We start from the raw sequence: 115343 nt of genomic DNA, 5'->3' as shown, positions 1-115343 counted from the left end.
CCCCAGCTCTCTCGAATGTACGGGCATTGCGCGCACGATGAGCCGCTCCCCCCCCGCTTTTCCCGGAGAAATGGCTGATCCGCTACCCGATGGACATACTCGCCTTCTACGGTACGAACATTATCCGCCCACTGCTGTTCGATGTGAATGAGCGCCCACTGTCTGCGGCAAAAGTTGAAGTGCTGAATGCCGGACAACAGCAGGTAATCCTCTTCTTTAAAGTCCGGCATATTCCTGCGCGTCGAGACCTTCGAGCGGTTGAACGGTAATGTGATAATCCTCGATGTCGCGCGGCACCGCGATGCCATCCTTCAAGGTCACTTGCAGTGAGCGGTGCACCTTGGCCGACGAGTACTGCCCCAGCTTGGAGCTGTGCTCCCACCAGTACACGCGATGGACCTCCATGCTGCCGTCCGGACGCGCCGAGGAGGTGTCGTTTTCGAACAAGGTGACAAGCGCTTCGCGAATTTTCAAGGCATCTTCATAGGAAAAACCAGTTCGCTCCGCCAGCTGAACATTGATGCTGCCCTTGAAGACATACACGCCGAAGTCGACCCGATGCTTCATGCCCATTGTATCCGCGCCTCGCTTGTCCGGGTCCGAGCCGGTCGTCAGGTTCACGCTCTTGGTGATCTGCAGGCTGGAGATATCGATCGGATCGAGGCTCACGGCTGTATGAATGGACACGGGACCGCGTACGCCGATGGACACCGCATCATTGCCCGGAAAAGCGAACACCTGGCCAAAGCCGCGCACGTCATACCAGGCTTCGCAGGCCGCCTTCGCGAACAGCTCACCGTTTTTCTTTTTGCCCTTCAGATACTCCTGCACATCGGCGTTGGCATCGACGCGTTCCTTGATGCTGCGATACGAATCGGTGCGCCTATCGTCCGACTGTACGAGAATTGCCTCTCCCAAATCCTGCAGACGGTTGCGAAGCTTGCGCTTCAGACATACGTCCGAGATTTCCCCCCTTACCTTCGTAGTTTTGACGCGGACGATTGCCGTTCAGCGGATCTCCGTTCGGGTTGGCGTTGCGCACCGACAAGACGACGGCGAAGTCGATTTTACGATCCAATGGTTGCATAGAAGGTTCGCTCCTTTTAATGGGGGTTAATAGGAATGGCGCTAATCGTGAATGACGTTAATCTTAGGCCTCGACGACGTCCAACTCATCGTCTTCCGATGCCTGTTCCTGCGCCCGCTTCTGATAGAGCGCATGACGCTGGCTATAGAAGCCGAGCAAATATATTCCACTCAGCGGTTGATCCGAAAAATCCGCAGGCGCCAGCATCGAGCCGATCTGGTCGAGCAACGAATTCCAATACGTGGCTCTTGCTCCCAGCTTGGCCTGGTAAGGTTGAATCGCCGACTGGATGACGGTCCATGTACGCGCCGGCCGCATCGCAAAAGCGTTCATATACCGAATGGCATTGGTCGCCCGTTTTTCCTCGCGTCCAAGCGCTCTTCTCTCCAATACGTCAGCCACCGCCAACATTCGGCCGAACAGGTAGCTGCGGTCGTTCAATGCTTCGTTCAGCGCCACTTCCAGCCCCTCCTTCTGATAAGTTTTCTTCACGAGCGCGCAGGCGATGCCCAGCGTCTTCTCCCACTCCCAGTTCTCCATCCCGACCGGATTCGACGCTCTTGCCACGACGCTGCGTACGATGTCCAGCGGAATCTTGGCATTATCGAGAATGCACGGCAGCATCCGTTCAAGCAGCCCTTTGACGACCTTGTCGCTGACGCGAGGGCCGTAGGCGGCCAAGGCAATATCCCGCGTTGCCGGCGCGCCGATGAACGTCGCCAGTCTGCCGCCTTCCTTGCGATAACGCTGGAGCCAGCTGCAGGTCAGATGCCAGTCCTCGATGCGCTGCAAAAACCGTTCCTTTTCCAGATCACGATAATAAGTGATCGCCATGCGTCCCGGCGTCGCCGCGTCGAGAATCAAGATGATGACGTCCGAACCGTGTCCGTCGGTGGCGTGCCGATAGCCGTTCAGCGCCAGCCGCACTTGCTCCGCCAACAGCACATTCGTACCGTCGCCAAACTCCTCCTCCCGGTCTTCGCCGCCGAGCAGGTCGTCCGTATCGCCGAACGGATCGGGCACTTCGGCCGTCTTCGTTCCCCATACGACGAACACCTTGCCGTCGATCTGATAAGGCTGCTGCTTTTCAATCAGCCACTTGAGCGCATTATGCGCTTTCTGAGACACCTCGTAGCTGACCGCCGCAGCCTGGCTGCTCGTCGTGAAGCGGCCTCGGTAGGTGAAGCCCGAGCTGTCGTTCGCCGAGATCAGCTTCGATTTGTCGCCCGAGTTACGGATACGTGAAGCATGCTTGTCCGCATACGGAAGCTGCCGACCTGACACATAGCAAAGCTCCGTATCAACCAGCTTCGTATTGTAGTAGTCGATGAACGACTGCTGCACGCTTTGATCGCGCCACAGTCTCTCCTCTGCCGCGCCGGGCACCTCGACTGCGAATCGGACAAATGCCGCGTTCTGGCCGGAAGCGATGACTTTGAAAATGTCGGGCTTCTCAACGCCGTATGCCGCTTCGAGCTCAGGCGTCCATTTCTCGGCCAACTGTCCCTGCTCGTCCAGCCACAGCACCTTGTTGCGGATCAGATCGGCCACAAGCGTACCTTTCCGCACATATTGGTACACGCTTTGCAGCGCCGGAACCGCATAGGGAGAATCGCACCATTCCTTCAGTTGAGCCAGATAGTCGGCATACGGTGTGTATTTTTCCGTCTGGGGCGCGTATTGACCATAATCGCCGGCGACGTACATGAGTTTGTCGTGCAACGGATAAGGCACAGGCGCGCTCGTACGGCTCGCAGATGCCTCGGTGCAGGGGATGATCGTGCTTCCGAATTCCTTATCCACCGCTCTGGCTCGCAAATAGTTCCCTGCCTCGTCCAGATAAATCTCAATATGCGCCGTCTGAGTCGTATGAGAGACAGGGATCAGCGTGTACTCCCGATTGAAGCGGTTAAGCTCGAACTTGCCCAAATAGGCGGTATGATTGTCATACGTCTCGCTCAGCTTGGCCAGCCATGTCATACCTCTCTACCTCCCCTCCTCCGCAAACCACGCCGCATACAATTCGTCCGCCGGCTCAAGACGATCCGGGCCGAAAGGCTTGATGCTTCCGCTGCCCGTCGAACGCGTATGCGTGCATTGCTCCGGACGAATGAACTTGATGACGCCGTGCCGCATCTTGGCCCGCCACAGCCGAGTCCGCAGCTCGTCCGTACCGGTCTCGTCCGGGTAGCTGATGCCATGCACCATGTAGCCGAAGTCCAGCTCCGGCGTATCTTCATAATGACTGCGCCCCGAACCGAACTCGCAAGCCTCCACGTACCCCTGACATTCGCGCGCGCCGAGGAAAATATCGCGTCTCCCCCCGGCTGCGACCGCCCGTTTGGCGATATTGTGATGCTTGAACTCGTTGCGGTCGTACGCCAGATCTTCCCGATGCGGGTTAAACTCGAAATGCGCTCTGACTTGGTAACTCACATCTCTTAGATAGGTGTAATACGCTAACGTATTGCCGCCGCTGTAATCGATCGGCCGCATTCCCTTCGACTCGGTCTGAATCGGGTTCATGACGCGCACCTCATCGATATACCAAATAATCGTAGGCTTCCAGTAGATCGACTCGGTGATTCCTTTCAGCGCCTGATAGGTAGGAATCTGGTAGCTGAACTTCTCGCCTCCGATCTTGGTCAGCGGATCGGTGAACAGCGCATAGGCGCCGGTGACCTGGAATTCAATCTGGTTGCGCATGGGATGGCCTCCTTTCGCAGGTTAAACAATCATATCCATAAACGCCCCGTCCCCCGCCGGGTTTACGCCATACGCATTGTCGTAGGCCGTCTCGTGCAACGCCAGCACCCGACCTTGCAGCAAGTAAATCAGGTTGCCGCCACGATCCAGCCTACGCAGCTCCTGATCGAACATGTTGACCGTGTAGGGCTGCGCCAGCCGCAGCAGATCTCCCAGCTGCTTTGGACCATTCTCCCCGTTCAGGGCCAAGATGATTGATCTAGCTGTATCGTCATAAGGTACGATTACTGACTTGCCCGCGTTTTTGATGACTTCAAAGTATTCCTCTACCGTAGCGATCGCTCCGCGAGCTTCCAGCGGCGGCTTTGCCTGCTGCTTGCTTTTGTAGCGATCGACCGATAGCTTGTTTTTATTTATTAGCGGGAATAAGTCCAGGCCCTTTTCCGGCACGGGATAATCCATCTTTTCTTTAATCTTGTCGTAGTAGTAGTAAAAATACGTCTCCATCGCCTTTCGCGATAGCAGCCGGTGTCCGAAAAGGGCAGGTTGCCGTCCAAACTCGCCAAGCAATCGTTCCGTCTGCTCGCCCGCCAGCTTGATCTCAGGCAAGCTCTTCAGATGCTCCTCAGCGGAGCGAATGATGGATACCTCGCGCAGTTCATCCTCGCCGTGCCGATTGCATCGTCCCGCCGCCTGCGCAATCGAGTCTAGTCCGGCCAGCGAGCGGACGACGCCTTGAAAGCTGATATCGACGCCAGCCTCGATGAGTTGCGTGCTGATGCAGATGATCCTCTCTTTCCCGAGCAGCGACTTCATTTCCTCCAGTCTCGCCTTGCGATGCGCCCCACACATGAGCGTGCTCAAGTGATAAAGCCTGATTCCCTTTTCAGCAATCCATGCTTGCTCCTTCAGAAGCTCGAACAGTCCGCGCACGGCCTTCTTCGTATTCAGAATAACGAGCAGACTGTCGATCTCCGCCATTCTGCTGCATACGAACTCGCCCAACTGCTCCGTCGTCATAGCGCCTCGCCCGGTCTCATCGCGAAGCTCCACCCTTTTGAACGCTTCCATGACCTGATCTGGGTCCTGGACGATCTCAGGCTCATTGGATAGACGGACATGCTGGCGAACGTATTGAAGCGCAGGCTGGGTCGCGGTGCACAGAAGGACTGAAGAACCGCCAACCCCATGCAGGAAGTTGACCGCCTCATTGAACATCGATATGCAATGCGGAGGAACAGCCTGTACTTCATCGAAAACGATGACCGCATTGGACAATTGATGCAGCCTTCTAACGTGGCGAGAGCCGCTGGCATAGAAGGTGTTCAAAAACTGGACCATCGTCGTAAACAGGATCGGGCGGTCCCAGGTATCGCGAGCCAGACGCAGCTTTTGACGCTCCAGATTGTAAGTCTCGTCTTCCTCATGCTCATGGTGAGTCCCGTCAATTCCATCAAGCTGAAGCACTCTGCGCAGATCGCGGTCGTCGGCCACATTGGAGTGATGCTCGATAATCAAATCGTCGTTCTGGACCAATCTGCGGATCTCGGATGCATTTTGTTCGATTATAGTGTTATATGGCAAAATATACACAATTCTTTCCTTGTCTGTCTCGATCGCATGACGCAGCGCGTAACGCATGCTGGCCAGCGTCTTGCCTCCCCCTGTCGGGATGGACAACGTATAAATGCCGGAAGGCCGTTCAACGGCAAACCTGTCGCATTGAAGCGACATCTCGCGACGTAGCCGGTTAATCGGATGATCGGCGTTCGAGGCTTGGTCGAAGCGCTCGAGCCTGGACAGCAGCGATCGATAGGTAGCCGCGAAAAAAGCTGCCGTATCCGTGGGTTCCTCCTCTTGTTCCCCCCTCGTCAAACTTCCGCGTCTCCGTACGGTCCGCATCGATTAGACAGCTGAACAAATATTTTAGCGCCAGGGAAGCCATCACATAGGGAGACGAAGAACTAAGCTTCAATCGTTCAAGAAGATGCTGCATCTCCTTGCGAGCCTCTGCGAAGTAAGCATCCAGCTTATCCTGTGCCATCGTCGTTGACAAAAAACGTTGTACCGCGCGCTCGAACTCTGGCAGCTTGTCCTCCGGCATACACACGCGTTCCAGAAAAGGAGAACGTCCTTCGGGATCGACATAGTCCTTCAGCCCGCCATGATGGGACACGATGCAGTTGGCGATCCACTCTACGAGCAGTCGATCGATCGACGCGTTCGCGGGAATATGAAACTGCTCATACAGCCACTTTCCCCCCCGCCGTAGAATGATCGACCGAGCCGCGTCGAGGCGGCCGATCGGGATGAGCGACCGCCTGCTCCAGATAAGCCTTGAACTCGCCGGTGTATTTGCCCATATCATGCAGCAACCCGGCCAGACCGGCTATATGCTTCATCCCGATTTTGGCTCCAAGCATCTCGGCACGCCGCTGTACAGCCAGTAAATGGTCATGAACGCTTTCCCGACAGCCGTCACTTTTTCGAATATGCGCAATAAACGCCGCTAGACTTTGCTCTCCTAGGTCTTCCGCCACCATGTCCCCCCTTCCAGACGCAGGACTATTAAACTACCCCGCACCATACGACACCAATATTCGGCATTATTTGTAAATCTCCTTCTTTTAATTTTACAGTTTTTCCAAATCTGATTGGAGTACCCATCTGCTAAACCGAGGCCAGATTTGAATTGGCAGAAACAGTAGTATCTATTAAGATAAGGTCAGAACAAAGGTGCGAATCGCAACCTCACATAAAAGTTCCGAAGGATTCGCACCTCGAAATTTGTCGAAAACAGCCTCGCTTCCTTATCTCGTAGTCTTGTCAAGTCACAAGCAATGACTATATGGCTGTTTGTTTTTCGTAAATCATGTCTTTTTCATGCCCGTTTGGCATGGTTTGAGGTTGTTTTGCTGTCGCTCCCCACGTGGGGAGCGTGGATTGAAATACGCCAGTCCTCCGTGCCAGCAACATTCGGCTACGTCGCTCCCCACGTGGGGAGCGTGGATTGAAATGTCGGCCAAGTCGGTAATTTTACCCGGTTCGGCAAGTCGCTCCCCACGTGGGGAGCGTGGATTGAAATGAAAACCAGGTTGCGCGTCTCGGGATAAATCACCGTCGCTCCCCACGTGGGGAGCGTGGATTGAAATTCGTTCAGCGGCTTTAATGTGTCAGGAAGTGCGTCGCTCCCCACGTGGGGAGCGTGGATTGAAATTGACAAAGGAACTTCATGAGCAAGTCAAAGAAGACGTCGCTCCCCACGTGGGGAGCGTGGATTGAAATCTTCTTGATCCGCTCGTGCTCCGTCTTTTCGTCGGTCGCTCCCCACGTGGGGAGCGTAAATTGAAATAGCTTACAGGAAGTGGCACCGCTCGCGGCCGACCGTCGCTCCCCACGTGGGGAGCGTGGATTGAAATGGCAAACAGCTCCTATTCGGCGGAGGCGCTGCGCGTCGCTCCCCACGTGGGGAGCGTGGATTGAAATGCCCTGGACACGATCATGCAAGACCGGGTAAACATGTCGCTCCCCACGTGGGGAGCGTGGATTGAAATGCCTTTCTTGCAAACCCGGCAGACCCCCAATGAGCGTCGCTCCCCACGTGGGGAGCGTGGATTGAAATCTGGCGCTGAAGGAACGGGACCCGGAAACCGTCGGTCGCTCCCCACGTGGGGAGCGTGGATTGAAATGCACAAGGGGCAGCACGTCCACGTCGTGTTCGGCGTCGCTCCCCACGTGGGGAGCGTGGATTGAAATTCGGATCGGTTCTCGGATATTTCCTGCATTGGCGTCGCTCCCCACGTGGGGAGCGTGGATTGAAATTTCGAACTTCGCGAGCGTCGGATGCTACAATTGCGTCGCTCCCCACGTGGGGAGCGTGGATTGAAATGGCTTCATCATTCCTGCATTGAAAGCAGATTGCCGTCGCTCCCCACGTGGGGAGCGTGGATTGAAATAGGTTATTGATCTCGCGCTGGAGTTTTACGTTGTCGTCGCTCCCCATGTGGGGAGCGTGGATTGAAATCGATCCGCCTGCGTACCACTTAAGTAGATCCATGTCGCTCCCCACGTGGGGAGCGTGGATTGAAATTGGTTCTTCGGAATGCCGGTGTTGTCGGCCGTTTCCTGTCGCTCCCCACGTGGGGAGCGTGGATTGAAATCACCGAGGCGACGGTCTATAAGCGGACGTATCTCCGTCGCTCCCCACGTGGGGAGCGTGGATTGAAATACCATCCGATGGAAGGCGGGCGGCGCGGCACCAGCGTCGCTCCCCACGTGGGGGAGCGTGGATTGAAATCTGAAGAAGCAGGAGGGGTACGGCGGCGAGCGCGTCGCTCCCCACGTGGGGGAGCGTGGATTGAAATGCGCTGAGCGCGCCCTCCCACTCGTCGTACTTGCCCGTCGCTCCCCACGTGGGGAGCGTGGATTGAAATCGAAGTCATCTACGTCCCCGTCAACCGGCTGCGCATGTCGCTCCCCACGTGGGGAGCGTGGATTGAAATAGCTCCGGGATCGTGCTGCCGTCGTACTTCGGAACGAGTCGCTCCCCACGTGGGGAGCGTGGATTGAAATATTCGTATCGATGGTTGCATCTGGTGTGCGAACAGTCGCTCCCCACGTGGGGAGCGTGGATTGAAATCAGCATCCGGGGTCAAGCTTTTTTTATGGCGTAAGTCGCTCCCCACGTGGGGAGCGTGGATTGAAATTTGCTATGTATCCATGTGAATACGGTGTGACCCTCGTCGCTCCCCACGTGGGGAGCGTGGATTGAAATGCCTTGGGGTTCCCCGGCCGCGCCTCCGTCTGGCGTCGCTCCCCACGTGGGGAGCGTGGATTGAAATTTGCGCAGCTGCTCGATTCTCGTAAGCGTGATTGGTCGCTCCCCACGTGGGGAGCATGGATTGAAATGCATTTTATCGACCATTTCCCAAAAGGAGGGAACGTCGCTCCCCACGTGGGGAGCGTGGATTGAAATCAGATGCTCGGCCTTAACGCCGATGCGATGATGCAGGTCGCTTCCCACATGGGGAGCGTGGATTGAAATAAAATATGCGTCGAGGCCCTGGCGCTTTTGCTGCCGTCGCTTCCCACATGGGGAGCGTGGATTGAAACCTCGCGCTTGGCTCGAAGTGCTTCTTGAGCTGCCGTCGCTTCCCACATGGGGAGCGTGGATTGAAATCAGCTCGGCCTTGAACGCGATCCGCTTGTCGGCGTCGCTCCCCACATGGGGAGCGTGGATTGAAATAATAAGAACTATGCCATTTTTAGTTCGATTACCGTCGCTCCCCACATGGGGAGCATGGATTGAAATTAGTTCCGTTTATTTTATCAACGCGATAGGTCAATGTCGCTCCCCACATGGGGAGCGTGGATTGAAATGTTAAGGCTATCGGTTGAATGAGTGTAGGCCGTAGTCGCTCCCCACATGGGGAGCGTGGGATTGAAATGCCCGTCTTCACATTGACGTTCGTACCGGCGACCGTCGCTCCCCACAGGGGAGCGTGGATTGAAATTTCCTGAACGAGGTGCAGCACGACTTTGTTCAGCGTCGCTCCCCACGCAGGGAGCGTCGATTGAAACAAAAGGATACACGTATCGCTATAGCACAGAGATGGTCCCTCTGTTGATTAATAAATGGGTTGTTTTCAAGGCAACAAAAAAAGCCCTATCAACGACCAAAGGAAAATCCGCAAGGGAATTCATGGTTGGTTACCCATAGGGCACTTTTTTTAGGAAGTATCAGAGCTCCCACAAGTTACATGACGGAGAGCGGAAAAAGAAAAGCTTTAAATGATTTTATCTCATCATTCCATCATTCCTCACTAAAAAAAGAAAGAAGCGGGACATAGACCCGCTTCTCCTAAACCAATCTTAACGGTGAGTAGAATGCGCTCGCCGAAGTTTCGGAACGGATTTGACGGTGGGCTTCGAGATAAAATGAATTCGCACCCCCGGCTTTTTTGCTGCTTTTAAACGATCGCGCAAATGACCGATGTAGACCTGCGAAGGGTCCGTAGGGTCATATTTCCGGTTAATCGCTTTTTCAATATCGACGATCTCGCGCGCAAAATCCGCTGCATTCGGTTCAAAGCCAGCCGTTCTGCGAACAACGCGGTAATGCTTCAGCAGCACTTCCTTCGCCTGATCACCCGCAAAACCGAGACCTTCTAGTTCGTTTATGACTGCTCGGATATAGGGTTTATTCATCATGTGATTTCCGGTCATGCTGGTCATAGAAATCCCACTCCTTTTTGTAGTTCGTGGAATTATTAATCTTTCCCGTGAACCTGTCGAGACTTAATTTGTAGTATCCCTCAAACTGCAGGATACGATCCAATCGTTCATCAAAAAAAGGCAATCTGGTCACCGAGCTCTAATCCCAGAAGCCGATTGCCGTCTCTGGAGCGGGTTATGTTTCGCCCAAACCAATTGATATGCTCCGCTTCATCCAAGGACATGCCGCTTTGAATAAACTCCGCAATGACATCACCTGTATCGTTGTCGGCCATCGACCCGCAAACGATCTGAGGATGGGGCATATCTTCCCGCGTATCGCAAAGGCAGCGGTCGAGTGAACTGTCATACCTATGATTTAATACGAACCGTACCCAATCGAAACTTTCACCGCGAAAATCTTTAACAGAGATGTCGTCACCATACCGTTCAGGGTATATGCGTATCTTGGCGACAGCAGGGATTTCGTTGGAAGAAATGGTCTCTGCTCCGGACTCAATTCTCCGGATGAGTTTTCCGACTGGCCAGGTCATAGCTTGATTGAGATCTATCGTGGTATAAAATCCGGTGCCAAAGTCTCTATTCCGGCTTTCGCGCAGGAATTCGAAGTTAATTAACTTCGTCTTCAGACCACCGGCAAGCGCCCCCCGTTGTGTTGCCGTGATACACAACGTCTGGAAGCCGTAGTGACGTGATAAAGGTAGCCATATAACCCTCCAGGTCCACTATATCATACCAGTAGTTGTCTTCGGCCGATTACTTGCAATGGATTACAGCGGATAATTGTCACATATCAGCGGTGTTAAGACTATATCGTCAACGTCACGGCGGAAGCCTGCGTGCTTAGAGCCGTCCAGGCGAAGGAAGCCGCTTCGAGCTGTCGCTCCCCCTTTCTACCTCAAACCCGGAACCTGTTATAACGGGAGACCCGATCTTCATAGAATGATACAAGCCTCTCAAAAGGATAGAACGAGCGCGGAAGCAGGTGGCAAATGACGTTGGAACCGGAAATTCGGGAGCGCAGGGCGCGCTTTGAGGAAGCTGTGCGGCAAGCGGTACTGCGCCAGGAAGAGGCGATCGCCGACTTTATGCGCGCTGCGGCTTTGCAAATGCAGGTTTGCATGGATGCCGTCACCGGAAGCGCAGACAGCCCAAGCAGCTCCCCCGCCGGACGTACGTGCATTAGCGGATACGCTGGCCGCTTCTGCCCGGATTGCCGAGGCTTTAGCCGGTCTGCAAGGCATAACGCGGGAGCTTGTTCGCAGCTTGAGCTTCGGACAGGAATATACAGCCGGCCGCCAACCTTCGGGCACGAACGGCCCTGCGCGAACGATCCGTTATTCAAGCGCGGAAAAGGCTGCGCCTGCCTGGTTGGCATCGTCAAAAGTCAAACCGAAGTAAACAGCTATCGCTCAGCACATGCGAAAAAGCCTCATCCGGCGCGCAGGATCGCCTTGGATGAGACTTTTTCCGCTGCGGGCAAAAGGATCGGCCGGACGACCGGATCTATCCGAGTCTGACCGGGTCCAACCGCCCTGAGGCGAAAGCGCCTATTCGCTCGAAGCCGGCGACACGTAAGCCTTCTTCACCACGAACGCGCCTTTCGCGTTGATCAGACCTTCCCAACCGCCCTTAATGGCATGGGCCAGGCCATTCTTGAAGGCATCCGCCTGATCGAAGGTCGGCTCGATGACGACCGCGCCCTTCTTGTTGATATAGCCGTACTTGCCGTCTTGCTCGAACGCCGCCAATCCTTCGCTGAAGTCGCCGACGTCGTCGTAGTCCGTTTCCAATACCGGCTTGCCCGTCTTGTCGATGAATTGAACGGCGCCGTCCTTGACGACCGCGGCAAGCCCGTCGCTGAAGGCGTAGCCTTCCTCGTACAATGCGGGAATCGCCCATTCGCCCTTCGCGTTAAGGAAACCGAACACGCCGGTCGATTGCTCCACGCCGTCTGCCTCCGTGCTTACGAGCGTCGAAGCGAGCGCCAGACCATCCCTGAAGTCCGATACGGACTGATATTTCGCGGGAATGACCAGCTTGCCCGTCTTGTCGATAAAGCCGTAGCCTGCCGCCGATCTGTACGGCCGCGAGACCGCCGCTGAAGTAGAAGGCGTCTTCGTATTGCGCAGGAATGACGAGTTTGCCTGTCTTGTCGATGTAGCCGAAGCTGTCGCCGCTGCGTACCGCCGCCAACCCTTCGGAGAAGTCGAACAGCTCGTCGTAAGCCGGGCTCAGCACGACTTTGCCGGACTTGTCGATGTAGCTCTGCGTCCCGTCCTTCGACGCAACGAGCGCCAGGCCATCGGAGAAGTCGTACGCGCTGCTGTATTGCACCGGAATCGCGATCTTGCCGCCGCGATCCACATAACCGAACGAATCGCCCTGCTGCAGCAGCGACAGGCCGCCGCTGAATGCGCTCGCCGTTCCGTACGTCGCGCCGATCACGGACTCGCCAAACACGTTGACGAACGAGGTGTAGCCTCCCTGCTCAAACGGATGCAATCTCGTGTTCACCTCGTAAGCGCCCGTCGAAGCGTTCCACGAAAGCGAAGCGCCCAGCGACTCGGCGACGAAGCGCAGCGGCACGTAAGGCACGCCCCCGATGAGGACAGGCGCCGCGACGATCGCGATTTTCGCGCCGTTCACCTTCGCCGTCTTCGAGCCGGGCTGCAGGATGATCAGGCGATTGCCCTTTTTTGATCGAGATCGTATTCGTCTTGGCATCGTACTTGCCCGCCGCGCCCAGAGCGGCAGAGACGCCTGCGAGCGGCCCGTAGGTCGCGCCGTTTTGGGCGACGGGGGCCCAAAGAGCCTGCTGGCTCGTGCCGTCCACCGTCACATAGGGCTTCGCGGCAGGCGCCGCGAAGGCGCCCGGCACGGCGGCGAAGGCGAGCGCTTGCGCGCCGATGGCGAAGGCGAGCGCGGTTTTGGCGATGCTTTTTTTGAATGCTGCGGCTATGGGACATATCGTTTACCCCTTTATATTGGAAGATGACTGCGTGTCGAGCCCGGTTCCGTCGCGTCGGCTTACTTCTTCAGATAGATCTGGTCGAACGTGCCGCCGTCCGAGAAGTGCGTCTTCTGCGCCTTGTCCCAACCGCCGAAATCCTTGATCGTGACCAGATTCAGCTTCGGGAATTGCTTCGAATATTCGAGCGCGACCTTTGGATTAATCGGACGATAGAAGTTGCGGGCCGCTATGCGCTGACCTTCCTCGGTATATAGATAGTCCAGATAAGCGGTAGCGACTTGGCGCGTATCGTGCTTTTGCACGTTTTTCGTGACGACGGCTACGGTCGGCTCGGCGAGAATGCTGAGCGACGGCGTGACGATCTCGAACTTGTCGCCGTACTCCTTTTTCGCGAGAAACGCTTCGTTCTCCCAGGCGAGGAGCACGTCGCCGATGCCCTTCTCCACGAATGTCGTGGTCGAGCCGCGGGCGCCGGTGTCGAGTACCGGAACGTGCGTGAAAAGATCCTTCACGAACGCCTTGGCTTTGTCGTCGCTGTTGTTGTTATGCTTGAGCGCGTAAGCCCAGGCCGCCAGATAGTTCCAGCGGGCGCCGCCCGACGTCTTCGGATTCGGCGTGATGACCTTCACGTCGTTTTTCACGAGATCGTCCCAGTCCTTGATGCCCTTCGGATTGCCCTTGCGCACGAGAAAGACGATCGTCGACTTGTAAGGCGCGCTGTTGTTGGCCAGCCGGCTTTGCCAGCCTTTGCTGATCAGGCCCTTCTGCTCGATCGCCGAGACATCGTATTCCAACGCAAGCGTCACGACGTCGGCTTCGAGGCCGTCGATGACGGAGCGGGCCTGGGCGCCGGAGCCGCCGTGGGATTGCTTGACGGTGACGGACTGGCCGGTTTTCTTTTTCCAATACTTCGCGAATGCCGCGTTGTAATCCACGTACAGCTCCCGCGTCGGATCGTAGGATACGTTCAGCAGCGTGACGCTTTTCTTCTCGTTCTTCTTCGATACGGCCGCGAACGCGCTGGAAGTCGTCAGCGCGAACGCCAGGATCACGAACATGGCGATTTGCAGGCTTCTTTTCATCTTTGCATTCTCCCTTTGTCCCCATTTGGTTTTTGTCGGAAAACGAAAGAGGCCGCGATCCGCCTCTCCGCGCGAGGATGAGTTACGCGAAGTCGCGTCCGTTCACCCTCGTTCCCTTGCGATCGGCGATGTTGCCGCATGTGCGGCAATCCAGCGCGATCGAGGGACGCAGCCTGACGCCGATCGGCGTTCTCGGTCTGCGGCGGAGAAATGCATATCGGGCCTCCGGTCGTCCGGTAGGTGAATCCATTTCTTGGAACGATCATACCTCCCATTATTCCAACCTGTCAACTAGGTTTTATAAACTTTATTTTACATTTTTCTATTGACACTTTTCCGCTGCAATTGTTACAATCGCTCCGTAAAACCCATTTTTCCAATTGGAATTTACATCGCAGCTTGAAGGGGCGTCATACCGATGATGAAAAGAAAAGAAAAGCTTTCCGTCCTCTCCGCGGCGATGCTGCTCTCGTCCGCTTTAGCGCTGTCCGCTTGCGCTTCGGGCGACGGCCAGCCGATGAACGCGGCGGACGCGTCTCCGTCCTCCAGCTCGGACTACAGCAAGGCGGTCACGCTTAGCGGCGTCTCGCCGGACGGCACGGAGTCGTTGTTCGCCGCGTTAAACGACGCGTACGCCGCCGACTGGAAGGCGAAGACGGGGCAAGACGTCTCGGTCAAACAGACGACCGGCCCTTCCTCTGTCGAGAAAGAAGCCGTGAAAGGCGGCACGCTCAAGGCCGACCTCGCCGTGCTCGGCGTCGGCACCGACATCGACGAGCTCCAGGCTGCAGGGCTGGTCGAGGAAGGCTGGCAGCAGCGTTACGATTACAACAGCTCTCCCTTTTATACCACTGTCGCGTTTGCCGTCCGGCCGGGCAACCCGAAAGGCATCAAGACATGGGACGACATCGCCGCGCCGGGCATCAAGCTCGTGGCGGCCGATCCGAAGTCGTACAGCGATGCCAGGTGGACTTATACGGGGGCGTGGGCTTACGCCTTTGATCAAGCTGCCGATGAGGAAGCCGCCAAAACTTTCGTTAAAAGCATTTATGCGAACGCCGGCAATCCGGATGCCGACGAGGCGGCTGCGCAAGCGCGATTCCTCGGCGGCGAGGGCGATGTCTGGCTTACGACGGAGGCGCGGGCGCTCGCGCTGGCCGCCGGCGAGGCCCAGGGCAAGATCGAGGTCGTCGTGCCGTCGGTGACGCTCGCCGTCGAGCCGATCGTGTCGGTCGTCGACAAGAACGCCGCGGAAGCGGGCACACGCGAGGCGGCCAACGGCTATGCGGACTTTCTGTTCACCGAGCCGGCGCAGCAGATCGCTGCGGAGCACTACTATCGCCCGCGCTTCGCGTCCATCGCCGAGCAGTTCGCGTCTCGGTTCCCGGAGACGACTATACTAACGGTCGACGACAACCTTTCGGGTTGGGAGGATCTGAACAGCAGCCAATTCGCCGATGGCGGCTTGTTCGATCGGTTGGTCGGGAAATAAGCGAGGCGGGATGCGAAGCAAGTTGCGAACCCGGATGTAAAGCGAACCGGGACGTGAAGCGAACTGCGCGCAATCGTCTACGTCTCGAGCGGCGGCCACACAAAACAAAACAACGCTCCTCGACTTGAGGAGCGTTGTTTCGTTGTGTAATGCGGTTTGTTGGCAGCATGCTCAGGGGTCATCGCTTCACCAAGCGAAGGCGATCGCCGGCCCCTCCGCGGACCGCCCCTACCGCCTCAGACCGGATTCACCTTCACCGCCGCTTGCTTGCCGCTGACCTGAATCCCGGTCTCGCGGGAGCCGTGCTGCGCGAGCGCCTTCAGCATGCGCTCGATGAGCGCCTTGGCGCGCTCGCCTTCCTTGGCGCCGGCCAGCTTGACCGTGAGCTGCACGGCATGCCCCGAGGTCAAGAGCTTCTCTGCCTGGCGCAGCTTGGTCTCGTAGTCGTGCTCTTCGATCTGCGCGGTCAGCCGCAGTTCCTTCGTCTTGACTGCACCGCCCTGTACGCGCTCCGCCCGCTTCTCCTGCGCGGCCGACTGCTTGGCGGCGCCCCGCGCGACCAGCTTGCACGGCGGCGGGCTGCTGAGCAGCGACGTGCAGACGAGGTCAGCTTTCGCCTCTCTCGCCATCGCGAGCGCCGCTTCCCGTCCGACGATGCCCAGATCCTCTCCATGCAGCCCGGTGAGTGCCACCTCGGACGCTTTGATCTTTTCGTTCATCAGCAGCATGCTGCCTCTCTCCCCTTTCCTGCCTGCAACGCTACAGATTCAGCACGCCGTGCTGCGCGGCCGTATGCAGATCGCGCCATACGCGATTGACCGTCTCCCGCCGCATCAGCGCAGTCATACCCAGCATCGGCCAGACCGCATGCGCGGCACCGACGGCCGTTCGGGCCGCTTCGACGCAAGCGCCGCCGACGCGCCGCACCGTCTCGTCGGGCAGCTCGCGCCGTTCGGCAAACGTCTGCCAAGACGATGCCGTCTCTCCATAAAACCGGTCGGCAGCCGTCGCCAGCAATTTTCGCTGTCCTTCGATGGCCTCCGATACCCGTTCGTATCGGCCGGCATAAGCGCGATCCCACTCGTTCCGCTTCGTGCCCGCGAGCGCGGCGGCTTCATCGAGGAATCGCCGTCCCAGCCCAACGACGACCGCCGCAAACGAGACCTGCGCGAACGGCATAAACGGATAGCGATAGATCGGATCGTCATAACGCGGGACGGAGGCGATATCGAAGGTGTGCGTATCCGGCACGAACGCGTCCGCGACGCGGATCGTATGGCTTTCGGTCGCCTGAAGCCCCATCGCGTCCCAATCCCGGACGACCTCCACTTGATCGGGCAAAAAAGGCGAACGAACGAATCTCGGGCGCACGTTCGCTCGCTCGATCTTCTGCTCGTTCTTTAGCTCGTTCTTTAGCTCGTTCTTCCGCCCGTTCTTCAGCCCGATAATCGCCAGCTCGACCGTCAGCGACCTCGTTCCTGCGAACGTCGATCCCGCTCCGCTCCACGATGCAATTCGCGGTGTAGAAGCTGGCATAACCGGCCCCGCTGCAATATTTCCAGCCGCCGTTCACCCGATAGCCGCCCGGCACCGCCTTCGCGACGCCCGTCGGATGGCCGCTGCCCGCAATGACGGCCCGCGGATCCGCGAACAGCGTCTCGGCCGTCTCCTCCGGCAGCGTCGCGGCGAAGAAGCCGCCGCCCGAACCGATCGTCACGAGCCAGCCGAAGCTGCCGTCGGCATAAGCCGCCTGCTCGAAAATACGCGCGGCGTCCGGCAGCGGCGTCATGCGCCCGCCCAGCGCTTCGGGCACGAAGAGCTTGAACAGCCGCTCCTCGTAAATCCGCTCCAGGATGTCCTGCGGCAGCCTGCCGTCTCGTTCGATGGCCGCGGGCAACCTTCGCGACTAGCGCCAGCAGCGCTTCCGATATGCCCTTGTCCGATTTCCCCATAAACGCGTGCCACTCCAATCTCTTTTTCCTATCCGGATGTTGCCTCTCTCATGTTCGTAAACGGACGCGTATCTCGCGCACGAGCTCGTTCACGTTCACCGGCTTGGACAAGTAGCCGTCCGCTCCCGCGCGAAGGCATTCCTCGCCGTCCTCCGCGAATGCCTTCGCGGTAAGCGCGATAATCGGCAGCTCCTTGCGGCCGGGCATCGCCCGAATGCTGGCGATCGCCTCAAGGCCGCTCATGCCGGGCATCATAATGTCCATGAGCACGAGATCGATCCTCGCGTTCCCCGACAGCAGCCCCAGCGCCTCCCCCTCCGGAGGACGCCGTGACGACGTCGAAGCGCTTCGCGGCGAGCGCGACGCGCAGCGAATAGACGTTATGCTCGTCGTCGTCCACGATCAGCAGGCAGTGCGTGGCGGGTACGGATTCCGCCGGACTGCCTGCCGCGGGACGTCCCGGCGCGCGCAGCGCCGGCGTCTCCAGAGACGCCGCCTGCTCCGTCGCCTCCGTATCCCGCCCCGAAGGCGCCGCAGCATCGACCGCCGAGGTGACCAGCGCCGGCCACGGCAGAAGCAGCGTGAACCGGCTGCCGCGTCCCGGCTCGCTCTCGAGCCGGATGTCCCCGCCCAGCAGCACCGCGAATTGCCTCGCGATGGACAAGCCGAGGCCCGTCCCGCCGTAGGAGCGGCTGATCGAGCCGTCGGCCTGAAAGAACGCGTCGAAGATCGCCTCATGCTTGTCCGCCGCGATCCCGATCCCGGTATCCTCCACCTCGAAGGCCAATCCCCCCTTCCGCCAGCAGCCTACCCTCCGGCACGCGCGAGACGACGAAGCGCACATAGCCTTCCTGCGTGAACTTCAAAGCGTTGGACAGCAGATTGTTAATGATCTGCTTCAGCCGCTGCTCGTCCGTGTGCAAATATTCGGGCACGTCCGCCTCGCTGCGCAGCGTGAAAGAGAGCCGCTTGCGCGATGCGATCGGACGGAACAGCTCGTCCATATGGCCCAGCAGCTCGCGCATGCTGAACACCGAGCGATCGAGCTCCAGTTTTCCCGCCTCGATTTTCGACAAGTCCAGCACGTCGTTGATCAGCCCGAGCAGCTCCTTGCCGGAATGATGGATGATGCGGGCGTAGCCGACCTCTTCCTCGCTGAGCCGGCCGTCGACGTTTTCCTCAAGCAGCTGCGCGAGCACGAGCACCGAATTGAGCGGCGTTCGAAGCTCGTGGGACATGTTGGCGAGAAATTCGGACTTATAGCGCGAGGCGGATTGAACCTGGGCGTACATCGTCTCCAGCTCCTGCTTCGCCCGTTCGAGCGAGCGTCCCTTTTCCTCGGAGATGCGGTACTGCTTTTCCAGCCGGGCCGCATAGATTTTCAGTTTGTGCGAGCGCTTGTCCTCCGTCATGAACTCTCGCAGGATGAAGATGAAGGCGAAGCATAAAAACAGGCTGATCAGGAAGGTGCCCGGCGCGATATCGACCAGATAATGTCTGCGGGGGGATGATGCCGAACAGCGCGATAAACGCCACGTTGCCGATGTTGACGGAGATGACGATCGTGATCATCTTGCGGAGCTCCGGCCACCGCCTGCGGCGCGCCAGCCATAGGATGAAGAGGACGAGCAAGCTCATCGCGACGATGTTCAGGCTGCCGACGAGCGCCGCCGGATTCAACCCGAAGGACAGCCGAGCGAGGCCGATGCCGAGCCCGATGACCAGGACAGACAGCCGGTTTCGCACGAACAGCGGCGCGACGATGACGGCCAAATAGCGCATATCGAACATGACCGTCTTCGAAAAGCTGAAGCCGAGCTTCATCGTCGTCCATCCGCATACGATCGCAAGAACGATGAACAGCGTTTCTTTCCATGCCGAAGGCCACTTGTAAACGACGTATTTGTAAAGCAGGCTTGCCAGATAAAGGAGCGTCAGCATCGTGCTGACGTTGATAAAGAAGATACGCAAAAACGCGTTGATATCGTCCACGGTGCACCGCCTCTTGGGAGCTTCTAACCATTATAACAAATCGCCCCCCCTTTACACGCGGTCGAACGACGAATTTGGCGGGAGCGGTTCGCCGGTTCGGCACTTCGCGCCTCGCACCGACCTCGAATAGGCGCGGGGCGCATGCGCCCCGCACCTGCCGAACTTATCCGCGCCCTACGCGAGCAGGTTGATCCCTTCCAACGCCAGACCGATGAGGAAGCCGCAGACGGCGCCGTTAACCCGGATCCACTGCAGATCGCCGCCGATCTTGTCTTCCATCATCTCGATCAGGGCATCGTTGTCCAGCCTGTCGATATTTTCCTTCACGAGCTTGCCGATCTTCCAGTGATTGCGCTCGACAAAGCCGGCGATCCGTTCCTGCACCCATGTCTGGAACAGCTCGATCACCTGCGGGTTCGCCCGGAGGCTGGCAAGCAGCCCGGAGATCGCCGGCAATACGTAGTCTTCGGTGAAACGGGGCTCTCGCACGAAGGCCAGCGCTTTGACGCGCAGATCCTCCAGCCAACCGGCCAGCTGGCGTTCGATCGCGCCGCCGTCCGCGAGCCGCGCCTTCCAGCCGTCGAGCTCTTCCAATACGGAAGGGGACTCCGGAAGATTGCGGATCGCGCCCCTCAGCGTCTCCAGCAGCATCTCGCGCAACGGATGGTCCTCTCGCTGCCGCATCTCCGACAGCGTGCCGACGATCGCGTTCTGCAGCAGGCCGCCGATCTTCTCTTCATCCATGAAGGAGATGAAGGCGTTCACGGCAAATCCCATCAGCCCGCCGACCTGCAGCTTCTGCAGCGCCGCCGAACCGATAATGCCGAGCTGTCTCCGGGTCTCCTCGCGGGAAGCGAGCCCGCCCGCCTTGTCGATCAGGAAGGCCAGCGCTTTTTCATCGTAGCCTCTTGCCAGCGTCTCGTCGCCGAGCTTGCGCAGCAGGCCGGCCGTATCGAGGTCGCGTACCTTCGTCTCGAGCGCGCGGGCGAGCATCGGGACGATCCGGTCCATCGGCAGATGCTCCAGCGCGAACTCGCTCACGCGAACGGCCACGGCGGCGGCGTCCTCGCGATGCGTCTCGAGCAAGTCGAGCAGCCGCTCGCCGATCTTGAATTCGGCGGTCTTGGTGACGATGCTCTCTTTGGTGAGCAGCTCGGTCTCGATGGCCTGGATGAGCGAGCGAACGACCTTGTCCCGGTTGCGCGGCAGCAGCGCCGTGTGCGGGATCGGGATGCCGAGCGGATGACGGAAGAGGGCGGTGACCGCGAACCAATCGGCGAGTCCGCCGACGAGCCCCGCCTCGAAGCCGCCGTGGAGCAAGGCGCCGCCCCAGCCTCCGAAGGGGAATGTGGCCAGGAATCCTGCTCCCATGATGCCAAGGGATATGGCGGCCGTATGCTTAGCTTGTCCGGGCATGTTCGGTAGACTCCTTCGGCTTCTATATTCTATGTATATATGATACCCAAAAAGAGAACGGACGGGGAAGCGCGGGATTCACCCGTCTTCTCCGTCCGTAAGTCGCGCATGCTTCGCGTCACTTGGCGCCCGATACGGGACCGCCGCCCAGCGGCAGCTCGGGCAGCTGCTTGACGTAGCTGTCCGACATGTTCAGCAGGCGAAGCGCCGCATCGTACTGCGCTTCGGTAGAACCGCCTGCGCTGATGCTGTTGTCCTTGACGTCGTAGTTGGTGCCGTCCTCGAACCCGACGCCCGGCAGGAACACCGACGTGTCGTTGACGAACGAGCCGGTCGGCAGGAAGTGGCGCATCGGCAGCAGGTTGCTCGTGCGGTTCATGAGATCCTCGCCGAAGTGGATCTGGCCCTTCACGGACACGCCCAGCAGGTTGGCGACCGTCGGCAGGACGTCGATCTGACCGCCCGTTTGCTCGAAGGTCTTGCCGTAAGAGACGCCGGGCGCGTGGACGATGAACGGAATGTTGAACATGTCCGTGTAGCCGTACTCCCGGCCGAAGATCCCTTCCATCAATGCCTTTTCCTTGTTATCCAGCGAATACAGCGGCAGCCCCTGGTGGTCGCCGTAAAATACGATGACGCTGTCGTCCCACAGGCCGCTGGACTTCAGCTCTTCAAGGAATTGACCCATCGCATAGTCGGCGTAGTTCTGAGCCAGAATGTAATTGCCGACAAGCGTGCCGTCGTACTCGGCGGGCAGCTTGATCTTGTCCTTGCCTTCGGGTATCCGGTACGGATGGTGCGCGCTCATCGAGATGACCATCGCGTAGAACGGCTTATCCGCCGCGTCCATCTTGACCAGCTCCGGAACTGTCTTCGCGTACAGCACTTCGTCCGAAGCGCCGAACGCAATATGGTCGTCGTCGCCGTAGAAGGCTTGATCGTAGTACTTGTCGAAGCCGATCGCCTTGTACAGCAGCGAACGATTCCAGAAGTCCACGCTGTTCGTATGGAACGTCGCCGTATCGTAGCCGTTCGACGACATCAGCCGCGGCAAGCTCGGCAGCGCCTTGTCCATGTAGTCCGAAGACGTGGCGGCCTCGTGATGCGGCACGTAGAGGGACGTGTTGACGACGAACTCGGCATCGGAAGTCGTGCCCTGGCCCACGTTGGTGTAGAAGTTGTTGAAGTAGAAATCGCCGGCCGCCAGCTTGTTGATGTTGGGCGTGATCTCCTGGCCGTCGATCGTAAGGCCGATCAGGAAGTTTTGGAACGATTCCATCTGCACGACGATGAGGTTCTTGCCCTTGGCCGCAGCCCAGAGCGCCGGATCGGCCGGCTGCTCTCCGCCTTTGAGCGCGTCGATCGCCGGTTGATTGATCTCCTTTATGTCGATGACTTCTTCCTGTACCGTGCTGTCGGCAAAAATCGTATAAACCTCGTAGTTGAGGATGCCCATGCCCTCTGCCTTTTTTATTCTCGTTCATGCTGGCGTGATTCGGCCAGATGTTGAAGATGCAGAGCGCGGCGGACACGATGAACGTCGCGAGCAGCGCAGTACGGTTGACCTTGCGCATGCCGATGCTCGTGAAGCGGGCGATATATTTCGGCCGGACCATATAAAACGCGAAAATGACGATATCGATGAAAATCAGCAGGTAGTACGGATCAAGCAGCGAGTAGGTGCTCTCTCCCACCTTCGTCACCTTGTCCGCTTGCTCGAGCGCATGGTAAGTGACGATGACGCCGTAGTATTTGTAGTACATAAGAACGGCGAAGTAGAGCAGGGTAATCGACAGGTTGACGATCATGTAATAGAGCAGCTTGCGCTTGGACGCGAACCACTCGATCAGGCAGAAGACGATCAGAATGAACGGAATCTCGGTCAGCACCGTCATCCACGAAGGGCCGTCGTCGAAGATGACAAACCAAGCCAGCGCGCCCTTTACGAGCAATATCAGTGAAAACCATAGGATCGGCTTGGATTTAATCGCATTCCAAACTCGCATCTTAAGCACTCTCCTCTTGCAGCAATGCCTTATTTTCAAACGGTATCCAAGTACGCAATTCAGTATCGTTTTTGTAATCGGTCTGTAAACAACGTTTTTAATTATGCCTCGAATGGAGCCGCATGTCAAAAGACATAAGCCGCGAAAAAAAGCTGAAATTCCGGCTTTTTTGAGCGTTCCCGCCAGCCAAATCGAGCCGATATGACCGCATTGAATGGGAATAAATTGAAAAGCCCAAAGATAAATAGGTCCTTACCCTTACTTACGCTCCCTTAACATAAACGAAGCATGGAGGGACAAGGTTCCGTATCTCTTCCTTAAATACAGCTAAAGTGCCGCGGCCGCTCGTCTCAACTTGAGGTTCATCAGCAAAAACGCCCCCTCCTTGGCGTCGCGGCCGCGGAGAGAGCGTCGTTATTTCACAGCACTTTGGAAAGGAACAACCGGGTCCGCTCCGTTCGCGGACGCTCGAACAGCTGCTCGGGCGGGCCTTCCTCGACGATCGCCCCCGACTCCATGAACAGGATCCGGTCGCCGACCTCGCGCGCGAAGCCCATCTCGTGCGTCACGACGACCATCGTCATGCCCTCCGAGGCGAGCTCCTTCATGACGGCGAGCACCTCGCCGACCATCTCGGGATCGAGCGCCGAGGTCGGCTCGTCGAACAGCATGATCTTCGGGTCCATGGCGAGCGCCCGCGCGATCGCGACCCGCTGGGCCTGTCCGCCGGACAACGAGTCCGGATAGGCGTCCGCCTTGTCCGCGAGCCCCACCTTGCGCAGCAGCGACATCGCCTTTTCCTTCGCTTCTTCGGGCGTTCGCCTGCGCACCTGAATCTGCGCCAGCGTCAGATTGTCCAGCACCTTCTTATGCGGGAAAAGATTGAAACGCTGGAACACCATGCCCGCTTCGGTACGGATATCCGCGATGTTCGTGCCCTTGGCCGTGAGCGAATGACCGTCGATGACGACGTCGCCTTCGTCCGGCCGCTCGAGCAGGTTGATGCAGCGCAGCATCGTCGATTTACCTGACCCGGAAGGACCGATGACGACAACCACTTCTTGCGGCGCAACATCCAGGTTAATGTCGTGAAGCACCTTGTTTTTGCCGAAAGACTTGGCGACCCCGCTCATTCGGATGATCGGCTCCATCACTTCACCTTCCTCTCGAACCATTGGAGCAGCTTGCTAAGCGTATACGTGAGCACGAAGTAGATCACGCCGGCAGCCAGGTACGGCTCCCACACTTTGTAGTATTGTCCTTTGGCCGCGTTGGCCCAGTACATGATCTCGGGCACCGCGATCCACGCGACGAACGACGAGTCTTTCACGAGGACGATAAACTCGTTGCCGAACGCCGGGATCATCCGCCGCACCGCCTGCGGTACGATGATATGGCGCAGCGTCTGCGCATGGGTCATGCCCAGCGAATAAGCGGCTTCGCGCTGCCCGGCGTCGATCGATTCGATGCCCGCCCGGTAGATCTCCGCGGAGTAGGCCGCGCAGTTGAGTCCGAGCGCCAGGATGGCGGCGACGATGCCGTTGGTCGTCCCCAGAATCGGCGGAATGACGCCGAAGTGGATAATGAGGACCTGCAGGATGAGCGGCGTTCCTCTGAACACGTTGATGTAGCCGCTCATCAGCCACCGCAGCGGCCAGAAGCGCGCCATTTTGCCGAAGCCTATGAAAAGCCCCAAGACGACGCCGATGGCGATCGCCGCCAGCGAGATGCCGATCGTCAGCAGGGTCCCCTTCAGCAGCAGGGGCAAGTAATCCTCGATAATATCGAATCTAAATGCGTAGTACACGCCCGCACCCTCTTTCATCAAAGAGAGCATGCGCCCCGGTCTGCCCGGGCCGCATGCCCCCTGCTTCCTGAATCGTTGCCGATTATGCCCGACCTTACTTGGCCGTAACCAAATTGCTCGTATCCGGCTCGACGCCGATCCACTTTTTTATACATCGCTTTGTATTCGTCGCTCGCGCGCACCTTCTCGACGGCCGCGTCGATCTTCTCCTTGACGGCCGGGTCCGTGTCCTTGGGCAGCAGGATGCCGTAGTATTCGGAGGCGAAGTTCGTGCGGTCGTAGATCGCGCTGAACTTCTTGTCCGGATTCTGCTGCACGTAAGCCTGCACGACGGCGAAGTCCGCCACGACGGCGTCGACGCCGTTGTTCTCCAGCTCCATCAGCGCAAGCGTGTTGCTGTCGAAGCGCTTCAGGCTCGCATTGTCGTCGCCCATGATGCCCTTCATCAACGTCTCGGCGGTCGTGCCGCCCTGAACGGCGACCTTCTTGCCCTTCAGCTCGAGCGCGTCCTTGACCGGCTTGTTATCTTTGGTCAGGATCATGTTCACCGATTCGAAATAAGGCACGGAAAAATCGAACGTCTGCTTGCGGTCGTCCGTGATGGAGATCGACGAGATACCCGCGTCATACTTGTGGTTCTTGCTGCCAAGGTCCGCGAACAGCGGGTCCCATCCCGTGTTGTCCAGCTTGTAGTCGTAGCCGGCTTCCTTCATGACGGCGTCCAGGAAGTCGACGTCGAAGCCGACGATCTTGTCCTTGTCCATGCTCTCCATCGGGGCGTAACTCGCGTCTGTCGCGAACTTCAGCGTGACCTTGCCCGCTTCCGTCGAGGCCGCGCCGCCCGCGTTCGCATTGGAATCTTCCTTCGCGCCGCAAGCGGACAGGCCCACTGCCAGCGCGGCAGTCAATATAATAGATGTCAGCTTTCTCAACATGAATAACCTCCCACATTCTAGTCAGCACTCATTCTATCAGCTAGAATGCGAGGATGGCAATGGAAAAAATTAATTTCAGCTTTATAAGTTAACATCAAAGGGCATATTTTATTAAACATTAGTATAATTCTTCGAAATCCTCTTTTTAGCATCGTGCTACGGGAAGGCGCTTACAGCTTCGCCTTACGGAACTGCGGCGTATTTCGAGCCGAAGGAGGCGTTGTACAGCGTTACCTGACGGGATGCGGAGTCTTCCGAGCAGAAGAGGCGCTGTACAGCGTTATCTGACGGGATGCGGCGTATTTCGGGCAGAAGAGGCGCTGTACAGCGTTACCTGACGGGATGCGGCGTATTCCGGGCAGAAGAGGCGTTGTACAGCGTTACCTGACGGGATGCGGCGTATTCCGGGCAGAGGAGGCGCTGTACAGCGTTACCTGACGGGATGCGGCGTATTCCGGGCAGAAGAGGCGCTGTACAGCGTTACCTGACGGGATGCGGCGTATTCCGGGCAGAAGAGGCGTTGTACAGCGTTACCTGCCGCCAGCGACCTTTTGCTCTGCGCGCTAGCGCGCACCGGACGGACCGAGGAGCCCTTATTTTGTTCCTATCGCGATTCGAAGACCGTTTTGCGGACCCGGGGGCCGTTATTTCGAGATTACCGACCTGTTTCAGCCTCGATACGGGGCAATAACGTCCCTCCGGTCCGAAACGATCGCAGATCGGCCCGTTTTTCCGAAATAGTTATCATGAACGAAACCGACATCCTGTTTGCTTATCTCGGAGGTTACATTTGGGAAAAATGGCGTTTACAGAAACAACCCATTTACCAAATACAGAGCTCAAAGCAAAAGGAGTCGGTTTAGTATGAGTATGGCCATCAAGTACGTAGGTTTAGACGTATCCAAATCCAAAATCGCGGTTGCCTTTGCGGATGAGGGACGAGGAGAAGCACGGTACTTTGGCGTCATCGAGCATAGCAAGGAAGCGGTATTGAAACTCCTGCAAAGGCTGCGTCGTCCGGGTGAGAAAGAGGAGGTGACTTTAAGGGTCTGTTACGAGGCAGGTCCCACCGGCTATGTGCTCTATCGTTGGCTATTGACGGCAGGCATCGCTTGCAGCGTGGTCGCGCCCTCGCTCATTCCCAAGCGTGCCGGCGACCGGGTCAAAACAGACAAACGGGATGCCATTCGACTCGCACAGCTGTATCGCGCAGGAGAACTGACGCCGGTATACGTGCCCACGCCAGCAGACGAAAGCTTGCGGGATCTCGTTCGCGCACGCGAGGATGCGGTCGAGGATTTGAATCGTTTTAAGCAACGACTGGGCAAGTTTCTGCTTCGCCACCAGCTTCAGGACGCCAAAGGCGCCAAACCCGGAACTTTCGCGTACGAGGAATGGCTGGATACGCTGCGTATTCCCGAGGACAGCTGCAAACAAATGACCTTTCAGGAGTACCGCCAATCGATTTGGGAAACGAAGGAGCGAATCAAGCGATACGAAAAGCAAATTGAAGAACAAGCCGCTTTAAGCGAGCAGGCGCCGGTCGTTCAAGCGCTGCAAGCCTTGCGAGGCGTAGCAGCCGTCACAGCCGTTACGCTTTCATCCGAGATGATGAGCAGCGACCGCTTTCACTCCGCCTCTTCGTTTATGAGTTACTGCGGACTGGTCAGCAGCGAATACTCCTCGGGAAGCAAGCCGCTGGCAAGGCCGTATAACGAAAGCCGGGAATGCGCATCTGCGTCGGGTACTGGTGGAAGCCGCGAAAAGTTACCGACACGCGCCCGCGATTCGCAGAAGAATGCGCGACCGTATCGAGGGGCTGCCACCGGAGGTTCAGTCGATTGCCTGGAGCGCGCAGCATCGATTACACAAGAAGTATTGGAGTCTGGCGCGAAGAGGAAAGCACAAGGGTTGCATCGCGGTCGCGATTGCCAGAGAACTGGCGGGGTTTGTATGGGCGATTGCTAAGGAGATCGAGAAGCTTCGTTTGCAAGCAGCGGTGTAAAACAACGGGTCCGAACAAAGGAGGCGATTGAGGGGGAAGCGATTCTTTTTTTACCTCAGAGGCAAAATCAGGCAAGGTGGAGAGAAAACCGCGTGAGCCGCTTGAGCAAGCGAATGCTTATGCTCGTCAATAGTTAGCGGGTAAGCTCTCCAGACGTATGAATAACATGTGTGAATCCACGAATATCAGATTGCCGACCAGCGAATTGCTTTTGCCTCTGAGCTAAAGAAGAATTGCCCCCTTCCGTCCCCTAAAGGGGAAACGCAGGGAGCGACGCCCCCTGCACCCCGTTACTCGCCGTAGGGGCACCTCCGGGCATTTCCATGCCGGAGATCCAGAAAAGTATGGGAAATGATGCGACCGCCTGTAAAGAAAATCGCTTGACAGGCTTCTATTCGCTATTGTCAAAAACACGGGTGCAAACAGAGACGCTTGACAGTTTCGTTCATATCAGCGGTTGCTGTGTCCGATGCCGATGCCGATGCCCGGCGACATCCTCTGTCCGATTTGCATTCCGCTCGCTACCCGCAATTTTCATAGATGCGAGCCGCCTGCCTCCCTCCTATCGCCGCCGCATCGTTAACAAGCGCAGTCTGCGATTTCACGTTCGCGATACGGGCTCCGATCGTTCGAAAAGGGCTTCATGGGAGGCATGCCTCCCATGAAGCCCTGATCTTTGTTCGCACCTGTTTCTACTATATAAATAGTAGCTTCATAAATAGTAGCTTCTTATTTGCTGACGATATCCTTGACGGCCTGATCGAACTTCTCGAACAGTTTGTCCTTGTCGATCGAACCGCCTTGATATTCCTGCATCGCCGCGCCCCAGCCCTGGATGACGCCGTCCGGGTACCGGCCCCAGTTCCAGCCGCCGGCTTCCTTCGCTTGCTCGGATACGGCAGCGCCGAGCTGTCCGATGTCTTCCTGCGTCGCCGGAATCGTGACGAGCGCCGGGATGAACTTGAACTCCTTCGTAATGTAGCTCTTGCCGGTCTCGGAGGTGACCATCCAGGCCAGGAACTTCTTGGCTTCTTCGGCGTTCTTGGACTTGCTGTTGACGATCCAGAAGTTCGCCGGTCCGGTGTAGATGCGCGCTTTGCCGCTGTCGTCGATCGGGATGGGCAGCATGCCAAGGTTCAGCTTGGCGACCTTGTCGACGTCGCCTTGAATCCAGTTGCCCTGCTGAATCATGGCCGCTTTGCCGCTGGCGAACGTGGCGACCTGCGTCGCGTAGTCCGTCGTCAGCTTATCCTTTTGCGAATTCTTGAAGACGAGATCGACGTATTTGATCCACTTCTCGAACACGGCGTTGCCCTTGAAGGAAGCGGTGCCCGCCTTGTTGTCTTCGATGAACTTGACCGGGTCGGCCTGCTCGGAGAGACCGACGTTGATCGTGTGATGTCCGATCGACCACCATTCGTTCGTGGTGGAGAATGGCGTGATGCCGGCATCCTGCAGCTTTTTTGGCCGCGGCTTCGAGCGCCGTCAGCGTCTTCGGCAGTTCGGTGATGCCCGCTTTGGCGAACAGATCCTTGTTGTAAACGATGCCGTATCCCTCGATATTCATGGGCATGCCGAGCAGCTTGCCGTCTACGCGAGCCGGCGCCGCAGCCGAATTGACGACGTCGGCGGCCCAAGCTTCGCCCGACAGATCCGTCGCGCGGTCGTAGTAGGGCTCAAGCGCCGCATAGCCTTCGGAGTTGAAAATCTCAGGCTCGGAGCCCGAAGCAATTTCGGCCTTCAGCAGCGCGTTGTAGTCCTCGCCGCCGCCGTGCGTTTCCACTTCGACCTTGACGCCCGTTTCTTTTTCGTAGGCTTCGGCCATTTTGTTCAAGGCGTCGGCGATCTCGACCTTGAACTGGAATACCTTGATCGTGACGTCCTTCTTGGGCGCGTCGGAGGATGCCGCCGCGGACGATGCCGGCGCGGAAGACGATGCGCCCGAGGCAGGCGCGGACGATGCCGGGGAGGCGTTGCCGTTGTTGTTGTTGCCGCAGCCTGCGGCGACGGTCAGGAGCGATGCGATCAAAATGCCTGCGGAGATGCGTTTCATGTAATGACCTCCCATGTATTCAATGTTCTGGCTACAGAGTCGAGTATAGAGGAGAAAACGTTTGCACAGAACCGACGATGTTGATGTCAAAAGTGTAACATATTGACCCGGACCCTATCCTTTGACCGAGCCCGCGGTGATGCCTTCGACGATATACTTCTGCAGCAGCAGGAAAAGCAAGACGATGGGAGTGACGCTCATGGCGAGACCGGCGAGCGCGAGATCCCATTGCTTCGTATATTGTCCGAAAAACCGCGTGACCGCGAGCGGAATCGTCGTCAAATCTTTGTTGGAGCCGATGATGAGCACGGGCAGCAGGTAGTCGTTCCAGATCCAGAGCGTGTTGAGAATGACGACGGTGACGGCGATCGGCTTCAGCAGCGGGAATACGATCCGCCAGAACACGCCGTAAGGCGAGCAGCCGTCCATGACCGCGGCCTCCTCGATCTCGAGCGGCACGCCTTTGATGAACCCGTGAAACAAAAACACCGACAGCGCAAGGCCGAAGCCGAGATAACAGACGACGATGCCGAGCAGGTCGCCGCGCAGTTCCAGAATGCTCGTCACGCGCACGAGCTGCAGCATGACCGACTGGAACGGGATGATCATCGACGAGATAAACGCAAGGAAAAGCAGGTTGTTGAAGCGCGTCGGCTTGCGGACGAGCCGGTAAGCGGTCATGGAGCTGATCGTCACGATGCCGGCGACGCTGATCGCCGTGATGACGACGGAGTTGCGAAGCGCGGTCGGGAAGCGGATCATGTCCCACACCCGCGAGTAGTTCGAGAACTTGTACGCGTCCGGCAGCGAGGCCGCGTCGACTAGAATTTCGCCGAGCGTCTTGAGGGAATTGACGAGCACGAAGTAAAACGGAGCGAGAAACAGCAGCGCCAGCAAAATCGCGAAAACCTCGATGCCGGCGAGCCTGTAGCGCAGCGAACGTTCGCGGTTCATCACGCTTCCACCTCCTTGCGCTTGGTGAGCCATACTTGCGTCACCGCGATCAGCGAGACGGCCAGGAAGAACAGCATCGCCTTCGCCGTGCCGAGGCCGTACCGGTTATTCACCAGCGCCTCCGCGTAGATATTGTAGGCGAGCGACTGGGTCGACGTCCCCGGGCCGCCCTTTGTGAGCGACAGGTTCAGGTCGAACATCTTGAAGGCATTGGAGATGGTGAGGAACAAGCATACCGTGACCGCCGGCATGATGAGCGGCAGCGTCACCTTGCGGATGCTTTGCCAGTAGCCCGCGCCGTCGATCGTGGCCGCCTCGAGCATGTCCTTCGGGACGCCGGTCAGCGCCGCGATGTAGATGACCATCATGTAGCCGGCCGACTGCCAGACGAACACGATGACGAGCCCCCCAGAAGCCGGTGCCCGCCGTACCGAGCCACGGCTGCTCGAAGAAGGACCAGCCGGTCATTTCCCCGACCGTCTTGAAGCCCTTGGTGAAGATAAACTGCCAAATATAGCCGAGCAGAATGCCGCCGATGACGTTCGGCACGAAGAACACCGTCCGCAGCAGATTGCGCGTCTTCAGCGCCCGCGTCAGCATGAGCGCCAGCACGAACGCCAGCAGGTTCGAAGCCAGCACCGTGACCGCCGTAAAACGCAGCGTGAAGCCGAAGGCGGCCCAAAACTTGTCGTCGCGCATGAAAATGCGATTCAGATTGTCCATGCCCGTCCAATGCGCCTTGTTCAGGTCGAGACCGTTCCACTCGGTGAACGAGTAATAAAAGCCAAGCATAAACGGCACGAGCACGATGATCGAAAAGACGATCAGGCCCGGCCCGACAAACACGAGCTGCTGCAGCCATTCTCCGGATTTACCGCCGCGTTTAGCCATGAGGCACACTCCCTTTCCGTTATGTAAAATATAAAGCGATATTGCGACATGGACCACCGATAGATATGATGGGTTTGGTGTAATATATTGACCTCGGGGGGAATCGGCGTTGAAAAAAAGCATTCGCACGAAGCTGATGGCGCTGCTCCTCGCGGCCACCATCGTCCCGATGACGCTGTCCATGGTCATCTCGGATTTTTATATTAAAAACCAGGTGACGAACAAGGCGATCGCGGAAAACCGCAGCCTCCTCGAGGTCGGAAAAAACAACATCCTGAACTATATGAACACGCTCAACCGGGATTCGTTAAGCGTTTACAACTCGATCAATTCGCCGACCTCCCTGTACGCCATCATCGAGCGCTTCACGGCGCCCGGCGCGGATGCGGAGACCGCAGACCTGACGTATCGCACGACGATCTACCAGCATTTGCTGAACATGTACCAGTCGAACAAAGAAATCCACCAGATCCATCTGCAGATCGGCCGCGGCGAGGACAGCTGGTCGTACCTGCTCGCGCGCGGGTTGTCGCGCGGGTTGTTCCGCAGCGGAAGGGAAACGGACGGCGGCTGGCCTGCGGGACGGGCGGACGACCCCGCGCCTTTCATGGAGCCGGCTCACAAAAGCGCGAGCTACGCGCTCGATTCGCGGCAATCCGTCTCCCCCCGGGACGTGATCACCCTCAGGCGCCCGATCATTCGCACGCCGAGCGACCAGGTCATCGGCTATTTGTCGATCGATGTGCTGCTGACCGAGCTGAACGACATGTGCGGGCGGCTCGCGTTGTCGAAGGAGGAACGGCTGTACGTGCTCGACCGCGGAGGAAATGTCGTATGCGGAACCGGGCCGGAGTCGGCCAGAACGCTTCAAGACGGCTGGACGCGCAAGCTGCTGACGGAAGGCGGCGGCAGCGGCGATTTCCAATGGTCGGATTCGGCGTTCTCCGGCTATGTCGTCTACGATACGCTGCAGACGCAGTTCATGGACTGGATCGTCGCGAAGCAGCTCCCCTACGCTTACTTGTATCAGAACGCGCAGGGCATTCGCGTGATCAACTCGCTCATCATCGCGCTGTCGCTCGTCGTTGCCGTCATTGCGACGCTGGTCGTTTCCGTTCAGTTTACCCGTCCGATCAAGAAGCTCATCGCGCGGATGAACCTGGTCCAAGCAGGGAAATGGAGCGCGGGCGCCGACGCCCGGCTCGCGAACAGCAGCGACGAGTTCGGCGTTCTGGCGCGACGCTTCGGCACGATGGTATCGACGATCGAGGAGCTGATCAACCGGGAATACAAGCTGGCGCTCGCGAACAAGACGAACCAGCTGAAGGCGATGCAGGCCCAGATCAATCCCCACTTTTTGAATAATGCGCTGCAGTCCATCGGGACGCTCGCCTTGCAGTCGAACGCGCCCAGAGTCTACGGACTCGTGGCGGCGATGGCCCGAATGATGCGCTATAGCATGAACACCGAAGAGAGCGTCGTGCCGTTGTCCGTGGAGCTCGCGCATGCCAAGGCTTACCTGGAGCTTCAGAAGCAGCGGTTCGGCGAGGATCTGGACGTCCAATACGATATCGATGCCGATGCGATGGACATTCCGGTGCCCAAGATGCTGCTCCAGCCGCTCATCGAGAATTACTTCAAGCACGGCTACGAACCCCGGGCCGCGGGCGCCGGCGGCGAAATTGCGAGCCGTTCGGGACAAATCGACCGGCCTGCGAGCGACGCGCTGCGGGTGCGGGCCAAGCTGGAGACCGATCATGCGCTGCTGCGCGTCGAAGTCGAGGATAACGGGAAAGGCATGGGGCCGGACGCGCTCGCCGGCCTTCGCGCCCGCCTGGCGCAGGCGAACGTCGAGGAAGGCGCGGGCGGACAGATCGGCCTGGCCAACGTCGGCATGCGCCTCCGTTTGTACTTCGGAGAAGAAGCGGGATTGACCGTGGACGCCTCCGCCAGAGGCGGCTTCAAGGTCGCGCTGCATATGCCGCTGCGCGGCGCGCCGCTCGCCGAGGACAGCGGGCAGGATATCGCGGATCGCACAGTCGAATCGAACAAGGGGGAACAGCCATGAAAATCGTCATCGTGGACGACGAGCGTCACGTGCGGGAAGCCGTCCGCCTGCTCATCGATTGGGAATCGCTCGGCATCAGCGAGATCCATGAAGCGGCCAACGGACAAGAGGCGGCTGCGCTGATCGACAGCGTGCGGCCGGCCATCGTCATCACCGATATGATGATGCCCGTGCAGGGAGGGCTGGACCTGCTTGCCTGGCTTCAGACGCATCGGCCCGATATCCAGAAGATCGTCATCAGCGGTCACGACGACTTCCATCTTGTGCGCGGCACGATGCAACACGGCGGACAGGACTATCTGCTGAAGCCCATCGATCCCGAGCAGCTCGCCGGCGCGCTCCGGCGCGCGGTCGCCCGATGGAGCGAACAGGATCAATCCCGCCGGCAGGCGCTCGCGCGCAGCATGGAGATCAACCAGCTTCGGCCGGTCATGCGCGACCGCATCTTCTCCGACCTGCTCGGCGGCGGCGATTCTTACGGCCATGCGCAGCTTGCCCTTCAGGGCGAGCCGGTCTTCCGGCAATCTTCCGCCTGCCTCGTCGCCGTGCTCGACCTGGGCTCCGCTTCGTCCGAAGTCGCGGAGCGCTATGCCCACAACCGGGATTTGCTGTACTTCACGCTCACCAATATCGCCGACGAAGTGCTTCGTCAAGGCAGCCGGGGGATCGCATGCCGCAATCTCCGTTCGGAGGACGAGATTCTGATCTACTTTTGGATCGACGCGAACTGGGCAGGCGGATCCGATGCGGCCGTGCAGGCGCTGCTGTCGGAGATCAACGACTGCTGTCTGCTGACGCTCAAATGCCGCTTCGACTTCGGCATCGGCATTGCCCAGCCCTTTCCCAAAGGCGCGGCGAATTCCTATCAGGCCGCCAAGGCCGCGCTGCGGGATCGCGATTTGCTGGCGGAGCGCGCCTACTATTACCGCAGCGATGCGGCGGCGGTCCGCGCATCGGCGGCCCCGCGGCTCGAAGAATACGAGGAGAGCCTGCGCCTCGCCGTCCTGAGCGGCTCGGACAAGCAGATCCGGGACGCCGCCAGCCGCCTCTTCGCCGATCTGCGCCGAATGCCGCGCATCAGCAGCGAGCAGTTCGAGCGCTGGCGGACGGCCTTCGCCGAGATGCTGCAGCGGTGGCGAGCGGCGGAGACCGCGAGCGCCGACGGCCAGCAGCGCAGCGGGCATTCGCCTGGCGACGGGTCGGACGAACCTCCGAATCCGAGCGACATTCTTCCGCTGGACGAACGCGGACGACTCGACCTGGACCGCCTGGAGACCGCGTTCCGCGACTTCCTGGCCGCCTGGTCGCGCCGTCGCGCCGCCGCAAGCCAGCAGTCGCAGAGCGCGATTCCGGCCGTCATTCGCTTTATCGAACAGCACTACAACAAAGAGCTCACCTTGCAGGATATCGCCAGCCAATTTTACTTGAGCCGGGAGTACATCTCCCGCAGATTCAAGCAAGAGACCGGCGAGAATCTCATCGATTTCCTCTGCCGCATCCGAATCGACAAAGCCAAGCTGCTCCTCGGGAACCCGCTCTTCAAGATCGCCCAGGTCGCCGAGATGGTCGGCTACGCGGACGAGAAATATTTCAGCAAAGTGTTCAAAAAGCTGACGGGCCTGTCGCCCAATCAGTTCCGCAAAAATAACGCCTGACCGCCATCCCTTCGCAATTGTACGGGAGAGCAAGCGAGGACTTGCTCCCCGACGCCGGCATGCGCTCGCGTCATCGCATCGCTCCTCCCTTCAAAGCCGATCCCCCCGCAGTTCCCATCCCGCCGACTGTCGATCTACGCGTACACCTCCACGTCATTTTGGCACATTTGAACGATATCCCCTTCGCTCAGGAATGCGATGGCTATGTTCGAGATCCGGCTGCCCGAGACAACAATGAGCTCGCCACGCACGATTCTTCGCCCTTCCTGACGCAAGGGGATACCGTTCAAACGGAAAAAACGCCCCTTTCAATCGAAAAACCCTTTGCAAGCCGGAGCGTTCCCGACAGCAAAGGGCTTCGTCGATTGGGCGATTAAACCATTCTTTAAAGGTCGAGCAGCTTGTAGAGCGCCTGCGCGCTCTCGGCGCGCGTCAGACCCGACTTCGCGTCGAACACGCGGCCGTCGCGGCCCGACAGCAGGCCAAGTCCCGCTGCGCGATCGATCGCGCCGGCGGCCCAGCCGCTGAACGCGGCTGCGTCCGCGAACGGCGCTGCCGCGCCCGTCTCGGCATCGCCTGCCGCGCTTGCCGCATCCGCGTTCGCATAGTCGTAAGCCCGCATGAGCATCACGGCCATCTCCTCGCGCGTGATGCCTTCATTCGGCGCGAACGCGCTCGCGCTCCGCCCGTTCACGATGCCTGCCTCGGCGGCCGCCGCGACAGCATCGCCGTACCAGACGCCGGGAGCGACATCGCCGAACGGCGACGCCTCCTTCTGCGGCGCGGCGAGTCCGAGGGAACGGCTAAGCATCGCCGCGAATTCGGCGCGCGTCACCTGCCGCGACGGATCGAAGCGCGCAGGCGCCGTACCGTTCACGACCTGCTTCGCGGCCAGCGACCGTACAGCCTTCCATGCCCAGTGCGCGGACGGAACGTCCGTAAATGCCGCATCGACCTGAAGCGCCGCATACTTGCTGAAGTGCGCGACGGATACGGTCAGCACCCCGTCGTCCGACCTTGCGCTTCGTACGTATTCCATTCGACCATTGTCGTCTACGTAATAGATCCCCCGCGATATCGCGGTCGGCATTCGCCGCCAGCCGGATCGAAATCTTCGCCGGCTGCGCAAGCTCATGAATGTCCTGGCTCGCTCCGTTCTCGCCAACGGCGGTAAGGGCAAAGTCGTAAACCTCCCCCGGCCAGCCGCACGTCGCGCCCTTCCCGATCTGCCTTGGCGACCAGCGCCTCGGCTTGCGAAGCGGTCAGCGGTGCGATATCGAGCGTCAACTGCGTCGTCTTTTCAACGACCCCGGCGGCCCCCGACAGCAACCCGGCCGGCAGCGATACGGTCAGGTCGCCCTTGACGAGCGTCAGCTCGCCCGACTTCAGCAGCTCCCCCTGCGTTCGCCGGGAGCACGATGCGCGTCGCGCCTGTCGGAATCTCGATCTTCACCGTACCGTCCGCGCCGGGCGTAAGCTTGTCGGCCGCGATACGCACCTCCGCCGGCCCGCTGGTCGGAGATGGTGTCGGAGTCGGTCCATTGCCGGCAGGAGGCGGCGTTGGCGTTGGTGTCGGTGTTGGTGTCGGCGTTGATGTAGGCGTCGGCGATTCGATATCGCCGCTCGTCCGCGTGATTTCCAGCTTGATCGTCTTCGTCGCCTGCGACGCCCTGCCTTTATCCGTGTAAAAAAGGCAGATTCAGCGTCTCGGCCGTCGGCTCGATATGCAGCGTAAAGACGTTCTTGCCCTGCGCGAGCGGGATATCGTTCACCAGCACGTTGCCGCGGTCGTCCATCGCGTCCGCGGGGATGGGATGCTCGTTAATAGTGAACGCTACGCCGTACGGCACCGCGGCGCGGAGCGAGAAGCTCTTCTCCTCCGTCGAATAGGCAATGTCGTCGCCGTACGATTTGCGCGGCTGATAGATCGCCATCGGCATGTCGACCCAGCGGAGCACATAATCGTCGATCGCCATTTTGTTGCCGCCCTGGTTCGCGATCCGAAGCTGCATGTTCGTGTCCGTCGAGCTGTACGCCCAGTTGCCCGGATCGGTCGTATCGTTTTGCACCCGGTTGTGGCTCGTGAACGCCTCCTTGCTCCAGTCGCCGCGGGCGTATTTATACTGAATCGACTTGCCCGCCATCATCTTGAACGAGTATTCCACGACCTCGCGTGTGGTCGCGCCGCTCGGCACCGTCAGCTTGGTCGACGACACGTTCCAGCCATTGAAGTCCCCCCGCGATCGTGATGTCGTCCGTCGTCGGCGTATAGTCCGGCAGGTGGAGACGAAGCGTCACGTCGATCATGACCAGCCTCGGCGTCACCGTTTGCGGTTCCGAGAAAGCGCGGTTGTAAGCCTGGTCGAAGGCGGCCACCTTATACGTGTACGTCGTGTCGTTGTTCACCGTGAAGTCCGTGTAGGCGCGCGCCTCCTTGGCGACGGTCGCGATCTTGCGGTACACCGCATCCGTCACGGATTGGCGGTAAATATCAAAGCCGGCGATCGATTCGTCGTCGGCCGTCCAGGACAGGCTCGCGCGGCCGGACTCCTCGAGCAGTCCGCCCAGCGCAGGCGCGGCCGGCGGCTCGGTATCGGCGTTCGACTGGTATACGGTCACCGAATTTTCTTCGGAGGACACCCAGGTCTCTTCGTTATCCGAGGAGAAAACGGCATAGTAGCGATACACGCCCGGCGCAGTCGGCTCGAAGGAAGCGCGATACACCTTCGCGGCCCCCCGCGTCTTCCTTGTAGCGCAGCGTCACGCCCACGGCGTCGGCGGAATCTCCATCCTCCGGATAAAAGTACAGCTTGCCGGGGAGATTCGGCGCCGCTTTGCCCGCATGGGCCGGATTGTCCGTAAGGCCCGGCACCGCGACGGCCACCGTGACGCCCTCGATCTTGCTGCCGACGCCCGCATAGACGATGCCCGTCACGGAGGATGGCGCCGACACCGATTGAATCGGATAATACGGCGTCGCGGATACCATGGCGCCGATCAGACTTTCCGACTGGCCGCTGTAGGCGGTAACCGCATAATAATACTTGGTTGCGTTAACGATATCGGCCTGATCCGTGTATGCGAGCGTACCCGCTTCCACGTCGCCGACCATCGTCAACGCGCCGCCCTCGATCAGCGCGCGGTAGACGCGGTAGCCTTCGGCGCCGTCAACCGCCTGCCAGGCGAGATCGACCTTGCCGTTGCCGGCCGTCGCGGTTAAGCCCTGAACCTCGGCGACCGTCCCGAGCTCGCCTGTCGATACCATCATGACGCCTGACAGCGCGGGCAGCGTCAGCTTGATCTTGCCGTTTTCCACTTGCGTCTCAATGGTGCCGCCCAGCTCATCCCGCAGCTCCAGTCCATCGGGCAGGAAGCCGGTCACGTCCGCTTCGATCTCCTTGGCCGTCTCGGAACGGTTGATCGCGACGAGGCCGCCTTTGGTCGCGGTCTTGCGGGCGAACGCGATCACGTCGCCTTCGGCGTAGGCCGCCTTCAGCTCGCCGGTGCTGAACACATCGTTGGCATGGCGAACCGCAGCCGCGTCCTGATACGTCTTGAACAGCTCCGCATAGCGGCCGACGCCCTCATAGCCGGATCCGCTGCCCGTTACGCGCTCCCAAGGGAACGTCCGTCTGGAGTCCGGATCCTTCGTGCCGGTCAGTCCGACCTCGTCTCCGTAGTAGATCGTCGGCGCGCCGGGGTAGCCCAGTTGGAACAGCGCGACGAGCGCCTGGCGCTTCAGCGCCTTGTCGGATGCCTCCGGCGCCACGATCAGATGCTCCTCCTCATAGGACGGGAAGTCCAGCTTCGTGATCGAACGCGTCGTATCGTGGGAGTCCATCAGATTCAGCATGACCTGCCAGGCCTCCTTCGGATAGTCCTCGCGGATCGATTCGAGCGTCTCGTTGAACGCCTTCGCGTCGCCGCCGATCATGAACGACTGCAGCGCGCCCCGGAAACGGTAGTTCATGACGGAATCGAACTGGTCGCCCAGCAGATAATGCGTCGCGACGCCCCATTCTTCGCCGAGAATGATCGGCTCGTCGATCGTATTTCCGCTAGCGTCCTTCAGGCCGGCCGTAGATTTGACGGCTTCCCTGAACTTTTTCCAAGTGCCCGTAGATACGTCGGGCGCGACGTCGAGCCGCCAGCCGCTCGTGCCCATCCACACCCAGCGCTGGGAGACGACCTTTTGCATCGCCTCGGCCGCTTCCGGTTCGGTCTTGCCCGACAGATCATGGCCGATGACCTCTTCGCGGTAGGCCGCATTGTTCCATTCGTGGGCCTCCTGCGGACCGCCGATCGCCTGCGCGTCTCCCTCCTGCGGCGTCATCGCATCGATCACGGGCAGCGAGTCATAGCTCCACCACGCGTCGTACTTGTAGTGCGTGTTGGTGCCGTCGCGGTCAGGCACCTTCTTGTTCTCGATCGTGAACCACGTCGTATAGGAAAAGTCCTCCGGATATTTGTAGTTGACGCCTGTCTTCGGATTGATCTTGCCGGTGTAAAAGGCTTGCGCTTCGCTCTTCGCCTGTTCGAGCGTCATGCCTGGCGCAGCGTTCTGAAGGTCGTACACCTTCGCCCAGTATTCGTAAGCGCCGATCTCGGGGTACTTCTCGTAGCGGTCGAAATAAACCGAGTCGTCGCCGACGTGGTTAAACACGCCGTCGCCGATAATGCGGATGCCTTCCGCCTTCGCGGCCTTGGCGAAATCGATGAAAATCTTGTCCGAAGCGACGCGCGTCGCCTCGTAGTTCAGGCCCGACGCCGGATCGCCCGGGGTGTTGTACACCGGCTCGCCGAACATCGGATCGAGATGCTTGTAGTCCGTCGCATCGTACTTGTGGTTGGACGCCGCCCAGGCGATCGGGTTGAAGTAGATCGTATTGACGCCGATCGACTTGAGGTAGCCGAGCTTCTGCTGAACGCCCTGCAGATCCCCGCCGTAAAATTCGTTGGTCCATACGCCGTCCGTCTTCGCGTCCGGATAATAGGGCAGGTTCTCCGGCTTGACCCGATCCGGATTTTCCGGCACGTCGCTCCACTGGCCCGCAACCTGACCCGGCGCCGGATCGTTCGCGACGCCGCCGTCAAAGTACTGCAGCGGGAATGCGTCGATCTCGCTCGTCGCGTCGGATTCGGAGCGGTTGCCCCGGTAGCCGTCCACGACCTTCGCACGGTTGTTCGTCTCGTCGCCGTCGAAGAAGCGGTCAGGGAAGATCTGATAGACGACCGCTTCCTTCATCCAGTCCGGCGTGCGGAAGTCCGCGCTGTACACGGTCAAGTCGAAAGGGACCGCGCCTTCGTCCGACACGACGCCGGTACCGCCGCGCGCGATGCTGCCGCTCTTGTCGTCGCCCAGCTCGACCTTCGTCGCCCCGTCGACCAGGATGAACTTGTAGCCCCATACGCCGATCGGCGTAAAGGTCGCCGCCGGGATCGTCGTTTCAAAGTAGTCGCTTCCCGCGACCGAAGTCGTTTTTCGCATATCGAACGTACGCGTCATTCCCTCGCCGTTCGTCAGCTCCGCCCGAGCGAGCTGGACATCGTCCTTGGAGGCCGCGACGCGAAGCGTCAGCGCCTCCGTTCCCTCCTTGAGAGCGCCGAACGGTTTCTTGAATGTCGTCGAACGGCTGTCGAACCGGATGCCCGATTTGTCGATTTTTCCGTCGAAGCCGCCGTTTTGAAGCACGCTTTTGGCGCCGAGCTGCCTGTTCGGACTGTTGTAGTCGATGGTGAAAACCGTATAGGCTTCATCCGGGATATCCAGCGCCAGATTGCCGCCGCCGTCGCCGTAGCTCTCGTCCCAGCCTGGACCGAAAGCGACTTTGGCCTCGTAACGGCCCTGCGGAATATTCGCCTGGTACTTGTAGACGCTGCCGTCAAAGTTGTAGTCGACGAAGCGCAGCGCCGAAGTGGACGGCGACCAGTCGTCGGACTCCCCCCAGCGCCCGCTGAAGGCTGCCGACGAGACGCGGCCACTTGTCCTCGCCCAGCGCAGGCGCGTATTGGGCAAGCCCCGTGACGCCAGACGCCGTGATGCGCGCCTGGCCGATCTCTTCGTTGACGTAGAAGTTTACCTTCGTCTCCTCGGCAAGCGTCAGCGAAAAATTGTCGCCGCCGTTGCTGAAGCCCTCCCATGTCCCGTTCTTGGTCAGCTTGAATTCATGCGTGCCCGACGGCAGCACGACGGAGTAGGCATAAAACCCGCCGACCAGATGCTTCATGCGCCCTGCTGAGGTGGCCGGCGCTTGGTTCCAGTCGGTAAACGACCCGGCCACGACCCACTGGCTCTCTCCCCCGGGCTGGTCCGCGAATGCGTCCGCCGCGATGGCAGCGCTTGCAACGTTAACGACGCCTAGCCCTGCAAAAAGCTGTAAGGCCAACAGCCCCGCGGTCCACCATGCGATCTGCCTGCGAATACGCGTCCATGCGATTGACATGATCTTAACAATCCTCCTATGCCGAGTTCTGAATGGTTCGCAAACCCGGCGCAAAACAACGGCGAATCCCTCGATGCGCGATGTAATGCCGTCCCTTTGCGCAAACGTTTGCATTAATTTCTATAAAATAGCATATCACCTCGCCGAAAATACTGTCAATAAACAATGTAAGCGTTAACCAATGTTTGATGAAAGTACGACGACTGTGCAAGTCGTTGCACAAAGCCTTCGATTCTATCCCATCGCGGCCCTTTCCGGCCATAAAAAAAAGGCTGCCTCAAAGACAGCCTCTCGTTTCGGGTCGTACCGAACCATTCGCCTCTACGCCGGGTTTATCCCTTGACGCTGCCCAGTTTGATCCCGCTGACGAAATACTTCTGCAAAAAAAGGATAGACGAGCAAAATCGGAACCGCGGCTACGACCATTTGCGCCGCCTTGACGGAACGGTCGTTCAACTGCGCGAGTCGCTGCGCGTCCGTAGCCGACATCGTCTGGAAGTCGAACTTGACGACGATCGTCTGCAGGTAGCTTTGCAGCGGGTAATGCGCGGCGTCCCGCATATAAATCAGGCCGTCGAACCAGGCATTCCAATGCCCCACGACGCAGAAAAGCGTGATCGTCGCGATCGCCGGCGTGGAGATCGGCACATAGATCTGCCACAGCGTGCGCCAGTGGCCCGCGCCGTCGATCATCGCCGCGTCCTCGAGCTCCTCGGGCACTTGCCTGAAGAAGTTCAGCATGAGGATCAGGTTGAACACGGTAACCGCGCCCGGCAGAATAAGCGCCCAGAGCGTGTCCATGATTCCGATCTCCTTGATCAGGATGTAGGTCGGAATCAGGCCGCCGTTGAACAGCATCGTAAAGAAAAAGATCCAAACGTACAGCGTTCTGGCGCGCAGCTTATCCCCCCGTCATCGACAGCGGATAGGCGAGCAGAATGACGAGCAGCACATTGACTGCCGTGCCGAGCGCGGCTCGCTGGAGCGTGACGCCGAACGCCTTCCAAAACGCGCTTCGCTCCAGCACGTAGACATACGGTTCCCACGTAAAGCGCACCGGCCACAAAGTCACCAGGCCGCCGGATACGGCGGCGTTGTCGCTGAACGACAAGGCGATTACGTGAACGAGCGGCAGCAGACACAGTACGGCCGTCAGGCCGAGCAGCACATAGTTGAACACGCTAAATATTTTCTGACCGCGGGTTTGTCTGAGCAGCAATGCGATTCCCTCCTGAGAAAAGGCGGTACTTGAACAGCCGGTAAGCAACCAGATAGGATGTCGAAATCAAGATGAAGGATACGAGCGACTTGAGCAAGCCGACGGCGGTCGAGGGTCCGAACTGCGTCTGCTGAAGTCCCATCCGGTACACCATCGTATCGACGATGTCGCCCGACTCGTATACCTGAGGACTGTACAAATTAAAAATCTGATCGAAGCCGGCGTCGAGCACGGTACCGAGACTAAGCACCATCAGCAGCACGATGATCATATGCATGCCCGGAAGGGTAACGTGCCAGGTCTGCTTCCAGCGCCCCGCCCCGTCGGCCGCCGCCGCCTCATAGAGCGAAGGATCGATGCTCGTAATGGCGGCCAGGTAAATGATCGTGTTGAAGCCGAAAGTCTTCCAAATATCCGAGACGACCATCGTGTAAGGGAACCAGGCGTTCTCGCCAAGGAAAAAGATGGGTCCGACGCCCAGCCAGCCGAGGAACTTGTTGACGATTCCCGTGGACGGCGACAAAATATCGATCAGGATTCCGCCCAGAATGATCCACGACAGGAAATAAGGAAAATAAATGATCGTCTGCGTCGCGCGCTTGAAAAACACGTTGCGAACTTCGTTGAGCAGCAGCGCGAAGGCGATCGGCACGACCAGGCCGGCTATGATCTTGAGCGCGGCGATCCGCAGCGTATTCCAGACGACCTGCCAGATCGTCGGCATGGAGAAGACATAGTCGAAGTTGTCCAGGCCGACCCATTCCTGCCCGCCGAACAAACCCTTGAGCGGAATGAAGTTCTGGAAGGCGATCGTGACGCCGACCATCGGAACGTACGAAAAGATTAAAATCAAGACAAGACCCGGGAGCAGCATAAAGTGAAGCGGCATCTCGCGTTTGGTCTTGTAGCCGAACCTGAATGACCGTCTCCTCCCGTTGCCCAAGGCCGGTGTTGGCTTGCTCATCCTTCACGCCTCCTCTCGATGAATAGAAGCAAGCGCCGCAGGTCAAGACGGCGCTTGCGGGTATAGGACTGCCTCGCGCTTACTTGCCGAGCTCCGCGTTGACCTCTTGCGTAACTTTGTCTCCGCCCAGCTTGTTCCATTCGGCAACCATCTTGTCGAAGCCTTGATCGGCGTCCGTCTTGCCCATGATGATCGCGGTCAGCGTCGTGACGATCAGCTCGTCCATGGAGCTGCCCCGCGTGATCTGCGTCGGCGTCGGCGCGCCCAGATAGGCGTTCCACACGACTTGATCCGGATAGGATTGATCCACGTAGGCGAACGGCGTGTCCTTCGGTCCGAACATCATCTCGAACGTCCACATGCCGGACTTGATGTTCGCGTAGAAGCCGGCTGCCGTGCCGCCCAGGCTGTCCGTCGTTCCGTTCTCGATCGCCGCCTTGATGTCCTGATGCGCCTTCAGGTCGATCATCGGGTCCAGCGTATAGATCGGAGACATCTGCCAGATGTTCTCTACGCCGTTCTCCCCGTAGTACTTGCTGAATTCAGCATCTTTTCCGAACAGCGCTTCCACGTAAACATTGAACATTTTGACGAGATTTTCCGGGTTCTTCGTTCCCTTCTTGACCGCGACATAGCTGTCCTTGCCGATCGTCAGAGATACCTTGGTCGGACTGCCGTCCTTGGAAGGCAACGGCACGACGATCCACTTGGCGTTCGGATCGTTCTGGATCGTCTTGTCGATCGTGAACGCCGACCAGTGCGGCCCGTAGAACATGCCTGTCTTGCCGGAGACGACCGATTCCATCGACTTGGCGTTGTCCTTGGTGCCGAACTCCTTGTCGATGATGCCTTCCTTGTACATCGTCTGGAGCATGGCGAGCGGTTCCTTCATCTCGGGCTGAACGAAGCCCCGTACCGCCTTGCCGTCCCTTTCCACCCACATGTCGGGCGAAGGGTCGGCGCCGTATCCCCAGAAGAAGCCCTTCATGTTATTGCGGAACGCGTTGTCGATCTGCAGGCCGAACGTATCCGGCTTGCCGTTGCCGTCCGGGTCCCCCTCCTTGAACGCCTTCGCGATCTTATAGACGTCGTCCATCGTTTTCGGACGCTCGAGACCGAGCTTCGTCAGCCAATCCTCGCGTATCCACAGATGGTTGTAGCCGTTCGTGGACGGCATTTTGAGCGGAATCGCGTAGATCTTGCCGTCCTTGGTGACCGGTTCGAATACGCGCGCCGTCTCCGCCTCGATGATGCTCTTCAGCAGCTCGGAGCCGTATTGCTTGTAGGCGTCGGTCAGATCCTCCAGCGCGCCCGCGTCCATCAGCTGCTTCATATCGGATTCGCTCGTGACGTTGAACATGTCGGGCAGATCGTTGGACGCCATCGCGAGCTTGAACTGCTGATCGTAGGTCGGACTGGCCGTGACCATCTTGTAATCTACGGAAACGTTCAGCTTTTCCTTAAACAAACGGGTCCAGCGATTATCGGCGAGCGTCTCGCCCGTTTGCGATTCCAGCAGCTTGATCGGATCGCTGTTCGGATCGATGTTGCGTCCGAACGTATACGTAACCGGACTGTTGCCTGCGCTTTCGGACGAGGCCGTTTGCGCAGAACCGCTCGATGCTGCCGGTGTCGTCTCTTTGTTTTCCGAACTTTCCGATGATTTCGAACAAGCCGCGACGCCGAAAGCCATCATGACCGCCATTCCGCTTAGAGCCCATTTTTTTCTCATTTTGATCCCCTTTCTTGTTTTGGCCGCTTGAAATAACACCTGTTATGCAGCGATGCGCGACAAAGATTCCGGAGTCGTTCTCCCGTCCGGGCTGGAATGCGCTTACATGCACCTTTGTATCGCTCGCATCGTCTGGCTTTATGTTAGCCGATCGGCCCCCCTGTTCGTATTTAGCGGATATCGCACAATATTCGAAGTTGTCAGTCAGGTCGAAGCTTGGTAAGCTTAAGGCGTTTCCGGTCCGTTTGCACATTATTGAAATCGCTATCTAACGGAGGTGGACGCTCGTGCTCATTCGAGAACACGGAACGCTGAAACTGCAACCCGCGGGCGCCGGCGGCGTTCATCCTTATCATGAGATTCTGTACATCGATTCCGGCGACTCCGAGCTCCAATGGATGGGCAGACGGTACAAGCTCGCCTACCCCGTTCTGCTCGTCATCCCCGCTCATACGCCGCATTGGCTTACGCCCTGCGCGTCCGGGGTCCGCGGATGGTATATGGAAGCCGATATCCGGCAGGACCTGCTTCCCGGTTATGAGGTGATCCTCCAGTGGAACCAGATGCAGAGCGGCGCGGACCGCATCGCTTGGTCGCGGACGCTGGCTGCGGGGGTAGCCGGCGTCACCTCGGTTATCGCATCCTACGAAGCCGGCGAGCTAGGTTCGCACACCGTTCATCAACTGCTCGAATGCGACATTCGCAAGCTGCTTCTGCTCGTTCGAAGCGCGGTGGCCGTCTCCGCGCATACGGCATCGTCCCAGGATTCCAATCCGTCCATGCCGCCCGTCGAGCGCCACTTATACCCGCTGCTTCGTTATATGGAGCGTTTCTATACCGACAATATTACCATCGAGGATCTCTCGCGGATGTGCAATCTGACGCCGTCCTACGTCATCCGGTTATTCAAGCAAACTTTCGGCGCGACGCCGATTCAATACTTACAGGAACTGCGGCTCAAGGCGGCGATCAGCTATCTGGGCTCGACCGATTTGCCCGTGCAGCAGATCGCCGAGTTGACCGGCTTCTCCAATCTGCATTATTTCAGCAGGATGTTTAAAATGAAGGTCGGCGAGAGTCCATCGACCTGGAGGAAACGAAGGGCCGCCCATGGCCCGCTGCTGCCGATCGCGCAAGGCTATGATTCCTGGCGCTAGCGCGCAGCTTAGCCGCTTTCTGCGGTATTCGGCTCGCGCAGGTTCTCGTACCAAGATCAAAAAAGGTCCCAGGCGCCGGCTTTTCGGCGTATGGGACCTTTTCTCGTTTTTTCGCCGGCTCTTCAGACGAGAAAGACGGCAACCAGCGTCGTAACGGTGAGCCCGATCAGCACCGGGACCAGATTGCGCCGCGCCAGCTCGAACGGGCTGACGCCGCAGATGGCGGCCGCGGGGATGAGCGCCCAGGGAATGATCGTCCCGCCGCCTACCCAGATCGCCGCGATCTGCCCAAGCGCCGTCAACGTATCGGTACCGCCGACCGAAGCGCCGAACATATTGGCGATGGAGCCCGCCAGCGAGATGCCGGAAAAGCCCGAACCGTCGAGGCCGGTAATCGCGCCGACGACGGTCAGCGTCACGGCGCTCACCGCGCCGTTCAACGGCACCGTATGGGCAAGCGCGACGCCAAGATCGTTCACGATGCCGTGCGAGCCCGCCGGCAGCTTGCCGATGAGATCTCCGAACGCCGAATCTCCGAGATAAAAGAAGGCCGCGATCGGGATGACGGGGCCGAATACGCGAAAGCCGAACTGCAATCCCTCGATAAGATAATCCGTCGTCGCTTCAAGCCCCCCGGTCGCCGTGCGCCAGCAGCGTCACCGCGATGAGGATGAGCACGGCCGTGCCCCCCGATCAGCGCCGTGGCATCGCCCCCCTTGCAGATCGAAGACGATCATGGCCCCGACATCGGCCAGGAATAGCAGCGGCACGATCGCGGCGAGCAGCCGCTTAAGCGCGGGCGCCATCGGAATCGCGTCGTTCTTCCCGCCGGCGTCTCTTGGCGAAGCCTCCGCGACCAAGCCGTCGCGGAACGCGCCTCGTTTCAAGTCCCTGCGCATCAGCCAAAAAGCCGTTGCCGTCGTGACGATCCCCATTACCGCAACGAGCGGAACGCTCGCCTCCATGACCTGCGCCACGGGAAGACCTGCCGCGTCGGCCGTCAGCTTGGGCGCGCCTTGTATGATATAGTCGCCGGACAGCGCGATGCCGTGTCCGAACAAATTCATCGCCATCGCGGCCCCGAGCGCCGGCAGTCCGACCCGCGTGGCGACCGGCAGCAGCACGGCCCCGATCAGCGCGACGCCGGGGGACGGCCAGAAAAACCACGAGGTGATCATCATGATGATCCCGATGCCCCAATAGGCCATCGCGGGCGTCCGTATGAACCGCGTCAGCGGCGAGACCATGACTTCGTTGATCCCGGTCCGAATCAGAATCCGGCTCATCGAGACGATGATCGAAATGATGAGGATCGTGCCGATCAGCTCTTTTATGGCATAAATAAAGCTGTTGAATATGCCGGATACCGAGCTGCCGAGACTGTCCGTCGCGATCAAGCCCAGCGCCAGAATGCCGCACACGCACACCAGCATCGTATCGCGGCGCATGACGAGCATCGCCATAATAAATAAAATAAAAGCCAGGTACACCCAGTGCAAGGATGTCAGGGCTATCTCCACCGTCATCACCCTCTGCCTCTCCCGAAGACTGCTGCATCTTATGCAGGGAGGCGGGCGGGCGTTCGTCCCGGGGCGCCGGGCGGTGTCCTCCTTTCGCGCTTCGACAATGCGTTCAAAAGGCGGGGCGTCGCGCAGCCCGAGACACAGATTGTCCCGAATCGTACCGCTGAAGAAGAAGTTATCCTGCGGAATGTATGCGATACGACTTCGCAGCGCATCGAGACCGAGTGCATTGGTACCCTGCAGGTCGGTACCTGCGATTTCTCTTAATTTGGAGAGTTGTACTTTGCGGCGATAGTGCAGGGCAACTGTAGCGAGGCACGCGATGCCGCAGTCTTTTTGGTCGTTTGGCTTGACGCAATATTTCTTTCTATATAGGATAGCCATAACCTTTCTCTCGGCTTACACATAAGAATCAGGGAACTATTTTCTGACTTTAGCTGCTATAAAGAAAATAATTGATCCTGCCAAGGTGGGAAAGGCAATTCCCAATAAATATAGAGGTACATTTTCATATCGAGCGTAACTGAAAGCTATCGTGAACAGGAATACGATAAAAGAGACAAAAAAAAAGCGCCGAGACAACATACAGTGCCGTTTTTACGTTTCTTGTAACTCTCTCCAAAGTTCCACGTCCTTACTTCAAAAGTGATAAGATGAACACTCGACTAAACAAGTGTTCATCTTCTGAATTAATATTTAATAATTCCCGACATCTCAGAAGCGCTAATTCCGTATACAGCAGTTCCGATGACTTGTAAAATGGCGTGACCATGTGTTGCAGAAATCAACGGTCCCTCTCTGGAGACTCCTCTTTCAGAAAGAAAATCTCCCAATTTAGCAATCTCATCAACAATTTCTTGGGCAAACATTTTCTTTCGACATGAAACTAGATTATATTGCTTAAATTCTACGCCTTCTTTTATTTCGTTAGTTAAGTTCATCGCGTTCACCTCAAGCAAACCTTTGTTATGGCTCTCATCATATCAATAACATTCACCGTCTGATATATCCCAAATGGGATATTTTTTATTATGAAACTTCTTCTTACATTTTCTCCGATTGAATCACAAACCTTGCGCTTATGCTTGCTTTTCCCAGGCAGCTATATCTACGCGAAAGAACCGCCCTGACGCCAGAGCGGTTCTTTCGCTATTGGAGTTACGAAGATCTCGAGGCAAACCTCGCCACTAGGCAGTTGCGATGTGCGCCGCTTCTTCCTGCCAATCCTGCTCGCGCTCCAGCCGCCACATGCGCCAATACAGGCCGCGCTCGCGAAGCAGTTCAGCATGGGTTCCTCGCTCGCGCACGCTCCCTTGGTCCAGCACCAGAATCTCATCCATCCGAGCGAGCCCGGACAGTCTGTGCGTGGCCCACAGCACAGCCTTGTCCTTGAGCGCAGCCTCCATGTTGTCTTCGAATGCGCGCGCCGTCAACGCGTCAAGGCCGGTCTCGGGCTCGTCGAACAAGATGGCCGGCGCGTCCAGCAGCAATGCCCGCGCCAGCGCGAGCCGCTGGCGCTCGCCTCCGGACAGCGAGGCGCCCCACTCGCCGATGACCGTGCCATAGCCTTCTGGCAGCGCAGATAGCTTGTCGCCGATAAGCGCCTGATGTGCGGCGCGGCGCATATCTTCATCGGAGGCGTCTGGCCTGCCGAGCCGGATATTGTCCGCCGCGGACGCGTTAAATACCTGCACACGCTGCGAGACGTACCCGAAGAGAAGCGACGCATCCCCCTCCTGAGTCTCCTTCAGGTCGCAGCCGTTCAGCCGGATACTCCCGCCGTCAATCTCGCGCAGACCGAGCAGGCACTGCAACAGCGTGCTCTTGCCCGCGCCGCTCGGGCCTACGACGGCAATTCGTCTGCCGGGCCGCAGCGTCAAGGACAGATCCCGCAGCGCGTAAGGCGCGTCCGGGCCATAGCGGCATGACAGGGCGCGCACCTGCAGCGCCCAGTCGGACCCGGCCGCTTCCAGCAAGGCAGGCACAGCCCTTTGCGACGCGGCGGGACCACGCGATGCTGCCGCAGTCTCTCGGTCTGCGTCTACCGTCGCCGCGCGCGCCTTACAAAGCCCTCGCTCTCCTGCGGCCTCCGCCTCGTCCGCCATGGCGAACAGCCGCTCGGCGGATTCCATCGTATGGCCCAACTCCTGGAATGCCGCAGGCAGCGGCGTCACAGCCTCGAAGCAGGCCAGCGCGATCATCGCCACGGCCGGGATGTATAGCCCTTCGAGGCGCCCGTTCGCGGTCAGCCATGCGGCGCAGAGAAGCACAAGCCACAGGGTCACATGCGCCAATGCGAGCATGGCACCGTTCGTGAACGCGCCCAGCCGGTTCAATCCGCTCTGCAGCCGATCGAGGCGCGCTTGCCCGGCCGCGATCCGATCGATTCGGTCGCGCGTGCGCCCGAATATCGCGGCTTCGGTCAGTCCCGCGAGCAAATCGGCGGTTTCCGCATAGAGCCGGCCGCGTCCCGCCGCCAATTCACGCCCTTTGCGGCGGCCGGCGCGGACGTTGATCCAGGGCAGGCCGACGCCCGCAACGAGCAGCATGCCTCCCAGGATCGCGCCCAGGTATGGATCGAACGCCGCCAGCAAAGCTGTGCCGAGCAGCGCGGTGAGCGCGGCTGCGATCGGCGGCGCAATGACGCGCAGATACAGGTTCTGGAGCTGCTCGACGTCGCTCATCATGACGCCGAGCACGTCGCCGCCGCTGCGGCGCTCGAGCAGCGTGACGCCGCCGCGTTCCAGCCGTTCGTAGAGCCATACGCGGATGCGCTGCAGGATGCGAAACGTCAGATCGTGAGACGCCAGGCGTTCCAAGTAACGCAGCACCCCGCGCGAGATGCCAAAAAAACGGACGCCGACGATCGGCACAAACAGCAGCAGTACCGTTTCCGGGCGCAGAGCCGCCTTGGCGATGAGATAGCCAGAGGTGCCCATGAGTCCCACGTTCGCGGCGACGGTCGCGAAGCCGAGCAACGCAGCGAGCGCGAGACGGCCTTTGTACGGCCTCAGGAAGCCCAGCAGCCGTCGCCAGGAACCGCCATGCGCCCCCCGTGTCTCCGTTCGCCGCGCGATTCGCAGGCTCGCCCGCCCCAAAACCCGGCGCTGTCGGCGCCCCGGGCGCTCCCGCCCAGGCAGGCGCACCTTCGCCTTTACGAAGGTCGCCTTGCAACGGCGCGGCTTCATTCGCGGCGAACCGCGGCTTGCCGCACGGCGCTTAGCGCAGGCTTCTCCTCGCTGCTGGAAGCCGCGGACAGGCGCGCGTACAGACCGTCCGAGGCCAGCAGTTGGGCTGGCGTCCCGATTTCCGCGAGCTTTCCGTCCGCCAGCACGACGACGAGATCCGCTCCCTGCACCGTCTCCAGCCGATGCGCGACCGTGACGGACATGCGTCCCCGCAGCAGCGTATCCAGCGTCCGGCGAAGCTCGGCCTCGCGTATGGCATCGAGTCCTGCCGTAGGCTCGTCGAACAGGAGCAGCGGCGCGTCCTTGAGCAGCGCCCGCGCGATCGCCAGCCGCTGCTGCTGCCCGCCGGACAGCCGGGCCGATTCGCCTATAACGGTATCCAGCCCCTGCGGCAGCGCAGCCAAGACATCCGCCGCGCCCGACAGCTCCAGCGCCCGCAGCACCTCGGCTTCTGTCGCGCCGGGGCGACCGTACGCGACATTGTCGCGTACGGTTCCCGGGAACAGCTTCGGCTGCTGCGGCACGCCGGACAGCTCTTCGCGCCACGACGCCATCGACAGCTCCGCCATGTCGACGCCGTCGATATAAACGGCCCCGGCCGTCGGCCGCACGAAGCCCTGCAGCAGATCGAGCAGCGTGCTCTTGCCCGCGCCGGTCGGCCCGATGACGGCGACCCGCTGGCCGGGACGGATCGTCAGCGACAGCCCGCTCACCGCGTCGCGCGCCGCGCCCGGATACCGGACGCTCACGCCGCGGAGCTCGATCGTGCGTCCCGCCTTCCGCATCGGCGGCAGCTCCTTTCCGTCCGCCCGCTCGGGCCAGCCCGCTCCCGCCATTCCGAGCAGCTCCACGATGCGCTTAATCGCGCTCATGCCCGCCGCGCTGGCATGGAACTGCGTGCCGACGGCGCGCACCGGCGCATAGAACTCCGGCGTCAGCAGCAGCACGAGAAACGCCTGCTCGAACCCGATCCCCCCCGTCCGCCAGGCGCAGTCCCAGGAAGACGGCCACGACCGCGGTGCTCAGCGTCGCGAACAGCTCCATCACGAACGCCGACAGGAAGGCCAGCCGCAGCGTGCCCATCGTCTCGCGGCGGTAATCGTCGCTGAGACGATCGATGATCTCGATCTGCGCGCGGCTGCGACCGAACGCCTTTAACGTAGGCAGCCCCCGGACGACGTCCAGGAAGTGTCCGCCCAGACGCCCGAGCTGCTTGAACTGCTTGGCGGCCTTGCTCTTGGCGGCGACGCCGACCAGAATCATGAACAGGACGAGCAAGGGCATCGTCACCGCCAGCACGACCGCCGATATGAGGTCGAGCCGCAGCGCGACGGCGAAGACGGCCGCGGGGACGAGCATCGACAGCGCGACCTGCGGCAAATATTTCGACAAGTACGCTTCAAGCTGCTCCACGCCCTCGTGAACCGTGCCGAGCAGCTCGCCCGAACGCTCGCCGCCGATGCCCCGCGGGCCCAGCTCCGCCAGCTTGGCAACCAGACGGACGCGCAGCTCGCCCTTAATTCGCAGCGCCATCTGCGCGGACGCATGCTCGCCTGCCGCCTGAAGAACGGCGCGGAGCGCGATCCACAGCAGCAACACGGCGAACGCCGGCAGCAGCGGCGCAAGCGGCGAACCCCGGAGGAATGCGCGGTCCGCGATATCCGCGATCCACGCCGCCTCCAGGATCAGCAGCATGCCCGCGCAGAGACCGAGACCGATGCTGAAGGCGAACAGCTTGCGCACGCCGGACACCTGGCGGAACAGCTCCCGCATCATGTCAGTAGTCCAGGTGGTCGGCCGGGGTCACGCGCTTGCGGAACACCCAGTACGTCCAGATCTGATAGGCCAGCACGAACGGCAGCACGCTGCAAGCGACGATCGTCATCACCTTGAGCGTATATTCGTTCGACGAGGCGTTGTGGATGGTCAGCGACCAATCCGGATTCAGCGACGAGATCATGACGCGCGGGAAAAGCGACATGAACACGGTGACCGTCGACAGCACGATCGTCAGCCCCGTCATGATGAACGCCCAGCCGTCCCGCCCTGCCTTGATCAGAAACGGCACCGACAGCAGCGCGAACCCGGCCGATACCGGCACCATGCCGGGGAAGATGCCGTGGCGCGTGAACATATCCGTTTCAAAATAACTCAGGACGACGAACACGAGCAGCGCGCCGCTCGTCCAGGCACCGATCCGCTTGGCGAAGCCGAGGGCGCGATCGCGCAGGTCGCCCGTCGTCTTGAGCGACAGGAACAGCGAGCCGTGCAACAGGAACAGCAGCAGGATGCTGAGTCCCGCGAGCACCGAATAAGGGGACAGCAGATCCCAGAACGAGCCCACGTAATTGGTCGTCTGGTCGATCGGCACGCCGCGCATCAGGTTCGCGAGCGCCACGCCCCAGAGCAGCGGCGGCAGCAGACTGCCGAAGAAGATAATCCAGTCCCACGTCGCCCGCCACCGCGCGCTCTCCAGCTTGCTGCGGAATTCGAACGCGACGCCGCGCCCGATGAGCGCGATCAGCATGAGGAACAGCGCCATGTAGAAGCCACTGAACAGCGTCGCGTACCAGTTCGGGAAGGCGGCGAAGATCGCCCCGCCCGCCGTGATGAGCCATACTTCGTTGCCGTCCCAGACCGGTCCGATCGTGTTGATCATGACCCGGCGGTCCGTGTCGCTGCGGCCGATGATTTTCGTCAGCATGCCTACCCCGAAGTCGAAGCCCTCAAGGAAGAAGAAGCCGATGAACAGCACGGTCACCAATATAAACCATAACGTCTCCAGCATGGCGATATCGTCGCCTCTCTTTCGTATGCGATAATGAACTTCGTCCTGACTGGACGCCTCCTAGAGCATCGGCAGCGCCGGATTGCCCGGGTTCGCGTGCGTCTTGTGCGACGCATCCGCGGCCATGTCGTCCTTGCGGACGAAATGAAGAATCAAATAGACGAGCGCCGCCGCCAATAGGCCGTATACGACCGTGAAGCCGATCAGCGAGGTCAGCACCATGCCGCTCGACACGAGCGGGGACACGCCGTCCGCCGTCTTGGCCAGTCCGAACACGGTCCAGGGCTGCCGCCCGACCTCGGTCATCACCCAGCCCGACAGATTGCCGAGCCAAGGCAGCGCCATCGCCGGCATCATCCACCAGAGGAATCGCGGGCTGTTCTGCACTTTGCCGCGATACATTTTCCATACGCCGAGCAGCGCGACGAGGATCATGAGCATGCCCGACACGAGCATGACGCGGAAGCTCCAGAACGTGGTGCGGACGGGCGGGATATAATTGCCGGGACCGTACTCCTGCTCGTATTGCGCCTGCAGCTCGTTCATACCCGGCACCGACCCGCTCAGCTTGTTGTAGGACAGCACGCTCAGCAGATACGGCACCTCCAGCTTCGCCGCGTTCTGCTTGGCGCCCGGATCGATCGCGGCCACGACCGTCCACGGCGCATGTTCGCCCGTCGTCTCCCAGAGCGCCTCGGCCGCAGCCATCTTCATCGGCTGCGATTCCATCAGATGCTGCGCCTGCTCGTGGCCCGCGAACGCCGTCAGTATGCTGCCGACGAGCGTCACGACCATTCCGATCGAGAACGACGCCCTGAACGCTTCCGTCTGATGCTTGCGCAGCATCTTGTACGCGCTGATGCCGACGACGAACATGCCGCCCGTGCACAACGCCCCGTAGATCACGTGGGGGAACTCGACCCACAGTTGCTTGTTGCCCAGCAGCGCGAAGAAGTTCGACATTTCCGCCCGGCCGTTGTTGATGACGTAGCCGACCGGCTCCTGCATGAACGAGTTGGCCGCCAAAATCCACAGCGCCGATAGCGTCGCGCCGATCGCGACGAGCCAGATCGCCGCCAGATGAACCTTCTTGGGCAGCTTATCCCAGCCGAAGATCCAGATGCCGAGGAACGTGGATTCGAGGAAAAAGCTGACGAGCGCTTCCACCGCCAGCGGCCCGCCGAACACGGCGCCGACGTAGCGGGAATAATCCGCCCAGTTCATGCCGAACTGAAACTCCTGCATGATCCCCGTCACGACGCCAACCGCGAAGTTCAGGAGGAACAGCCTGCCCCAGAACTGGGTCAGCTTCTTGTACTTTTCGTCGTTCTTGACGACGTAGAGCGTGTTCATGAAGGCGATCAGGTAGGCAAGCCCGATCGATAAAGGCACGAACAAAAAAATGATAAATCGTGGTGACGCCGAACTGCCATCGCGCCAGATCCAATGCATTCACAAATAGGCCTCCTCTCTTACTCGAAGCCCATTATAGCGGCGGCGCGCCTGCCGGCATGTGACCGATGTCACAATGCGGCAGGATCCCTGCGAGACGGCGCAAAAAAGTCACAAAATTGCCGCGATGCGGCGCGGTTTTTTTAGGGATGACATCGCATTTTGCGCCGTTTTAACGGTATCCCCTTCAGTCAGGCGAAGATCCAATATCCCCTTCAGTCAGGCGAAGATCCAATATCCCCTTCAGTCAGGCGCCGAGACGGTGACGACCGCAGGAGTGGGAGCTTGAGCAGGCCATCGGCCAATCGATTCCCGGAGGATTCCAAGAGCGTTTCCTGTGCGAAGGGGATACCGTTAAAACGCGTTAAACACGCATGAACGCGCCAAGCCGCCCAAGCGCCCCGTCGGCCCTTCCCTCTGGATTTGCGCCTTCCGCGGCATTATGATGGATAGAGCCGAGCCAAGAAAGGGGTATATCGATGTCAATCAACCGCAGGCTGACGACGGACGCGGATTTCCAGGAGGCGATGGAGCGTCAGCTTCGCATGCGCGTCTTCAAGCACGACCATATCGTGGACAGCGGCGGCGTCATCCTTCGTTTCGACGATCATACTGTCGTCATTCAGACCAGCGTCAGCGAGCTGGCCTACCACGATAGGCGGGATTGCGAATTTTTCGAGCTGAAGCGGAGAAGCTGAGCTCATCCACCCATATTCGCCTCCTCTCGCGCATATCCATGGGGAACAGCGCAAGGAGGCGATTCCATTGAAAAAAGCATTTTCGGCATTGCTCGTTCTGTTCATCTGCATGGCCTGTCTGGTCCCCGTCGGCACCGCGTCCGCGGCGGCCGCCGCGTCTTCCGCCCAGATCAAACTGGATGCGAAGTACGGCGGCTACGAGAACTTCATCGTGATCGACAAATCGCTCAACAAGCTGGCTTACTTCAAAGAAGGCAAGCTGGTCAAAACGTTCCCGGTCGCGACCGGGGCCAAGCCTTCGTACACGCCCGAAGGTCTTTTCGTCATTCAGGAGAAGGTTAAAAACCGTCCCTACTACAAGGAAAAAATCAAAGGGGGCGATCCCAAAAATCCGCTTGGCGATCGTTGGCTTGGCCTTAAGGTGACGCTGAAAAACGGCAATGTCTCTTATGCGTACGGCATCCACGGGACGAACAACGAGAAATCGATCGGCAAATACGTCTCCGCCGGCTGCATCCGCCTGCACAACAAAGACATTCGTTGGCTGTACGACGAAGTTCCGAGCAAAACGTTAGTACTCATCCAGAAATAAACGTTGGGCAGCCGGAGACGGCCCGGAGACGGGAATATACGTTCTCAAAAAAGGGATTGACTTCCGCCGCGGTTACCGTGTATATTGAACGAACAGCATATTTATCATCCGACAGGGGAAGCACCCGTGAGTCAAGGCCAAGGCCTTGCTTGCCGGTGCTTTTTTGCTGTCCATTTCACTTTTCGGGGAGGAAATTCGTTATGCGATGGGGATGTAAAGTGGCGTTGGCGGCAGTACTGGCTTGTTTTGCGATGGCGCCGGTGATGCCAGGGGTGTCGGAGGCAGCCTCGTTCACCTTTTCCGCGGCAGGCAAGACTGCATACGACAAGATGAACGCGGCGACGGAGCCGACGCTTCGCGCCAAGATCGTATCCCAACAAGAGTCGCTGGTATCGCTGGAAGCCAAGGGCGACCGGACGGACGCGGCCACAGCCGCCCTGCACGATCGCAACGAGCTGCAGCTGAAGGCGGCCAAGCAGCGGATCAAGGACATCGACGCCGCCGACATCGCCCGGCTGGACGGACAGGTCAAGGCTGCGCAGGCGAAGTACAAGCCGCTGTTCGACGGCTATACCGCGCTCAACAAGCGGATCGAAGCGGCCCGCAAGCTGAAGAACAAGGATCTCAACGCGGCGCTGAAGCTTCAAGCGGATATCATGAAAGTCACGGTTCAACTCGCCCGCGACGATATTCGGGCCAAGCAGGACAAGCTCAAGCTCGCCAAGAGCGCAGCCGCAGCGAAGTCGAAGCGGGCCAAGGAGCCGCTGGCGTCGATCGACGGGCTGAAGACCCGCATCCAGGCGGAAAAGCGCGCCGCTTCCTCCGCGAAGCAGGCGGGCAGGACGCTCTGGAGCAGCTTTAATGCATCGGCCAAAAAGAACGCCCCGCGAGACGCTTCCGCGACGCTTGCGAGCCTGCTGAAGATCGCCGGTCAGATCAACGATGCCAAGCAGAATCAGTACGCGCTGGAGCAGAAAATCTCCGAGGCGATCGCCCGCGCCTTATCTTTGGCCGAGGCGTGAGCGCACGAGCGGCAACCGCATGCAGCGCACGAGGCCCGGAAGCCCCAATCGGTCTCTTTAACGCACAAAAGCCCGGCCATTGGCCGGGCTTTGCTATTTAAGGGCGTTGCCGCCGCTTAAAATCTAATTACAGCTTTACAACGTTCTCAGCTTGCGGACCGCGGTTGCCTTGAACAACGTTGAATTCAACGCGTTGGCCTTCGTCAAGCGTCTTGAAGCCTTCGCCTACGATTGCGGAGAAGTGAACGAATACGTCGTTGCCGCCTTCAACTTCGATGAAGCCGAAGCCTTTTTCTGCGTTGAACCACTTAACTGTACCTTGTTGAGCCATTTGGTATTACCTCCAAAAAATGTTTTTTTCTACATGACCTTTATTTTGCGCAGAAAATAAAATTCACATATTGTACAAGGTTATTAAAGCTTCTAAAATAATAACCCTCTACAATATGTGAACTCAGGTCAAGATTTAGATTAGACTCATCTTATCACATCTTGTCCAGGAACGCAAATGCAGAAACGGTCCATGCAGGGCAAAGCAAGAAAACGCTTGTCCTTGCCGGCTTCACTACCCACGGCAGGGTAAAGCGTCGCTCGAATATAGGTTAACCAGATTCGTAAGATCTTAAACATGCTGGCAAAACTTTTTTTTGCAGCAGGCGGCTGTTCCCGCGAATGCAAAAATGCCGCTCTCCCAAAGGAGAGACGGCATCGGGCGCAATCGCGGCACCCTAGTGCGATGCGGCAGGCAGCTTCAGCTGCGGCTCGTCATCGACAGGCTCGTATTCACGAGAGCGGGAAGCATGCGCTCGGTCTTTTCCATCGGCGATCCGCAGAGCGTGCATGCCGGTTCGTCCGAAAACGCAAAATTTTCGCGAATCCATCCGTTGCAGCTGTCGCTGGCGCAGGACCATACGGAAGTCGGCTCAAGGGGTACCTCTTCAACCGGTTTTTTGCGGGAATTGTACATGGAGCGCTCCTCTCCAAGGCTAAGCCTTGTTCCTTGTATTGGGCGTAACACAAGCAACCTCGAACCGTCAAAACTAAAAAAATCATATACGCGACAAGGCTTCGCTAACTGCCATGGAACCTTGAAGGTATATGATTCTCCACGTACATGCATTATATCCATCATAGCCCATAAAAGAACGAATGGCAAATCGGTCTCGCACGATTCGCGACTCCGCTCGCTGATCTTGCGAGGCTCAAGCCTTGGAAAATCCCTCTTCCTTCAAGTATTCAGCGGCTTCTTCATAAGCGTCGAAGGCGCCGTCCAAGTTAAGCCCCGCATAGACGTACCACATCCCATCTTCCTCGTCGTATTTCAGTTCAAGCGTCTGCTTCTTTTCGTTGCGCCATATTTCTTCGCGTGCGGGCTGCTCGTCGCCTTCGCCCGGTTCGCCTTTGAGCGATTCGATGGATGCCGCTATGATCGCGCGCAGTTGCGCCTCCGTGAAGGCCGCGATATTCGCGAAGCCTTTGTCGTCCGTGTCGTATCCTTCAAGCCTTCCTGCATAAACGAACCCGTTGCCGCTGCGGTGCAGATGATAAACGACGTTTTTCTTGTCGTAGGCGCTGCCCTCGAATTGATAATTCACGCGCCCGAGCGACACGTCTTTGCGCGTCAGCTCCTTGAATTCGTCCGCGATCGCCAGCTTTTGCTCGAAATTTAACATGCGTGCACGCTCCTTGTCCTTCATGCTTGTATCGCCGCGTTCGCAATGCCGCGAACGGTCAGGTCCATCCCCAGAAAAATCCGTCGCGGTCCCAAGCGACGCGTCCCCCGTGAAGCTTGCGAAATGCCTTCACGACCTCGCGGTCGAGGGCCGTATGCCCGCGCTCGTTCACGAATACGAATCTTTCGCCAAACCGTTCTCTTATATAAGCGACGGCTTCCTCTTGCTTCAGCATCCCGCGATGGCGAATCTCGCTTACCATCCAGGCCGCGACGTCCTGCGCCGTATTTTCCATTTCGAAGCCTCCTTGACTGCCGATAGCGCGCCATGCGCTTGACCGACTCTTATTGTACCAAATCGGCGGGAAATGCAGGCAACGAATCGCGCGCCCGGGCAAAAAAAAAGGGACGACCCGGGTTGCGCCCCGGATGGTCCCGTCGAAATATTCAGTCGCGGATCAAGCCCGCCTGAACAAGCAAGCGCCGCAGCATGACTGCCGTCTCCGCGCGTGTCACCGCGCCGCCAGGGGCCAGACGGCCGCCCGAACCTTGGATAAGGCCCGCTTGCACGGCTCCCGCCACATCCTCGCGCGCCCAGGCGTGAATCGCCGCGCCGTCCGCGAAGGCAAGCAGGATGCGCTCGGCGTCTTCCGATGCAGTCACGCCTTGAATGCCTGCCAGCTTCGCCGCCCGCATAACGACCGCAAACGCTTCTTCGCGGGTGATCGACTCGTCCGGCCGGAATCGGCCGTCGCTGCCGCCGTACAGCAGGCTGTACGCCGCCGCTTGACCGACGGCTCCGCCGTACCAGGCCTCGGCTTTGACATCCGTAAAGGCGCTCATCGCCTCGCCCGTTTGCGGCAAGCCCAGCGCGCGGATCAGCATCGCGGCGAATTCCGCGCGGCTAACGGCCGCGTTCGGGCGGAAATTCCCGTTCGCGTAGCCGTTTACGATCAGCCGCTCCGCCATATCGTCGATCGCTTCGCGCGCCCAATGCCCGCTCAAATCTGCGAAGTCGATGGTCGTCGATCGGACGAGCGCATAAGCGCTGTTCGTCAGACTGCGAACGACTGCGTAATATCGGCCGTCCCGTTCGACGATCTCCGTCGGCACCGGCCGCAGCGTGCCGTCGGGCTCCACCACCACAGCCGTCACGCCTGCAGGATCCGATCCAGCGGGAAGCGGCAGCTCTCGTTTAACGAAAGTCTTGAAGCTGTCGACGATCTTCGCTTCACCCGCCCGAGTAATCGAGAGCTCGAACGTCACCGGCGAGCCGATGATGACATAGCCTTTATCCGCTGCCGCTTTGGACAGCTGCAAGACCGTCGCCGCTCCCCCCTTGCCCCACGGACAAGCTGTACGCGGCGCCATCGGCCGTCTCGACTGGAAGTTCGGCGATCGGAAGCGTGTAGCTGCCTTGCGAGGTCACGAGGGCAAGCGACGCTCGCTTTGCTTTCATAGCATCCAGCGCCGAAGCATCGAACCTCACAGTCAAGCTCAACGCATCGCCGGGCGCCGTGATTGCGATTAAAGTCCCTTCGGCCGCTGCCGACAAACCCGTAGCCAATGCCGATGAGAGCAATTGGACGTCGAGATCTTGCGCGTTCATCGTGGCCGTACCGACGAGGGACTGCTCCGTCCCTCCGATCGTAAGCTTGAACGGAGGCGGGGTCGGTGCAAGCGGCGCTGTCGGCGGAGGCGTTGGCGTCTCCGGCTCCTGCGTTTTTGCTCTTTGAATATGCAAGAGATAAATGAAACCCTTGCCGTCTTCCGCGACGACTCCAATCTGCATGGATGCTGCGGAAGCGGCAAGCGTGATGGAACGCGATTCTGCGCCGAGCGCGATCGGACCGCCAATCCGCACGCCTTCCCCATCGTAAACGCTGGCCGTGACGGATTGCCTTTCATTCGCTGCCGCAGCCGTAACATCAACCGAATCCACGTCGGCCGACACTGTTATCGTATACTCCGCGGTACCGGGTGAAAAAGCTGCGCTCCATTCGCCTGCCGATAAATGAAGCGACGTCAGCTTAGGCGCAGCTACAGGATCGGGATCAGGATCGGGACCGCCTCCCGCTTCGATATTCCATTTTGCGTATAGATGGATATCGGCTCGTCCGATTGTGAGCTTGTCGCCGGCTTTGTACCCCGTGCCGGTGCCATTGGCTGCAAGCGTCCAGCCCGCGAAGGTATAACCCGCCCTCGCCAGATTGCCCGTGTTTCCCTGCACCGTCACTTCGGCGCCTTCTTCGTACGCGCCCGCATCTGTGGGCACGCTGCCGCTGTCGGCATCGTTTGCCTCATACGTCACGTCATACGTCGGGTTCGCCGTCCACTTGGCGTGCAGCGTGATGTCGGCGGTGCCCATCGTCAGCTTGTCGCCGGCTTTGTACACTGTGCCGGTGCCATTGGCCGACAGCGTCCAACCCGCGAAGGTATAACCCGCCCGCACCAAATTGCCGGTGTTACCCTGCACCGTCACCTCGGCGCCTTCCTCGTACGCGCCCGCATCTATGGGCACGCTGCCGCTATCGGCATCCGCTGCCTCATATGTCACGCCGTACGTCGGGTTCGCGGTCCACTTAGCGTGCAGCGTGACGGCGCCACCCATCGTCAGCTTGTCGCCGGCTTTGTACACCGTGCCGCCGCCATCGGCTGACAGCGTCCATCCTGCGAAGGTATACCCCGCCCGCGACAGATTGCCCGTGTTGCCTTGGACCGTCAGCTCGGCGCCTTCCTCATACGCGCCCGCATCTACAGGCACGCTTCCGCTGTCGGCATCGGCTGCCTGGTACGTCACGCTGTACGTCGGCTTCGCCGTCCACTTGGCGTACAACGTAATGTCGGTGCCACCCATCGTCAGCTTGTCGCCGGCCTTGTACACGGTGCCGCTACCATTGGCCGCTAATGTCCAGCCCACGAAAGTGTAGCCCACCCTCGACAGGTCACCCGTGTTCCCCTGCACCGTCACCTCGGTGCCTTCCTCGTACGCCCCCGCATCCAAAGGCACGCTGCCGCTATCGGCATCAGTTGCCTCGTAGGTCACGCCGTACGTCGGGTTTGCCGCCCACTTGGCGTACAGCGTGATGTCGGACGTGCCCATCGTCAGCTTGTCGCCGGCCCTGTACACCGCGCCGCCGCCATCGGCTGCCAGCGTCCAGCCTGCGAAGGTATAGCCCGCTCTCGACAGGCTGCCCGTATTCCCTTGCACGATCGCCTCGGCGCCTTCTTCATATGCGCCGGCATCCACAGGCACGCTGCCGCTATCGGCATCCGCGGCTTCGTATGTCACGCTGTACGTCGGATTCGCCGTCCACTTGGCGTGCAGCGTGATGTTGGCGGTCCCGATCGTCAGCTTGTCTCCGGCCTTGTACACCGAGCCGCTTCCTTCAGCAGCCAGCGTCCAGTCTGCGAACGCATAGCCCACTCTCGACAGATTGCCCGTGTTACCCTGCACCGTCAGCTCGGCGCCTTCCTCATACGCGCCCGCATCCACAGGCACGCTGCCGCTATCGGCATCCGCGGCCTCGTATGTCACGCTGTACGTCGGATTCGCCGTCCATTGCGCATACAGCGTCACGTCCGCCGCGGCAATGGTCAATACTTCGCCCGCTGCGCGGGGCGTGCCGTCGCCGTCCGGCTTCGTGTTCCACCCGGCAAACGAATAGCCGTTTTTGACGAAGCCGCCGGCGTTGCTCATGACGGTCGCCGCCGCGCCGGCCTCGTATTCTTCGTTGTCTACCGGACCCGTGCCGCCCGTTTCCCCGTTGCCGTCATAGTGCACCTTGTACGTCGGGTTCTTCGTCCATTGCGCATGCAGCACAAGGTCCTCCCGTCCGATCGGCGCCAGGTCGCCTTCCTTATAAGCCGTCCCCGTTCCGTCCGCTGCCGTGTTCCAGTCCGCGAACGTGTATCCGGCCTTGATCAGCCCGCGAGAATTGCCGAGCACCTCGGCTTCTTCATCCTCGTAATAATAGTAGTCGTCGACGGGCACCTTGCCGCCGGTATGGCCGTTCCCCCCGATAAATGACGCTGTAGGTCGGGATCGCGACCGTGACGATCTGCTGCATCGTATAGGCCGTTTTGTTGCCGGCCTTGTCTTTGACGATGACGTTAAAATAGTACGGCATGCCGTCAAGCAGGTCCGTCAACTGCAGCTCGCCGATATCGGACGCGTACGCGTTGACCGCGATGCCTTTGGACTCGATCTCCGCGACGGTCTGGATATTGTTCTTGAAGGAGCGATACACGCGATACTGGAGATCCGCCTGCCCGGACATGTCGTCGGTCGCCTTGGTCCACCTCAGCGCAGCGCTGTTCGTCGTGACGTCGGAAGCCGAGATCGTTCCGGAAGCAAGCGCCGGCGCCGTATCGTCCAGCCAAACGAGGCTCTGCGCGGGCACGTTCGAATCCGTGAACGTACCGCTGCCGAGCTGCCCGTAATCGTTGAAGCCCCATCCCCAGAACGAGCCGTCGCCGCGCAGCGCGCCCGAGTGAAACGCCCCTGCGGCGATCTGCGCGACATTCGCGAGGCCGGTCGCCTGCACGGGCGCTTTTCGATTCATCGTCGTACCGTCGCCGACTTGCCCCAGATTGTTGTAGCCCCAGGCCCATACCGTGCCGTCCGCCTTAAGCGCGAGGCTATGCCAGCCGCCCGCGGACACCGCCTCGACGTCGCTCAAGCCCTGCACCTGAACCGGCACGATCCGCTTGGTCGTCGTGCCGTCGCCGACGGCGCCCCAATCGTTGGCGCCCCAGGCCCATACCGTGCCGTTTTCCTTCAAGGCGAGGTTATGATAGTTGCCGGCCGAGATCGCGACCACGTGATCCAGCCCGGTCACCTGCACCGGCGTCTTCTGCGCGGCGGATTCGGTCCCGTTGCCCATCTCCCCTGCCGTGTTAAGGCCCCAGGCCCATACCGTACCGTCGGCCTTCAGGGCGATGCTGTGATAGCCGCCGGCGGATACCGCGATCATCTCCGATAATCCCGGGACTTCGGCCGGCACCGAACGGCCTGTCGTCGTGCCGTCCCCGAGCTCTCCGCTGTCGTTTCTCCCCCAGGCCCATACCGTGCCGTCCTTTTTCAAGGCCAACGTATGGTAGCCGATGCCGCCCGACAGCGACGCGACATCGTCGATCGCGAGCTGCACGGGCAACCACTGACTGGTCGTCGTGCCGTCCCCTAGTTGCCCGTAGTTGTTCGAGCCCCACGCCCATACCGTGCCGTCCTTCTTGACCGCGAACGACTGCCGAACCCCTGCGGCGACCGAAGCAACATCGGTCATGCCTTTCGCGGCTACCGGCTTGCTGCGGTTCACGTTCGTGCCGTCGGCGAGGCCGCCGAACTCATTGCCGCCCCAGCCCGTCACCTTGCCGCCCGAGGTCAGTCCGACGTAATGATAATAACCCGACACGAGCTGCGGCCCGCCCTCCGGCGACGCCGCCGCATGGGCCTCGCCTCCGTATGCAGGAATCAGCCCGAACAATAACGCCACGCACATCAGCATGCTCCACTTGCGTACCAACTCGATTTCCTCCCCGCTTGCCGGCGCGCAGACCGGCTTCTGCCGCTATTGTAAAGTCGCGGGGAAATCGAAGACGATTATCGAAAGTTAATCTCTTCGAAAATTAATCCTTTTAAAGGAAAGCGTCGTTAATGGTTGCCGCCGTTAACGCAAACAGCCCGCCCGCCTGACGGCGAACGGACTGCTTGGCGTCCTCGATTACGGATTGACGTTGATCGTAAAGGTAGAGGTTGTATTCTTGATCGGCGTCACGACGTTGTTAAACGTCAGATTGTTGAACGTCACTGAACCGACCGCCGGACCTTGACCCGGTTCGGGCAGCTCGTTCGCCCAGATGCCGACGCCGCTCTTCGCGTCGAACGCGTCGCCGCTCTTTTGCGCGCCCGAGATCGTGATGTTGGTGAAGATCGTGTCGGTGACCGGATTTTCCGGCTGCGAGCCGTTGTACTTCGTCTGGAACATGATGCCGTGGTACGTCGGATCGACGATGTCCACGTCGCTCACGCGGATGCCCTGGAACACCTTGGAGGCGGAGAACACCCAGATAGCCGGGAATGTCTGCTGGCCCCAGAAGTGGCCGCCCGCGCGCACGATCGAGATATTTTGCAAATTCGTGGTCGGACTCGCGCCGAAGCCGTTCATCGGATAGCCGAAGTCGAGCGAGCTGATCGTGATGCCCGAGTAGCAGAGCGTATCGGCGATATAAATGTTGCGGAACGTGTTGGCATAGCCCCCCGTATACCGCGAGTCCGGCCGCGCGCCAGGTGAGGATGGACGTCAGGTTTTCGAAAATGTTGTCCTTCTCGTCGGCCCCGCCCGCATCGATCGCCGAGAACAGCGCGAAGCTGTCGTCGCCGGTCGCGCGCGCTTCGTTGTTGGAGATCAAATTGTTCGTACTGCCGTTGGTCATGTTGATGCCGTCGGCGAACGTGTTGCGAATGCGCGAGTTTTTGATCGTCATGTAATCCGTGTTCGCGCCCCAGTACATGCACACCATGTGCTCGGTCCAGATGTTGTCGATGGTCATGTTGGCGACATTGGAGAAGTCGAACACCTTGCCCGGTCCGTCGATCCGGGACGTGTAGTTGCCGAAGTAGGCGAAGTTGGCAAAAGTGGAGCCATTCGCCGTAGACGTCGCCGAGAAGCCGATGTCGGTGTTGGTCTGGTTCGACGGCGCGACAAAGCGCGTATACCACGGACCTGCGCCGATCACCTTGATCGGCTTGCCGTACACCTGGAACTTGCTCGACGTCGTGTACGTGCCCGCCGGCAGATAGACGCCGACATAGGTGCCAGTCGTGTCCATCCGCGCCTGATCGAGCGCGTTTTGCACGTCCTGGTGCGTGAAGCCCGCCGGCACGACGTACTTGGCAGGATCGGGATTGGCGATCGGCGACACCTGCTCAAGGCTGACAAAGTCGATGGCATAGCTCGTCGTATTAGCCGCGTCCTTCTGCAGGCGAATCGTGCTGCCCGCCGGAATCGTCGTGTCGAACATGAGGTTCGCTTCGTCGTAAATATGGCGCGGCGATCCGGAGCTCGGGCTGTTGCCCGGCGAAGTCTCGGAGCCGTACAGCCAGGCGTACTTGGACGTCAGGTCGATCGCCTTGGCGAACGTGCCGTTGACGTACACGTTCAGCGTTGAGTTGATGCCGTCGCCGCCGGCCGCGTCCGGGATCGAGAAGCGGGCGACGAGCGTATTGGCGCTCGCCTTGGTCGTGAACTGCACGTAGCTGCCGGTCGCGTTCAGCGTGACCGCCTTGCGGCCGGACGCTTCGCCGGCGAGGTCGCCGATGTTGCGGTTCGGTCCGACGATGGCCGCGCCGCCGCCGATCGTGCCGTCCTCGGCTTCGTACATGTCGAACGGCATACTCGCGCCGCGTCCGACGAACATCGGCTGCGTCGATACGTTGTTCGCCTGCTTGACCGTCAATTCATTGCCGTCGGCGGCGATCTGGACCTTGACGTTGTACTTGCCGTTGGCCGCGGTCCAACTGCCAAGGGCGATCGACGGGCTGGACGCGCCAGCGGCGAGCGTGCCGGAGTAGCTGGCGGTCAGCGTCTTCACGACGGCATTGGTCGTCGCGTCCGTCAGCGTCAGCGTGACGGCGTGCGCGCCGGAGGCCGAAGCGATCGTACCCTGGTTTTTCAGGATAACGGAGAAATTCGTCGTATTGCCCGCTGCCGGATTGCTCGGGCTCCAGCTCACCGACGTGGCGACCAGGTCGGAGCTCTGAACCGGGCTGATCGTCAGATTGGAGGCGCCCGTGTAGCTGTTGTTGTTCTCGTTCTGCTCGATGACGGCGCCCGTCTCGTCGACCTTGGCCGTGACCGCGTAGCTGCCTGCATCCTTCGCGCCGATGCTGGCGGTGACGCTGGTTTGAGCGCCGGCGGCGAGCGCGCCGACGTTCGCGGTGCCTACCTTGGCCGTGCCCAGGTAGAAGTTGACGGTCGTCGCCGCGGAGGCCAGCGTGCCCGCGTTTTTAACGATCGCCGTCAGCGTGACGCTATCCGTCTCGACCGGCGCGGACGGCGTCCAGGACAGGCCCGTCACGGTCAGGTCCGGATTCGGCGCGGGTACGCCGATCACCTGGAACTCGGCCACCTGTCCGCCGGTGGCGCCCGTGTTCGCCGTGAATTTCAACTGCACGTCGCTGGCGGTGGCGCTTACGGGAATGGTGACCGTATTGCCGGTTGCCGGGTTAAATGTATATTGCGCGGACGAGACCAGGTTGTTGAACGAAGTGCCGTTCTGATCGCGGCCCAACACCTGAATCGTCTGCGTGCGCGTCGCCCAGGCGCCGTCCGGATTAAGCTTGAGCACAATTTGGGAAATGCTGGCGTTTGCGCCCAGCGACACGGTCAGCGTGGCCGGGTAGCTGTTCGTATTGCTCTCCCAATACGTCGCGGTATTTCCGTCATTGGCGTTGGCTGCAACATATGTCCAGTTGACCGAAGAGGCGGTAATCGGCTTGCCCTGCGCCAGATTGGAGCCGTTCGGCGGCGGCGTATTGGTCGGCGTGGCCGTCGGGGTGGCCGTCGGAGTCGCCGTTGGCGTTGCGGTTGGCGTTGCGGTCGGCGTTGCGGTCGGCGTGGCTGTTGGCGTCGCCGTCGGGGTTGCGGTCGGCGTCGGCGTCGCGGACACGGCAGTCAGCGCGATTTGGTCCAGATTGACAACGCCGGAATCGGTCGGTTCGTATTTGTAAGCGATCGTGTTGCTGCCTGCATTCAGCGCGAACGTCTCGGTCTGGGTTCCCCAAGTGTCCCAGTTGGCGAGACTGGCGAGCGTCGTCTGCTTCACCTTCGTACCGTTGACATAGACGCTCAACGTTCTGGCCGCGCCGTTCGCGTTGCCGTACTTCAGCGCGACCGCATAGTTGCCGGCGGCCGCCGCATTGACGGTGAACAGCGTCTGCGCGCCCTGCGTCCAATAACCGTCCACGAATCCCGTGCCCGTATATCCGGTATGGTCCGTGTTCACCTTGGCGCCGCCGGACAGCGCCGCGGCTTCGGCTTCATATACATTGTTGGCCGGCGGCGCTACGGTGCCGTACACCTCAAGCTCGGACACTTGGCCGGCGGGCCAACCGCTATTGGCCGTGAAGTTGACCTTGACGTAACGCGCGCTGGTCGCGGAGAAGCTGACCGTCACGGCATTGCCGGTCGCCGGATCGAACGAATACGAAGCGGATGACGCCAGCGTGCTGTATGTCGAATCGTTCAGGCTGCCCTGCACGGACAGCGTCTGCGAGCGCGCGCCCCATCCGGACGGCAGCTTCAGCACGACCTGGTTAACGCTGGTGGCTGCGCCCAGGTCGACCCGGATCCACTGCGGCCATGCGTTATTCGCGCTCTCCCAATAGGTGCCGGCGTTGCCGTCTACGGCGTTGCCCGCTTGGTATACGTCCGCGTACGAGCTTGCGGTCACCGGCTTGTTGGCCGCCAGATTCGGACCGTCCGCATAAGCCTTGGTCGCCTGAAGCCCGGCCAGATTGGCGAGCAATCCGGCCATCAGCGCAAGCGCCAGCAAAGAAGCCGTCCACGGCTTCCGTTTCCCCGTCTGCAGTTGCATAAACATGATCTGCCTCCTCGTAAATGGATAACTAGCGTTTTCTGGTCCCTTCCGATTCAAGCGGCTGATCAGCGACCCTGTTCAAGTTTAGGTGCGGCGAACCTCCCCTTCCTGATATGGATGATGCTTCCACATAAATTATAAGCGCTTACATGCCGGTCCGACGATGTACATTCCTATGGGATGTATGTGCGGAATTACGATCAAGTAAAAATGGCTTCGCCGTCCTTTAAGACGGCGGTATGTTTTTATCGGAGACGATTCAGCAAAGGATAGGAAAAACTTATAATTGCTGAATCGTTAGCAAGGAAGGTCGCAGCTCTCCCTGATGTCCCTTGCATCAAGCGCGTGCACGATCCGCGGACAGCCGCGACCGCCTGAACGCACAACCAACCGCGCCAACGCCTCCACAGCCGCCGGCGAGGTGCGATTGAATGACGCCTGTGCGCGATTAGATTACGCGAAGGATTAGGATTTCTTAGCGTCTTTCTAACGCCTCGGCAAATGGATGCTGATCTGCAGAAACTCCCTCTTCGGCTTGTCCAATCGGCTGAATAGCCTGTGCGAATGTGATTTTTTTATCCCCCCCTCTCGCAAGGCGCGACGATGCGAGAGGGGCCGATATGCCGCTATATTTAACCTTGAACAACGCTTGAAGGGCTTGGCGGGCTTGAAGGGCTTGAAGGGCTTGGCGGGCTTGAAGGGCTTGAAGGGCTTGAAGGGCTTGAAGGGCTTGAAGGGCTTGAAGGGCTTGAAGGGCTTGAAGGGCTTGAAGGGCTTGAAGGGCTTGAAGGGCTTGGCGGGCTTGAAGGGCTTGAAGGGCTTGGCGGGCTTGGCGGGCTTGGCGGGCTTGGCGGGCTACCTGGCGTCCTCGCGCTCGCGGCAATTAGCTGTTGAAACGCATTTATTTCCTTTGATCACGACGTTATGGGCCAAATAAGTGTTGAAACGCAATTAAATTCCCACTTTCGAGCGTTTGGACCCGGCCATGAACAAATTAAATGCGTTTGAACACTTATTTCCTCCCCAGCCCCGATCAGCGCGCCGATTAACTGCTTTTCAACACTTATCGCCCTCGGCCCCCGGCTCCCGGGATATCCGTGTCTAGATTGAGCACAATTGCGCTTGATCTCCTCCTGGAACATCCGATTACAAAAAAACGAGTTTGTTCCTGACCGAGACTTCAACGATCCCGCGATGGCGCAAGAGGGCCAGTTTGTTCCTAAACAGAACTTCGACGATCCTGCGATGGCGCAGGATCGCTAATTTGTTTCTATTCGAGACTTCGGCGGCGGGCGACAGTGCGAGCGTATTCGTTCGTTTCTAACCGAGAATCCTTCGGCAAACGCTCGGTGAAGCCTCTCTTGGCTTGCTGGCTTGCTAATGAAGCAAACTGAAATCGGGCAGCATCCAACACCAATTATTATAGCTTTCTGATAGGTTAAAAAAAGGGAAAAACTGCCCCCCTTCGGCCGATAATCCTGCGGAGCCTATGTCTACCGCCTAACGCCTAACGCCCTGGCCATAACAAGCCTCAGCTTGTAGTCGACGGTCCCGTTTTTTAACGCCCGTTCTGCGCAAGATGCTTCAAATGCCCTTCCAGCATCACCATCTGTACGTCCATATCCTCGGTGACGGCCAGGAGATTCGCGATTTTCCCCCGTTCGATGCTGCCGAGATCGCGGTCCAGGCCAAGCAGGCGGGCCGGATTCAGGGCCCCCATCTTGCAGGCGTCCACCATGCCGATTCCGGTATGCTTCCTCATATTGTGAACGGCGCGGTCCATGGTCAATAAACTGCCGGATAGCATGAGGTCTTCGCCGTTCGGAGAAAATTCATTGCCGCGGATCAAGTTCACGTCCTGACCGGGAACCGTCCCCCCCAGATCTACGCTATCGGTAATGACGATCACCGAATCCACGCCTTTCGCCTTGACGATCAGACGCAGCATCAGCGGGCGAACATGGATGCCGTTCGCGTCAGGAATGACTTCTGCGTACATCTCGTCATGCGCCAGCACCGCTTCATGGACGCCCACCTCTCTCGTACCCGCATAACGCGACTGATTAGGCGTAACGCCCGATGCGTTGGTAAGATGGCAGCCCAGTCTCAGCCCTAACCGATGCGCGGCAAAAATCGTCTCCGGGTCGGCTTCCGAATGGCCGACGGAAAAAACGATGCCGTAACGGGAGGCCTCTTCCATGAAGGCGGTCTGGCCGTCCAGTTCGGGCGCCAACGTCCACAGCAAAATCTCCTTGCCCGCCATCTCCAGGATCTCGCGATATTCCGCTTGATTCACGGAACGGATCGGGGCGGTGACCGCTCCGTATTTCGAATTGATGTACGGGCCTTCGAGATGAATGCCCAAGATCGAACTGCCGCCTTGGGCCATGACGGCTTGCACGCGCGCCAGCCCCTCGAGGATCTCGGCGTGCGATTGATTATAGAACAAGGTCGGCAGGATGCCGGTCGTCCCGCGTCGAAGATGGAATTCGGCGAATCGCTCGGGCTCGTCGAAGCTCCAGCATCCTCCGCCCCCATGGCAGTGGATGTCGACAAAGCCGGGCACGATATACTCGCCCTGCCGATCGAGCACGTTTCCGGCGCGGACCAACCGTTCCGGAACTCGTTCTCCTACCTCTGCGATCCGGCCGTCCTTGACGACGACCATGCCCTTTTCGATAACGCTAAACGGCGTCACGACTTTCCCGCAAACGATCGTCTCCATAAATGATGAGGTTGCCTCCTTCGGGGTTCTGCGATCAAAGTCGCTCTCTTTACAAGACACTTAATCTCGATTACCATTGTAGCACAATGAAACATTGGTTTTATTAAATAAAACCATATAATATTTTTTTAGAAAGAAGGGGACACCCATCGACGCGAATCCGCAAAAATGGATCGATCTGGATACGCCGGCCGTACTGATCGATCTGGATACGCTGGATCAGAACATCCGGCACACCGCAGAGCTTGCGCGGAAGGCCGGCGTGAAGCTTCGTCCGCATTTTAAGACGCATAAAAGCGCATGGATCGCCAAAGCGCAAATCCGCGCCGGCGCTTGCGGCATTACGGTCGCCAAGCTCGGCGAGGCGGAAGTGCTTGCGGATGCCGGCATCGACGATTTTCTGGTGGCCTACCCGATCGTCGGCAAGGAAAAGCTGCAGCGGCTAGCGCAATTAATGGCTCGCGCGAAGGTCATCGTCAGCGCGGACAGCGTGGAGGTCGCTAACGGGCTGTCCGAATTGGGCCGCTCCATCGGCAGCAAAGTCCGGCTCTACGTCGACGTCAATACCGGCTTAAACCGCTGCGGGAAAGAGCCGGGAGCGGAAACGGCCGAGCTCGTTCGGGAGATTGCAAAACTCGCCCATGTCGACGTCGTCGGATTGATGACGCACGGCGGCTATGCTTACGGCAAAAAAACGGAAGCGGAGCTAAGAGAAGCCGCCCGGATCGAAGCGGAGGGACTGTTGCAATCCAAGCGGCTGCTGGAGCAGTCGGGCATCCCGATCGCGGAGATCAGCGTCGGCTCCACGCCCACTTCCAAGTTTATCGGCGAATTGAACGGCGTAACCGAGATCCGTCCGGGCGCTTACGTGTTCGGAGACCTGTCGCAGCTATCCATCGGCGCAATCACGGAAAAGGAATGCGCCATGCATGTATGGACGACCGTCGTCAGCACGCCGAGGCCCGGGACTGCGATTATCGATGCAGGATCGAAAACGTTCAGCAGCGATACCCTTGCTCACAGCCCAGGATACGGAACCTTGCGCGACCGTCCCGACGTCTACATCGAGCGTCTGAGCGAGGAACACGGCATTGTTCGCCTGCCCGACGGCGTCCGCTTCAATATTGGCGACAAGCTGCAGTTTGTGCCTAATCATTGCTGCACGACCGCGAACTTGCACGACGAGCTGCAAGGCATTCGCGGAGAGCGGGCGGAAAGGCCGATCCGCGTCGATGCGCGCGGCAAAATTCGTTAATCCGTTCAGTGAAGCTGCAGAAAATGGCATTGGAGGGGATAAAAAATGAGACTGAGCCATAAAGTCGCGCTGATAACCGGCGCTTCCCGCGGGATCGGTCGGGCAATCGCGACCCGCTTCGCGGCAGAAGGCGCGAAAGTTGCTCTATCCGATCGGGACCAAGAAGCGCTGCGGCAAACCGCTGCCGATATCGCAGAGCAGGGCGGTCAAGCGCTGGCCATCGAAGCCGATGTCCAGTTGAAAAGCGATGTCGACAGGATGGTGGTTGAAGTGCTGCGGCGTTGGGGACGCATCGACATCCTCGTGAACAATGCAGGCATTAATCGGACCGCTCCCTTCCTGGAAATCACGGAGGAGGATTGGGACCTGCATATGGCGATCAATCTGAAGGGGACCTTCCTCGTATCCCAGCGCGTATGCCGGGAGATGGTCAAGCAAGGACACGGGGGCTCCGTTATTCAAATATCAAGCGTCAACGGTTTGGCGGCCGAGGCGGATCAAGTTCATTATAACGCGTCCAAGGGCGGCATTAACTTGCTGGCGATGTCCATGGCGTTGGAAATGGCAGAGCACGACATTCGCGTGAATGCGCTGTGCCCCGGTTTTATCGAGACGCGACTGACGAAGCCGCTCATCGATAACCCGCCCGCCATTGCGGAATACCTGAAGACGATCCCGATGAAGCGCGTCGGTCAGCCTGAGGATGTCGCGGCGGCGGCCTTGTTCATGGCCAGCGACGAATCGCGCTATATGACCGGTCATTGTATGGTCGTCGACGGGGGCCAGCTCATCAAGCTCTCCTGAGCGGCGACGCGGACAGCAAATCTTGATCAGCCGAATCCCTCGCGTTAACGCCTTAAATGGTAAGGCACGGTCGCGATGATGACGTCCTTCTGATTGTACAGGTAAGCGCGGAGCAGCAGGCTCGACTGATTGTGCAAAATATGCTGCCACCAGTGCTTGGCGATGAACTGCGGGATGAGGACGGTGATATGGTCGGTTTCGGCGGTTTTCCACTCGATCGTGTCGATGAACTTCATAATCGGCCGGATGATGCTTCGGTAGCTCGACCTCAGCGTGATGAGCCGTACGCCGGGGTCCCACTCCGCCCACTTTTTCTCCATCCGCTCGATATCCTCGTCGTCGAAGCCGACGTAGACGGCGACGACGTTGTCGGTCAGCGACTTGGCGTAGCTGAGCGAGTTCATGACGACGCGGGTGACGCCGGCGACCGGCACGACGATCGTGCTGCCCTTGATGCACGGCTTCTCCTCGGCCGGATCGATGCGGAGCTCGTCGGCCGTATTGCGATAGTGGCGCGCGATGGCGAAGAAGGTCCACATGACGATCGGCAGAAAAACGAACACCATCCATACGTGCGTGAACTTGGTAAAAATGAAGATGAGCGTAATGCTGAGCGTCGTGAGCATGCCGATCGTATTGACCGCGAGGCGCGTCGTCCAGCCCGGCGGGCGCAGCTTGATCCAGCGGACCATCATCCCGAGCTGCGACAGCGTGAACGGGATGAAGACGCCGACCGCGTACAGCGGGATCAGGTTTTCCGTGTTGCCGTGGAAAATGATGACCAGCAGCGCCGAGAATACGCCGAGAAAAATGATGCCGTTGGAATAGCCCAGCCGGTCGCCGCGAACCATGAAGGCGTGCGGCATGTATTTGTCCTTGGCCAGCATAAACGCGAGCAGCGGAAACGCGGAATACGCCGTGTTCGCCGCCAGGACGAGGATCAGCGCGGTCAGCGCCTGAATGGCGTAATAAACGGCGCCACGTCCGAAGGTCGATTCGGCGATCTGCGAGACGACGGTCTGCTTCTCGTCCGGCGCTACGCCGTACCAGTAGGCGAGCAGGCTGATGCCGATAAACATCGCGCCCAGTATCGTGCCCATCATGATCAAGGTCGCCGCGGCGTTGCGCTCGGCCGGCTTTTTGAAGTTGGGGATGGCGTTGGACACCGCTTCGACGCCCGTGAGCGCGGAGCAGCCCGAGCTGAATGCCTTGAGGAGCAGGAAGAGGCTGACGTTGGATACCGCTGCCCCGAATTCGGGCACGTGGGCGGGCGCGCCGCCCGTCGCGTACTTGACGATGCCCGCGGCGATGAGCACGAAGATCGCGACGACGAACAGGTAGATCGGCGTGGCGAGCACGGACGCGGATTCGGTCACGCCGCGAAGGTTCATCACGGTGAGGACGAGGATGATGACGAGCGCGATCAGGACGCGATGCTCGTGCAGCGACGGGAAGGCCGACGTGATCGCGTCCGTCCCTGCGGACGAGCTGACCGCCACGGTCAATATATAGTCGACCAGCAGCGAACCGCCGGCCAGCAGCCCCGTCGAGACGCCGAGATTGTCCTTGGCCACGATGTAGGCGCCGCCGCCCGCAGGATAGGCGTATATGGTCTGGCGATAAGACAGAATAAGGATAAATAAGAGTCCGAGCACCGCCAGCGAGATCGGCACCGAGTACCAGACGGCCGCGAAGCCTGCCGCCATGAGCACGAGCAGGATCTGCTCCGTGCCGTACGCTACGGACGACAGCGCATCGGACGACAAGACGGCCAGCGCCTTGAATTTGCCCAGCTTCGCTCCCTCGATTTCCGCGCTTTTCATCGGTCTGCCGATCAGTAGCCGCTTCACTTTGCTGACCATGGGGTTATCTCCTTTGCTGTTCCGGCACGGGCCAAAGCGCATCAAAAAAAGCCGCAGGAAAGGGTCTCCCGCAGCTTATTCGTACGCGAATAGCGGCGCAGGCTCCTCTTCCGGACGCTTGCGAGGTTAGCTGTCGGATTCGGGCTCGGCAAGCAGCCCTACGCCTGGCCGGGCCAGGCGATTCACCCCTGGGCGCGCATGCGCGGCACCCGGTTGGTTCCCCCGTTCCCGCTTCAGCGGGATTCAGCGATTAGGATGTTGAATGACGAATTGAATCATACGCCACGCGCCGTCTTCATGTAAAATGCCGCCGCGGGAGTTCAAACAGCGCCGCGGCCGATTAGCGCGCCAAGAGAACGGTTACAAGCGAGCGGCTCTTGCATTATCGCGGTCGCGCGCGTCCGGGCGCGATTTATTGCTAAATCGCGTTAGGGAACGCACGCATGCGCTCGCCGCTTATCAAATAAATGTTGAAACGCAGTTAATTTCCTCGATCACGACGTCCTTGGGCGATTAAGTGTTGAAACGCAATTAATTATTCGTGTTCGAACGTTTTGACCCGTTTTTGAACCAAATAAATGCGTTTGAACACTTATTTCCTCAATAGCCTCGGGTTGCGAGCCGATTAACTGCTTTTGAACACTTACCGCTCCTCCCCCCCGGCTCAACCGTCTCAAGTCAAGCGCCATTTGCGCTCGCTCTCCCTCCAAAGCAGCCCCCCTGCTTAAAATTAGCGCTTCTATATATACTTTTTTTCATGTTCAAAAAAAAGGACGAAGCGTTTTTCCGCTTCGCCCTTATACTTTTTCCAACCGGCATGCCATACTACGCGCCCAGACTCAGCCCAATACCACCCGATCGTCCGCCAGCTTGTGGCCGCTGATGCGCTCGAACTCCCCCGAGCAGCTTCTGCACGGTCAAGTCCTGCTTGCGCTCGGGCGGGATGTCGAGGATGATGCGGCCCTTGTCCATCATGATGAGCCGGTTGCCCAGACGAATGGCCTGCTCCATGTTGTGCGTGACCATGAGCGTCGTCAGCTTCATGCTGCGGACGATCTCCTCGGTGAGGCGGGTGATCAGCTCCGCGCGCGCCGGATCGAGCGCGGCCGTATGCTCGTCGAGCAGCAGAATGCCCGGCCGCGTGAACGTGGACATGAGCAGGCTCAGCGCCTGCCGCTCGCCGCCGGACAGCATGCCGACCTTGGCGCGCAGTCTGGCGTCCAGACCGATGCCAAGACGCTTCAGCTCCTCCTTGAACAGGGCTCGCTTGCGCCCCGTCACCGCCCAGCCGAAGCCTCGCGGCTTGCCGCGCGCGTAGGCCATCGACAGATTTTCCTCGATCGTCATGTTGGGCGCCGTGCCCGCCATCGGATCCTGGAACACCCGTCCGATCCATCGGCTGCGCTCGGACTCGGACTTCGCCGCGACGGATTGCCCGTCGATGAGCACGTCGCCGATGTCCGGCTGCATGACGCCGGAGATGATGTTCATCAGGGTGGACTTGCCCGCCCCGTTGCTGCCGATGACCGTGACGAAGTCGCCCTCGTTCAGCTTCAGGTTGATGTCCATGAGCGCGATCTTCTCGTCCGGCGTCCCGGGGTTGAACAGCTTGGATACTTGCGCGAGCTCCAGCATCAGATCGCCTCCTTGCCGCGAATGCCGGCCGTCAGCTCTGCCGTGCGCCGCTTCGCCTGCTGCTTCTGCTTGGCCGAACGGCTCGCCGTCGGAATGACGAGCGCCAGAATAACGATGACCGCCGTGATCAGCTTGAGGTCGGTTACCTTGAGATGCAGCCACTCGGCGCGCAGCGCCAGCGCGTAGACGATACGGTAGGCGACGGAACCGACGACGACGGCCAGCGTCGCCCAGAAGACGCGCTTCGGTCCAAGCAGCGCTTCGCCGATGATGACGGACGCAAGTCCGATGACGATCATGCCGATACCCATGGAGATGTCGGCGGAGCCGCCGTCCTGAGCGATCAGCGCCCCCCGAGAGCGCCACGAGTCCGTTGGACAGGCTGACGCCGATGATCGTCGTCAGATCCGTGTTCGAGCCGAAGCTGCGGATCATGCGCTTGTTGTCCCCTGTCGCGCGCAGCGCGAGCCCCAGGTCCGTATGGAGGAAGGCGTCGAGCAGCAGCTTGAAGACGGCCGCCACGAGCAGCAGAACGACGATATAGGCAAGACGAATATCATGCCATTCGTGCGCGGCGATGCCCGAGAACAGCGTATTTTCGCCGAGCAGCGAGATGTTCGGCTTGCCCATGATCCGCATGTTGATCGAGTACAGCGCGATCATCATGATGATGCCCGCAAGCAAGCCGTTGACCTTGCCTTTCGTATGCAGCAGACCCGTGCAGACGCCCGCCGCGAGACCGCCGCCGAAGGCCGCCAGCGTCGCGAGCCACGGGGCCTGGCCATGCGAGATCATCACCGCCGCGATGCCGGCTCCCGTCGTGAAGCTGGCGTCTACGGTCAGGTCGGGGAAATCCAGGATGCGATACGTGATGTATACCCCGAGCGCCATCAAGGCATACATAAGTCCTAGCTCGACTGCGCCGGTCAGGGAATGGAACAATGACGACACCTACTCTTTATTGGATAATATTGTTGGCCGTGTCCTGCACCTTGCTCTTCATGTCGTCCGTAACCGTGATGCCCTGGGCTTCGGCAGCCTTCAGGTTCAGGATCAGGTCGAGCTTCTCCTGCATGCCGACCTTCATATCGCCGATATTGGCACCGTTCTTGAGCACCTCGACGGCCATCTGGCCGGCTTGATAGCCGTGGTCGTAGTACTTGAAGCCGTAAGTGGCGAAGGCGCCCTTCTCGACCGTATCGCGGTCGCTGGAGAAGAACGGCAGGTGGTTGTCGTTGGCCACCTTGATGATCGCGTCGACGCTGCTGACGACCGTGTTGTCCAGCGTGATGAACAGCGCGTCCGCGCGTCCGACGAGCGATTCAGCGGCCTGCTTGACCTCCGACGTGTTCGTGACCGGCGCCTTAACCAGCTCGATATTGTGCTTCTTGAGCTGCGCTTCGGCGTTTTTCGCCATGACGACGGCGTTCGATTCGCCTTCGTTGATGACCAGGCCGACCTTCTTCACGTTCGGAAAATCGGAGGCGATGAAATCCATCAGCTGCTGTACGGCGGCAGGGTTCGTGTCGGAGATGCCGGAGATGTTGCCGCCCGGCTTGTCGAGGTTCGATACGAGCTTGGCGTCGAGCGGATCGGTGACGGCCGCGAACAGGATCGGCATATTTTTCACGTACTGCGCCAGCGCGGTGGCCGACGGCGTCGCGATGCCGAAGACGAGATCGTACTTTTCCGATGCGATCTTCTGGCCGATCGACAGGTTCGTGTTCGGGTCGCCCTGCGCGTTGTTAAAAGAAACCTTCAGGTTCTTGCCTTCCTCGAGACCGGCGTCCTTCAACGCGGCGATGAAGCCTTCGCGGGTCGCGTCCAGCGACGGGTGCTCGACGATCTGCGAGATCGCGATCGAGTAAGTCTTGTCGTCCGCAGGCGCGGACGCGCTGGCCGAAGCGCTCGCCGATGGCGATGCCGACGGGCTTGCGGCTCCATTTTCGTTGTTGCCGTTGTCCTTTGCGCCGCAGCCCGCCGTCGCCAGCATGGCAAGCGAGAGAAGCGCGGACGCCCAAATCTTTTTCTTCATCGTTTTTGGCCCCTTGTCCTGTGAGTTTAAACTACAGTTTAAATGTGAAAGCGTTCATCCGTCAATGAAAGCGCAGCGCAAAACAAAAGCGGCCCGAGCCGCAAATGGCAGCCACGCCCATCTATTCGCCGCGACCCCGTCTGCGCGCCGACTCCCGGTAAACGGGACTGCGAAACCTGAGGATCGGATCGTCCGACGGCTCGATGCCCGCTCCCGTTACCGTCGGATCCATCGTCAGTCCGTCCGGCTCCGGGATGACGTCCGTCACCTCCAGGATGCCGCCCTCGATCCGTTCCCGACCGTCCGGCCACGGCACGGTGGGATCGTCCGTCGGATCGCCATCCTGTCCCAGCACGATATTTAAATGAAAGCGCAACGGCGCATGCTTCAATCGTTCCGCCGCGTCGCGCTCCAGATAGTCTTCCGGCAGCGACTTTAGCGCTCCGAGCGACAACGTCTCGACTTCCAGCTCAGGCAACCACTCGAACTTGGCCGGCCGGCGCTTGCCCGCCGCGTCGACGAGCATGAAGGCATGGATGGCGTAGTACCGGCAAGCGCCGTAGCTCGCAGGAGGCCGCAGTTTGCCGATATGCGCCATCGCGTGGCGCGCCTCGGGGAAGTGAGCGGCCAGCTCCGCTGCGGCGGCGATCGCTTCGAAGCCGCCTCCTTTGAGCCGATTCGCTTCCTTTATCAGGTCAATAAAAGAGGACGGCGTCTTGGCGAAGAAAACCGGGACGTTTACGGCCGTCAGCACCGAGACGTCGCCTCCCGCCGGCTGGAACCGCACGGCCATTCCTTTGCCCGGGGACATAAGATCGGCCAGCGAAGGATCGGACGAGCTGCCCGAGAAACGGACGATCGCCTCGACCTCCCCGCCCTGCTCGCGCAGATGCACCGCAGTCGTAAGCCCCGCCGCCAATCCGCTCGGCTTGAACGCGGCGCGGCAGCATATGCCCTTCGCATGCACCCGCCTGCTGCCGGGATGAACGCCCGACAGTCTTTCGAGCTCGTCTACGGTCGGGTTCGTCAGATCGCCCCATGTGTTGTCCATCCGTCATTTCCCTCCAAGTCGTGAACAGCCGGCCGTTAAGCGGGCCGCGATTGTTATATTTACCCTATTCGCGCATCGTTAACCGATTCAAGCCAGCTGCGCCTTCTTCAAGCCAGTAGCCCCGCCGCCATGCCGAACGGTCAAATCAGACCCGGTAAAGGTCAAATTTTTTTTGAGCCTCCTTGCTATAGTCAAGGGGCAATCACCTGTATGGAAATGGAGGAACGCATTTGAGTCAGTCCATGTTATTGCCCGTTTATTCGCTGTTAAAGGACAATCTTCGGACGCAGGTATTCGCGGACAGAGGGCAGCTCGGCCAGGCGGCTTGCGACGACTTCGCCGGCAAGCTGCGGGCGCTGCTTGCCGGCGGCCGAAGCGCTCGCGTCGTGTTCGCGGCCGCGCCCTCGCAGAACGAATTTCTCGACGCGCTGGCCGCGGAGCCCGATATCGATTGGGGCCGCGTCACCGCCTTCCACATGGACGAGTACTTGGACTTGCCTGCCGACGCCCCGCAGCGGTTCGCGCGATATTTGAACGAGCGGCTGTTCGACAAGGTCAGACCCGGACGCGTCCATCTCATGAACCCCAACGAAGACGCCGAAAAGGAAGCGCTTCGATACGAGGCGCTTCTCCGCGAAGCCCCGATCGATATCGTCTGTCTCGGCATCGGCGAGAACGGCCATCTGGCCTTCAACGATCCGCCCGCCGACTTTGACGATCCGCGCTGGGCCAAAGTCGTCCAGCTCGACGCCGACTGCCGGGTTCAGCAGGTCAACGACGGATGCTTCGACTCGCTTGCGCGCGTGCCGACGCATGCGCTCACGATGACCATCCCCGCCTTACTGTCCGCCATGCATGTCGTATGTATCGTGCCCGGACGGCGCAAACGCCAAGCGGTGCTCCGCGCGGTCCACGGTCCGATCGAGGAGGCCTGTCCGGCCAGCGCGCTTCGTCGGCACGAAAGCTGCGTGCTGTACGCGGACACGGACAGCTACGCCTACAAGCGGGCCGATTAAGACGAACCCGGCAAAGGAGGGAATTGAGGAACGGACCGGCGACGGCATCCGGACGCGCATCGTGCCTACCGGAACGATATGCGTCCGGTCCGCGCGCCGGATAACGATTCGCCGAAGTTTACTTGAAAAGGGAGGTTAACGAAATGAACCAACGACCGCTGTCCGCGCAGGACGACATCATGGGGGCATACCTGACGTATATCACGGGTCTGCTCGAAGAGATTCGCAGCGAGCCCCGCGACCGCCTGCTGGAGGTGGCCGGATTGCTGGCCGACCATATCGCGGAGGATAAGCTCGTCTATCTGTACGGCCCCGGCGGGCACTCCAACATGAACGCTACGGAAATCTTCTTCCGTGCCGGCGGCTTGATGCACATCAGCGCCATTCTTGACGAAGGCACGATGATCTCGAACGGCGCGCTCCGCTCGATGGCCGTCGAGCGCACGCCAGGCTACGGCAAGCTCGTCATCGAAGACAATCGGCTCGGGCCGGGCGACATCCTGATTCTCGCCAACGCCTACGGCATCAACACCGCCTGTATCGACGCGGCGCTGGAGGCGAAGCGCAGAGGCGTCGTCACGATTGCCGTCACCTCGGTCGGCCATGCCGATGCGACCCCCAAAGACCACCCGGCGCGGCATCCGTCCCGTCTTAATCTATACGAGGCCTGCGACTATTACCTGGACAGCAAAGTGAAGCCAGGCGATTCGGCCTTGCCGATCCGGGGGCTGGAGCCGCGGATGGGGTCGACGTCCACGTTCGCCAACGCCTTTTTTGCTGAACGCGCTTATGATGACTGCCGCAGCTCTTCTTGCGGAAAAAGGAATCGAGGTACCGGTATGGCGGAGCGCGAACGCCCCGGGCGGCGACGAATGGAACAACCGTTTCATCGACCGGTTCAAGGGCCGCGTGAGATGGCTCTAGCGGCTGACCCATCGAGAAGATTCGCGCCAAGCGAAGCGTGTTTGGAAAACAGGCGTCTGCGCCATTTATCAACGATTGTCCGGGAGGAATCGTCATGAAGCTCGACCTGATCCCCCCAGCCGCAATACGTGCGGCTTGCTGCCCGAAGACGGAGACGATCATCGGACGCCGTTGCCCGCCAATCTGGCCGGCATGCGCGTCAAGCTGCTCATGCCGCGGTCCGACGACAGGCTGCTGCGCCTGGCGCGCGAGCTGTTCGGCGAAGCGCATGTCGCCCTGGGAACGTCGCCCGGGTCGTACGCGCTTCTGTCGGAGGGCCTCCCTCTCCGCCGCGAAGCTGCCAAGCGACTCGACGGGCGACATGACGGCTATGTGCTGCGCATCGGAGACGGCGGCTTGTCGCTGCACGCCCTGGAAGCGTCCGGTCTTTACTACGGCTTGAAAACGCTGCTTCATCTGATGCGCAGGTACGATCCGCTGCCCGCTGTAGAAATTGCCGATTGGGCCGATTTGCCGCTTCGCAGCGACTACTTGGACCTTCGAACCGTTTATCCTACTTTCCCCAACTTATTGGCATATATCGCGGAGATGGCCGATTATAAACTGAACACGCTCGTCGTCGAATACGAGGACAAGCTGCCCTTTCTTCGCCATGCCTTTTTTGCGCCATCCGGAGCTGGCCCTGACGGAAGCGGAGCATGCGCTTCTGCTTCGGACCTGCCGCGACCACTTCATCGAGGTGATACCGAAGCAGCAGTCGTTCGGCCACCTGGAGTTCATCCTCAAGCACCCCGCTTATATCGCGCTCCGCGAGACGCCCGACAGCGTCGGCGAGCTGTGCCCGCACAGGCCGGGCGCGTACGAGATGATGGCGGGCATCCTCGAGGACGTCGCCGCGCTGCACCCGGACAGCCGTTATCTTCACATGGGCTGCGACGAGGTGTGGAGCCTCGGCGAGTGCCCGGACTGCCGGGCCTCCGGCATGACGCGCGAAGCATCCTTCATCGCATTCGTCAATCGGCTCTCCGCCCGCGTCCGCGAGCTCGGCAAGCGGCCGATGATCTGGCACGACATGCTGATGCACGCCTCTCACGAAGAGCTGTCCGCGCTCGATCCCGAGGTGACCGTCGTCGTCTGGCTCTACGGCGGCCACCGCATGCAACGGGACGCGCTCGACATGATCGGCAAACTCAGACGCGCGGGCTTGTCCGTCATCGGCGCCTCCTCGGTACGCTGCTGGGACGACGAAGGGGACCAGAACTACCCCGTCATACGCAACCGCGTGGCCAACATTGTGCGTTGGACCGCGCTCGCCGAGACCGAGCAGCTGCCGGGCGTCATCGGCACGAACTGGTCGGCGCCCTTCGCGCTCGGCAGCCCCTACGGCCTGTTCGAGACGTCGCGCTACCCCGCCTTCTTCTCGGCCGAGCAATGCTGGAACCGCCGTGCCGATCCGGAAACCTATCTCTCAAGGTTCCTCTCTCAATATCATGGCATGGACGATGCCTCAGCCGCCGCCGACGGTTACGAGATCGGAGACTACTATCAGCTCATGCCCGAGCTGCTGCCCGATATCGCCCTCAATCGACCGGTTGCCGAGCTGATCGCGGCGATGATCCAGTACGAGATGCCGGCCAAGCGCAGGCTGCCGCTCTATACGTTTTTGTTCAGAGGGGAACTGTATCCGGGCGAAGAGGTACTAACGAGTCTCCGAGACAAGCACCGCACCGGCTACGCCGCCCTGGAGGCGGCGAAAAGCGCCATGCGCCATGCGATCGAGCCGCTGCTGCCGCCGGCTATGGCCGATCTGTTCATCGCTTCGCGCTTTTACCGGTTCGGCCTGTACGAGGCGAAGCTGCAAGCGATCGCATCCGGCGCCGCCGAAGCCGCCGCTGGCGAACGACGAGCCGACGATCAAGAGGAGGAATCGCGACATGCCTGACATGCTCGTCAAATTATACGACCTGCCGGACGGCAGGGAAGCGCTCGCCGCGCTCGAGAACCAGGGTATCCGCATCGTGCGCGCCTTGACCGCGGACAAAGGACGCCTGGCGGAATTCGTCGGCAAGCATTTCACCGAAAACTGGCGCAGCGAGTGCGAATGCGCCTTCGGCAGGCTGCCCTCCTTTGCCTTTATCGCCGTCCGGAACAAAGAGATCGTCGGCTTCGCGCTTTATGACGCCGTCGTACGCAACTTCTTCGGTCCGACCGGCGTTGCGCCGGAATGCCGCGGACTCGGCATCGGCAAAGCGCTCCTGCTCGAGACGCTGCGCGCCATGCACGAAGAAGGCTACGCCTACGCCGTGATCGGCTGGGTAGAAGAAGCGATCGGCTTCTACGCCAAAACCGTCGGAGCGACCGTCATTCCCGATTCGTTCCCCGGCGCGTACCGGAACCTGGTCGCTTTGAACTAATTGCCTCAAACCTCATCTTAACGCGAGACCCAAGCGCCTCTGCTTGGGTCCATTTTTTTCCATCCCGCTGCTTATTCGTCTTATTTTCCCGTTTTAACGATATCCCCTTCGGTCAGAAAGCGTGGAGCTGCCGCCGCCGCACGTCGAAACTCCATCGCAGCAGATTCACTGAGCCCGGAGTAGGGGCGCGATCGTCCCGGCAACGCGGCGCTGCGTAACTTCCCTACATTTCCTACCCGCCGCTCTACACCGCTATCCCCTTCACCAAGGCTGACAATACCGCCAACTTTGTTCATTTTCAGACTTGATTTAATGCCCATAATTTGTTATTTTAAGAACATATGTTCCGTATGGAGGGATTCGCTTGCCCAGCCGCTTCTCGATTCAGGATTACGTCCCGGACTATAGCGAGGAAGACTGCGCGGGCGCCCTGTTCGCCGCCAAATGGCCCGACGGATTTCGCTGTCCCCGCTGCGCTCATCCGCAATACTACAAATTGTCGTCCCGCGGACGCCAGTACGAATGCAAATCCTGCGCTCACCAGACTTCGTTGACGGCAGGCACGGTGCTCGAGGGTACGCGAACGCCCTTGACCAAGTGGTTTCAGGCGATGTTCTTGATGCAGATCGGCATCAGCGCCAAGCTGTTGGCCGAGTTGATCCAGGTAACCTACAAGACCGCCTGGCTGATCAACCACAAGCTGCGCCATGCCATTGGCGAGTGGGATCGCGAGCGGCCCCTTGCAGGCGACCTGCAACTGCTGGCCGAATATTACGGCTATGAGTATCACCGATACTTCGGCAGCGCGTTCGTGCAGGGCGGGCTGCGTCCGCAGCCGGTTGTGGTCGGCGTCTCGCTCGATGGAGCAGCAGATGTTTCTCATGTAAAAATGAAAGCCGTCGATGGTCCCGAGGGAGACCATCCGGCCGTTCGCGGGGGGACAGACGGCGAGGAATCCGTGGAACGTTTTGTGCATCTCCATGTCGCCGGCGGCGAAGCATCCGGACATGTTGAACCGCTTCAGCGCGGCCACCACGGACGGGCCGCGGCCCATCACGCATGGCTCGAGGTCATGCGTTGGCTCGCCCGCACCTTCGGCGGCATCGGTCCCAAGCATCTGCAGGCGTACCTTAACGAATTTTGCTTTCGTCGGATAAGCCGCAAAGAGGCGTTAACCGAGCTGATCGCCAGCTGCGGCAGCACCAAGACGGTCACCTACCGAGGACTCGTAGGCGCCCGGTCCGGCATCCGCCCGATAAAGTGGGTTTTCCGTCATCCCGCGCGCATCCAGCAGCATACCGGTTAACATCTCGGTGGATGAGCAGAACATGCCGCTCGCACACTATATTGCACTAACGTGCCAGCTTAAGTCGCCGGACAAGCGAGAGCGTGAGAACCGTGGCTTTTTTAGCGTTTCGTGCTGCTATTATATTTGCAGCAATTTTGTTGTGCAAAGACACCCCTCCGCATGCCGTCTTCCTGACGCAAAGAGATGTCTTTTACACCTGCAGGAAGATGCGTGTCCCCCTGATCGAAGGGGATATCGTTCAACCCGGGAAAATGCGTAATGCCCCTGACCCAACGGGATATCGTTCAAACGGGCAACTGCGCGTAATGTCCCTGACCCAAAGGGATATCGTTCAAACGGCGCGAACAAGGGTAGTGCCGCCCCCCTCGGTTCAGTCTCCCCTGTATTCGCCCGGCGTGCCGCCGATATGCTTTTTAAACAGCTTGGCAAAGTAGCTTTTATTCTCGTATCCCAGGCGCGCCGCGACTTCTTCCACGCTGATGTTGCTTCGGGCGAGCAATTCCTTGGCGCGTTCCATCTTGGCGTTGGTGACGTATTGAATGAAGTTGTAGCCCGTCTCGCGCTTGAACAGCCGGCTGAAATAGCTCGAGTTGATATGCAGCATGTCCGCGACCTCTTCGAGCGTGATTTTCGAGCCGATGTTGTGGCTGACGTATTGCTGGGCGCGCAATATCTCGGAACGCCGCGACTGCTTGTAGATCAGGCCGAGCAGCGGCATTCTTTCTTTGAAAAACTGCAGCATCCAATCTCCCAGCTCTTGAATCGTGGCAATGTCGCCCAGCGTTCGATGCAGCACTTCCATCGAGAATACGCTCTGATAATGCTGCAACGCCAAAAAAACGCGTCTGATTGTCGAACAAAATTTTGAGCGTCCACTCTTTGACCAGTTCGGGATGGCAGCGCCTCTCGCGCGCCTGATCCAACCAGTGGCCGACGGCAGATTCGAGCTGCGCCATGTCTTCTTCCAGGAAGGCGTCGCGGATGCGCTGAAGCGCTTCAGGATAGACTTCGTGCAGATCGCCCTCTCCGATTGTAGGAAGCTCCGCCAGCGTAAAAATGCCTTCTTCGGGCAGATAGAATCTTCCGCCGCCGGACGACAAGAGCTGTTGGACCGCCCTGCCGAGCGCTGCCGGCGCCGCCGACGACGTGCCGATCAGGAAGGTCGCCGCGATGCCGCTCTCCGCGGACAGCCTTTCGCCGAGCGCCCGCAGCGATGGGCGGACCGATTCGACCTTCATCTCGGTGAGGCTTCGCCGGAACGGAAACAGCAGCATCGCTTCCCGTCGTCCGTGCGGCAGCAGCAAAGTTCCCGGCAGCTCGCCAGTCAGCCCGGACGCTGCTTGACCGACGGCCAACTGCAAGGCACGATCGTCGGGCAGCCGCCGCGACAACTCGGACAAGCGGTTTAAGGCGACCAATACAGGCAGCCACACCTTGCCCTCGAACCCGATGCCCGCTTCCGACGCGCCGTCCGCCCATTCGAGATCCCGTCCGCCGTCCGCGTTCATCCTGTCCAGCAAACCTTGGCGCAGCAGGAGCGCATTCTCTTCTTTTTTTGACTGCAAGCGGGCAAGCTCTCGGGATTGCTCCTTCTCCGCGGCGAGCTGCGCCGACAGCTTGCGCAGCAGCGCCACGATCTGCTCCGGCCGCATCGTCTCCTTGAGCACGTAATCGTCCACCTGCAAACGGACGGCTTGCTGCGCATAGGAGAAGTCTCCCATGCAGGACAGGATGATGCAACGAATGTCGGGCTTCAGCCGTTTAAGCTGGCCGATGAGCGCGATGCCGTCCATCTGGGGCATGCCGATATCGGTGATGACGATGTCGGGCGGCGCGGCTTGCGCCTGCTCGAGCGCGATCGCTCCGTTTTTGCAGGCCGAATGGATTTCCAGATGCAGCTCCTTCCAAGGGATGGATGCGCTTAAATATTCCAGCACCGGATAATCGTCGTCTACGAGCATGACGGAGTACATCGGTTCCCCTCCCGCAATTTCGCATCTTGTTGCCTGCCGCAGCTTCCCGCATTTCTAACAATCGGGCCTTACGAACCTTGGCGCGCTGTTACGGGGATGTCGGCGGCTCTGCCGGAATCTCGATGACGACCGTCGTCCCCGCTCCTTCCTCGCTGTCCAGCGTGAGGGAGCAACGCTCGCCATAAATAAGCTGCAATCGTTCGTATACGTTCGCAATGCCGATGCCCGACAGCCTTCCTGCCGTGTACTCGGAAGTCGTCGCCCCGCGCTGCGACCGAAGCTCGGCGCGCAGACGCTGCAGCGTCGCGAGCGACATCCCCGCCCCGTCATCGCGAACGACGATTCGCAAGACCGCCTCCGCCGCCGCGTCCGTGCCTGGGCACGCGATCGCCGCATCGCAGCGGGCGACTTCCACGACGATCGTGCCCGGTTCCTGCCGAAGGCCGTGAATATAGGCGTTCTCGATGACGGGCTGCAGCAGGAAGCGCGGCAATCGCAGCGCCAGCGTATCCGAAGCCGCTTCAATTACCAGCGCGGCCTTCTCCTGCTGCCTGAAATTCAGCAGCTCCATATACCGCCGCAGCACATCCAGCTCCTCATGCAGCGAAGTATATTCTCCGTCCCTGCGAATCGTCTGCCGCAGCAGGCCCGACAGCGAAGCCAGCAGTTCGCCGTTCTCCGCATCCCCTTTGAGCAGAATCCGCAGCCTGATGGAATTCAGGATGTTGAACAGAAAATGCGGATTGATCTGCGCCTGCAGCATCGCCAGCTCCGCCTTGCGCTTCTGCATCTGCTCGGCCCGGATCTCCCCGATCATGTCTTCGATGCGTCCGAGCATCTGGTCGAATTGCTTGCCCAGCCTGCCGATCTCGTCGCTGCCCCGCACGCCGGAGCGAACCGCAAGCTCGCCGCGCTCGACCGCGACGGCCGCCCTGCCGAGCGCCACGACCGGCTTGGTGAACTGCCGAAGCATGTAAATGAACAGGATGAGGAACACGAGCGTCGCCGCGATCTGTACCGCAAAGGTTAGACGCGACACGGAGTGGAGCTGGCTGACCGCCTCCTTGTACGGTCGAAGGCTGACGACGCGATAGCCGCCGTAATCGAGATCATGCCGGCTGAGCAAAAACTGTTCGCCCTCGTACCGGACCGTCAGCGGCGTATCCGCCCGATTCACTTCGTCGGGAAACGGAAACGTCTGCCCGATTCGTTGACGGTTGCGACTCGCCAGAATGCGGCCGTCCGCGTCCAGCAGCATCGTTTCCTGCCTGCCGAGGTCGTGTTTAAAAATTTCCCCAAGCTTGCTCTCCCCCGATACTGATGACAATATAGGCATATGGATCCGTCCCGTACGGCAATCGAAGATTGCGCGCCATCGTAAGCAGGTACGGTTCGGTACCCTTGCCGTCCATCGTATATTGGTTCACGAGACCGATCCAGCCGATCTCGTATCCCGGCAGCGCATCCACGCTTTTAATCCAGGGCATTCGCAAAAAGTTGGCCGGCGTAAACCCGCCGAACAGATCGAATTGGTAGTTTGTAAAGTAATGCCCGTCTACGGTCAATATCGTGACGTATACGTTTCCCATCGTAGACGCGATGCTGCTTAGAAAGTGCCCGATATCCTTCGCGTCCAAGGCGTCCTGGGCCGGGTCGGCTTGCCCCAGCTTGTACCGCTGCCAGTTTTCCTTCAACGCCAAAACAATATTGTTGTCGAACATGATGCCGTTGGAGACGCGGACCATGTTGTCGAAGAGGCTCGACAAGTACACCTCCGTCAGCTCGAGCGACTTGTTCTCGTTGTCGACGACCTGCGCCCTGACGATCCGCTGCGTAAGGTAGTCGCCTGCGATCAACGTGAAGGTTGCCGGCAGCAGGAGACACAGCAGCGCGGCCATCATGAGCTTGCCGCGGAGACTGTGTATGAATCTGCGTCCGATGAACACCATATCGCCCTCCCGCCGTCAAGCCTCTTTCTGCATTCTAACATTGTCCGCGCCTGTCGGCGACGCTTGTCCGAAAGACCAAGAACGCTCCGCAGGGAACGATCCCTGCGAAGCGCCTTTTTTGCCCCGTAAGGGCCTTTTATTTGTTGGCGTCGACGATTTTCTGAAGAGCTGCGGATGCCTTCGAGACGGTCGTCTCCATGTCCTGCTGACCGAGCACGAACTTCTCGGCTTCCTTGACGTACGCCTCTTCAAGCTCCGACTGGTAGGCCGGCGGCAGGTTGAGCGGCGTCGTGGGGCTGTTCTTCATGACGTAGGTCAACGAATCGGTATCGATCATGTCCGGGCTCTTAAGCTTCGTCTTCAAGCCGGAGATGAACTGATCGACGTCCTGCTTTTTCCATGCCGAGTACACGTTGCTCCATTGCTCGCCCTTCGTCGTATACCAGCGGATAAAGTCGTAGGCGGCTTGCTGGTTTACGGACCTTTTCAGCACGCCCATGAAGTTGCCGTTGGCCGGGCTCACGCCCGAAGGCTCGCCCTGGCTGTTGGCCGGCATCGGCGCGAAGGCGCTGACGAACGTGGCCGGGAATTCGTCCGAGCCGCCCGCTTCGTTGATCATCCAGTTGCCCGTGACGATCATCGCCGCCTTCTTGGCGAAGTAGACCGAACGGTAGGCCAGCTTCTGCGAGATGGTTTCGCTGTACGGGATGGCGCTCTTGTCCACGTTTTCCGTCTGATTGCGGATTTCCAGCGACTTGCGGACCTCGGGGCTGTCCACTTTAAGCACGCCGTTGTTCACCAGGTTGTTGTCTTTGCTCTGGTTCAGCAATCCAAGCTGCATATACATCGGCCAGGAGTGGAAGTACGTGCCGTAAATCTTGTTCGCGCCTTCCCCGCTGGTCAATTTGCGCGAGTAGTCGTAGAAGTCGTCCCACGTCCAGTTCGTCGGAACCGGAAGACCCGCCTTGTCCAGCATCTCCTTGTTCAGCAGCACGAAGTAGTTCTCGTAGGTGTCCGGCAGCGCGTACACCTTGCCGTTCAGCGAAGGATCGACCGTATACTCGTCCGTCACCTTGATGCCTTCGGCGCTCAGCAAGTCGTCCAGCGGCGCCAGCAAGTCGAGTCCGACGCGCTTGGAGTATTCGGCGGCGCTCGGAAACATGACGACGTCCAGATCGGAGCCGGATGCGATAAGCAGGTCCAGCTTTTTAAGACCTTCCTCCGAATCGTTGTTTTCGACCAGCTCTTCGTATTCGACGGTCACGCTCGGCTTCTCTTTTTTTGTACTCTGCAAGCATGCCGTCCATCTGCGTCTTCGGCATCCATGAAGCGAGCTTGATCGTAACAGGTGCGTCCGACGACGACGATGCGGACGAGCTCGAGGCGGACCCTGAAGCGGACGGCGCGGCGGAAGATGCGGCATTGTCGTTGTTGTTGCTGCCGCAACCGGCGAGCACCGAGAGCGAAAGCGCGGATGCCATGGCAGCGGACAGCACCTTTTTTGTTTAACATAATGAACCTCCCCCTGAAAATGGTCGTACCGCTTGAAGACGAACGGTTCGTAACACAATCGTAACATTGGGGTTTTCTTGTCGATAAGATACCAAAATTGACTAAATCGAAAAAATATTGACCGTTTTCGTCCGATCAGGAAGCTTTCGTTTGCTCAACCTTTGACGCCGCCCAGGCTGATGCCCTCGATGACCTGCTTTTGTCCGACGATAAAAACGATGAGCAAAGGCACGATCGCCGAGACGGATGCGGCCATGACGAGCGAGTAAAACTGACCGTTGCGGTCCGCGAACGCGTTCATGCCGAGCTGAATGGTGTATAGCGCCTTGTCGCTCAGGAAAATGAAAGGCGTCTGATAATCGTTCCACGTCCAGATGAAACGCAAAATGGCATAGGTGGCGATCGCCGGCTTGACGAGCGGCAGCAGGATGCGGCCGAATATCGCGAAGTGGCCCGCTCCGTCGATCTGCGCCGACTCGATATATTCATCGGATATGCCGGCGAAAAACTGCCGGAGCAAAAAAGGTGCCGAGCACGCTGAAGCCGCCGAGCAGCACGAGCCCCGCGTGCGTGTCGTACAGACCGATGGAGCGGTAAATGACGAACAGCGGAACGAGCGTCGCCTCCACCGGAATCATGTAGGTCGCCAGCACGACCAGAAAAAGCGCGTTGCGGCCCGGAAACCGCACCTTGGTGAAGCCGTAGGCGGCCATCGCCGACACGACGACGGAGAGTAGCGTCGTCAGCACGGATACTTGGACCGAGTTCCAGTAGTACAAAGGGAAATTGGCTTTGCCGTTCCATACCTTTTGATAATTCTCGATCGCCGCCCAGTGCTTCGGGATCCACTCGACCGGATAATTGAACACGTCGACCTCCGGTTTGAGCGAAGCGGACAGCATCCAGGCGAATGGGAGCAGGAATGCGATGCCGAACAGGACAAGGAGCGCCGTGATGACCATCCGTGACAAGGGCAGCGAGCGCCGCCCCGCGGCTTGCGTCTTCATCCTTGATGCACCCACTTTCTTTGGCCGGCCCACTGAAGGAACGTGATCGCCAGAATGATGACGAACAGCACGACCGACATGGCCGAAGCGTAGCCCGTTTTCAAATTCACGAAGCCCTGCTGGTAAATATCGTATACAATGACCGACGTAGAATGCGCAGGCCCGCCGTCCGTCAGTACCTTGATGATGGCGAACGACTTAAAATTGGCGATCAGGCCGGTAATCAGCAGGAAAAAGCTCGTCGGCGTCAACAGCGGAAACGTGATCCGGAAAAACTTCGTGCGCGCGGACGCCCCGTCGATGTCGGCGGCCTCGTACAGGTCGCGCGGAATGTTTTTCAGGCCCGCGATATAAATGATCAGCGACACGCCGAGGTCGATCCAGATCATCAGCAGCATGACCGAAGGCAGCGCGTAATGCGTATCGGCCAGCCACTTGGGCGGCTCGTGAACGCCGACGGCGGAGAGAAACCCGTTGACGGGGCCGTACGACGGGTGAAACAGCACTTGCCAGACGAACGCGACGGCGGCGATGCTGGATATCTGCGGCATGAAGAAGATGACCTTAAAAAAGGAAGACCCGTACGCCCGCTCGGCGATCAGCACCGCCAGCAGCAGCGCGGCCGCCATGCCGATCGGCACCGCCAGCAGCATGATCAGATTATGGAGCAGCGACTCGCCGAACTCGGGGTCCTGCAGCAGCCGGGAGAAGTTGCCGAAGCCCGATATGCGCAGCTTGTCGTACCCCGTCAGGAACGACCAGTCGGTCAGACTGAAGATGAACAGCATGATCAGCGGGATCAGCGTAAAAACAACGACGCCAAGCAGCATCGGCCCGATAAAAATATAGCCTGCCGCGATCTCGCGCAAACGTCTGGAGCTGCGGGTCGCGGGCGGCTTCGGCGGCCCGGCCTGTCCGTTGTATAGGGTAGCCATCTGGAGCTTGCCTCCTTGCATGGGCGGTTTTCTATAGTATAGAAAACGCTTTAAGCAGCCATAAGGCCTGAATATGACTCATTTCAAATTTTTTTTGACCGAGTCGCGCAGTCGCCGTAAAAAAATCCGATTCCCTGCATGAGAATGGCTGAATCGGGGTATTAGATAGTGAACGAAATCGCTTAGAACGATGGAGGGCGATAAACGCTGTCCATCATCCATGAGGAGGAATTCGTTATGGCACAGGAACGCGGTACACAGGAACGCAGAATCGTCGGCGTATTCGATACGGAGCAAGGCGCGGTAAAAGCAATCGAGGATTTGAAGCGTCAGGGGTATACTTCGGACGATATATCGGTCATCAGCAAAAACCGGGACGACATGGACTACGTCACCGAAGAGACGGGCACCAAGGCGCCTGAAGGCGCGGCGGCAGGCGCGGCGACGGGCGGCGTGGTCGGCGGCCTGACCGGCCTGCTCGCCGGCCTCGGTCTGCTGGTCGTGCCCGGCATCGGGCCGATCCTCGCGGCGGGTCCGATCGCGGCGACGCTCACGGGTCTCGCCGTCGGCGCCGGCACGGGCGGCATCGTCGGCGGCCTCATCGGCCTCGGCATTCCGGAGGACGAAGCGAAACGCTACGACGACGATTTGAATGCGGGCCGCATTCTGGTCCTGGTCGATACGGACCCGGATCGCCGCGCGCACATCTACGACACGTTCCGGACGAACAATACGCTGAACTCGGATACGTATATCGTGTAATGCAAGGCTAACGGCGAGCCCTCCTCCGGGTACGGGGGAGGGCTTTTCTGTATGGCTGCGGCCGGCGCGCTTAGCTGGCTATGCTTGAATATAAACACTTTTAGCCCATCGGGCGACCCGTGCGCCCGAGTGTTCCTGGATAGGAACTCTTTTCGGGAGCGAGCCGACGAGTATGTCCAAGTGATCCTGGACAGGACCACATTTAATCCGAAACCCCGCCCCGCGCACCCAAGTGATCCTGGATAGGACCACATTTAATCCGAGGCCCGCCCCGTGCGCCCAAGTGATCCTGAATAGGACCACATTTAATCCGAAACCCCGCCCCGCGCACCCAAGTGATCCTGGATAGGACCACATTTAATCCGAGGCCCGCCCCGTGCGCCCAAGTGATCCTGGATAGGACCACATTTAATCCGAGGACCGCCCCGTGCGCCCAAGTGATCCTGGACAGGACCACATTTAATCCGAGGCCCGCCCCGTGCGCCCAAGTGATCCTGGACAGGACCACATTTAATCCGAGGCCCGCCCCGTGCGCCCAAGTGATCCTGGATAGGACCACCTAAGTAACTAGTGCAGCACGGCGTAAATCATCAATCGATTAGAAGTCCAGGATTTTCACTTCAAACACGCTCTTCAGCGCGCGGACCGGTCCAATGTGCTGCAAAGGAAAAAAGTTACTCTACAGCTTCGCAAACCGTTCTAAATGTTGACTTAAGCGCAAAAGTTACTCTACAGCCTCACGATCCGGTCCAAAAAGTGCTGCAAGGGCAAAAAGTTACTCTACAGCCTCACGGTCCGGTCAAGCAGGTGCATTATACCTCTTGCGATTCATGGGGCGGTCCAATGGGTTGCGGCGCATCCCCCCGGCTCGCCAAACGCCCCCCCCGCTCCCGAAATCGGCAAATAGCCCCGCACGATCCAGACAGGATCATGCGGGGCCCCAGGCCGTCGGCATTATGTCAGCCGCGGCCGAATCGGCGCTCCCGAATCAGCGCGACTCGACGCCGTTGCTGCTGTAGGAGTCGGAGTAGCGGCTGGCGTCTCCCTCGGCCCACACGTCGGCGAGCGACGGGTCGGCCTGGAATTGCTGCAGCGCGTACGAGCAAGACGGGATTATCTTGCGCCCCTTCTCCCTGGCTTCTTCGACGACGAAGTCCAGCAGTTGGCGCGCTAGGCCGCGTCCGCGGTACTCGCCGTCCACCGATGTATGATCGATGATCCAGGTGTCCGCATCCGCCATCGTATAGGAGATCTGGCCGATCCTGCCCTTCACGCCGCGCAGGATGTAGCCGTTGCCTTCCCGTTCCGCGACGATCTCTTCTTCGGGCCGTACCTCGGGCGTTTCGTTATTGTACAATGCGCTCATGTCCGTGCACCTCCATCGTCATTCTCGTTTCTCGTACTCTCTATCCCTTACCCCGATCTGCGGCATTCGAGCGCCCGCCAGCCATCGATCTCCTATGAAATTAAGGCTTGTGATAATAAGAGACCGGCTTCGCGATCGCCCGGTCAAAGCAGCGCTTGACCGAATGGTAGCCGATCGCGAGCTGCCCCCGCGCCGGATCCCAGCGCTTGTATTCCTGCAGGGACGCGACGACCTTGTGGGCGTGGTCGCGCGATCGCTCGACGAGCAGCTCCAGCCGCCGAGCCTCGCGCCTCGCGCCTCGCAGATTGTACGGCTCGACGTACAGGCGGAGATCCGCGATCGCGCCCGTCCGCGCCAGGCGCCGCGCGGCCCGCCCCATGTTGGCGTGGTCCGCGTGGTTGCCGCCCAGGTCCGTGAACGTCTTGACCCTTGCCTCGGGATACCGCCGCAAATACTCGCGCAGCACGTCCTCGCAGCCTTCCACCGTCGTCGATCCGTCCCGCATCTGTCCGTCCGCGAAGTGGATATGCGTCTCGGGGACGCCCAAGGCCAGACAAGACCGGCGAAACTCGTCGTTGCGAAGCCGTACCATGTCCGCTTCCTCGAGATAGCCGTAGCCTTCGGCGGCGGGATCGTAAAAGCGCCTGCCGAGCGCGCTCCGCGCCTCACCGTTCAACTGCCGCCTTACACCCGACGAACGCCCGTCCGTGTACAGAATGACGTGGCATTCGTCGCCGACGTCGAGATGATTGCGTATGCCCGCGCCGAACGTCAGCGCTTCGTCGTCCTGGTGGGGCACGAAAAACAAATTGATCGCCATCGCCGCATGCCTCCTTCAGATGCGCAAAATGCGCAGAACAAAGAAGCCCGTCTCGCGCCCGGCCTCCCGGCCGTTCGTCGAAGGCGAGCCTCTCGCGTCTTTGTCCACCGTAAATGGTGCCAGAGCTCCCGGGGAGCGTCCTCGCGGAAGCCGTCGAGCTCCGCCTCAGCCCCCGTCTTTCACACGCCGCCATCCTTCGCCAGCATCGCGGCGAGCTTGTCGTGCATGCGCGTCCGCTCCTGCTCGCTGACCATATAATAATAGATGCCGCCGATGCGCTGACCGCCGCCGTTGACCTGGTCCTTGCTGACGGTATCGATTTCCTTGCGGTAGTTGTTGAACAACGCCTTCATATCGTCGAGCGTCAGGTTCGTCTTGGCGTTCGCCCGAATCTGATCGAGGATGTCCGGCAGCTTCGCGACGGTTTTCAGCCGCTTGGCCTTGCCGATCAGTTCGCCGAGCACCGACTGCTGACGTTCGATACGTCCGATATCGCCCTTCGGGTCGTCGTACCGCATGCGGGAATAGAGCAGCGCGTTCTCCCCGTCCAGCTCGAGACGTCCCTGCGGATACGTGACGCCGTCGATCGTGAAGCCGAACGGATTGTCCACCGATACGCCGCCGAGAATGTCGATGATTCGCTCGAAGCCCTCCATATTGACCTTCACATAGTAGTCGATGGGCACGTTCATGAAGCGCTCGACCGTGCGGATCGACATGTCGACGCCGCCGAAGGCGTAAGCGTGGTTGATCTTGTCCGTCGTGCCTTTGCCGACGATCTCGGTGCGGGTATCTCGGGGGGATGTTGTAGAGAAGGACGGAATGCTTGGCCGGATTGACGCCGACGACCATGATCGTATCGGAACGGCCCACGTCGCCGCTCCGCTCGTCTACGCCGAGCAGCAGCACGGTGAACGGGTCCTTGGCGTTCAGGTCGACGATGCGTCGCGCCGTATCGGACGGGTCGGCATCGCCCGAAGCGGCGAGTTGAACGGCGCCCGTCGCCTCCCCGGCTTCGCCGCCCGCTCCCGCGCCGCCTGCGCCGCCGGCCACGGCCTGCGTGCCGTCCCCCGCGGGGGGGACGGTGCCGATCGGCTGATAGATGTCGCTGATCGTGTCCGTGGCATCATGGTACAGGTACCACGCATACCCGCCCGCGCCGAGCACGAGCAGGAGCACCGCCGCGGACGCGATGAGGATGACTCTTTTTTACGAGGGGATTCCTCTTGACAGACAATGGAACTCCATCTCCTCCCAGGTACCGTAGAGATCGATCTCGTCGTCTTCCTTCACCGATTCTCCCTGCTGAATCTCGATGAATTCCATATCTGTCGCGGCGCGCAGCGCGTGGTAGGAACCGGCGGGGATTCGGAATACGTCTCCCGGCTTCAGGATATATAGTTCTTCGTTCAGCACCAGTTCTCCTTCACCCAAGACGACCGTCATCGTATCCGTCCGCTCCGCGTGGCAGTGATAATTCAGATGTTTGCCGGCTTTGAGGCAGATGCGCTTGGTCAGCACCTCCGCGTCCGGGCTCCTGGAGTAATCGAGCACGCGATACCAGCCCCACGTCCGCTCCTCGTACATCGGCCGCTGGTTCGGCACGACCATATCCTTGATCCGCGGGCTCGCGTTCTTTTCGGATACGAGGATGCCGTCCGGACTGACCGCGACGATCGCGTTCTGGATGCCGATGATCGTGACCGGGATGTCCAGCTCGTTGACCAAGTGCGTATTGGCGCTGTCCTCGCTCAAAATGCCGTTGCCGATGACACGGGCGCCCATGTTGTCCGTGAGCGTGTTCCAGGTGCCGAGATCCTTCCAGTAGCCGTCGTACGGAATGACGACGATGTCGGATTCCTTCTCGACCACCTCATAGTCGAAGCTGATCTTGGCGAGCTTGTCGTAATTTTTCTGCAGCTCCTCGTACTGGATCGGCACCCCGCGCTCGAGCAGCAGCCCGATCAGGTAGCCGAGCTTGAACGCGAACACGCCGCAGTTCCACAGCGCCCCCTGCGCGATCAGCGACTTGGCCTTCTCCTCGGACGGCTTCTCCGTGAACCGCGCCACGCGGCTGTAAGCATCGTCCCCGGCGCCCTGCTCCGGCACGATGTAGCCGTATTTGGAGGAAGGCAGCGTCGGCGTCACGCCCATAAGCGCGATCTTCGCGTCCGTGCGGTTCAGCACGCCCTCGAGATCCTGGATCCGCTCGAAGAACCGGTCTTCGACGTACGGGTCGACGGGCAGGATGCATACCGTCTCGTTCAGGTCCACGTTCTTCAGCGAGTACAGGTACGCCGCCGCCAGCGCGATCGCCGGGAACGTATCCCGACGCTCGGGTTCGACGATGATCGGCACCTGGCCGAGCTGGCTCTGCAGAATGTCGAGCTGCTGCTTGCCCGTGGCGATCACGGTCGATTGATCGAGACCGACCGCGCGAATCTGCCCCCATACGCGCTGGACCATCGATTCCATTTCCTTGTTCTCGTTCTCGAGCACCTTGAGGAACTGCTTGCTTCTCGCATCGTTGGACAACGGCCACAGTCTTTTGCCGGAACCCCCGGATAGCAATACTAATTTCATTCTATTTTTTCCCCTCCAGATGTTTTGCATGGTTGTTGCTCTTCCGCTCAAGCTTGCCAACTTGCGGGCTTGGGGACGCGCTTGCGGACTTTCGGGCGAAAGCTTGCGGGCTTAGCCGATTCTCCGCGCTTCCTGGATATCGCCGGCCCCTTCGGCCGTCCCGGTCAGCTCGTGCAGGTGCTCCCACAAGCCGAGACCGAGCTCCTCGCGCTTCAGCGCGAAGTCGATGTTCGCCTTCAGGAAACCCAGCTTGCTGCCCACGTCGTACAGCTTGCCGTCGTAGCGGTAGCTGTACATGCTTTGGCGCGACGCAAGCTGCTTCATCGCGTCCGTCAGTTGAATCTCGCCGCCTACCCCGGGCTGCTGATGCTCCAGAATATCCATGATCGCCGGGTCCAGAATGTAGCGGCCGATCATCGCCAGGTTGGACGGCGGATTGACCTTCGGCTTTTCGACCAGGTTGGTGATCCGGTTCAGCCGCTTGTTGATCATGTCGCCCTGGATGACGCCGTAGCTGGATACGCTCTCCCACGGCACCTCTTCTACAGCTATAATACTGCCGGCCCGCTCGTCATAGACGTCGATCATCTGTTTCAGGCACGGCACCTCGCTCTCGATGATCATGTCGCCGAGCAGCACCGCGAACGGTTCGCCGGCCACGAACTTGCGGGCGCACCAGATGGCATGTCCAAGCCCGAGCGGCTCCTTCTGCCGGACGCAGTGGATCTCGACGAGATTCGTGACGCCCCGCACGATTTCGAGCAGCTCGTTTTTTTGCTTGCATTCGAGGTCCGCCTCAAGCTCGTGGTTTTTGTCGAAGTGATCTTCGATCGAGCGCTTGCTGCGGCCCGTGACGATGATAATATCCTCGATGCCCGAGCAGATCGCTTCTTCGACGATGTATTGAATCGTCGGCTTGTCGACGATCGGGAGCATTTCCTTGGGCATCGCCTTCGTGGCGGGTAGAAATCTGGTGCCGAGACCGGCTGCGGGAATAATTGCTTTTTTTGACTTTAGTCATACTTGTAGTACCCTCCTATCTGCTGTGGAAGATGCGGCGGTGTAAGTCGCAGGACGGAACGACGGGGATAAGGGGGGGATGACGCTCTATGACGACGGCTCTAAGTTGTCAAGGGGCGGCCGCGCGGGCTTCACCCCGGCTTCACGGACTTATGTCTCCTATATACCTTATCGCGTACGGCATGAATCAGATTCCGGTTGAAATAGAATATGACGGCGAAGTAGAGCAGCGCACCGCAGATGACCTGCAGGATAAAGCCCGTATTGAGCTCGAACAGCTGCATGGACAGCCAATCGAAGGCCAGAACGCCGACGACCATCACGAGTCCGCACAGCAGCCCCGGCGCGATGCCGCGCAGCAGCGGCGCCAGGCTTGGCCCCAGAATGCGGCGCACGGCGTAGCTGTACTGGATGCAGAAGATAACGACCTGCACGACGAGGAAAGCGATGCAAAGCCCCATCATGCCGCCCAGATAAGCGCCGATGAACAGTCCCGGCACCTGTACCGCCATGCAGAGCAGCGTATAGCGGAAGTACATGTCCATCCGGCCCTTGGATTGCAGCAGCGGCTGGACGGTAACGACGAGCGAGCGGATGAGGAACATGACGCACAGGATCTGGATGAGCGGCACGCTGGGCAGCCATTTCTCGCTGAACGCGAACGTGACGAGCATCGGCGCCGTGACCAGCAGACCCAGATAGATCGGCGCGTTCAGGTAGCTGACCCCTTCGGCGATCTTGATGTAGCCCTTGCGGAGCTGCGTAAGATCGTCCTGAATCTTGGCGAAAATCGGCAGCGTGACCGAGTTGATGAGCGGCGTCAGCTTCTGCACCGGCATGATGCACAGCTGGTACGCGAACGTGTAGTAACCGAGCGTCTGCGCGCCGTACATCCGGCCCAGAATCAGATAGTCCAGGTTCGAAATGAAGGACTGGAGGAGATTCGAGGACATCTGATAAACGCCGAAGCTGAGATAGCCCTTGAGATCGCCGCGCGCGAAATGCAGCGCCGGCGTCCATCTGCGCCACCCCATGATCATCAGGCCGGCGGAACGGACGAACGCGTTGCCCAGATAGGAACCGACCAGCGCGTAGACGCCGTAGCCGTAATAAGCGCCCGCGATCGCGATAAGGAAGCCGGCGAAGTAGGCGGCGATCTGAATCTTGGAGATCGCGTTGAACTTGAGCTCCTTGCGCGAGAGCACCTCGAACTGCTGTCCGAAGGCGGGGATCAGGCACAGCAGCGACATCCAACGGACCGGGTTCACGAGGTCCGGCTCGTGATAGAAGGCCGCCACGAGCGGCGCGGACAGGAAGATCGCCAGACTGATGATCAAGCTCGTCCCCAGGTTCAGTATGTAGAGACTCGAGAGGTGATCCCTGGTGACGTCCTGCCGGTGAATGATCGCGTTGGAGATGCCCATGTCGGTCAGATTGACGGCCGCGGCCACGATGACCATGACCATGCCCATGAGCCCGTAATCCTTCGGCGTCAGCAGATGGGAGACGGTGATGAGCTGCAGCACTTGCACGACGATGGAGACGACAGTCGCGAGCGTGGACCATTTGGCCGCCGCGATCCCTTTTTCTTGAGCGAGCTCATAGTTGGCGAGTCCCTTCCTTGGATGAGGCTGTACGCCGAAGGCCCTCGGCGAATTCAAGCAGCGTCCTGGCTTTGGCGTCCCACGCATGGCGCTCGGCCAGCGCGCGGATGCGGTCGCGGCCGTGCTTGGCGGCGATCGCTTCGCCGACCTGGCCCGGGAATTCGTCCGCATGCCGGTAGAAATACAGGAACGGCTCCTTGCGCCGCAGCAGCTCGGGCGTCTCGGTCACGACGACCGGCAGGCCGGCGGCCGCGTACTCGTAGAGCTTCATCGGACTGCGCCCTTTGTTGGCCGCGTGGCCGCTCAGCGGCAGCAGCGCGACGTCGGCGTGGTGAAGGTACCTCGGCACGTCCTTGTACTTCTTCGGACCGAGCAGATGCACGTTGGGCCGTCCGGCGAAAACGGCGGCCGTCGCGTCGTCGTGAGGCCCGATGACGACGAGGCTCAGGTCGGGCCGGGCGTCCGCCAGCTTGCGCAGCGCGCCGAGGTCGAGCCGCTCGTCGAGCGCGCCGACGTAGACCGCCCGGGGGCCGGGGATCGCCCGCAGATCCTCCGGCTCCTCGCCGCCCCGCGCGAAATGCGCGTACTCGACGCCGTTCTCGAGCAGCAGGCACGGCAATGCCGGGTTGTACGGCAGCAGTTCCTCGAGCACCGGCTCCGACGTGGAGACGAGGCCGTGCGCGCGGGCCATGATGGCCGCTTCGGCGGCCGCGATCGACCGGTCGCCCGTCATCTGGGCGTACAGATCGGTCGGCCTGTACACGGTGACGGCAGGCTTCACGACCGCGTCAAGCCCGGCGAACCGCGGCTGGTCGATGAGCAGCAGGTCCACGCTGTCCATGCCCTGCTCGCGGAGCAGCCTTTTCATGCGCGGCAGCGTCCAGTTTTTGCCCGTGCGGGTATAGATCGGCCCGGCCAGCTCCCACGGCAGCAGCGACATCGGCACGCTGTTCGCCGCTTGATCCGGCTCCGTCTCGGGCCGTCCGCGGTAAATCCGAAGACGCGCGCGGATATCCCGGTCCTTGTACTTGAGCAGATGCATGGGACTCAGCGGCGTGCTCATATGGAGGACGCGGTGGCCGAGCCGCTTCATCTCGCGGGCGAGATGGTGGGAGCCGACGACGAACGGTCCGCCCATGTACGTATGGCTGGCGAATACGATGTTCACCGGCTCCACCCCCCTCTCGCGCTCCGGCGCGTACGCCGGCTCTGACGCGGCCAGGTGCGGCCGAATCGCGTCCAGCGTCTCGCGCGCGCACTTGTCCCACGAGAAGGCGCCGGCTCGCGCGAGCCCCCCGCTCGCGCAGCTGCGTCCGCAGCGCGTCGTCCTCCATGATGCGCTTGATCTTGACCGCGATGTCCGCCGGCTCGCGCGGATCGCAGTAGAGCACGGCGTCCCGGCAGACTTCGGGGATCGAGGCCGCGTCGGAAGCGACGACGGGACAGCCGCAGGCCATCGCCTCGAGTGCCGGGAAGCCGAAGCCTTCGTAAAACGACGGGAAGACGAAGCAGGAAGCCCGGTCGTACAAGGCCCTCAGCTCTTCGTCCGTCACGTAGCCGAGCTGCTTCACTTCGCCGCCGATCCGGCTGCCGGCCGGCTTGAAGATCTTGCTGCTGCCGCCGGCGATGACGATGTCGAAGCCGACGTCGCCCATCAGCTCGATCGCTTTCGCGACGGACGCGAAGTTTTTGTTCGGGCTCATGCTGCTGACCGCCAGCACGTAAGGGCGCGTCAGGCCGTGACGCTCGAACACCGTCTCGTCGGGCCTGATCCGGAGGATATGCTCCCGGCCGTGGTAGATCGTCTTGATCTTGCGCGCCGGAACGCCGAAGTGCTCCGTCAGCTGCCCGCTGGAGAACTTGGAGCAGGTGAGGACGCCCTTCGCGTTCATGCCGAGCGCGCGCTGCAGCACCTTGTACCAGGCGCGGAAGGCGAAGGAGTACGTGCCCGGCGCCGCGTATACCGCCGCGTCATGCATCGTGACGGCCTGGCGGCGTTTGATCATCGGCCCCGTATTGCACAAGCTGAGCAGAAAGCCGTCCGCGCAGAGCGCCGGCAGGCTGAGCTGCTCCCAGGCGTGGCCGGAGCCGCGTCCCGCCTGCTTCGTCGCGATATGGCGCAGGCCGATGTCCCGAAGGTCTCCCTTGGGCGCCAGCACGACGAATTCATAGCCTTCGACCGCGGCGTCGCGTACCCCGACCATCGCGTCGAGCGAGCGGAGCACCTCGATCGCGTACCGCTGCACGCCCGTGACCGGATGCGTCAGGAATCGGCCGTTGATGTAGATTCTCTGCATAGTCATGTCCGGTTCACCCCCGAGAGCCGCCAGCTCTTGATTTTTCGCTTATTGTAATGAAGGACGAGCGTGAACAGGAGCAGCACGACCCAGCAAGGAAAGAAGCGGCCGCTCGTAAAGTACAGGTACCGCGGAAACTCCAGAATGCCCACGATCCAGATTGGATACAGAAGCATGCCGAACGTGTGATTGTTGCGGAAGTGCGTATACAGCACGCCGCTGACATAGCCGAGAAGCGCCATGTAGACCAGCGCTCCGCCGAAGCCGTAATCGTGATAGGGGAGCATGAGCCCGGACGGATTGTTGAACTCCGGATTGCCCATCGTATCGAGTATGTTGTTAAGCAGGTTCATCGGACGCACGCCGTACACGTCGGCATACGCTTCGCCGCCCGGCGGGATTTTCCACAGCCACTCCCAGGTGTAGTAGGGGAACGGAATCGACGGGAATCCCAGCTCTCTTATGTACAAGGTGCCGGTATTGAGAGCGGTGACGTAGTAGCCGAAAAAGCGGGTGACGACGAACTCCCAGAACGAAGGATAGATGTGGACGTAGTAGCTCAGCCAGGAACGGAAGTACTCGCTGAGGCCGAAAAAGCCGATGACGAACACGATGCCGATGAGCGGATACAGCTTCACGAACGGCACCCGCTTGCCCTGCTTCAGCCGCATCGAGATCCAGATGATGACCGCCGGCACCAGAATCTCCATCAAGGCGAGCCGTTCGGAGAAGAAGATCGAGCGCATGAGCGTCAGCAGGAAGACGACCGCCATCGCGGGCAGGAACGTCTTTTTCCCCTTCAGGCACTGGTAGTAGGTCGCGAGGATGGTGAACGCGATGCCGAAGTTCGTGAACGAGGTGACGCCCGTGATCTTGTCGAAGTTCTGCTTGATCGCGTAGATGGCGCCCGGCTCTCCCTTGATGACGGACAAGAACAGCGACACCGTGAAGCCGCTTCGGACCATGATCAGAAAATAGACCGCGTAGCCGAACAGCGTCATGGCGAACAGCGCGTAAACGACGAACTTGATGAAGCTTTCGCGCTTTATCACGGCGTCGGGCAGCACCGATACGGGCTTCGCCTTTTTTGTACAGCGCCGCCGACAGCAAGCCGCCCAGCACGAAGGCGACCGCCGGATAGACGGCGAGCCAGATGTTGCCGCTGTCGATGAATTTCTCCACCCGGTAGAACATCAGGTAGTTCCGGGCCGGGATCATATAGGCGCCTGCGATGACGACCCCCATCACGATGGCGAACAGGATGGTGGGGTTCATCCACCAGACCGAAGCATTCTTTCTCATCTCGCGGGCACTCCCTCGTCTTGATTGCGCCTCGGCGGCGCGTTCACCTGCCATAAAAAGCGATCGGATCGGCCTCGAACTGGGACAGGCTGCCGACATGCGGCCGTCCGACCGAATAATAACGGAGATCGGCTTCGTCGACCTGCTCGCTCGTGTACACGTTGCGGCCGTCGATCAGAATGTTTTGCCGCATGGCCGCCTGTACCTCGGTCAGCGACAGCGACTTGAATTCCGCCCAGTCGGTCAACAGGCACAGCGCGTCGCAGTCCCGCGCCGCCTCGATCGGATCGTCGCGCCATTCCACCTCGTCCGCCTGATCGAAGATCGCCTTGAAGTTGGCCGTCGCCACCGGGTCGTAGGCCTGTACCTCGGCGCCCTCCGCCAGCAGCGCGCCGATGATGTCCAGCGCCGGCGACTCGCGCACGTCGTCGGTGTCCGGCTTGAACGCCAGCCCCCAGACGCCGATCCGCTTGCCGCCGAGCTCGCCGAGCGAATGCCGCAGCTTCGTCATCACGTTGAAGCGCTGGCCCTGGTTGACCTCGACGACCGACTTCAGCAGCTTGAACTCGTAGTCGACGTTGCCCGCGATCTGGATAAGCGCGTTCGTATCCTTCGGGAAGCAAGATCCGCCGTAGCCGATGCCCGCCTGAAGGAACGACGGCCCGATCCGCCGGTCGTGGCCCATGCCCTTCGCGACGTCCGTGACGTCCGCGCCGACCTTCTCGCAGATGTTGGCGATCTCGTTGATGAAGGAGATCTTGGTCGCGAGGAAGGCGTTGGACGCATACTTGATCATCTCCGCGCTGCGCACGTCGGTCACCATGATCCGGTCGGTCAGCGGCCGGTGCAGCTCGGCGATCTTCTCCGCGGCTTCTGGGCTGTCGGTGCCGATGATGATGCGGTCCGGATGCAGCGTGTCCGCGATGGCCGAGCCCTCCCGCAGAAATTCGGGAATCGAGACGACGTCGAACGGATGCGGCGTCAGCTTCGAGACGATGTCCCGGATGCGGTCGTTCGTGCCGACCGGCACGGTGCTCTTCGTCGCGATGATCTTGTAGCCGTTCATCGCGAGGGCGATCTCCTGCGCGGCCTGCTCGATGAACGCCAGGTTCGCTTCCCCGTTCGGCAGCGGCGGCGTGCCGACGCAGAGGAAGATCGCCTCGGCGCGCTCGACCGCGGGCGTCAGCTCGCCGGAGAAGCGCAGGCGTCCGAGCTCGCGGTTTTTGGCGATCAGCTCCTGGAGGCCCGGCTCGTAGATCGGCACCTCGCCGCGGTTCAGGCGCTCGATCTTGCCCAGATCCTTGTCCAGGCAAGTGACGTCGTTGCCGATCTCCGAAAAGCAGACGCCGGACACGAGCCCGACATAGCCTGTACCGATAAAAGTCAGTTTCATCGTTGTCTTTTCCCCCTATAGAACGGCCTGGACGCTTCCCGCCTGGCGCGTATTGTGATGCAGCTTGTTGTCGACGTGCTGCTGCAGCTTCTTGCGGAACGACTCCGGAGAGAAGCGCACCGCGTTCTTGCGGCAGTTCGCCGCCTGAATCGCGCCGCCCTCGTTCTCGAACCGGCTCACGGCCGCGATCACCTGCGCCGGCGTCTGCTCTTCGAAGAAGACGCCCGTCGGCTGCGGGACGCCGAGACCGCGGACGGTCTCGAGCGAGCCGCCCCTGCCGTACGCGATGACCGGCGTCCCGCAAGCCTGCGCCTCGACCGGCGTAATGCCGAAGTCCTCTTCGGCCGCGAACACGAACGCCTTGGCGCGCTGCATATGGTCGATCAGCACGGCGTCCGGCTGGTAGCCGAGCACCTGGATGTTCGGCGATTTGGCCGCCTGGGCCTTGACCTTCTCCATGTCGGGTCCGTCGCCGATGACGACCAGCTTCTTGTCCGGCATGCCGGCGAACGCTTCGGCGATCATGTCCATCTTCTTGTAGGGGACCATGCGGGAGGCCGTCAGGTAGAAGTCTTCCTTGTCTTCGCGGTAGGCGAAGGCGTTCACGTTGACGGGCGGGTAGATGACGCTGGATTCTCTGCGGTACACCTTCCAGATGCGGCTGGCGATGAACTCGGAGTTGGCGATAAAGTAATCCACGCCGTTCGCGGTCCGGTAGTCCCACATGCGAATGCGGCTCAGCATCCACTTGGCGAAGGCGCCCTTGAGTCCGCGCTGCAGGCCCGACTCCTTAAGGTATTGATGCTGCATGTCCCAGGCGTAGCGAATCGGCGAATGCACGTACGAGATATGGAGTTGGTTCGGCCCGGTGATGACGCCTTTGGCGACCGCATGGGAGCTCGATAAAATGAGATCGTAGGCGGACAGATCGAATTGTTCGATGGCGAGGGGCATCAGCGGCAGGTACTGCCTGTACTTCTTTTTGGCGAACGGCATGTTTTGCAAAAACGAGGTGCGGACCTTCCGGCCCTTGAGGAATCCTCGATCCTTCTCCGGCAGGAAATCGACCATAACGAACACGTCCGCTTCGGGGTACACCTCGAGCATTTGTTCGACCACTTTCTCCGATCCCGCGTACGTCGTCAACCATTCGTGAACGATCGCGACTTTCATTTGGCTGTCGTCCTCCTGTCCGTGCCCGATGACTCCGGTCCATTTTGATAGGGCTTAATAAGCGCCTTTCTTGAGCAGCACGCTGCGCACCGTCGCGAACAGAATCTTGATATCGAGGGCGAGCGATTTGTTGTACACGTAATAAAGCTCCAGGTCGACGCGCTCCGGGTAGCCGACGTCGCTGCGGCCGCTCACCTGCCAATAGCCGGTGATGCCGGGCTTGACCGACAGGAATTCACGCTTCTTATCCCGGTATTCCTTGAGCTCCTGGGCGACGACGGGGCGCGGGCCGACGAGGCTCATCTCGCCCTTCAGCACGTTGAACAGCTGCGGCAGCTCGTCGAGGCTGGTCTTGCGAAGGAAGCGGCCGATGCGCGTGATGCGGGGATCCTCGTCCGGCTCGAGCTTGTAGTTGCTCGCGACGTATTTGGCGTAAAGCGCCTTGTCCTCGCGCAGCAGCTGCTCGGAGTTGGTGTTCATGGAGCGGAACTTGTAGATGTTGAACAGGCTCGCGCCCTTGCCGATGCGGTGCTGCTTGAAGAAGACGGGCCCCTTCGGATCTTCGAGCTTGACGAGTATGGCAATAACGGCAAATACCGGGGAAAGGAGGATCAATCCGATGCCCGATCCGAGCAGGTCGATCGCACGCTTGGCGCTTAAGAAGAGATAGTTGGTTCCGCTTTTCTGGACTGTGGACTGGACGATAGGCTGGGCGGACGTCGTGGCGGTGGCGCGGCTGGCGATCTCAAGCTCGTTGCCGACTAGACTCATGGTTTAATCTCCCCCGTATCCATAGTAATTGGCGTAGCTGGATTCAATGCGGTCGCGGTTCGTATTGTTCAGGACGGCGCCGAGGATATGGGCGCCGACGTGCTCCAGGCCCAGGCGGGTCCGGCGAACGGCTTCCTTGGTGACTTTGCCCGAGCGGGCGACGAGAACGACGCCGTCGGACATCGCGCCGACGATCTGGGCGTCGGCGAACGACGAAGCCGGCGGCGAATCGACGACGATCACGTCGAATTGCGTCTTCAGCTCCTCAAGCAGCCTGCGCATCGATTCGGAACCGAGCAGCTCCGAAGGATTCGGCGGCACGGTGCCGGCCGCGAGCACGAACAGCCCTGCGATGTCCGTCTGCTGGATCGCGTCCTCCGGCTTGCCGCGACCGATCAGAAGATCGCTCAGGCCCGTCCGGCTGGTGCGGAAGAAAGCTTGCGCGACCGCCGGCCGCCGAAGATCGGCGTCGAGCAGCAGCACGTTTTTGTTTTCCTGCGCGTAACTGATCGCCAGATTGATCGCGGTCGTCGTACGGCCTTCCCCGGGAACCGCCGAGGCGACGAGGATCAGCTTGACCGCTTCTCCCATCGAGGAGAACCGGATGTTCGTCCGCAGCTTCTTGTAGGACTCGGACACCGAGGAGCCCGGCCCCGCTTTGGCGATTTGACGATGCTTGCCGTTTTCTCTTATCATCATGATCCCTGCCTGTCCTTTAATGTGTTTGCGACGATCCGTGTCGCGGCGCTCATGCGTCGATGCGGCTCGGCATCAACCGGTAGCCCGTCGCCTGGCTTGTATCGCCTGCCAATACGGAATGATAGATTCGTTCGAGCTTCTGGGTTTGTTCCTTCAGATCGAACGATTCGCATGCTCTTTCCCTGCTCCTTGCGCTCATTTGCCGCCATAGCGCTTCGTCGCTCAACAGCCGCGCGATGCCGGCGCCGAGCGCGAGCCAATCGTGCGGGGCGGCCAGCAGCCCGGTCTCGCCGTCGCTCACCGCCTCCGGAATGCCGCCCGTGCGGAAGCTCGCCACGGGAAGCCGCATCGAAGCCGCTTCGAGAAAGGAGATGCCGAATGCCTCCTCCGCGCCCGTCGGCGTCGGCACGCTCGGTACGGAGAACACTTGCGCGCGGTTCATCCAGTGCCTCACGACGTCGGGCGGCTGCGTACCCAGGAACCGGTACTTGCGGAGCATACCGGCCGCCATCGACTCCAGCTCCGTCCGGAGCGGCCCGTCGCCGATGAGGACGAGCTCGGCATCCGGCACCTGCCGCTGCACCTCGCGCATCGCCCGAATGAGATGGGCAGCGCCTTTCACCTCGACCAGACGGCCGACGAACAGCACGATTTTTTCCCTCGGCAGCGCCGGATCGGGCTTGAACAGCTCCGTGTCGACGCCGATATAGTGACGCACGATCTTTTCCTCGGGGTATCCCTTCTCGATCAGCTTGCCGCGGATGAAGTCCGATACGGCGATGAATACCGCCGCCGACCGCTGGAGCTGCTCTCTTTTGCGAATATATTGCCGGTGCGTGTAGTAGGACTTGCGGGCGTGCTCGTCTTTGACCGTCGCGTCGTAGCCGTGGAACGTGACGATGAGCGGGATGCGCAGCCGTCTCGCGATCGGCGCGGCCAACACGCCGTCGGGACCGAAGTGCGCGTGCAGCAGGCGGAAATCCAACTGTCTGAACTTGCGCTCGATCGGAAATCCGAGGCCAGTCGCCTTGAACAGCAGTTCGCGCAATCTTCCGCCCGCGCCGCCGTCGTTCAGCACGTTGACGCGTTCGGGATCGAGCGCAAGGCCCGCATTGCGCTTCGAGCCCGCATAGTGGGCGCGGTAGGAACGCATGCCCTCCGCTTGGGATCGAATAAAAGTTTCGGATGGCGCCAACAGACTATCTCGGTAGATTAGAATATTATGCAAAGTCATGACCGGCCGCTTCCGCCTCCTTCGCTCGCCTTCGCAGGTCAGCGCTGCTCTTCGGCGGGTCTGAGCTCCTGCTTCCCGCGTACGGCGGCTTCCCTGGCGAACGGGATGGCGGTGCGGACTTTGCCTTGCGCCATATCCTTTTGCCTGATCTTGCCGATGCTTGCGAGCATCGTGATGCCGAGCTCGCTCTCGAGGTCGTCGGCCGTCCTTACCTTGTCGTCCAGATAGTCGACCAGGAACGCGATGCCGAAGCCGAGCAGCGCCGAGAGCAGGAAGCTGAAGATATACAGGACGGTGTGGCTGCTGTTGATCGGTCCTGGCGCGGCCAGCGGATCCGGCTGGGTAAGCACGGTGATATTGTTCAGCTTCATGAGCTCGGTGACGCTGCTGCGGAAGGCGTTCGATACGCCGTTCACGACCTGCACCGCCGTGCCGTAATCGTCGGCCTTGGCGACCAGCGTGATGATCTGCGCGTCCTTCATCGTGTTGACCGAGACCTTGTCGCTGATCTGGGACGCCGTCATGCCGAGTTCGGGGTGCTCGTCGGCGACGCGTTTCATGACGGAAGGGGATTTGATGATTTGCTTGTAGGTATTGATAAGCATGAGGTTGGTGTTGATGGAGTTCTGGTCGATGATCTGCTGTCCGGCGACCGTCGATTCGGTCTTGTTGACGATCAGGTCCGTCGACGCTTGATAAACGGGCTTCACGTACTTGTTGGTGTAAACATAGGCGGCCGTGCAGATGACGACGATCAGCAGAGCAGGAATCCACCAGTATCTCTTGACGACCTTCAGGTAGTGCTGCAGCTCCATTCTAGATAGCCTCCGCTTCATTTGTGTGATTTTCTGGGCTTTGCGGATTGGGAGATTCGGACGACCCCGACGAACGAAAGACCCCTGGAGGAAGGTCAGGTTATGTAGGTGCGGGGTCTCCCTATCGCCTGCTCGTCCGTCTCTCTCATTCTTGACCCCAACTTAAACGCATGGCTCCGAATCTGAAACAAACAAGCATATTATGGCAACGGTTTCAAGTGGTTTTTCTCATTTTTCAAAAACGCAAAAAAAGCGCGCCGTTATCGCATCGGCGCGCTCTGTCAATAAGAATTATTAAAATCCTGTGTTGCCTTCCAGGTGGATGTTGCCGCCCTTGAAATTGGTAGGGGACTTGCTAGAATCGCTGAGCACGTTTTTGGAAAAATAAATATTGCCCAAATCCCCGTCGCCCCACACCCCGATGCCGTCGTTCACGGCGTTTTTGATCGTGTTCGCCTCGAAGGTGATATCGTCCAGCTTGCCGTGCGACGCATAGACCAGAATGTTCGGATGATCGCTGCTCTTGCGCATGCCGGTATGCTCGATCGTATTATTTTGCACCGTAATGTTTTTCGTATCGGCGGTCTCCCATTCCTTCTCTACGGAGATATAAATGCCGGCCATCTCGGTGCGCTGGATGGAATTGCCCTCGATCGTCACGTCTTCACCGCCGACGACGGATATGCCTCTCGCCTTGGAGTCGTAGCCGACGTCGTTGCCCGCGATCGTCACGTCGTGCGTCACCTCGCCGTCCTTCAAGTAGCTGACGACCGCGATGGCATCGTCCCCCCGTGCCCGATACTTTGTTGTTCTCGATTCGGATGCGGGTGCTTCCGTCGGTGATATGGATGCCGTCGGCGCCCGTATTTTCGACCAGGTTGTTCGCGATCACGCCGTCCTCGGAAGCGTCCTCGACGAGAATGCCCGCCGTGCTCGCTTTGTCGACATGCACGTTTTCGATGCGGAAGCCGTTCGCTCCCCTGACGGTAATGCTGTTTTTCGCGTTCTCGCCGTCGCCCCGCTTGACGGTTCGCGCATAGACGTGACTCAGGTCGCTCAGCGATGGCCCGCTGCCCTCCAGATCGATCGAGCCTCGCTTCGGATCCGTCGATACGATGACCGTCTTGTCCGCGCCCGCGCCCTGCACCTTGACGCCGTCGACGACCCAAATGTCGCCGATGCGATATTCGCCTTCGGACAGGCGCAGCTGCAGCCCCTCCGCCTTGGCCTTCTTCGCGCAAGCCTCGAGCGTCTCCAGATCGTCGTCGCGATCGTCTCCGTTCGCCAGGCAGTGCAGGGAGCCGTCTTCGATCGTCCATACCGGCTCTTCCGGTTCTGCCGGTTCGCCGGAAGGCGACGCCTCCTGCGTCTGCGACGGAGAAGGAGAGGGATGGCCCTCCGGCCCCGTATCCTTCTCGTTCCCGCCGCGCGGCCAAAGCATGACGGCGACCAGTGCCGCAAGCAAGGCGATTCCAGTCCATAGCGCATAACGTTTCTTCCGGTTTCTCTCCATCCCGACCTCCAGTTGGCTCTCTTTTTCGTTTTTAACGAACCTCGATTTAGACCTAGATTTATCGGACTTACCAGAGTTTCACCCCCCTATGCACCTGGGTAAAACAATCTCGCACATTAGAAAACGTTAAGAAGCCGCAAAAAAATCCGCAAAAATGCGTTCGGAAAAGCCTCGAAATAAATAAAAAAGTGCCAACCCGGAAATCCGGATCGGCACTGTTCTATAGTCGCCAGATGCTCATTCGCCCAATGTTCGGTCGCCCGATGTCGCCTATAGCCGCGCTCGTTAAAACTTAAAATCCCTTATTGTCGTTCAGATGAATGGTGCCCGCCTTAAACGTCGTATTCGCGCCTGCCGTATTGATCAATGTATTTCCGGTAAAGTAAATGTCCTTGATCTGACCGTCGCCCCAGACGCCGATTCCCCGATGGGCCGCGTTTTTAATCGTGTTGCCCGAGAACGTCACGTTGTCGATGACGCCCTGCGAGGCGTAGATAAGCACGTTCGGATGATTTTCCGGTTCGTGGATGCCGGCATGCTCGATCGTGTTGTTCTTCACTGCGATCCGGTCGACGTTAACCGTATTGTAATTCGCTTCGACGGCAATATAAATGCCCGCCATCTGCGTATCCTTCACCGCGTTGCCTTCGATCAGCACGTCCGTGCCCCCCGACGACCGCGATGCCGCGCGCCTTGGAGAAGTATCCGACGTCGTTGCCCCGGATCGTGACGTCATGCACCGCCGGGCCGTCCTGCGCGTAGCTGACGACCGCGATCGTGTCGTCACCCGTCGCTTTGACCTTGTTGTTCTCGATCAGAATCCCGCTGCTGCCGTCCGTAATATGAATGCCGTCCGCGCCGGTCGAGTCGACGGTGTTGTTCGTAATGACGCCGCCCTTGGAGGCGCCCTGGACGAGAATGCCGGCCGTGCTCGACTTGTACACGTAGACGCCGTCGATCGTGAAGTTCGTCGCGCCCCGCACGGTGACGCTGTTTTTCTCGTTGGAGCCGTTGCCCCGCGCGACCGTCGTCTGATAGACATGCTTGACGTTGCTCAGTTTGGCATTGTTGCCCTTGAGATCGATCGAGCCGTTCAAGGGGTCCGTGGAGATCAGCGTCGTCTTCGCCATGCCCGCGCCGATCAGCTTGACGCCGTCGAGCGTCAGAATTTTGCTCAAGTGATATTCGCCCTCGGGAACGGTGACGTACTTGCCTTGCGACTTCGCCTTGTCCAGGCAAGCCGCGAACGCGCCGTAGTCGTCCTTGCCGTCGTTCGCGACGGCGCCGCAGCTCGCGACGGACAGCGCGTATGCGTCGACGGTCGCCGGACCGGCGAACGACGTTGCCGCCGCAGTCGTCTTGATGGCGGCGGCAGTCTTGACCGCTTGCGTAGACGCCGCGGGCTGCGCGGACGCCGCTTTATATTGAATGACCGGATTCCAGAGCGTGTGGTCGTTATTCATCGTCTCACGGCTGTTGACCTGAAAGTAAATCGCCGTTCCCTTCTCGACCGCGATCGCCTTGAGCGCAGGCGTGTAGCCGTCCGTCGTCTTGACGACGGCGCTCCACAGCGTCGTCTTGTCCTTCTTGATGGTGGCGAGGATGCCGTCGCCTTTGCCGTCGCCCTTCTTGACCGTACCGCCGATCGCGATCGTCCCTTTGCCGGGCGATACCCACTTCAGCACGGCGTCGAAGTCCTTGCTCGGATGCATCGCATCCTTGTTCACCCAGGGATAGCCGGTATTCGCGGCCGCTTGCCAGCGGTCGCCGGTTGCATCGTAGGCGAGATTGCTATATACCGTACCCGCGCTTTTCTGATAAAACCATTGGTTCTGCCCCTGAGAAGCCCCGAAGTCTTGCGGAGCGGCATATATGCTGGCAACGTTGACGGCTTGCGCATCCTGTGCGGACACGAACGAATTCGTTATGCTGATCCCGAAGGCGAGCGCCATTGCCGTCAAACCGATTTTTTTCAAAAAAAACGACCTCCGTATGTTTGAGTATGATTGACGCAGGGTAAAGACGGAGTGATAGCACACAGTGTATACTCTTTTCAGCTATAACCGATATATCGGATGAACATGGGTTCGCATGAATACATTGGCAGCCAAATGAGGCATGCCAATTGTTTCCTGCGGCCTATTTTAGCATGTTTTCTCCGGAAATGAAGAAAAGAAATTATAATCTATTTTTAATAGAAGAAACGCGACGTTTAAGAAGACCGAT

Annotated in this window: 89 protein-coding genes, 16 pseudogenes, 2 CRISPR repeat arrays and 1 riboswitch (1 of these 108 only partly in view); of the genes and pseudogenes, 22 read left to right on the top strand and 83 right to left on the bottom strand. The window is 59.8% G+C overall.

The features are described from left to right. The 11 genes and pseudogenes from cas4 to OMP40_RS10280 form a co-directional block, all read right to left on the bottom strand. Positions 1–230: pseudogene (cas4, locus tag OMP40_RS10330) on the bottom strand (CRISPR-associated protein Cas4); it reaches 452 nt to the left of the window's first position. Continuing rightward, positions 217–1087: pseudogene (gene cas7c, locus OMP40_RS10325) on the bottom strand (type I-C CRISPR-associated protein Cas7/Csd2). Before cas7c ends, cas4 begins: the two co-directional pseudogenes overlap by 14 nt. A gap of 63 nt (positions 1088–1150) precedes the next feature. After that, positions 1151–3067, bottom strand: a complete 1917-nt coding sequence (cas8c, locus tag OMP40_RS10320; protein ID WP_277531147.1) for a type I-C CRISPR-associated protein Cas8c/Csd1 — start codon at positions 3065–3067, stop codon at positions 1151–1153. Between the two features lie 6 nt (positions 3068–3073). Next, positions 3074–3793 carry a type I-C CRISPR-associated protein Cas5c gene (gene cas5c / locus OMP40_RS10315; RefSeq protein WP_277531146.1) on the bottom strand — a complete coding sequence of 240 codons (720 nt, stop codon included), beginning with the start codon at positions 3791–3793 and terminating at the stop codon, positions 3074–3076. Between the two features lie 21 nt (positions 3794–3814). After that, on the bottom strand, positions 3815–5668 hold the full coding sequence (cas3, locus tag OMP40_RS10310; RefSeq protein ID WP_277531144.1) for a CRISPR-associated helicase Cas3': 1854 nt from the start codon (positions 5666–5668) through the stop codon (positions 3815–3817). 368 nt (positions 5669–6036) lie between these two features. Continuing rightward, positions 6037–6195, bottom strand: coding sequence for an HD domain-containing protein (locus OMP40_RS10305; protein WP_277533093.1), 159 nt, complete (start codon positions 6193–6195; stop codon positions 6037–6039). Positions 6196–6710: 515 nt separating this feature from the next. Next, positions 6711–8021: direct repeats of the CRISPR family, unit length 33 nt; unit sequence GTCGCTCCCCACGTGGGGAGCGTGGATTGAAAT. Between the two features lie 171 nt (positions 8022–8192). Next, positions 8193–9239: direct repeats of the CRISPR family, unit length 33 nt; unit sequence GTCGCTCCCCACGTGGGGAGCGTGGATTGAAAT. Positions 9240–9664: 425 nt separating this feature from the next. After that, positions 9665–10027, bottom strand: coding sequence for a hypothetical protein (locus OMP40_RS10300; protein WP_277531142.1), 363 nt, complete (start codon positions 10025–10027; stop codon positions 9665–9667). A gap of 110 nt (positions 10028–10137) precedes the next feature. Continuing rightward, entirely contained in the window at positions 10138–10698 is a 561-nt protein-coding gene (locus OMP40_RS10295) for a DUF3990 domain-containing protein (RefSeq protein ID WP_277531140.1), read from the bottom strand. Between the two features lie 879 nt (positions 10699–11577). Beyond that, the gene (locus tag OMP40_RS10290; RefSeq protein WP_420871957.1) at positions 11578–12060 is read right to left on the bottom strand and encodes a WG repeat-containing protein; all 483 of its coding nucleotides are present in this window, start codon (positions 12058–12060) and stop codon (positions 11578–11580) included. After that, entirely contained in the window at positions 11942–12754 is an 813-nt protein-coding gene (locus OMP40_RS10285) for a WG repeat-containing protein (RefSeq protein ID WP_277531136.1), read from the bottom strand. Before OMP40_RS10285 ends, OMP40_RS10290 begins: the two co-directional genes overlap by 119 nt. 303 nt (positions 12755–13057) lie before the next feature. After that, positions 13058–14083 carry a sulfate ABC transporter substrate-binding protein gene (locus OMP40_RS10280; RefSeq protein ID WP_277531135.1) on the bottom strand — a complete coding sequence of 342 codons (1026 nt, stop codon included), beginning with the start codon at positions 14081–14083 and terminating at the stop codon, positions 13058–13060. A gap of 418 nt (positions 14084–14501) precedes the next feature. On the opposite strand from OMP40_RS10280, the gene OMP40_RS10275 reads away from it, so the two are divergent. Further along, positions 14502–15575, top strand: coding sequence for a sulfate ABC transporter substrate-binding protein (locus OMP40_RS10275; protein WP_277531133.1), 1074 nt, complete (start codon positions 14502–14504; stop codon positions 15573–15575). Positions 15576–15811: 236 nt separating this feature from the next. Here OMP40_RS10275 and infC read toward each other — a convergent pair whose 3' ends face one another. From infC to OMP40_RS10215, 12 genes and pseudogenes are all read right to left on the bottom strand, one after another. Next, positions 15812–16303 (bottom strand): translation initiation factor IF-3, encoded by a 492-nt coding sequence (infC, locus tag OMP40_RS10270; protein ID WP_277531131.1) that lies wholly within the window; start codon positions 16301–16303, stop codon positions 15812–15814. 31 nt (positions 16304–16334) lie between these two features. After that, positions 16335–16826: an acyl-CoA dehydrogenase family protein gene (locus OMP40_RS10265; RefSeq protein ID WP_277531129.1), complete on the bottom strand. Its 492-nt coding sequence runs from the start codon at positions 16824–16826 to the stop codon at positions 16335–16337. Then, the gene (locus OMP40_RS10260) at positions 16780–17472 is read right to left on the bottom strand and encodes an acyl-CoA dehydrogenase family protein (RefSeq protein ID WP_277531128.1); all 693 of its coding nucleotides are present in this window, start codon (positions 17470–17472) and stop codon (positions 16780–16782) included. Before OMP40_RS10260 ends, OMP40_RS10265 begins: the two co-directional genes overlap by 47 nt. A 103-nt stretch (positions 17473–17575) precedes the next feature. Further along, positions 17576–17791, bottom strand: coding sequence for a response regulator (locus tag OMP40_RS10255; RefSeq protein ID WP_277533092.1), 216 nt, complete (start codon positions 17789–17791; stop codon positions 17576–17578). Next, positions 17757–18302, bottom strand: coding sequence for an ATP-binding protein (locus OMP40_RS10250; protein WP_277531126.1), 546 nt, complete (start codon positions 18300–18302; stop codon positions 17757–17759). Before OMP40_RS10250 ends, OMP40_RS10255 begins: the two co-directional genes overlap by 35 nt. Further along, the gene (locus OMP40_RS10245; RefSeq protein ID WP_277531125.1) at positions 18262–18819 is read right to left on the bottom strand and encodes a sensor histidine kinase; all 558 of its coding nucleotides are present in this window, start codon (positions 18817–18819) and stop codon (positions 18262–18264) included. Before OMP40_RS10245 ends, OMP40_RS10250 begins: the two co-directional genes overlap by 41 nt. Next, positions 18785–19519, bottom strand: a complete 735-nt coding sequence (locus OMP40_RS10240) for a hypothetical protein (RefSeq protein ID WP_277531124.1) — start codon at positions 19517–19519, stop codon at positions 18785–18787. The genes OMP40_RS10245 and OMP40_RS10240 overlap by 35 nt, the downstream gene beginning before the upstream one ends. A 174-nt stretch (positions 19520–19693) precedes the next feature. Continuing rightward, positions 19694–20935: a DUF445 domain-containing protein gene (locus tag OMP40_RS10235; RefSeq protein WP_277531123.1), complete on the bottom strand. Its 1242-nt coding sequence runs from the start codon at positions 20933–20935 to the stop codon at positions 19694–19696. 118 nt (positions 20936–21053) lie between these two features. Next, positions 21054–22941: pseudogene (locus OMP40_RS10230) on the bottom strand (LTA synthase family protein). Positions 22942–23360: 419 nt separating this feature from the next. Further along, the gene (locus OMP40_RS10225) at positions 23361–24083 is read right to left on the bottom strand and encodes an amino acid ABC transporter ATP-binding protein (protein ID WP_277533091.1); all 723 of its coding nucleotides are present in this window, start codon (positions 24081–24083) and stop codon (positions 23361–23363) included. Between the two features lie 8 nt (positions 24084–24091). After that, positions 24092–24748: an amino acid ABC transporter permease gene (locus OMP40_RS10220; protein ID WP_277531121.1), complete on the bottom strand. Its 657-nt coding sequence runs from the start codon at positions 24746–24748 to the stop codon at positions 24092–24094. Between the two features lie 17 nt (positions 24749–24765). Next, complete coding sequence (locus tag OMP40_RS10215) at positions 24766–25683, bottom strand: basic amino acid ABC transporter substrate-binding protein (RefSeq protein ID WP_277531119.1); 918 nt, start codon at positions 25681–25683, stop codon at positions 24766–24768. Positions 25684–26547: 864 nt separating this feature from the next. Between OMP40_RS10215 and OMP40_RS41445 the strand changes: the two are divergent. Both OMP40_RS41445 and OMP40_RS41440 read left to right on the top strand, forming a co-directional pair. Then, positions 26548–27321 (top strand): annotated as a pseudogene (locus tag OMP40_RS41445) (IS110 family RNA-guided transposase); the annotation flags it as partial. Positions 27322–27394: 73 nt separating this feature from the next. Continuing rightward, positions 27395–27688, top strand: a complete 294-nt coding sequence (locus tag OMP40_RS41440; RefSeq protein WP_420871956.1) for a hypothetical protein — start codon at positions 27395–27397, stop codon at positions 27686–27688. A 729-nt stretch (positions 27689–28417) separates the two neighbouring features. Here OMP40_RS41440 and OMP40_RS41435 read toward each other — a convergent pair. From OMP40_RS41435 to OMP40_RS10195, 3 genes and pseudogenes are all read right to left on the bottom strand, one after another. After that, positions 28418–29741, bottom strand: a pseudogene (locus tag OMP40_RS41435) (ABC transporter substrate-binding protein). Positions 29742–29855: 114 nt separating this feature from the next. Further along, positions 29856–30695, bottom strand: a complete 840-nt coding sequence (locus tag OMP40_RS10200; protein ID WP_277533090.1) for a carbohydrate ABC transporter permease — start codon at positions 30693–30695, stop codon at positions 29856–29858. Then, positions 30695–31586 (bottom strand): annotated as a pseudogene (locus OMP40_RS10195) (carbohydrate ABC transporter permease). Before OMP40_RS10195 ends, OMP40_RS10200 begins: the two are co-directional and overlap by 1 nt. A 109-nt stretch (positions 31587–31695) precedes the next feature. Here OMP40_RS10195 and OMP40_RS10190 point away from each other — a divergent pair. Genes OMP40_RS10190 through OMP40_RS10180 form a run of 3 tightly spaced genes read left to right on the top strand, consistent with a single transcriptional unit; the run spans position 31696 to position 35686 of the window. Further along, complete coding sequence (locus OMP40_RS10190; RefSeq protein WP_277531117.1) at positions 31696–33654, top strand: cache domain-containing sensor histidine kinase; 1959 nt, start codon at positions 31696–31698, stop codon at positions 33652–33654. Next, on the top strand, positions 33651–35309 hold the full coding sequence (locus OMP40_RS10185) for a response regulator transcription factor (protein ID WP_277531116.1): 1659 nt from the start codon (positions 33651–33653) through the stop codon (positions 35307–35309). Before OMP40_RS10190 ends, OMP40_RS10185 begins: the two co-directional genes overlap by 4 nt. Positions 35310–35350: 41 nt before the next feature. Next, on the top strand, positions 35351–35686 hold the full coding sequence (locus OMP40_RS10180) for a hypothetical protein (RefSeq protein ID WP_277531114.1): 336 nt from the start codon (positions 35351–35353) through the stop codon (positions 35684–35686). 8 nt (positions 35687–35694) lie between these two features. Here the strand turns inward: OMP40_RS10180 and OMP40_RS10175 are convergent, their stop codons facing one another. The 9 genes and pseudogenes from OMP40_RS10175 to OMP40_RS10135 all read right to left on the bottom strand — a co-directional run bounded on the left by OMP40_RS10175 (position 35695) and on the right by OMP40_RS10135 (position 45667). Next, positions 35695–36444 carry an S-layer homology domain-containing protein gene (locus OMP40_RS10175; RefSeq protein ID WP_277531112.1) on the bottom strand — a complete coding sequence of 250 codons (750 nt, stop codon included), beginning with the start codon at positions 36442–36444 and terminating at the stop codon, positions 35695–35697. A 165-nt stretch (positions 36445–36609) separates the two neighbouring features. Continuing rightward, entirely contained in the window at positions 36610–36807 is a 198-nt protein-coding gene (locus OMP40_RS10170) for a hypothetical protein (protein WP_277531110.1), read from the bottom strand. A gap of 178 nt (positions 36808–36985) precedes the next feature. Further along, positions 36986–37474, bottom strand: a complete 489-nt coding sequence (locus OMP40_RS10165) for a hypothetical protein (RefSeq protein ID WP_277531109.1) — start codon at positions 37472–37474, stop codon at positions 36986–36988. Beyond that, positions 37428–38033: a hypothetical protein gene (locus tag OMP40_RS10160; protein WP_277531108.1), complete on the bottom strand. Its 606-nt coding sequence runs from the start codon at positions 38031–38033 to the stop codon at positions 37428–37430. The genes OMP40_RS10165 and OMP40_RS10160 overlap by 47 nt, the downstream gene beginning before the upstream one ends. Continuing rightward, positions 37963–41217 (bottom strand): alpha-amylase family glycosyl hydrolase, encoded by a 3255-nt coding sequence (locus OMP40_RS10155; protein ID WP_420871955.1) that lies wholly within the window; start codon positions 41215–41217, stop codon positions 37963–37965. Before OMP40_RS10155 ends, OMP40_RS10160 begins: the two co-directional genes overlap by 71 nt. Then, positions 41192–41752 (bottom strand): pullulanase X25 domain-containing protein, encoded by a 561-nt coding sequence (locus OMP40_RS10150; RefSeq protein ID WP_277531106.1) that lies wholly within the window; start codon positions 41750–41752, stop codon positions 41192–41194. The genes OMP40_RS10155 and OMP40_RS10150 overlap by 26 nt, the downstream gene beginning before the upstream one ends. A gap of 332 nt (positions 41753–42084) precedes the next feature. After that, positions 42085–42971, bottom strand: a pseudogene (locus tag OMP40_RS41430) (carbohydrate ABC transporter permease). Next, positions 42934–43935 carry an ABC transporter permease gene (locus OMP40_RS10140; protein ID WP_277531104.1) on the bottom strand — a complete coding sequence of 334 codons (1002 nt, stop codon included), beginning with the start codon at positions 43933–43935 and terminating at the stop codon, positions 42934–42936. The pseudogene OMP40_RS41430 and the gene OMP40_RS10140 overlap by 38 nt, the downstream one beginning before the upstream one ends. 79 nt (positions 43936–44014) lie before the next feature. Further along, positions 44015–45667 carry an extracellular solute-binding protein gene (locus OMP40_RS10135; RefSeq protein ID WP_277531102.1) on the bottom strand — a complete coding sequence of 551 codons (1653 nt, stop codon included), beginning with the start codon at positions 45665–45667 and terminating at the stop codon, positions 44015–44017. Positions 45668–45954: 287 nt separating this feature from the next. On the opposite strand from OMP40_RS10135, the gene OMP40_RS10130 reads away from it, so the two are divergent. Further along, on the top strand, positions 45955–46824 hold the full coding sequence (locus OMP40_RS10130) for a helix-turn-helix domain-containing protein (RefSeq protein ID WP_277531101.1): 870 nt from the start codon (positions 45955–45957) through the stop codon (positions 46822–46824). A gap of 122 nt (positions 46825–46946) precedes the next feature. Here the strand turns inward: OMP40_RS10130 and OMP40_RS10125 are convergent. The 8 genes and pseudogenes from OMP40_RS10125 to OMP40_RS10095 form a co-directional block, all read right to left on the bottom strand. Beyond that, positions 46947–48344 (bottom strand): annotated as a pseudogene (locus tag OMP40_RS10125) (hypothetical protein). Between the two features lie 222 nt (positions 48345–48566). Beyond that, positions 48567–48731, bottom strand: a pseudogene (locus tag OMP40_RS41425) (cysteine peptidase family C39 domain-containing protein); the annotation flags it as partial. Positions 48732–49036: 305 nt separating this feature from the next. Further along, positions 49037–49297 carry a hypothetical protein gene (locus OMP40_RS10120; RefSeq protein WP_277531099.1) on the bottom strand — a complete coding sequence of 87 codons (261 nt, stop codon included), beginning with the start codon at positions 49295–49297 and terminating at the stop codon, positions 49037–49039. Between the two features lie 237 nt (positions 49298–49534). Then, positions 49535–51535 (bottom strand): thiol reductant ABC exporter subunit CydC, encoded by a 2001-nt coding sequence (gene cydC / locus OMP40_RS10115; protein WP_277531097.1) that lies wholly within the window; start codon positions 51533–51535, stop codon positions 49535–49537. Beyond that, positions 51532–52482, bottom strand: a complete 951-nt coding sequence (locus OMP40_RS10110; RefSeq protein WP_277531095.1) for an ABC transporter ATP-binding protein/permease — start codon at positions 52480–52482, stop codon at positions 51532–51534. Before OMP40_RS10110 ends, cydC begins: the two co-directional genes overlap by 4 nt. Beyond that, the gene (locus tag OMP40_RS10105; protein WP_277531092.1) at positions 52394–53311 is read right to left on the bottom strand and encodes an ABC transporter transmembrane domain-containing protein; all 918 of its coding nucleotides are present in this window, start codon (positions 53309–53311) and stop codon (positions 52394–52396) included. Before OMP40_RS10105 ends, OMP40_RS10110 begins: the two co-directional genes overlap by 89 nt. Position 53312: 1 nt before the next feature. Next, positions 53313–54323, bottom strand: coding sequence for a cytochrome d ubiquinol oxidase subunit II (cydB, locus tag OMP40_RS10100; RefSeq protein ID WP_277531090.1), 1011 nt, complete (start codon positions 54321–54323; stop codon positions 53313–53315). A 60-nt stretch (positions 54324–54383) separates the two neighbouring features. After that, positions 54384–55779: pseudogene (locus tag OMP40_RS10095) on the bottom strand (cytochrome ubiquinol oxidase subunit I). Positions 55780–56254: 475 nt separating this feature from the next. On the opposite strand from OMP40_RS10095, the gene OMP40_RS10090 reads away from it, so the two are divergent. From OMP40_RS10090 to OMP40_RS10080, 3 genes are all read left to right on the top strand, one after another. Continuing rightward, a complete protein-coding gene (locus tag OMP40_RS10090) occupies positions 56255–56473 on the top strand; it encodes a hypothetical protein (protein ID WP_277531088.1) in 219 nt (72 codons plus the stop codon). 67 nt (positions 56474–56540) lie between these two features. After that, positions 56541–57065 carry a L,D-transpeptidase gene (locus tag OMP40_RS10085; RefSeq protein WP_277531086.1) on the top strand — a complete coding sequence of 175 codons (525 nt, stop codon included), beginning with the start codon at positions 56541–56543 and terminating at the stop codon, positions 57063–57065. 200 nt (positions 57066–57265) lie between these two features. Further along, entirely contained in the window at positions 57266–58087 is an 822-nt protein-coding gene (locus tag OMP40_RS10080) for a hypothetical protein (protein ID WP_277531083.1), read from the top strand. A 127-nt stretch (positions 58088–58214) separates the two neighbouring features. Here the strand turns inward: OMP40_RS10080 and OMP40_RS10075 are convergent, their stop codons facing one another. The 8 genes and pseudogenes from OMP40_RS10075 to OMP40_RS10040 all read right to left on the bottom strand — a co-directional run bounded on the left by OMP40_RS10075 (position 58215) and on the right by OMP40_RS10040 (position 69296). Continuing rightward, entirely contained in the window at positions 58215–58418 is a 204-nt protein-coding gene (locus OMP40_RS10075) for a cold-shock protein (RefSeq protein WP_090118053.1), read from the bottom strand. 420 nt (positions 58419–58838) lie between these two features. Then, positions 58839–59054 carry a cold-shock protein gene (locus tag OMP40_RS10070; RefSeq protein ID WP_277531076.1) on the bottom strand — a complete coding sequence of 72 codons (216 nt, stop codon included), beginning with the start codon at positions 59052–59054 and terminating at the stop codon, positions 58839–58841. A 235-nt stretch (positions 59055–59289) separates the two neighbouring features. Further along, positions 59290–59760 carry a hypothetical protein gene (locus tag OMP40_RS10065; protein WP_277531074.1) on the bottom strand — a complete coding sequence of 157 codons (471 nt, stop codon included), beginning with the start codon at positions 59758–59760 and terminating at the stop codon, positions 59290–59292. Positions 59761–59818: 58 nt separating this feature from the next. After that, the gene (locus OMP40_RS10060) at positions 59819–60055 is read right to left on the bottom strand and encodes a DUF6953 family protein (RefSeq protein ID WP_277531072.1); all 237 of its coding nucleotides are present in this window, start codon (positions 60053–60055) and stop codon (positions 59819–59821) included. A gap of 151 nt (positions 60056–60206) precedes the next feature. After that, entirely contained in the window at positions 60207–61079 is an 873-nt protein-coding gene (locus OMP40_RS10055; protein ID WP_277531070.1) for an S-layer homology domain-containing protein, read from the bottom strand. Then, entirely contained in the window at positions 61051–63753 is a 2703-nt protein-coding gene (locus OMP40_RS10050) for an InlB B-repeat-containing protein (protein ID WP_277531068.1), read from the bottom strand. The genes OMP40_RS10055 and OMP40_RS10050 overlap by 29 nt, the downstream gene beginning before the upstream one ends. Beyond that, on the bottom strand, positions 63719–65284 hold the full coding sequence (locus OMP40_RS10045; protein ID WP_277531066.1) for an RCC1 domain-containing protein: 1566 nt from the start codon (positions 65282–65284) through the stop codon (positions 63719–63721). The genes OMP40_RS10050 and OMP40_RS10045 overlap by 35 nt, the downstream gene beginning before the upstream one ends. 198 nt (positions 65285–65482) lie before the next feature. After that, positions 65483–69296 (bottom strand): annotated as a pseudogene (locus tag OMP40_RS10040) (galactose-binding domain-containing protein). Positions 69297–70017: 721 nt separating this feature from the next. On the opposite strand from OMP40_RS10040, the gene OMP40_RS10035 reads away from it, so the two are divergent. Beyond that, a complete protein-coding gene (locus OMP40_RS10035) occupies positions 70018–70296 on the top strand; it encodes a hypothetical protein (protein WP_277531061.1) in 279 nt (92 codons plus the stop codon). Between the two features lie 621 nt (positions 70297–70917). Here OMP40_RS10035 and OMP40_RS10030 read toward each other — a convergent pair. Further along, entirely contained in the window at positions 70918–72084 is a 1167-nt protein-coding gene (locus OMP40_RS10030; RefSeq protein ID WP_277531059.1) for an N-acetylglucosamine-6-phosphate deacetylase, read from the bottom strand. A 148-nt stretch (positions 72085–72232) separates the two neighbouring features. Between OMP40_RS10030 and OMP40_RS10025 the strand changes: the two genes are divergently transcribed. Both OMP40_RS10025 and OMP40_RS10020 read left to right on the top strand, forming a co-directional pair. After that, a complete protein-coding gene (locus OMP40_RS10025) occupies positions 72233–73339 on the top strand; it encodes an alanine racemase (protein WP_338131152.1) in 1107 nt (368 codons plus the stop codon). Positions 73340–73384: 45 nt separating this feature from the next. After that, positions 73385–74143 carry an SDR family NAD(P)-dependent oxidoreductase gene (locus tag OMP40_RS10020; RefSeq protein WP_277531057.1) on the top strand — a complete coding sequence of 253 codons (759 nt, stop codon included), beginning with the start codon at positions 73385–73387 and terminating at the stop codon, positions 74141–74143. Positions 74144–74187: 44 nt separating this feature from the next. On the opposite strand, the gene OMP40_RS10015 is transcribed toward OMP40_RS10020, so the two are convergent. From OMP40_RS10015 to OMP40_RS09995, 5 genes and pseudogenes are all read right to left on the bottom strand, one after another. Continuing rightward, positions 74188–76005 (bottom strand): APC family permease, encoded by a 1818-nt coding sequence (locus OMP40_RS10015; RefSeq protein WP_277531055.1) that lies wholly within the window; start codon positions 76003–76005, stop codon positions 74188–74190. Between the two features lie 100 nt (positions 76006–76105). Then, positions 76106–76264, bottom strand: a riboswitch (cyclic di-AMP (ydaO/yuaA leader). Between the two features lie 580 nt (positions 76265–76844). After that, positions 76845–77640: pseudogene (locus OMP40_RS10010) on the bottom strand (ABC transporter ATP-binding protein). After that, positions 77640–78582, bottom strand: a pseudogene (locus OMP40_RS10005) (ABC transporter permease). Before OMP40_RS10005 ends, OMP40_RS10010 begins: the two co-directional pseudogenes overlap by 1 nt. Positions 78583–78598: 16 nt before the next feature. Continuing rightward, positions 78599–79675, bottom strand: a complete 1077-nt coding sequence (locus OMP40_RS10000) for an ABC transporter substrate-binding protein (RefSeq protein WP_277531053.1) — start codon at positions 79673–79675, stop codon at positions 78599–78601. Positions 79676–79796: 121 nt separating this feature from the next. Then, positions 79797–80726: a catalase gene (locus OMP40_RS09995; RefSeq protein ID WP_277531051.1), complete on the bottom strand. Its 930-nt coding sequence runs from the start codon at positions 80724–80726 to the stop codon at positions 79797–79799. A 230-nt stretch (positions 80727–80956) separates the two neighbouring features. Here OMP40_RS09995 and OMP40_RS09990 point away from each other — a divergent pair, with 230 nt between their 5' ends. From OMP40_RS09990 to OMP40_RS09970, 6 genes and pseudogenes are all read left to right on the top strand, one after another. Beyond that, on the top strand, positions 80957–81742 hold the full coding sequence (locus OMP40_RS09990; protein ID WP_277531049.1) for a glucosamine-6-phosphate deaminase: 786 nt from the start codon (positions 80957–80959) through the stop codon (positions 81740–81742). Between the two features lie 143 nt (positions 81743–81885). After that, positions 81886–82764, top strand: a complete 879-nt coding sequence (locus tag OMP40_RS09985) for a sugar isomerase domain-containing protein (protein ID WP_277531048.1) — start codon at positions 81886–81888, stop codon at positions 82762–82764. Between the two features lie 94 nt (positions 82765–82858). Continuing rightward, a pseudogene (locus OMP40_RS41420) lies at positions 82859–83158 on the top strand (glycoside hydrolase family 20 zincin-like fold domain-containing protein); the annotation flags it as partial. 160 nt (positions 83159–83318) lie between these two features. Further along, positions 83319–84608, top strand: a complete 1290-nt coding sequence (locus OMP40_RS09980) for a family 20 glycosylhydrolase (protein WP_277531046.1) — start codon at positions 83319–83321, stop codon at positions 84606–84608. Further along, positions 84601–85080 (top strand): GNAT family N-acetyltransferase, encoded by a 480-nt coding sequence (locus tag OMP40_RS09975; RefSeq protein ID WP_277531044.1) that lies wholly within the window; start codon positions 84601–84603, stop codon positions 85078–85080. The genes OMP40_RS09980 and OMP40_RS09975 overlap by 8 nt, the downstream gene beginning before the upstream one ends. 364 nt (positions 85081–85444) lie before the next feature. Beyond that, positions 85445–86386, top strand: a complete 942-nt coding sequence (locus OMP40_RS09970) for a transposase (protein WP_277531042.1) — start codon at positions 85445–85447, stop codon at positions 86384–86386. Between the two features lie 373 nt (positions 86387–86759). Here OMP40_RS09970 and OMP40_RS41415 read toward each other — a convergent pair whose 3' ends face one another. From OMP40_RS41415 to OMP40_RS09950, 5 genes and pseudogenes are all read right to left on the bottom strand, one after another. Then, on the bottom strand, positions 86760–86993 hold the full coding sequence (locus tag OMP40_RS41415) for a helix-turn-helix domain-containing protein (protein ID WP_420871916.1): 234 nt from the start codon (positions 86991–86993) through the stop codon (positions 86760–86762). Positions 86994–88026: 1033 nt separating this feature from the next. After that, positions 88027–88350: pseudogene (locus tag OMP40_RS41410) on the bottom strand (response regulator); the annotation flags it as partial. A gap of 100 nt (positions 88351–88450) precedes the next feature. Then, a complete protein-coding gene (locus tag OMP40_RS09960; protein ID WP_277531039.1) occupies positions 88451–89620 on the bottom strand; it encodes a sensor histidine kinase in 1170 nt (389 codons plus the stop codon). A gap of 25 nt (positions 89621–89645) precedes the next feature. Then, positions 89646–90311, bottom strand: coding sequence for a hypothetical protein (locus OMP40_RS09955; RefSeq protein ID WP_277531037.1), 666 nt, complete (start codon positions 90309–90311; stop codon positions 89646–89648). A 136-nt stretch (positions 90312–90447) separates the two neighbouring features. Then, positions 90448–91575: an ABC transporter substrate-binding protein gene (locus OMP40_RS09950; RefSeq protein ID WP_277531036.1), complete on the bottom strand. Its 1128-nt coding sequence runs from the start codon at positions 91573–91575 to the stop codon at positions 90448–90450. 17 nt (positions 91576–91592) lie between these two features. Between OMP40_RS09950 and OMP40_RS09945 the strand changes: the two genes are divergently transcribed. Beyond that, positions 91593–91820 (top strand): hypothetical protein, encoded by a 228-nt coding sequence (locus OMP40_RS09945; RefSeq protein ID WP_277531035.1) that lies wholly within the window; start codon positions 91593–91595, stop codon positions 91818–91820. A gap of 157 nt (positions 91821–91977) precedes the next feature. Here the strand turns inward: OMP40_RS09945 and OMP40_RS09940 are convergent. Both OMP40_RS09940 and OMP40_RS09935 read right to left on the bottom strand, forming a co-directional pair. Beyond that, positions 91978–92785 (bottom strand): annotated as a pseudogene (locus OMP40_RS09940) (carbohydrate ABC transporter permease). Positions 92786–92826: 41 nt separating this feature from the next. Further along, positions 92827–93765 carry a carbohydrate ABC transporter permease gene (locus tag OMP40_RS09935; protein WP_277531033.1) on the bottom strand — a complete coding sequence of 313 codons (939 nt, stop codon included), beginning with the start codon at positions 93763–93765 and terminating at the stop codon, positions 92827–92829. 237 nt (positions 93766–94002) lie between these two features. On the opposite strand from OMP40_RS09935, the gene OMP40_RS09930 reads away from it, so the two are divergent. After that, complete coding sequence (locus OMP40_RS09930; RefSeq protein ID WP_277531032.1) at positions 94003–94527, top strand: general stress protein; 525 nt, start codon at positions 94003–94005, stop codon at positions 94525–94527. 988 nt (positions 94528–95515) lie between these two features. Here the strand turns inward: OMP40_RS09930 and OMP40_RS09925 are convergent. The 3 genes from OMP40_RS09925 to OMP40_RS09915 all read right to left on the bottom strand — a co-directional run bounded on the left by OMP40_RS09925 (position 95516) and on the right by OMP40_RS09915 (position 97465). Next, positions 95516–95893 (bottom strand): GNAT family N-acetyltransferase, encoded by a 378-nt coding sequence (locus tag OMP40_RS09925; protein ID WP_277531031.1) that lies wholly within the window; start codon positions 95891–95893, stop codon positions 95516–95518. 100 nt (positions 95894–95993) lie between these two features. Continuing rightward, positions 95994–96713 carry a PIG-L family deacetylase gene (locus tag OMP40_RS09920; protein WP_277531028.1) on the bottom strand — a complete coding sequence of 240 codons (720 nt, stop codon included), beginning with the start codon at positions 96711–96713 and terminating at the stop codon, positions 95994–95996. A gap of 179 nt (positions 96714–96892) precedes the next feature. Next, positions 96893–97465 carry an LCP family glycopolymer transferase gene (locus OMP40_RS09915; RefSeq protein ID WP_277533085.1) on the bottom strand — a complete coding sequence of 191 codons (573 nt, stop codon included), beginning with the start codon at positions 97463–97465 and terminating at the stop codon, positions 96893–96895. Between OMP40_RS09915 and OMP40_RS09910 the strand changes: the two genes are divergently transcribed. Further along, positions 97461–97943, top strand: coding sequence for a hypothetical protein (locus OMP40_RS09910; RefSeq protein ID WP_277531027.1), 483 nt, complete (start codon positions 97461–97463; stop codon positions 97941–97943). The genes OMP40_RS09915 and OMP40_RS09910 overlap by 5 nt on opposite strands. Here OMP40_RS09910 and OMP40_RS09905 read toward each other — a convergent pair. From OMP40_RS09905 to OMP40_RS09830, 16 genes are all read right to left on the bottom strand, one after another. Further along, positions 97923–99296, bottom strand: a complete 1374-nt coding sequence (locus OMP40_RS09905; RefSeq protein WP_277531025.1) for a sugar phosphate nucleotidyltransferase — start codon at positions 99294–99296, stop codon at positions 97923–97925. The two genes, OMP40_RS09910 and OMP40_RS09905, sit on opposite strands and share 21 nt — an antisense overlap. Positions 99297–99407: 111 nt before the next feature. Then, on the bottom strand, positions 99408–100295 hold the full coding sequence (gene galU, locus OMP40_RS09900; RefSeq protein ID WP_277533083.1) for a UTP--glucose-1-phosphate uridylyltransferase GalU: 888 nt from the start codon (positions 100293–100295) through the stop codon (positions 99408–99410). Positions 100296–100447: 152 nt separating this feature from the next. Further along, entirely contained in the window at positions 100448–101977 is a 1530-nt protein-coding gene (locus tag OMP40_RS09895) for an MOP flippase family protein (RefSeq protein ID WP_277531023.1), read from the bottom strand. Continuing rightward, on the bottom strand, positions 101916–102788 hold the full coding sequence (locus OMP40_RS09890) for a glycosyltransferase (RefSeq protein WP_277531022.1): 873 nt from the start codon (positions 102786–102788) through the stop codon (positions 101916–101918). The genes OMP40_RS09895 and OMP40_RS09890 overlap by 62 nt, the downstream gene beginning before the upstream one ends. Beyond that, positions 102709–104223, bottom strand: a complete 1515-nt coding sequence (locus OMP40_RS09885) for a glycosyltransferase family 4 protein (protein WP_277531021.1) — start codon at positions 104221–104223, stop codon at positions 102709–102711. The genes OMP40_RS09890 and OMP40_RS09885 overlap by 80 nt, the downstream gene beginning before the upstream one ends. Continuing rightward, positions 104220–105269 (bottom strand): O-antigen polymerase, encoded by a 1050-nt coding sequence (locus OMP40_RS09880; RefSeq protein ID WP_277531018.1) that lies wholly within the window; start codon positions 105267–105269, stop codon positions 104220–104222. The genes OMP40_RS09885 and OMP40_RS09880 overlap by 4 nt, the downstream gene beginning before the upstream one ends. Before the next feature lie 293 nt (positions 105270–105562). After that, on the bottom strand, positions 105563–106912 hold the full coding sequence (locus tag OMP40_RS09875; protein WP_277531017.1) for a UDP-glucose dehydrogenase family protein: 1350 nt from the start codon (positions 106910–106912) through the stop codon (positions 105563–105565). Positions 106913–106927: 15 nt separating this feature from the next. Beyond that, the gene (locus tag OMP40_RS09870) at positions 106928–108085 is read right to left on the bottom strand and encodes a glycosyltransferase family 4 protein (RefSeq protein ID WP_277531015.1); all 1158 of its coding nucleotides are present in this window, start codon (positions 108083–108085) and stop codon (positions 106928–106930) included. Between the two features lie 54 nt (positions 108086–108139). Then, positions 108140–108856: a sugar transferase gene (locus OMP40_RS09865; RefSeq protein ID WP_277531014.1), complete on the bottom strand. Its 717-nt coding sequence runs from the start codon at positions 108854–108856 to the stop codon at positions 108140–108142. 3 nt (positions 108857–108859) lie between these two features. After that, on the bottom strand, positions 108860–109555 hold the full coding sequence (locus OMP40_RS09860) for a CpsD/CapB family tyrosine-protein kinase (RefSeq protein WP_277531012.1): 696 nt from the start codon (positions 109553–109555) through the stop codon (positions 108860–108862). A gap of 49 nt (positions 109556–109604) precedes the next feature. Next, entirely contained in the window at positions 109605–110708 is a 1104-nt protein-coding gene (locus tag OMP40_RS09855; protein ID WP_277531011.1) for a glycosyltransferase, read from the bottom strand. Positions 110709–110827: 119 nt separating this feature from the next. Further along, positions 110828–111604: a YveK family protein gene (locus OMP40_RS09850; RefSeq protein WP_277531009.1), complete on the bottom strand. Its 777-nt coding sequence runs from the start codon at positions 111602–111604 to the stop codon at positions 110828–110830. Between the two features lie 294 nt (positions 111605–111898). Next, entirely contained in the window at positions 111899–112348 is a 450-nt protein-coding gene (locus tag OMP40_RS09845) for a right-handed parallel beta-helix repeat-containing protein (protein WP_277531006.1), read from the bottom strand. Beyond that, a complete protein-coding gene (locus OMP40_RS09840) occupies positions 112269–113117 on the bottom strand; it encodes a right-handed parallel beta-helix repeat-containing protein (RefSeq protein ID WP_277531004.1) in 849 nt (282 codons plus the stop codon). Before OMP40_RS09840 ends, OMP40_RS09845 begins: the two co-directional genes overlap by 80 nt. Positions 113118–113409: 292 nt before the next feature. After that, positions 113410–113775, bottom strand: a complete 366-nt coding sequence (locus OMP40_RS09835) for a right-handed parallel beta-helix repeat-containing protein (protein WP_277531000.1) — start codon at positions 113773–113775, stop codon at positions 113410–113412. After that, entirely contained in the window at positions 113693–115093 is a 1401-nt protein-coding gene (locus OMP40_RS09830; protein ID WP_277530998.1) for a right-handed parallel beta-helix repeat-containing protein, read from the bottom strand. The genes OMP40_RS09835 and OMP40_RS09830 overlap by 83 nt, the downstream gene beginning before the upstream one ends. Between the last annotated feature and the right edge of the window lie 250 nt (positions 115094–115343).

It is taken from the genome of Cohnella rhizosphaerae (genome assembly GCF_029525575.1).
Classification (GTDB): Bacteria; Bacillota; Bacilli; order Paenibacillales; family Paenibacillaceae; genus Cohnella; species Cohnella rhizosphaerae.
The sequence above is the reverse complement of the archived record's forward strand: the minus strand, read 5'-3'. Positions and strand labels throughout refer to the sequence as shown.

Coding starts and splice junctions, on each gene's coding strand:
- cas8c (WP_277531147.1), bottom strand. CDS start 3,067: ATGACATGGCTGGCCAAGCTGAGCGAGACGTATGACAATCATACCGCC.
- cas5c (WP_277531146.1), bottom strand. CDS start 3,793: ATGCGCAACCAGATTGAATTCCAGGTCACCGGCGCCTATGCGCTGTTC.
- OMP40_RS10305 (WP_277533093.1), bottom strand. CDS start 6,195: ATGAAGCATATAGCCGGTCTGGCCGGGTTGCTGCATGATATGGGCAAA.
- OMP40_RS10300 (WP_277531142.1), bottom strand. CDS start 10,027: ATGACCAGCATGACCGGAAATCACATGATGAATAAACCCTATATCCGA.
- OMP40_RS10285 (WP_277531136.1), bottom strand. CDS start 12,754: ATGCCAAGACGAATACGATCTCGATCAAAAAAGGGCAATCGCCTGATC.
- OMP40_RS10280 (WP_277531135.1), bottom strand. CDS start 14,083: ATGAAAAGAAGCCTGCAAATCGCCATGTTCGTGATCCTGGCGTTCGCG.
- OMP40_RS10275 (WP_277531133.1), top strand. CDS start 14,502: ATGATGAAAAGAAAAGAAAAGCTTTCCGTCCTCTCCGCGGCGATGCTG.
- infC (WP_277531131.1), bottom strand. CDS start 16,303: ATGCTGCTGATGAACGAAAAGATCAAAGCGTCCGAGGTGGCACTCACC.
- OMP40_RS10255 (WP_277533092.1), bottom strand. CDS start 17,791: ATGGACATTATGATGCCCGGCATGAGCGGCCTTGAGGCGATCGCCAGC.
- OMP40_RS10245 (WP_277531125.1), bottom strand. CDS start 18,819: ATGTACGCCCAGGTTCAATCCGCCTCGCGCTATAAGTCCGAATTTCTC.
- OMP40_RS10235 (WP_277531123.1), bottom strand. CDS start 20,935: ATGCCCGGACAAGCTAAGCATACGGCCGCCATATCCCTTGGCATCATG.
- OMP40_RS10215 (WP_277531119.1), bottom strand. CDS start 25,683: ATGTTGAGAAAGCTGACATCTATTATATTGACTGCCGCGCTGGCAGTG.
- OMP40_RS10200 (WP_277533090.1), bottom strand. CDS start 30,695: ATGAACCGCGAACGTTCGCTGCGCTACAGGCTCGCCGGCATCGAGGTT.
- OMP40_RS10185 (WP_277531116.1), top strand. CDS start 33,651: ATGAAAATCGTCATCGTGGACGACGAGCGTCACGTGCGGGAAGCCGTC.
- OMP40_RS10175 (WP_277531112.1), bottom strand. CDS start 36,444: ATGAGCTTGCGCAGCCGGCGAAGATTTCGATCCGGCTGGCGGCGAATG.
- OMP40_RS10150 (WP_277531106.1), bottom strand. CDS start 41,752: ATGTCAATCGCATGGACGCGTATTCGCAGGCAGATCGCATGGTGGACC.
- OMP40_RS10140 (WP_277531104.1), bottom strand. CDS start 43,935: ATGAGCAAGCCAACACCGGCCTTGGGCAACGGGAGGAGACGGTCATTC.
- OMP40_RS10135 (WP_277531102.1), bottom strand. CDS start 45,667: ATGAGAAAAAAATGGGCTCTAAGCGGAATGGCGGTCATGATGGCTTTC.
- cydC (WP_277531097.1), bottom strand. CDS start 51,535: ATGAAGCCGCGCCGTTGCAAGGCGACCTTCGTAAAGGCGAAGGTGCGC.
- OMP40_RS10105 (WP_277531092.1), bottom strand. CDS start 53,311: ATGATGCGGGAGCTGTTCCGCCAGGTGTCCGGCGTGCGCAAGCTGTTC.
- cydB (WP_277531090.1), bottom strand. CDS start 54,323: ATGCTGGAGACGTTATGGTTTATATTGGTGACCGTGCTGTTCATCGGC.
- OMP40_RS10090 (WP_277531088.1), top strand. CDS start 56,255: ATGTCAATCAACCGCAGGCTGACGACGGACGCGGATTTCCAGGAGGCG.
- OMP40_RS10080 (WP_277531083.1), top strand. CDS start 57,266: ATGCGATGGGGATGTAAAGTGGCGTTGGCGGCAGTACTGGCTTGTTTT.
- OMP40_RS10075 (WP_090118053.1), bottom strand. CDS start 58,418: ATGGCTCAACAAGGTACAGTTAAGTGGTTCAACGCAGAAAAAGGCTTC.
- OMP40_RS10070 (WP_277531076.1), bottom strand. CDS start 59,054: ATGTACAATTCCCGCAAAAAACCGGTTGAAGAGGTACCCCTTGAGCCG.
- OMP40_RS10065 (WP_277531074.1), bottom strand. CDS start 59,760: ATGTTAAATTTCGAGCAAAAGCTGGCGATCGCGGACGAATTCAAGGAG.
- OMP40_RS10060 (WP_277531072.1), bottom strand. CDS start 60,055: ATGGAAAATACGGCGCAGGACGTCGCGGCCTGGATGGTAAGCGAGATT.
- OMP40_RS10030 (WP_277531059.1), bottom strand. CDS start 72,084: ATGGAGACGATCGTTTGCGGGAAAGTCGTGACGCCGTTTAGCGTTATC.
- OMP40_RS10020 (WP_277531057.1), top strand. CDS start 73,385: ATGAGACTGAGCCATAAAGTCGCGCTGATAACCGGCGCTTCCCGCGGG.
- OMP40_RS10015 (WP_277531055.1), bottom strand. CDS start 76,005: ATGGTCAGCAAAGTGAAGCGGCTACTGATCGGCAGACCGATGAAAAGC.
- OMP40_RS10000 (WP_277531053.1), bottom strand. CDS start 79,675: ATGAAGAAAAAGATTTGGGCGTCCGCGCTTCTCTCGCTTGCCATGCTG.
- OMP40_RS09995 (WP_277531051.1), bottom strand. CDS start 80,726: ATGGACAACACATGGGGCGATCTGACGAACCCGACCGTAGACGAGCTC.
- OMP40_RS09985 (WP_277531048.1), top strand. CDS start 81,886: ATGAACCAACGACCGCTGTCCGCGCAGGACGACATCATGGGGGCATAC.
- OMP40_RS09980 (WP_277531046.1), top strand. CDS start 83,319: ATGCCTTTTTTGCGCCATCCGGAGCTGGCCCTGACGGAAGCGGAGCAT.
- OMP40_RS09975 (WP_277531044.1), top strand. CDS start 84,601: ATGCCTGACATGCTCGTCAAATTATACGACCTGCCGGACGGCAGGGAA.
- OMP40_RS41415 (WP_420871916.1), bottom strand. CDS start 86,993: ATGCTGCATATCAACTCGAGCTATTTCAGCCGGCTGTTCAAGCGCGAG.
- OMP40_RS09960 (WP_277531039.1), bottom strand. CDS start 89,620: ATGCTGCTGGACGCGGACGGCCGCATTCTGGCGAGTCGCAACCGTCAA.
- OMP40_RS09955 (WP_277531037.1), bottom strand. CDS start 90,311: ATGGTGTTCATCGGACGCAGATTCATACACAGTCTCCGCGGCAAGCTC.
- OMP40_RS09935 (WP_277531033.1), bottom strand. CDS start 93,765: ATGGCTACCCTATACAACGGACAGGCCGGGCCGCCGAAGCCGCCCGCG.
- OMP40_RS09930 (WP_277531032.1), top strand. CDS start 94,003: ATGGCACAGGAACGCGGTACACAGGAACGCAGAATCGTCGGCGTATTC.
- OMP40_RS09925 (WP_277531031.1), bottom strand. CDS start 95,893: ATGAGCGCATTGTACAATAACGAAACGCCCGAGGTACGGCCCGAAGAA.
- OMP40_RS09920 (WP_277531028.1), bottom strand. CDS start 96,713: ATGGCGATCAATTTGTTTTTCGTGCCCCACCAGGACGACGAAGCGCTG.
- OMP40_RS09905 (WP_277531025.1), bottom strand. CDS start 99,296: ATGAAATTAGTATTGCTATCCGGGGGTTCCGGCAAAAGACTGTGGCCG.
- OMP40_RS09890 (WP_277531022.1), bottom strand. CDS start 102,788: ATGAAAAGGCTGCTCCGCGAGCAGGGCATGGACAGCGTGGACCTGCTG.
- OMP40_RS09885 (WP_277531021.1), bottom strand. CDS start 104,223: ATGACTATGCAGAGAATCTACATCAACGGCCGATTCCTGACGCATCCG.
- OMP40_RS09875 (WP_277531017.1), bottom strand. CDS start 106,912: ATGAAACTGACTTTTATCGGTACAGGCTATGTCGGGCTCGTGTCCGGC.
- OMP40_RS09870 (WP_277531015.1), bottom strand. CDS start 108,085: ATGAAAGTCGCGATCGTTCACGAATGGTTGACGACGTACGCGGGATCG.
- OMP40_RS09865 (WP_277531014.1), bottom strand. CDS start 108,856: ATGAGTCTAGTCGGCAACGAGCTTGAGATCGCCAGCCGCGCCACCGCC.
- OMP40_RS09860 (WP_277531012.1), bottom strand. CDS start 109,555: ATGATGATAAGAGAAAACGGCAAGCATCGTCAAATCGCCAAAGCGGGG.
- OMP40_RS09855 (WP_277531011.1), bottom strand. CDS start 110,708: ATGCGTTCCTACCGCGCCCACTATGCGGGCTCGAAGCGCAATGCGGGC.
- OMP40_RS09850 (WP_277531009.1), bottom strand. CDS start 111,604: ATGGAGCTGCAGCACTACCTGAAGGTCGTCAAGAGATACTGGTGGATT.
- OMP40_RS09840 (WP_277531004.1), bottom strand. CDS start 113,117: ATGGAGAGAAACCGGAAGAAACGTTATGCGCTATGGACTGGAATCGCC.